Source organism: Streptomyces sp. NPDC002573 (assembly GCF_042889625.1).
GTDB lineage: Bacteria > Actinomycetota > Actinomycetes > Streptomycetales > Streptomycetaceae > Streptomyces > Streptomyces gibsoniae.
The window spans coordinates 1-95,420 of sequence record NZ_JBIARC010000036.1 but is presented as its reverse complement, the minus strand read 5'-3'; the positions used below and the strand labels follow the sequence as shown (position 1 = coordinate 95,420).

Annotated in this window: 74 protein-coding genes, 4 pseudogenes and 1 riboswitch; of the genes and pseudogenes, 24 read left to right on the top strand and 54 right to left on the bottom strand. The window is 70.5% G+C overall.

Annotated features, from left to right (window positions below):
* Nucleotides 1-90: 90 nt before the first annotated feature.
* Nucleotides 91-1,176 carry a reverse transcriptase domain-containing protein gene (locus tag ACFYX0_RS29480; RefSeq protein WP_388974510.1) on the top strand — a complete coding sequence of 362 codons (1,086 nt, stop codon included), beginning with the start codon at nt 91-93 and terminating at the stop codon, nt 1,174-1,176.
* 119 nt (nt 1,177-1,295) lie between these two features.
* Nucleotides 1,296-1,817 (top strand): annotated as a pseudogene (locus ACFYX0_RS29475) (transposase); the annotation flags it as partial.
* Between the two features lie 304 nt (nt 1,818-2,121).
* Here the strand turns inward: ACFYX0_RS29475 and ACFYX0_RS29470 are convergent.
* The 4 genes from ACFYX0_RS29470 to ACFYX0_RS29455 form a co-directional block, all read right to left on the bottom strand.
* Entirely contained in the window at nt 2,122-2,772 is a 651-nt protein-coding gene (locus tag ACFYX0_RS29470) for a thymidine kinase (RefSeq protein WP_388974508.1), read from the bottom strand.
* 89 nt (nt 2,773-2,861) lie between these two features.
* Nucleotides 2,862-4,052: an alkaline phosphatase family protein gene (locus ACFYX0_RS29465; protein WP_388974506.1), complete on the bottom strand. Its 1,191-nt coding sequence runs from the start codon at nt 4,050-4,052 to the stop codon at nt 2,862-2,864.
* The gene (locus tag ACFYX0_RS29460) at nt 4,052-4,639 is read right to left on the bottom strand and encodes a DUF5998 family protein (protein WP_311691927.1); all 588 of its coding nucleotides are present in this window, start codon (nt 4,637-4,639) and stop codon (nt 4,052-4,054) included. Before ACFYX0_RS29460 ends, ACFYX0_RS29465 begins: the two co-directional genes overlap by 1 nt.
* Before the next feature lie 51 nt (nt 4,640-4,690).
* Nucleotides 4,691-7,495 (bottom strand): GNAT family N-acetyltransferase, encoded by a 2,805-nt coding sequence (locus tag ACFYX0_RS29455; RefSeq protein ID WP_388974504.1) that lies wholly within the window; start codon nt 7,493-7,495, stop codon nt 4,691-4,693.
* Between the two features lie 172 nt (nt 7,496-7,667).
* Between ACFYX0_RS29455 and ACFYX0_RS29450 the strand changes: the two genes are divergently transcribed.
* The gene (locus ACFYX0_RS29450; RefSeq protein ID WP_355920220.1) at nt 7,668-7,949 is read left to right on the top strand and encodes an HPr family phosphocarrier protein; all 282 of its coding nucleotides are present in this window, start codon (nt 7,668-7,670) and stop codon (nt 7,947-7,949) included.
* Nucleotides 7,950-8,192: 243 nt separating this feature from the next.
* Here ACFYX0_RS29450 and ACFYX0_RS29445 read toward each other — a convergent pair whose 3' ends face one another.
* From ACFYX0_RS29445 to ACFYX0_RS29430, 4 genes are all read right to left on the bottom strand, one after another.
* A complete protein-coding gene (locus ACFYX0_RS29445) occupies nt 8,193-8,888 on the bottom strand; it encodes a GntR family transcriptional regulator (protein WP_388974502.1) in 696 nt (231 codons plus the stop codon).
* Between the two features lie 198 nt (nt 8,889-9,086).
* Nucleotides 9,087-9,821: a M23 family metallopeptidase gene (locus ACFYX0_RS29440; RefSeq protein WP_388974500.1), complete on the bottom strand. Its 735-nt coding sequence runs from the start codon at nt 9,819-9,821 to the stop codon at nt 9,087-9,089.
* A gap of 12 nt (nt 9,822-9,833) precedes the next feature.
* A riboswitch (cyclic di-AMP (ydaO/yuaA leader) is annotated at nt 9,834-10,045 on the bottom strand.
* Nucleotides 10,046-10,269: 224 nt separating this feature from the next.
* On the bottom strand, nt 10,270-11,658 hold the full coding sequence (locus ACFYX0_RS29435) for a pitrilysin family protein (protein ID WP_355923606.1): 1,389 nt from the start codon (nt 11,656-11,658) through the stop codon (nt 10,270-10,272).
* Nucleotides 11,655-13,019 carry a pitrilysin family protein gene (locus tag ACFYX0_RS29430; RefSeq protein ID WP_311691918.1) on the bottom strand — a complete coding sequence of 455 codons (1,365 nt, stop codon included), beginning with the start codon at nt 13,017-13,019 and terminating at the stop codon, nt 11,655-11,657. Before ACFYX0_RS29430 ends, ACFYX0_RS29435 begins: the two co-directional genes overlap by 4 nt.
* Nucleotides 13,020-13,313: 294 nt before the next feature.
* Here ACFYX0_RS29430 and ACFYX0_RS29425 point away from each other — a divergent pair, with 294 nt between their 5' ends.
* Nucleotides 13,314-15,770: a DNA topoisomerase (ATP-hydrolyzing) subunit A gene (locus ACFYX0_RS29425; RefSeq protein WP_388974498.1), complete on the top strand. Its 2,457-nt coding sequence runs from the start codon at nt 13,314-13,316 to the stop codon at nt 15,768-15,770.
* Between the two features lies 1 nt (nt 15,771).
* Here the strand turns inward: ACFYX0_RS29425 and ACFYX0_RS29420 are convergent, their stop codons facing one another.
* On the bottom strand, nt 15,772-16,908 hold the full coding sequence (locus ACFYX0_RS29420; protein ID WP_388974497.1) for a CobW family GTP-binding protein: 1,137 nt from the start codon (nt 16,906-16,908) through the stop codon (nt 15,772-15,774).
* A gap of 170 nt (nt 16,909-17,078) precedes the next feature.
* Here ACFYX0_RS29420 and ACFYX0_RS29415 point away from each other — a divergent pair.
* The 3 genes and pseudogenes from ACFYX0_RS29415 (at nt 17,079) to ACFYX0_RS29405 (ending at nt 21,740) form a co-directional block, all read left to right on the top strand.
* Nucleotides 17,079-17,809 (top strand): annotated as a pseudogene (locus tag ACFYX0_RS29415) (alpha/beta fold hydrolase).
* A gap of 710 nt (nt 17,810-18,519) precedes the next feature.
* Complete coding sequence (locus ACFYX0_RS29410) at nt 18,520-20,751, top strand: SpoIIE family protein phosphatase (protein ID WP_355923601.1); 2,232 nt, start codon at nt 18,520-18,522, stop codon at nt 20,749-20,751.
* A 233-nt stretch (nt 20,752-20,984) separates the two neighbouring features.
* Nucleotides 20,985-21,740, top strand: coding sequence for a thioesterase II family protein (locus tag ACFYX0_RS29405; RefSeq protein WP_388974495.1), 756 nt, complete (start codon nt 20,985-20,987; stop codon nt 21,738-21,740).
* 96 nt (nt 21,741-21,836) lie between these two features.
* On the opposite strand, the pseudogene ACFYX0_RS29400 reads toward ACFYX0_RS29405, so the two are convergent.
* The 4 genes and pseudogenes from ACFYX0_RS29400 to ACFYX0_RS29385 all read right to left on the bottom strand — a co-directional run.
* Nucleotides 21,837-21,923, bottom strand: a pseudogene (locus tag ACFYX0_RS29400) (taurine dioxygenase); the annotation flags it as partial.
* Nucleotides 21,924-21,932: 9 nt separating this feature from the next.
* The gene (locus ACFYX0_RS29395) at nt 21,933-22,268 is read right to left on the bottom strand and encodes a YybH family protein (RefSeq protein WP_388974493.1); all 336 of its coding nucleotides are present in this window, start codon (nt 22,266-22,268) and stop codon (nt 21,933-21,935) included.
* A gap of 136 nt (nt 22,269-22,404) precedes the next feature.
* A complete protein-coding gene (locus tag ACFYX0_RS29390; protein WP_388974491.1) occupies nt 22,405-22,767 on the bottom strand; it encodes a hypothetical protein in 363 nt (120 codons plus the stop codon).
* A gap of 158 nt (nt 22,768-22,925) precedes the next feature.
* Nucleotides 22,926-23,726: an alpha/beta fold hydrolase gene (locus tag ACFYX0_RS29385; RefSeq protein ID WP_388974489.1), complete on the bottom strand. Its 801-nt coding sequence runs from the start codon at nt 23,724-23,726 to the stop codon at nt 22,926-22,928.
* Nucleotides 23,727-24,013: 287 nt separating this feature from the next.
* Between ACFYX0_RS29385 and ACFYX0_RS29380 the strand changes: the two genes are divergently transcribed.
* Complete coding sequence (locus tag ACFYX0_RS29380; protein WP_388974487.1) at nt 24,014-24,961, top strand: GlxA family transcriptional regulator; 948 nt, start codon at nt 24,014-24,016, stop codon at nt 24,959-24,961.
* A 9-nt stretch (nt 24,962-24,970) separates the two neighbouring features.
* Here ACFYX0_RS29380 and ACFYX0_RS29375 read toward each other — a convergent pair whose 3' ends face one another.
* Entirely contained in the window at nt 24,971-25,531 is a 561-nt protein-coding gene (locus tag ACFYX0_RS29375) for a TetR/AcrR family transcriptional regulator (RefSeq protein ID WP_388974485.1), read from the bottom strand.
* Nucleotides 25,532-25,623: 92 nt separating this feature from the next.
* Here ACFYX0_RS29375 and ACFYX0_RS29370 point away from each other — a divergent pair, with 92 nt between their 5' ends.
* Nucleotides 25,624-26,034, top strand: a complete 411-nt coding sequence (locus tag ACFYX0_RS29370) for a hypothetical protein (RefSeq protein WP_388974483.1) — start codon at nt 25,624-25,626, stop codon at nt 26,032-26,034.
* A 256-nt stretch (nt 26,035-26,290) separates the two neighbouring features.
* Here ACFYX0_RS29370 and ACFYX0_RS29365 read toward each other — a convergent pair whose 3' ends face one another.
* The 3 genes from ACFYX0_RS29365 to ACFYX0_RS29355 all read right to left on the bottom strand — a co-directional run bounded on the left by ACFYX0_RS29365 (nt 26,291) and on the right by ACFYX0_RS29355 (nt 29,165).
* The gene (locus tag ACFYX0_RS29365; protein WP_388974482.1) at nt 26,291-26,827 is read right to left on the bottom strand and encodes a hypothetical protein; all 537 of its coding nucleotides are present in this window, start codon (nt 26,825-26,827) and stop codon (nt 26,291-26,293) included.
* Nucleotides 26,828-26,973: 146 nt separating this feature from the next.
* A complete protein-coding gene (rox, locus tag ACFYX0_RS29360; RefSeq protein ID WP_388974480.1) occupies nt 26,974-28,401 on the bottom strand; it encodes a rifampin monooxygenase in 1,428 nt (475 codons plus the stop codon).
* Nucleotides 28,402-28,703: 302 nt separating this feature from the next.
* Entirely contained in the window at nt 28,704-29,165 is a 462-nt protein-coding gene (locus tag ACFYX0_RS29355) for an AAA family ATPase (protein ID WP_388974514.1), read from the bottom strand.
* A 265-nt stretch (nt 29,166-29,430) separates the two neighbouring features.
* Between ACFYX0_RS29355 and ACFYX0_RS29350 the strand changes: the two genes are divergently transcribed.
* Nucleotides 29,431-30,339: a D-2-hydroxyacid dehydrogenase family protein gene (locus tag ACFYX0_RS29350; RefSeq protein WP_388974478.1), complete on the top strand. Its 909-nt coding sequence runs from the start codon at nt 29,431-29,433 to the stop codon at nt 30,337-30,339.
* A gap of 732 nt (nt 30,340-31,071) precedes the next feature.
* Here ACFYX0_RS29350 and ACFYX0_RS29345 read toward each other — a convergent pair.
* The 3 genes from ACFYX0_RS29345 to ACFYX0_RS29335 all read right to left on the bottom strand — a co-directional run bounded on the left by ACFYX0_RS29345 (nt 31,072) and on the right by ACFYX0_RS29335 (nt 37,613).
* On the bottom strand, nt 31,072-32,742 hold the full coding sequence (locus ACFYX0_RS29345) for a hypothetical protein (protein ID WP_388974476.1): 1,671 nt from the start codon (nt 32,740-32,742) through the stop codon (nt 31,072-31,074).
* Nucleotides 32,743-33,402: 660 nt separating this feature from the next.
* Nucleotides 33,403-36,105, bottom strand: coding sequence for a SpoIIE family protein phosphatase (locus ACFYX0_RS29340; protein ID WP_388974474.1), 2,703 nt, complete (start codon nt 36,103-36,105; stop codon nt 33,403-33,405).
* A gap of 401 nt (nt 36,106-36,506) precedes the next feature.
* Nucleotides 36,507-37,613, bottom strand: a complete 1,107-nt coding sequence (locus ACFYX0_RS29335; RefSeq protein ID WP_388974472.1) for an alkene reductase — start codon at nt 37,611-37,613, stop codon at nt 36,507-36,509.
* A gap of 429 nt (nt 37,614-38,042) precedes the next feature.
* Here ACFYX0_RS29335 and ACFYX0_RS29330 point away from each other — a divergent pair, with 429 nt between their 5' ends.
* The 3 genes from ACFYX0_RS29330 to ACFYX0_RS29320 all read left to right on the top strand — a co-directional run bounded on the left by ACFYX0_RS29330 (nt 38,043) and on the right by ACFYX0_RS29320 (nt 41,484).
* Nucleotides 38,043-38,993, top strand: a complete 951-nt coding sequence (locus tag ACFYX0_RS29330; protein ID WP_388974470.1) for a sucrase ferredoxin — start codon at nt 38,043-38,045, stop codon at nt 38,991-38,993.
* An 83-nt stretch (nt 38,994-39,076) separates the two neighbouring features.
* Nucleotides 39,077-40,798: an ATP-binding protein gene (locus tag ACFYX0_RS29325; protein ID WP_388974468.1), complete on the top strand. Its 1,722-nt coding sequence runs from the start codon at nt 39,077-39,079 to the stop codon at nt 40,796-40,798.
* On the top strand, nt 40,795-41,484 hold the full coding sequence (locus ACFYX0_RS29320; RefSeq protein ID WP_311691863.1) for a response regulator: 690 nt from the start codon (nt 40,795-40,797) through the stop codon (nt 41,482-41,484). The genes ACFYX0_RS29325 and ACFYX0_RS29320 overlap by 4 nt, the downstream gene beginning before the upstream one ends.
* A gap of 17 nt (nt 41,485-41,501) precedes the next feature.
* On the opposite strand, the gene ACFYX0_RS29315 is transcribed toward ACFYX0_RS29320, so the two are convergent.
* The 3 genes from ACFYX0_RS29315 to ACFYX0_RS29305 form a co-directional block, all read right to left on the bottom strand.
* Nucleotides 41,502-42,563: an ABC transporter substrate-binding protein gene (locus tag ACFYX0_RS29315; RefSeq protein WP_388974466.1), complete on the bottom strand. Its 1,062-nt coding sequence runs from the start codon at nt 42,561-42,563 to the stop codon at nt 41,502-41,504.
* 66 nt (nt 42,564-42,629) lie between these two features.
* Entirely contained in the window at nt 42,630-43,493 is an 864-nt protein-coding gene (locus ACFYX0_RS29310; protein WP_388974463.1) for an ABC transporter permease, read from the bottom strand.
* A complete protein-coding gene (locus ACFYX0_RS29305; RefSeq protein ID WP_388974461.1) occupies nt 43,483-44,298 on the bottom strand; it encodes an ABC transporter ATP-binding protein in 816 nt (271 codons plus the stop codon). Before ACFYX0_RS29305 ends, ACFYX0_RS29310 begins: the two co-directional genes overlap by 11 nt.
* A 160-nt stretch (nt 44,299-44,458) precedes the next feature.
* Between ACFYX0_RS29305 and ACFYX0_RS29300 the strand changes: the two genes are divergently transcribed.
* Entirely contained in the window at nt 44,459-45,151 is a 693-nt protein-coding gene (locus ACFYX0_RS29300) for a response regulator (protein ID WP_388974459.1), read from the top strand.
* Between the two features lie 144 nt (nt 45,152-45,295).
* Here the strand turns inward: ACFYX0_RS29300 and ACFYX0_RS29295 are convergent, their stop codons facing one another.
* The 6 genes from ACFYX0_RS29295 to ACFYX0_RS29270 form a co-directional block, all read right to left on the bottom strand.
* On the bottom strand, nt 45,296-46,888 hold the full coding sequence (locus ACFYX0_RS29295; protein WP_388974457.1) for a cation acetate symporter: 1,593 nt from the start codon (nt 46,886-46,888) through the stop codon (nt 45,296-45,298).
* Complete coding sequence (locus ACFYX0_RS29290) at nt 46,885-47,448, bottom strand: DUF485 domain-containing protein (protein ID WP_388974455.1); 564 nt, start codon at nt 47,446-47,448, stop codon at nt 46,885-46,887. The genes ACFYX0_RS29295 and ACFYX0_RS29290 overlap by 4 nt, the downstream gene beginning before the upstream one ends.
* A 70-nt stretch (nt 47,449-47,518) precedes the next feature.
* A complete protein-coding gene (locus ACFYX0_RS29285; protein ID WP_388974454.1) occupies nt 47,519-48,202 on the bottom strand; it encodes a response regulator in 684 nt (227 codons plus the stop codon).
* Nucleotides 48,199-49,350 (bottom strand): sensor histidine kinase, encoded by a 1,152-nt coding sequence (locus ACFYX0_RS29280; protein ID WP_388974452.1) that lies wholly within the window; start codon nt 49,348-49,350, stop codon nt 48,199-48,201. The genes ACFYX0_RS29285 and ACFYX0_RS29280 overlap by 4 nt, the downstream gene beginning before the upstream one ends.
* On the bottom strand, nt 49,347-49,871 hold the full coding sequence (locus ACFYX0_RS29275) for a DUF1453 domain-containing protein (protein WP_388974450.1): 525 nt from the start codon (nt 49,869-49,871) through the stop codon (nt 49,347-49,349). The genes ACFYX0_RS29280 and ACFYX0_RS29275 overlap by 4 nt, the downstream gene beginning before the upstream one ends.
* Before the next feature lie 239 nt (nt 49,872-50,110).
* Nucleotides 50,111-52,234 carry a DNA topoisomerase IV subunit B gene (locus ACFYX0_RS29270; RefSeq protein ID WP_355910411.1) on the bottom strand — a complete coding sequence of 708 codons (2,124 nt, stop codon included), beginning with the start codon at nt 52,232-52,234 and terminating at the stop codon, nt 50,111-50,113.
* Between the two features lie 443 nt (nt 52,235-52,677).
* On the opposite strand from ACFYX0_RS29270, the gene ACFYX0_RS29265 reads away from it, so the two are divergent.
* Nucleotides 52,678-52,908 (top strand): hypothetical protein, encoded by a 231-nt coding sequence (locus tag ACFYX0_RS29265; RefSeq protein WP_311691844.1) that lies wholly within the window; start codon nt 52,678-52,680, stop codon nt 52,906-52,908.
* 234 nt (nt 52,909-53,142) lie between these two features.
* On the opposite strand, the gene ACFYX0_RS29260 is transcribed toward ACFYX0_RS29265, so the two are convergent.
* From ACFYX0_RS29260 to ACFYX0_RS29220, 9 genes are all read right to left on the bottom strand, one after another.
* The gene (locus tag ACFYX0_RS29260; protein ID WP_388974448.1) at nt 53,143-53,961 is read right to left on the bottom strand and encodes a S1 family serine peptidase; all 819 of its coding nucleotides are present in this window, start codon (nt 53,959-53,961) and stop codon (nt 53,143-53,145) included.
* 119 nt (nt 53,962-54,080) lie between these two features.
* Nucleotides 54,081-55,610, bottom strand: coding sequence for an RNA polymerase sigma factor (locus ACFYX0_RS29255; RefSeq protein WP_388974446.1), 1,530 nt, complete (start codon nt 55,608-55,610; stop codon nt 54,081-54,083).
* A gap of 597 nt (nt 55,611-56,207) precedes the next feature.
* Nucleotides 56,208-57,095, bottom strand: a complete 888-nt coding sequence (locus tag ACFYX0_RS29250; RefSeq protein ID WP_355910401.1) for a FadR/GntR family transcriptional regulator — start codon at nt 57,093-57,095, stop codon at nt 56,208-56,210.
* A 163-nt stretch (nt 57,096-57,258) separates the two neighbouring features.
* Nucleotides 57,259-58,998: an ATP-binding cassette domain-containing protein gene (locus ACFYX0_RS29245; protein WP_388974444.1), complete on the bottom strand. Its 1,740-nt coding sequence runs from the start codon at nt 58,996-58,998 to the stop codon at nt 57,259-57,261.
* A 129-nt stretch (nt 58,999-59,127) separates the two neighbouring features.
* Nucleotides 59,128-59,886 carry an NUDIX hydrolase gene (locus ACFYX0_RS29240; RefSeq protein ID WP_311691835.1) on the bottom strand — a complete coding sequence of 253 codons (759 nt, stop codon included), beginning with the start codon at nt 59,884-59,886 and terminating at the stop codon, nt 59,128-59,130.
* 131 nt (nt 59,887-60,017) lie between these two features.
* Entirely contained in the window at nt 60,018-62,024 is a 2,007-nt protein-coding gene (locus tag ACFYX0_RS29235; protein ID WP_388974442.1) for a glycogen debranching N-terminal domain-containing protein, read from the bottom strand.
* Between the two features lie 191 nt (nt 62,025-62,215).
* A complete protein-coding gene (locus ACFYX0_RS29230) occupies nt 62,216-63,877 on the bottom strand; it encodes a DUF4192 domain-containing protein (protein ID WP_388974440.1) in 1,662 nt (553 codons plus the stop codon).
* Nucleotides 63,878-64,091: 214 nt separating this feature from the next.
* On the bottom strand, nt 64,092-64,703 hold the full coding sequence (locus tag ACFYX0_RS29225; protein WP_388974438.1) for a hypothetical protein: 612 nt from the start codon (nt 64,701-64,703) through the stop codon (nt 64,092-64,094).
* A 410-nt stretch (nt 64,704-65,113) separates the two neighbouring features.
* The gene (locus ACFYX0_RS29220) at nt 65,114-66,295 is read right to left on the bottom strand and encodes a glycosyltransferase family 2 protein (protein WP_388974436.1); all 1,182 of its coding nucleotides are present in this window, start codon (nt 66,293-66,295) and stop codon (nt 65,114-65,116) included.
* Nucleotides 66,296-66,639: 344 nt separating this feature from the next.
* On the opposite strand from ACFYX0_RS29220, the gene ACFYX0_RS29215 reads away from it, so the two are divergent.
* Nucleotides 66,640-66,960 (top strand): hypothetical protein, encoded by a 321-nt coding sequence (locus ACFYX0_RS29215; protein WP_388974434.1) that lies wholly within the window; start codon nt 66,640-66,642, stop codon nt 66,958-66,960.
* Between the two features lie 56 nt (nt 66,961-67,016).
* Nucleotides 67,017-67,310 carry a hypothetical protein gene (locus tag ACFYX0_RS29210; RefSeq protein WP_388974432.1) on the top strand — a complete coding sequence of 98 codons (294 nt, stop codon included), beginning with the start codon at nt 67,017-67,019 and terminating at the stop codon, nt 67,308-67,310.
* Here the strand turns inward: ACFYX0_RS29210 and ACFYX0_RS29205 are convergent.
* Both ACFYX0_RS29205 and ACFYX0_RS29200 read right to left on the bottom strand, forming a co-directional pair.
* Nucleotides 67,304-67,651, bottom strand: a complete 348-nt coding sequence (locus tag ACFYX0_RS29205) for a hypothetical protein (protein ID WP_388974430.1) — start codon at nt 67,649-67,651, stop codon at nt 67,304-67,306. The two genes, ACFYX0_RS29210 and ACFYX0_RS29205, sit on opposite strands and share 7 nt — an antisense overlap.
* Nucleotides 67,652-67,866: 215 nt before the next feature.
* The gene (locus ACFYX0_RS29200; RefSeq protein ID WP_355910494.1) at nt 67,867-68,133 is read right to left on the bottom strand and encodes a GlsB/YeaQ/YmgE family stress response membrane protein; all 267 of its coding nucleotides are present in this window, start codon (nt 68,131-68,133) and stop codon (nt 67,867-67,869) included.
* A gap of 243 nt (nt 68,134-68,376) precedes the next feature.
* On the opposite strand from ACFYX0_RS29200, the gene ACFYX0_RS29195 reads away from it, so the two are divergent.
* From ACFYX0_RS29195 to ACFYX0_RS29185, 3 genes are all read left to right on the top strand, one after another.
* Nucleotides 68,377-69,504: a TerD family protein gene (locus ACFYX0_RS29195; protein ID WP_388974429.1), complete on the top strand. Its 1,128-nt coding sequence runs from the start codon at nt 68,377-68,379 to the stop codon at nt 69,502-69,504.
* Nucleotides 69,505-69,647: 143 nt separating this feature from the next.
* Nucleotides 69,648-70,034, top strand: coding sequence for an ArsR/SmtB family transcription factor (locus ACFYX0_RS29190; protein ID WP_388974428.1), 387 nt, complete (start codon nt 69,648-69,650; stop codon nt 70,032-70,034).
* A 290-nt stretch (nt 70,035-70,324) separates the two neighbouring features.
* Nucleotides 70,325-72,034, top strand: a complete 1,710-nt coding sequence (locus tag ACFYX0_RS29185; protein ID WP_388974426.1) for an LCP family protein — start codon at nt 70,325-70,327, stop codon at nt 72,032-72,034.
* Between the two features lie 67 nt (nt 72,035-72,101).
* On the opposite strand, the gene ACFYX0_RS29180 is transcribed toward ACFYX0_RS29185, so the two are convergent.
* Nucleotides 72,102-74,261 carry a RecQ family ATP-dependent DNA helicase gene (locus ACFYX0_RS29180; protein ID WP_388974425.1) on the bottom strand — a complete coding sequence of 720 codons (2,160 nt, stop codon included), beginning with the start codon at nt 74,259-74,261 and terminating at the stop codon, nt 72,102-72,104.
* A gap of 347 nt (nt 74,262-74,608) precedes the next feature.
* Here ACFYX0_RS29180 and ACFYX0_RS29175 point away from each other — a divergent pair, with 347 nt between their 5' ends.
* Nucleotides 74,609-75,244 (top strand): hypothetical protein, encoded by a 636-nt coding sequence (locus ACFYX0_RS29175; protein WP_388974423.1) that lies wholly within the window; start codon nt 74,609-74,611, stop codon nt 75,242-75,244.
* Nucleotides 75,245-75,813: 569 nt separating this feature from the next.
* On the opposite strand, the gene ACFYX0_RS29170 is transcribed toward ACFYX0_RS29175, so the two are convergent.
* From ACFYX0_RS29170 to ACFYX0_RS29160, 3 genes are all read right to left on the bottom strand, one after another.
* Nucleotides 75,814-76,425: a hypothetical protein gene (locus ACFYX0_RS29170; RefSeq protein ID WP_388974421.1), complete on the bottom strand. Its 612-nt coding sequence runs from the start codon at nt 76,423-76,425 to the stop codon at nt 75,814-75,816.
* Nucleotides 76,426-76,494: 69 nt separating this feature from the next.
* Nucleotides 76,495-77,196 (bottom strand): ribonuclease HII, encoded by a 702-nt coding sequence (locus ACFYX0_RS29165; protein ID WP_388974419.1) that lies wholly within the window; start codon nt 77,194-77,196, stop codon nt 76,495-76,497.
* 127 nt (nt 77,197-77,323) lie between these two features.
* Nucleotides 77,324-77,947 carry a TetR/AcrR family transcriptional regulator gene (locus tag ACFYX0_RS29160; RefSeq protein WP_388974417.1) on the bottom strand — a complete coding sequence of 208 codons (624 nt, stop codon included), beginning with the start codon at nt 77,945-77,947 and terminating at the stop codon, nt 77,324-77,326.
* Between the two features lie 176 nt (nt 77,948-78,123).
* On the opposite strand from ACFYX0_RS29160, the gene ACFYX0_RS29155 reads away from it, so the two are divergent.
* Nucleotides 78,124-79,671 (top strand): MFS transporter, encoded by a 1,548-nt coding sequence (locus ACFYX0_RS29155; protein WP_388974415.1) that lies wholly within the window; start codon nt 78,124-78,126, stop codon nt 79,669-79,671.
* A 127-nt stretch (nt 79,672-79,798) separates the two neighbouring features.
* Here ACFYX0_RS29155 and ACFYX0_RS29150 read toward each other — a convergent pair whose 3' ends face one another.
* From ACFYX0_RS29150 to ACFYX0_RS29140, 3 genes are all read right to left on the bottom strand, one after another.
* Complete coding sequence (locus ACFYX0_RS29150; protein WP_388974413.1) at nt 79,799-80,704, bottom strand: ADP-ribosylglycohydrolase family protein; 906 nt, start codon at nt 80,702-80,704, stop codon at nt 79,799-79,801.
* A 30-nt stretch (nt 80,705-80,734) separates the two neighbouring features.
* On the bottom strand, nt 80,735-81,394 hold the full coding sequence (locus tag ACFYX0_RS29145) for a histidine phosphatase family protein (RefSeq protein WP_311691804.1): 660 nt from the start codon (nt 81,392-81,394) through the stop codon (nt 80,735-80,737).
* A 155-nt stretch (nt 81,395-81,549) separates the two neighbouring features.
* Complete coding sequence (locus ACFYX0_RS29140) at nt 81,550-82,155, bottom strand: YdbC family protein (RefSeq protein ID WP_355910347.1); 606 nt, start codon at nt 82,153-82,155, stop codon at nt 81,550-81,552.
* Nucleotides 82,156-82,280: 125 nt separating this feature from the next.
* Here ACFYX0_RS29140 and ACFYX0_RS29135 point away from each other — a divergent pair, with 125 nt between their 5' ends.
* Nucleotides 82,281-82,841 (top strand): TerD family protein, encoded by a 561-nt coding sequence (locus tag ACFYX0_RS29135; protein ID WP_388974512.1) that lies wholly within the window; start codon nt 82,281-82,283, stop codon nt 82,839-82,841.
* Between the two features lie 100 nt (nt 82,842-82,941).
* Here ACFYX0_RS29135 and ACFYX0_RS29130 read toward each other — a convergent pair whose 3' ends face one another.
* Together ACFYX0_RS29130 and nrdR are read right to left on the bottom strand one after the other, a co-directional pair.
* A complete protein-coding gene (locus ACFYX0_RS29130; RefSeq protein WP_388974411.1) occupies nt 82,942-85,830 on the bottom strand; it encodes a vitamin B12-dependent ribonucleotide reductase in 2,889 nt (962 codons plus the stop codon).
* Between the two features lie 150 nt (nt 85,831-85,980).
* Nucleotides 85,981-86,541 (bottom strand): transcriptional regulator NrdR, encoded by a 561-nt coding sequence (gene nrdR, locus ACFYX0_RS29125; RefSeq protein WP_311691793.1) that lies wholly within the window; start codon nt 86,539-86,541, stop codon nt 85,981-85,983.
* A gap of 556 nt (nt 86,542-87,097) precedes the next feature.
* On the opposite strand from nrdR, the gene lexA reads away from it, so the two are divergent.
* Nucleotides 87,098-87,886 (top strand): transcriptional repressor LexA, encoded by a 789-nt coding sequence (gene lexA / locus ACFYX0_RS29120; RefSeq protein ID WP_311691791.1) that lies wholly within the window; start codon nt 87,098-87,100, stop codon nt 87,884-87,886.
* Nucleotides 87,887-88,045: 159 nt separating this feature from the next.
* On the opposite strand, the gene ACFYX0_RS29115 is transcribed toward lexA, so the two are convergent.
* From ACFYX0_RS29115 to ACFYX0_RS29095, 5 genes and pseudogenes are all read right to left on the bottom strand, one after another.
* Nucleotides 88,046-90,019, bottom strand: a complete 1,974-nt coding sequence (locus ACFYX0_RS29115) for an ATP-dependent DNA helicase (RefSeq protein WP_388974409.1) — start codon at nt 90,017-90,019, stop codon at nt 88,046-88,048.
* A 228-nt stretch (nt 90,020-90,247) separates the two neighbouring features.
* Nucleotides 90,248-91,099, bottom strand: coding sequence for a GNAT family N-acetyltransferase (locus tag ACFYX0_RS29110; protein ID WP_388974407.1), 852 nt, complete (start codon nt 91,097-91,099; stop codon nt 90,248-90,250).
* A gap of 39 nt (nt 91,100-91,138) precedes the next feature.
* Nucleotides 91,139-93,322, bottom strand: coding sequence for an IucA/IucC family protein (locus ACFYX0_RS29105; protein ID WP_388974405.1), 2,184 nt, complete (start codon nt 93,320-93,322; stop codon nt 91,139-91,141).
* A gap of 125 nt (nt 93,323-93,447) precedes the next feature.
* Nucleotides 93,448-94,902 carry a diaminobutyrate--2-oxoglutarate transaminase family protein gene (locus ACFYX0_RS29100; protein ID WP_388974403.1) on the bottom strand — a complete coding sequence of 485 codons (1,455 nt, stop codon included), beginning with the start codon at nt 94,900-94,902 and terminating at the stop codon, nt 93,448-93,450.
* A gap of 205 nt (nt 94,903-95,107) precedes the next feature.
* Nucleotides 95,108-95,420 (bottom strand): annotated as a pseudogene (locus ACFYX0_RS29095) (hypothetical protein); the annotation flags it as partial.

The window sequence follows — 95,420 nt, the reverse complement described above, 5'->3', positions numbered from 1 at the left end:
AAGCCGCCTGCCTGCGGCGCATCGCCGAATCCGGGCACCTCACCCCGAAAACCCGAACCATCACAGCAGGAGGGGCAGTATGAAGCCGCCATGCCCACCGCGCGGGATCGGGTCGTGCAGGCAGCGCTCAAGATGGTCCTCGAACCTGTCTTCGAGGCGGACTTCAAGCCGGTCTCCTACGGCTTCCGCCCCAACAGGCGGGCACAGGACGCGATCGCCGAGATCCACCAACTGGGCTCCCGCTCCTACGAGTGGGTGCTCGAAGGTGACATCAGGGCCTGCTTCGACGAAATCTCGCATGTCGCCCTCATGGACCGGGTGCGGGCACGAATCGGGGACAAACGCGTCTTGTCGCTGGTCAAGGCGTTCTTGAAGGCAGGTGTCCTCTCCGAGGACGCCATCCTTAGGGACACCCGCACCGGCACCCCGCAAGGCGGCATCCTCTCCCCGCTCCTCGCCAACATCGCCCTGTCGGTCCTTGATGAGCACATCACGGCCGCATGGGCGACGTTCGGCAAGAACAACCAGGCCCGCAGCTATCGGCGACGCAAGGGACTGCCCACCTACAAGATCGTCCGCTACGCGGACGACTTTGTGATCATGGTGTCGGGCACCCGCGCACACGCCGAGGCCCTGCGGGGCGAGGTCGCCACGGTGTTGACCACCGTGGGGCTGAGGTTGTCCGAGGAGAAGACCACCGTCGTGCACATCGACGAGGGGTTCATCTTCCTGGGCTTCCGCATCCAGCGGCAGCGCCAGCAGGGATCGAACAAGTGGTACGTCTATACCTGGCCCGCAAAGAAGTCGCTCGACTCCGCGATGGCCAAGATCAAGGCGATCACCAGGCAGGGAACCAACCAGCCGCTTGCCGAACTGCTCAGGCAGATCAACGCGGTACTGCGGGGCCGGACCGGCTACTTCAAGCACGGCGTGTCCAAGGCGACCTTCGCGTTCCTGCACCAGTACACCTGGGGCAGGGTCGTCGGATGGCTCCGCCGCAAGCACCGCCGCATCAACTGGAAGCAGCTCCGACGCCGCTACCTTCCACGGTGGTGGCCGACAGACGGCGAGATGACGCTGTTCGACGCCCGCGCGGTCCCGGTCACCCGGTATCGCTACCGGGGAACAGCGATCCCAACGCCGTGGACGCCCGCAGCGGTCAGAACAGCCCAATAACCCACCGCATGGACTCGTGGAGAGCCGGATGCGGGGCCAACTCGCACGTCCGGTTCGGGGAGCGGGCCGGGGAAACGGACCAGCCGAAACGCTGGCACCGCGCCCCGGTCCGACTCCACTGGGCCACCGAGGCCCTGGACGAGGTTCGCCGCGCCGTGTGGAACGCCGAGCGCGGCGGGAAGGGCCGCGCGACGCGCGGCTCGCGGTCACTGAAGAAGGCCCGCTTCGCGCTGTGGAAGAACCCCGAGGACCTCACCGCCGGCCAGCGCGTTCAACTCGCCTTCATCGCCAAGGCCCATCCGACCCTGCACCGCGCCTACCTGCTCAAGGAGGGCCTGCGGGTTGCCCTCAAGCAGGGCGAGAACATCGCCGAGGCACTGTGGGACTGGGTGACCTGGGCCCGGCGATCCCGCCTGGAACCCTTCGTGAAGCTCCAGCGCGCCATCGTCAAGCACTGGGACGCCATCGTGGCCGCCGCTGAGCACGGGCTGAGCAACGGTCTGGTGGAAAGCATGAACACCAAGATCCGGTTGATCAGCCGCATGGCCTTCGGCTTCAAGGACCCCGACGCCCTCATCGCCCTGGCCATGCTCAGCCTCGGCGGACATCGCCCCCACCTGCCAGGCCGTCAAACCGCATAACCACCAACCCACGGATCCGACAGGAGAGCCCATTTGAATGACCAGCTGCCCGCCGCCGACCAGCGCTTCCGCCCGTCCCCATGCTCCGAGTCCCCCGCCCAGGACTCGAACCTGCGGACCGGCCGACGCCCATCGGCCACAACGGACCCTACGGCGCCCTGACGCGACGCTCCGGGTGACGGTGCCGACACCCCACCGTCGGCACCAGCCGCCCCGCCGTGGCCCGTCGGATACGGATTCCGCGGCCGGTCTGCGGCAAATCCAGCTGACACTCCGAACGTTGAAGCGGAACTCCACCACGTCGTCAATCCGATGTAACCGGCAGGACATCGGGGGACAACGCGCCCGCACGGGCTGAAGCGCTGGTCATCCTGCGGAGATGATGGCGGCGGCACAGAACCTCGTAACCGATCTCCTCCACCGGGCGGTTGACATCACCCACAACCACCTGAGCACCCTCGACCACCATCTCCCCAGCCACCGTACGGGCGTTGTGCGTTGCCCGCGCGCCGCACCAGCACAACGCCTCCACCTGGAGGGTCTCGATCCGGTCGGCCAGCTCGATCAGCCGCTGCGAGCCGGGAAAGAGCTTGGTGCGGAAGTCGGTGGTGATGCCGAAGGCAAAGACATCGAGCCCGAGATCGTCCACAACCCGCGCCAACTGATCAATTTGCGCCGGTGCGAGGAACTGCGCCTCGTCGACGATCACATAATCTACCTTACCGCCCTTGGACAACTGATCGACCACATATCCGTACACATCCATACCCTCGGTGGCCTCGACGGCTTCTGTCACCAGGCCCAGTCGCGAGGACAGCTTCCCCTCGCCCGCCCGGTCATCCCGCGTGAAGATCACACCCCGAAGCCCCCGAGCTGAGCGGTTATGTCCGATCTGGAGCGCCAAAGTCGACTTCCCGCAGTCCATCGTTCCGGAGAAGAACACCAGCTCGGGCATGGGAAAGTGCGGCCTTTCGGGGCGGGACGGAAGAAGGGGGCGCGCGGAGGCGACGGGAGGGGCAGAGAGCGCGGGCGTGCGCCCCCTGCTCAGGTTCGGACTTCGAGCAGCGGCACCAGCTGCTCCACGGCTGTCATCGAGCCGTGGTTGCCGACCATCGACGACTCCTTCGGCTCCCGCTCCGAGGCGATGATGAGCACGTCGTCGTGGGCCGCCGCGACCACGTCACCGATGCGGGCGTACACCCGTTCGTCGATGTGCGGGCCGAACCAGCCGGCCGCGATCGCCTCGTCCCGCGAGGCCACCCAGAACTGCTCGCCGAGCACCTCGCGCCAGCAGGTCAGCACGTCGTCCTGGGCGCCGGGCAGGGCGTAGACGTGCCGGGCGCGTCCCTCGCCGCCCAGCAGGGCGACTCCGGCGCGCAGCTCCCAGTCCTCGTCGAAGTCGATGCGGTGCTGCTCGTCGAACGGGATGTCGATCATGCCGTGGTCGGCGGTGACGTACAGCGCGGTGCGCGGCGGCAACTGCTCCGCCAGGCGCTGGGCGAGCCGGTCGACACACATGAGCTGGCCGCGCCAGGCGTCGGAGTCGACGCCGTAGCGGTGGCCGGCGCCGTCCAGCTCGGCGTAGTACGTGTACACCAACGAGCGGTCGCCGGCGGCGAGTTGCTCAGCCGCCAGGTCCATCCGGTCCTCACCGGTCAGCCGGCCGCGGAAGGTGCCGCCGCTGAGCGCGACCTTGGTGAGCGGGGTGTGCTCGAAGGTCGGGGAGGACACCTGGGCGGTGTGCACACCGGCCGCGTCCGCGAGCTGGAACACGGTCGGGTACGGCTGCCAGGCGTACGGGTCCGTCCAGGGCTGCCAGCGGAGCTGGTTCATCAGCTCGCCGGTCTCCGGGTTGCGGACCGTGTATCCGGGCAGCCCGTGCGCCCCCGGCGGCAGACCGGTGCCGACCGAGGCGAGCGAGGTCGCGGTGGTCGCCGGGTAGCCCGCGGTCAGGGGGCGGCCGGTGCCGCCGCGGGAGGACGCCAGCAGCGAGGTGAGGAACGGCGCCTCGTCGGGGTGCGCCTTGAGCTGCTCCCAGCCGAGACCGTCGATCAGGAACACGCAGTTGCGGTCGGCGGCGGTCAGTTCCGCGATCACCGGGGTCTGGCCCGGCACGCCCATGCCCGCGGCCAGGGTGGGTAGAAGGTCGGCGAGGGAACCGGATCCGTACTGGGGCAGGGGCGCGGACCCGGCGGCGAGTGGCTCCGGGTGGTCCTCCCAGGTGGGCAGCGCCATCAGTGGTTCAGATCCGCGGTCGCCTCGGAGAGGGACTGCGCGAAGGCGAGCGCCTGGCGCACCGTCTCCGGACCGTCCCCGGCCTCGCTGACCCGGAGGCTGAGGTCGTCCGCCGTCGAGCTGCCCGTGTATCCGTGGTCCGCCTCGCAGTTGGGGTCGCCGCAGGCGGCGGGCTCCAGGTCGATACGGGAGACGGCACCCCAGCCGATGGTCAGCACGACCTCGCGCGGCAGGGTGCCCGGCGTGTAGGACTCGGGGTTGGCGACCATGCGGCTGACGACGACCGACGAGATCCGGCCGAGCTTCACCGACTCCGTAGACGTCGTGGCGTACGGCGACGGGGAGGTGTCGTCCGCGGCCTGCTCGTCGGTGTGGCTCACGATGAAACGGGTGCCGGTGAGAACCAGCACGGTGACATGGCGACGGACCTCGTTCGCGTCGAACGTGGTCTCCTGGTGGACCAGGTACGACCGGATGGGCTCGCCGCCCACCGCGGCTTCCACCGCTTCGGCCACGAGAGCCGGGTAGTAGCCGCTGCGCTCGATCGCCGCGCGCAGCCCCTGGGTCGTCGTACTGGTCTTGGCCATGACGTCCATCCTACGGGGACCCACTGACTGCGAGGCACCGCTCGTCACCGCTCAGTACGGCGGAAGCGTCCTCGGACCGAGATCGCCACGGGCGGGTGGCGGCGCGAGGCGCACGGAGGCGCCGAGCACGCTGAGGCCTCGGGGGGATACGACGACGGGTTCCAGGGTGACCGCGACGACCTCGGGGTGATCGGCGACCAGCCGTGACACGCGCAGCATCAGCTCCTCGAGGGCGGGTGTGTCCACGGGAGCGGAGCCGCGCCAGCCGAACAGGAGCGGCGCCGTCCGGATCGACCGGACCAGGGAACCGGCGTCGCGGTCGGTGACCGGAATCAAGCGGTGCGCCATGTCGTCGAGGAGTTGTGAGGCGGCTCCGGCGAGCCCGAAGGACAGCACGGCGCCCGCCGCCGGGTCGATCACGGCCCGCACGAGCGTGTCCACGCCGCGTGGCGCCATGCCCTGGACGACCGGCCGCAGCTCCTCCGGCTTCCCGAACAGCTCGGTCAATTCGGCGTACGCGCGCCGCAGTTGCTCCTCGCCGGCCAGGTCGAGGCGGACCCCGCCCAGGTCGGCGCGGTGCCGCAGATGCGGCGCGGTGGCCTTGAGGGCGACCGGATAGCCGATCGCCAGGGCGGCCCGGGCGGCGGCGTCGGAAGTGGGCGCGGGCAGGGCCCTGCGGACGTGGATGCCGTACCGCGTCAGCAGGTCGCAGGTCTCGTCGCTGCCGAGCGTGAGGCCCTGGCCCCGCGCGAGCAGCCGCCCGATCAGCGCGGCGGCCCCCTTCTCGTCGATGTCGTCGTACTCGGGCACCTTGCCGGGCTCGGCGGTGTCGCGTCGCCACTGGGCGTATCTGACCGCTTCCGCCAGCGCCCGCACGGCGCGTTCGGCGGCGGGGTAGGCGGGGATCAGCCGGGCGTCCGACGGGGGCTGGACCGTGGTGGGCGGCAGTTCCACCGGGGGCGGAACGTCGGCGCGCCGGCCCTGGGGCGAGGTGCTGGCCGCGGCGGACAGGGCCTCGGCGAGCCCGCCCAGTTCGACGTGGACCACGAGCACCGGCTTCGCAGGGGCCGCCGCGGCGGCCGAGCGGAGGGCCTGTGCGAGCGCCGCGTCCCCGGCCGAGGCCTCCCCCACCGTCGGGATGGCCGTCACGACGACGGCGTCGCACGCGTCGTCGGTGAGTGCCGTGGTCAGCGCCCGGTGGAAGTCCTCGGGCGACGCCGCCGTCGTCAGGTCGAGCGGCGGCAGCGGGCGCAGCCCTTCCGTCAGGCAGGCGTCGTAGGTCAGCAGGCCGAGCGACTCGGAGTTGCCGAGGATCGCCACCCGGGGCCCCGCGGGCAGCGGCTGGCGGGCCAGCAGCAGCCCCGCGTCCACCAGTTCCGTGATCGTGTCCACCCGGATCACCCCGGCCTGCCGCAGCAGCGCCGAGACCGTGGCGTGCGGCAGCCGCGTGGCGCGTACGGCGTGGCCCTGGGGGGCGCCTCCGTGCCGTGCGCCCTGCACCACGACCAGCGGCTTGGCGGCGGCCGTGCGCCGTGCGAGCCGGTTGAACTTGCGCGGGCTGCCGATGGTCTCCAGGTACATCAGGGCGACATCGGTGTCCGGGTCCTCGTACCAGTACTGGAGGACGTCGTTGCCCGAGACGTCCGCCCGGTTCCCGGAGGAGACGAAGGTCGACACGCCGGTGACCCCCGTGACGCCTCCGCCGCGCCGGTGCAGCCGCGAGAGCAGCGCGATACCGATGGCGCCGGACTGGGCGAACAGCCCTATGCGCCCGGTGCGCGGCATCTCGGGTGCCAGGGAGGCGTTGAGCCGGACGTCCGGTGAGGTGTTGATGATCCCGAAGGCGTTGGGCCCGATGATCCGCATCCCGTACGACCGCACCAGGCGCAGCAGATCCCGCTGCCGCTCGCGGCCGTCCGGTCCGCTCTCGGCGTATCCCGCGGAGATCACCACCAGCCCCTGCACCCCGTGCTCGCCGCACTCGGCGACGACCTCGGGGGCGTCCTCCGCGGGGACGGCGACGACCGCGAGATCCACCGGCTCGGGGATCTCACGGATCGACCGGTGGGCGGGCACCCCGTCGAGTTCCTTGCGATCCCCCTCGAAGGCCTTGTTCACCGCGTACAGGCGGCCGGTGTACCCGCCGTCCCTGAGGTTGTCGAGCACACTGCGACCCACCCCCCCGGGTGTGCGGCCCGCGCCGATGACGGCGACCGAGCCGGGGGCCAGCAGCCGCTGCACCGACCGTGCCTCGGCCCGCTGCTCCCGCGCCCGCTGCACGGCCAGCGACCGGTCGGTGGGCTCCAGGTCCAGTTCCAGGCGTACGACGCCGTCCTCGAAGCTGCGCTTCTGCTGGTACCCGGCGTCCGTGAACACCTTGATCATCTTGGAGTTGGCGGGCAGCACCTCGGCGGCGAACCGGCGGATGCCGCGCTCCCTGGCGACCGCCGCGATGTGTTCGAGGAGGGCCGACGCGACCCCGCGTCCCTGGTGGGCGTCCTGCACGAGGAAGGCGACCTCGGCCTCGTCGGAGGGTGCGGAGGCGGGCATGCCGTCGGCGCCGATCCGGTCGTAGCGTACGGTGGCGATGAACTCGCCCCCGATCGTGGCCGCGAGTCCCACCCTGTCCACAAAGTCGTGGTGCGTGAAGCGGTGGACGTCCCTGGCGGACAGACGTGGGTACGGCGCGAAGAAGCGGTAGTACTTCGACTCGGCGGAGACCTGCTCGTAGAAGCTGACGAGACGCTCGGCGTCATCAACGGTGATGGGCCTGATGCGCGCGGTACCACCGTCGCGGAGCACCACGTCGGCCTCCCAGTGGGCGGGGTACTCGTGCCGGTCCGACGCGGTCTGCATGGGCCCCAGAGTACGGCTCGCGTCCGACGACGGCGCGAGGCAGGCTGGGGGAACCGTGCCCGGACCGTCCAGCATGCGGACCGTCCGGGGAGGGGGCTTCCGTCCGGTCCGGGAACGCTTCACCATATGGAAAACTGGTCTAGACAACCCTGAAACCGAAGGGCAGCAACACATGGCTGAGCGCCGCGTCAACGTCGGCTGGGCCGAGGGCCTCCACGCCCGTCCCGCCTCCATCTTCGTCCGGGCGGCAACGGCCTCCGGCGTCCCCGTGACCATCGCCAAGGCCGACGGCAACCCCGTCAACGCCGCGTCCATGCTGGCGGTTCTGGGCCTGGGCGCCCAGGGCGGCGAGGAGGTCGTCCTGGCCTCCGACGCGGACGGCGCGGACGCCGCACTGGACCGCCTGGCCAAGCTGGTCGCCGAGGGCCTCGAGGAGCTCCCCGAGACCGTCTGACCCTTCGGACACCCCGGTCACGAAAGCCGCGCCTCCCCCGGGGGGCGCGGCTTTCGCCGTCCTACGACAGGGGGCGCGGTGGACTTCGCACCCCGGTGGTGTGCACGCGAGAAATTCGGCGCGGTCTTGAGAATTGCTCGCGACACCCGGAAATCACGTACGCCGGATTTATCGGGGCGCGCGAGAACGAGGGCAGCCGAAATGGGCTTCGCGGAATATCTCTCTTTGTATACGGCGCCTGTGTTAATGCCGGAACCCCGACACGTTTACGGCATGTTGCGAAGTCCTCACACGGTCCGCGCGGTTGCCCGCGCCTGGTGGACGCAGCCGGTGCGCGGCGGTCGCGCGCTCGGTGTGCAGCGCCGTGATGGCGCGCGCCCGCTCGCTGTCGCCGCGCGCGACGGCGTCCACGATGGCGCCGTGCTCGGCCCAGGACTCCACGGGGCTGACCGGTGCCTCGACCGCGTACATCCAGACGATCTTGTGGCGCAGCTGGCCGAGCGTCGAGGTGAGCGCGGGGCTGCCGCAGGCCTGCGCCAGGGTCTCGTGGAACCAGCCGTCCAGTGAGCGCAGATCCTCGCTGGGACCCCGCCTGGCGCGCTCCTGGCCCAGTCTGACCAGGCCGCGCAGCACCTTGAGATGGGCCTCGGTGCGGCGCTGTGCGGCGCGCGCGGCCCCCAGCGGCTCCAGCAGCATCCGCATCTCCAGCAGGTCGGCGGCCTCCTGCTCGGTGGGTTCCGCGACACACGCGCCCGCGTGTCTTCGGGTGACGACGAAGCCCTCGGCCTCCAGGGTGCGCAGGGCCTCTCGTACGGGGACGCGGGAGACGCCGTAGCGGCGGGCGAGGAGTTCCTCGGTGAGCCGGCTGCCGCGCTCGTAGAGACCCGCGACGATGTCGTCACGGATCGCCGTGCATACCGAGTGCGCCGGAATACGCATGCCCGACCACCGCCTTAATCCCCGCGAAACGTCCCCGGTCGACGCGTGTCCAGCCGACTCTATTGCAGCGGGCCGGAATTTCCGACGGCAGGCCGGAATCCATGGATATTTTTTGGACAGACAGGAGTTCGAAACGAGGAAGGCCCGGCCGAGGGGCCGGGACCATCACATCAGCGGGCGCCCTGGGGCGGCCGACTCTCAGACGTTCACGCCGTGTGACCTGAGGTAGGCGACCGGGTCCATGTCCGAGCCGTACTCCGGGGTGGTGCGCGCCTCGAAGTGGAGGTGCGGCCCGGTCGTGTTGCCCGTGGCCCCGGAGAGGGCGATCTGCTGCCCGGGGGTGACGTGCCGGCCCACCTGGACACCGATGGACGAGAGATGGCCGTACTGCGTGTAGGTGCCGTCGTTCATCCTGATGACGATCTGGTTGCCGTACGCGCCGCCCCAGCCGGTCTCCACGATGGTGCCCGCGCCGACCGCGTGGACGGGCGTGCCCGTGGCTGCGTGGAAGTCGATGCCGGTGTGGGTGCCGGAGGACCACAGGGAGCCGCCGGCCTTGTAGCCGGTGGAGACGTACGAGTGGTAGATCGGCACCACGAACGCGTTCAGGCGCTCGCGCTCGGCCTCGCGGGCGGCGCGGACCTTGGCCTCGCGCTCTTTGCGCGCCTTCTCCGCGGCTTCCCGGCGCGCGGCCTCGGCGGCCTGCTTCTGGGCGGCCGCCTGAGCGTCGATCTTCTCCGCGACCGAGTCGCCGAGGGTGACGGCCTGCATGAGCCCCGTCTCCTCGACGGGGTGCCCGGCGGCGAAGGCCGGGGCGGCCAGGGTGCCGATGGCCCCGGTGGTGGTGAGCGCCGCGACGCCCATCGCGTTCGCGGCCGTGCGCTGCACACGGCTCGGACGGCGGTGCTTCCCGGTGGCGCAGGTGAACGCCATGAAGTGGCTGGTCCTTTCCTTCCCTCTCGCCTACCGGGTTAGCTGACGGGTTCGGAGCAGGAAGGTCTCCTACGGGCTGGCGCCCGATTCACCCCAGGGACTGCGTGGGCCCTTCCGGCGCGAAGGCGACGAGAGTGGGCCCCTCCGGCCGCGAGCGCGGCGCGAGAAGGTGGGTCCCCGGCTCCCCTGGCTCGCGCCGTACGGGGACTCGGCGATGACTGTCCGGTGCCGCGGGTGCGGCGCACTGCCTGACGGACAGCCCGACAGACGCTAGAAGGGCCCTTCGTCCCCCGGCAAACCGAGCATGGGGTTTGTAGCGCATCCCACAGGGCAGAGGGGCAGCCTCTATGGCAATACGGACAAAACCCAAAGGGCAGGGCCCTGGTGACGGAGGTCGTCACCAGGGCCCCTTCGGAACGTCGCCGTTCCGGGCTCCTACGAGGAGTGTCTACTCGGCCCGTACGACGTGCACTTCGCCGATGCCGAGCGCCTTGACGGGCTCCTCGATCTGCGCGGCGTCACCGACCAGGACGGTCACCAGACGGTCCACCGGGAAGGCGTTCACGACGGCGGCCGTGGCCTCGACCGTGCCTGTGCCGGCGAGCCGCTGATAGAGCGTCGACTGGAAGTCGTCCGGCAGATGCTGCTCGACCTGGTCGGCGAGCGTGCTCGCGACGGCCGCCGCGGTCTCGAACTTGAGCGGCGCCACACCCACCAGGTTCTGCACGGCCACATCGCGCTCGGCGTCCGTCAGCCCCTCGGCGGCGAGGGTGCGCAGCACCTTCCAGAGGTCGTCGAGCGCCGGGCCGGTGTTCGGCGTGTCGACGGAGCCGCTGATGGCGAGCATCGCGGCGCCGGTGCCGTCGGGCGCGGAGCGCAGCACCTGGCCGAACGCCCGCACACCGTAGGTGTAGCCCTTCTCCTCCCGCAGGACGCGGTCCAGGCGGGAGGTGAGGGTGCCGCCGAGGCAGTACGTGCCGAGCACCTGTGCGGGCCAGACCCGGTCGTGGCGGTCCGCGCCGACGCGGCCGATGAGCAACTGCGTCTGGACGGCCCCGGGGCGGTCCACGATGATCACGCGGCCGGTGTCGTCGGCGGTCACCGGGGGCACGGGGCGCGGCTTGGCGGGCTCCCCCGTCCAGGCCCCGAGGGTGTCGCCGAGGAGCGCGTCGAGGTCGACGCCGGTGAGGTCGCCGACCACGACGGCGGTGGCCGTGGAGGGCCGCACATACCGCTCGTAGAACCTGCGGACGGCGGCCGCGTCGATGGCCTCGACCGTCTCCTCGGTGCCCTGACGCGGGCGTGACATCCGCGAGGTCGCCGGGAACAGCTCCTTGGAGAGCTCCTTGGCCGCGCGGCGGGCCGGGTTGGCCATCTCGTGCGGGATCTCGTCGAGTCGGTTGCGCACCAGGCGCTCGATCTCGCTCTCGTCGAACGCAGGCGCCCTCAGGGCGTCGGCGAGCAGCCCGAGCGCCTTCGGGAGGCGGGAGACGGGCACTTCGAGGGACAGGCGCACCCCGGGGTGGTCGGCGTGCGAGTCCAGGGTGGCGCCGCAGCGCTCCAGCTCGGCGGCGAACTCCTCGGCGGAGTGCTTGTCGGTGCCCTCGGAGAAGGCGCGCGCCATGATCGTGGCGACGCCGTCGAGGCCGGCCGGCTCGGCGTCCAGGGGTGCGTCGACGAGCACCTCCACGGCGACGACCTGCTGGCCGGGGCGGTGGCAGCGCAGCACGGTCAGGCCGTTGTCCAGGGCGCCGCGGTCGGGTGCGGGGAACGCCCAGGGCCGGGCCGTGCCGGGCTGGGGCTGCGGGTGGAAGTCCATGGTCGCGAGCTCGGTCACTTCGCCGACTCCTCGTCGTTGCTGGTGCCTTCGGCGGTGGTGGTCTCGGCGGCGTCGGCCGCGATCGGCTCGTACACGAGCACCGCGCGGTTGTCGGGGCGCAGGCGGGCCTTGGCGATCTCCTGCACCTCCTCGGCGGTGACCTCCAGCACGCGCCGCACGGCGGTCAGGGCCAGCTGCGGGTCGCCGAACAGCACCGCGAACCGGCACAGTTCGTCGGCGCGGCCGGAGACCGTGCCGAGCCGGTCCAACCATTCGCGCTCCAACTGGGCCTGGGCGCGCTCCATTTCCTCGGCCGTGGGGCCCTGCTCGGCGAACCGGGCCAGCTCCTCGTCGATGGCGGACTCGATGACGGGCACCTCGACGTCACCGGAGGTCTTCACGTCCAGCCAGCCCAGGGAGGGCGCTCCGGCGAGCCGCAGGAGACCGAAGCCGGCGGCGACGGCGGTGCGGTCACGCCGTACCAGCCGGTTGTAGAGCCGGGAGGACTCGCCGCCGCCGAGGATGGTGAGGGCCAGGTCCGCCGCGTCGCACGCGCGCGTGCCGTCGTGCGGCAGCCGGTAGGCGGCCATGAGGGCGCGCGCCGGGACCTCTTCCTCGACGACCTCGCGCAGCTGCTCGCCGATGACGTCGGGCAGCGAGCCGTCGCGCGGGGCGGGCTTGCCGTCGTGGGCCGGGATGGACCCGAAGTACTTCTCGACCCAGGCGAGGGTCTGCTGCGGGTCGATGTCCCCGACGACGGAGAGGACGGCGTTGTTGGGCGCGTAGTACGTGCGGAAGAAGGCGCGGGCGTCCTCCAGGGTGGCCGCGTCCAGGTCCGCCATCGAGCCGATGGGCGTGTGGTGATACGGGTGGCCCTCGGGGTAGGCGAGCGAGGTCAGCTTCTCGAAGGCGGTGCCGTACGGAACGTTGTCGTAGCGCTGACGGCGCTCGTTCTTCACGACGTCCCGCTGGTTCTCCATGGACTCGTCGTCGAGAGCGGCGAGCAGGGAGCCCATGCGGTCGGCCTCAAGCCAGAGGGCGAGCTCCAACTGGTGGGCCGGCATGGTCTCGAAGTAGTTCGTGCGCTCGAAGCTCGTCGTGCCGTTCAGCGAGCCGCCGGCGCCCTGCACCAGCTCGAAGTGGCCGTTGCCCGTCACCTGCCCCGAGCCCTGGAACATCAGGTGCTCGAAGAGGTGGGCGAGGCCGGTGCGGCCCTCGACCTCGTGACGCGAGCCGACGTCGTACCAGAGGCACACCGCCGCGACCGGGGTCAGGTGGTCCTCGGAGAGCACCACGCGCAAGCCGTTGGCCAGGCGGTGCTCGGTCGCTGTCAGGCCCCCGGAGCCTGCCTCGGCTGTGGCCGTGTGACCCATGGGCATGTACGTCCCTTCGATCGCGGAGTCGCGGAAACCCGCGGTTTCCTGCCGGTCCTGTCACTGTATGCAAGCGTGTGGACCAGTGGCCAAGTTCCCGGGCTGCGTACGCCCAGAGCGAGACCGTGATTACGGGGGGTGGAGGACACCGTACGGTGTTGACAGCCCCAGGACGCGCCCGTTTCCGGGCCGAGGGCTCCGTAGTACGGGTCCTGGTCCGCGTTGTCGGTGCGGCGGTCCACAATGGTCGGCGTCAGATCACGTTCATGCCCAGCACAGACTGTGAAGGAGCCGGCAGCAATGGCCCGCCGCAGCACGAAGACCCCGCCGCCCGACGATGCCTACGAGGAGAAGATCCTCGACATCGACGTCGTCGACGAGATGCAGGGCTCCTTCCTCGAGTACGCCTACTCGGTCATTTACTCCAGGGCCCTGCCGGACGCCCGCGACGGCCTCAAGCCGGTGCACCGGCGCATCGTCTACCAGATGAACGAGATGGGCCTGCGCCCTGAGCGCGGCTATGTGAAGTGCGCCCGTGTCGTGGGCGAGGTCATGGGTAAACTGCACCCGCACGGCGACGCGTCCATCTACGACGCCCTGGTGCGCATGGCCCAGCCCTTCTCGATGCGCGTACCCCTCGTCGACGGCCACGGCAACTTCGGTTCGCTGGGCAACGACGACCCGCCGGCCGCCATGCGGTACACCGAGTGCCGGATGGCCGAGGCGACGAGCCTGATGACCGAGTCCATCGAAGAGGACACGGTCGACTTCGCGCCCAACTACGACGGCCAGGAGCAGGAGCCGGTGGCCCTGCCCGCCGCCTTCCCGAACCTGCTGGTGAACGGCGCCTCGGGCATCGCGGTCGGCATGGCCACCAACATGCCGCCGCACAACCTCGGTGAGGTCATCGCGGCCGCCCGCCATCTGATCCGCCACCCCAACGCGGATCTGGACACCCTGATGAAGCACGTCCCGGGCCCGGACCTGCCGACCGGTGGACGGATCGTCGGCCTCTCGGGCATCCGGGACGCCTACGAGACGGGCCGCGGCACCTTCAGGATCCGCGCCACCGTCTCTGTGGAGGACGTGACCGCGCGCCGCAAGGGCCTGGTCGTCACCGAGCTGCCGTTCACGGTCGGCCCGGAGAAGGTCATCGGCAAGATCAAGGACCTGGTCGGCTCGAAGAAGCTCCAGGGCATCGCCGACGTCAAGGACCTCACCGACCGCGAGCACGGGCTGCGCCTGGTCATCGAGATCAAGAACGGCTTCGTGCCGGAGGCGGTCCTGGAGCAGCTCTACAAGCTGACGCCCATGGAGGAGTCCTTCGGCATCAACAACGTGGCCCTGGTCGACGGCCAGCCGCTGACCCTGGGCCTCAAGGAGCTGCTGGAGGTCTACCTCGACCACCGCTTCGACGTCGTCCGCCGCCGCTCGGAGTTCCGCCGCGGAAAGCGGCGCGACCGCCTCCACCTGGTGGAGGGCCTGCTCACCGCACTGGTGGACATCGACGAGGTCATCCGTCTGATCCGCTCCAGCGACAACTCGGCGCAGGCCAAGGAGCGCCTGATGGAGCGCTTCTCGCTGAGCGAGGTCCAGACGCAGTACATCCTCGACACCCCGCTTCGCCGTCTGACCAAGTACGACCGCATCGAGCTGGAGGCGGAGAAGGACCGGCTCAACGCCGAGATCGCGGAGCTGACCCGGATCCTGGAGTCGGACGCGGAGCTGCGCAAGCTGGTCTCCACCGAACTGGCCGCGGTGGCCAAGAAGTTCGGCACGGAGCGGCGCACGGTCCTCCTGGAGTCCTCCGGCTCTCCGGCCCCGACGGTTTCGCTGCAGGTCGAGGACGCCCCCTGCCGGGTGCTGCTGTCGTCGACGGGCCTGCTGGCGCGGACGGCGAACGGCGACCCGTTCGAGGAGGACACCGAGGGCAAGCGCGCCAAGCACGACGTGATCGTCTCGGCGGTCGCGGCGACGGCGCGCGGCGAGGTGGGCGCGGTGACGTCCGCCGGGCGGCTGCTGCGGGTGAACGTGATCGACCTGCCGCAGCTGCCGGAGACGGCGGCACGGCCGACCCTCTCCGGGGGCGCGCCGGTGTCGGAGTTCGTCTCCCTGGAGGCGGACGAGACGGTGGTCTGCCTGACGACGCTGGACGAGTCCTCCCCGGGCCTCGCGCTCGGTACGGAACAGGGCGTCGTGAAGCGTGTCGTCCCCGACTACCCCACGAACAGGGAAGAGCTCGAGGTCATCACCCTCAAGGAGGGCGACCGGATCGTCGGCGCGATCGAACTGCGCACCGGCGAGGAGGACCTGGTCTTCATCACGGACGACGCACAGCTGCTGCGCTACCCGGCGTCCCAGGTGCGTCCGCAGGGCCGCCCGGCGGGAGGCATGGCGGGCATCAAGCTCACCGACGGCGCGAAGGTGATCTCCTTCACGGCGGTGGACCCGGCGGTCGAAGCGGTGGTGTTCACCGTCGCGGGCTCGCGCGGCACGCTCGACGACTCGGTGCAGACGACCGCCAAGCTGACCCCGTTCGACCAGTTCCCGCGCAAGGGCCGGGCCACGGGCGGTGTCCGCTGCCAGCGGTTCCTCAAGGGCGAGGACTGTCTGTCACTCGCCTGGGCGGGTCCTGTGCCGGCCCGGGCCGCGCAGAAGAACGGCACGCCGGCCGAGCTGCCCGAGATGGACCCGCGGCGTGACGGCTCGGGTGTGTCGCTGGCCAAGACGGTCGCCGCGGTGGCGGGACCGATGTAGGTCAGACCTCCGGGTCGCCGGGGTCACCGAGGTTCTCGGTGACCCCGGTCTCCGTGTCCTGGACGTGTCGGACGTATCGAAGAACGCCCCACATGCTGTGCTCGTCGGCCTGTGGGGCGTCGTCCGTGCACGTCTGGAGTTCCTTGCGCAGGGCGGTGGCGTCGATGCCGGACCCGATCAGGACGAGCTGGGTGAGCCGCTCGTCGCCGGCGCGCCACGGCTCCGGGTAGAACCGCAGAAACCTTCCGACCGCGTGCACGGCGTACCGGTTGCGCGGGTCCGCGGCGCCGAAGTCGACGTACCCCTTGATCCGGTAGAGCCCCTCCGGCCGGGTGTCCAGGAAGTCCAGCAGCCGCCTGGGGTTCATGGGCACGGCCGAGCGGAAGGAGAGGCGGGCCGCGTGCAGATGGGTGTGGTGCGCGTGGTGTGCGGGGTGCGGGTGGCCCGGGTCGTCGTGGTCGTGCTGCCGGTGGAGGTCGTCGAAGGACAACTGTCCGATCCGCTCCTCGGCCGGCCGGCAGTCGAAGAGCAGCTCGGGATCGATGCGCCCGTAGGCGGCCGGTACGACCGCGGCCTCTTCGGTGAGCGTGTGCACGAGCCGGAGGACCCGTTCGCCCTCGCCGCTCCGGCCGCACTCGCCGACCCGGTCGGTCTTGTTGACGACGACGAGGTCGGCGAGGGCGAGATGCCGGTCGAGCTCGGGATGCTTCTCCCGGGTGGCGTCGAACTCCACCGCGTCGACGACCTCCACGAGTCCCCCGTAGACGACCCGCGGCTGCTCGCTGGCGAGCACCATACGGACGAGTTCCTGCGGCTCGGCGAGCCCGCTGGCCTCGATGACGATGACGTCGATACCGGCGGACGGCTGGGCGAGCCGGTCGAGATAGCCGTCGAGTTCGCTCACGTCGACGGCGCAGCACAGGCATCCGTTGCCGAGGGAGACCGTGGAGTCGCCGAGCGCCCCCGCGACCGCCATTGCGTCGATCTCGATGGCCCCGAAGTCGTTGACGATCGCGCCGATGCGGCTGCCTCCGCTGTGGTGGAGGAGATGGTTGAGCAGGGTGGTCTTGCCCGACCCCAGGAATCCGGCGAGTACGACGACCGGAATCTGCTGCGGACCCGACGACGGCTGACTCAACGTGCGCCCCTTCTCCCACCGACGTCCGTCCGACGCCTCCTGATGAACTCGCGAGCCCGCGACCACGGTTGGCTGTCCGAGCACTGTCCGGCTCTCGCTCGACCGGTGCGGGCGAAGCGCGCCACTACAGTCGGCTGGACGTTACGGACGCTACCACCCAGGGGGAACCGATGACGGCCGCCGATGCGGTGCCCGTGGTCTTCGTGCACGGGACGCGTTTCAGCGCGGGACAGTGGAGCATGCAGCTCACCGCGCTCCGGGACGAGTTCCCGGTGGCCGCCGTGGACCTGCCCGGCCATGGGGACCGCTCGGCTCAGCCCTGGAGCCTGAGCGGTGCGACCGAGATCATCGCTTCCGCGGTGGACTCGCTCGGCCGTGGGCCGGCCCTGGTCGTCGGGCACTCGCTCGGCGGATACGCCGCGCTGGAGTTCGCACGGCGTCGTCCGGACCAGCTGCGCGGGCTGATCCTCGCGGGAGCCAGTTCCGCCACCCGCGGCCTCCGGTCGGCGCCGTATCGGCTGGTCGCCGAGTTGGTCCCGCGGATACCGCCGGATCGGCTGACCCGGTGGGACGACCGGCTGCTCCGGCGGCTGTATCCGCCGGAGGTGGTGGAGGCGACCATCCGCGCCGGCTACGCCTTCCATACCCTGCCCGCGGCTGGGGCGAGGTACTGGGGCGCTTCGACGCGGGTGCGATGCGCTGGGTGAAGGCGCCGGTACTGATCCTGAACGGCGAGAAGGACGCCCTCTTCCGGGCGGGCGAGGCGGACTTCGCCCGCGCCCATCCCCACGCCCGCATCGAGCTGATCCCACAGGCACGGCATCTGGCCAACTTCGACGCCCCGGACGCCTTCACCGATGCCGTCCGCCGCTTCGCCCGGGAGCTCTCCTCTGCCCGGTGAGCGCGTCGGGTTCCTCTTGTCGAGGAGGTTCGTGAACAGGCGACAGGTCGGCGACGGTCTCCTCAAGCCTGGTGGTGTCGCGCAGGGCTTCGCGGCCGATGGCGTTCGTCCACTCGGCTCGGTCGGGACGGGCCGGTGCCAGTGCGAGGCGGGCTTTCAACGTGGTGAGGGGGCCGCGCAGTTCGTGGGACGCGTCCGAGGTGAAGGTCCGCAGGCGGCCGACGGCACGGTGGAGTTGATCGAGAGTGCCGTTCATCGTCGTCGCCGGCAGGGCGACCTCGTCGTCGGAGCCGGAGCCGGAGCCGGGGACACGTTGCTGCCGGGTACCCCCGTCGTCGAAGGGGACCAGGGACGCACGCTGGGAGCGGTCGGGCTCTGGTGATGGTCAGTCGGCGGCGTGTCGGTCGTAGGCGGCGCGGGCGGCCTGGACCTGGGCGGCGCGGGTGTGGGTCCAGGTGCACAGGACACGGAGCCCGACCGGCCTCGGCACAGCGACGGCTGCCACGCCATGAAGTCACGGAGAGGGTTCGCCTCATTACGAAGCATGACCGGCGGGGCGGCTCACAACAACGGATCGCGGCTGCAGTCATGGCCCTCCGGAGTAACCATGGGGAGTGGATCGCACATCCGGCCCGCGAGACAGGGGCGACCGACCGTGCGGCCGTGGCGACCACCCCGCCGCGCGCTTCGGTCATCTCAGGAAGAGAATCATGAGTCGCCACGCGGCAGGCAGCCCCAGCCCCCTCTGCGGCGCCGCTGAAGGAGACGCGGCAGCGCTCGACGCGCTGCTGGCCACCGCAGCGCGCGAAGCGGTGGAGCGGATGGACTCCGAAGCGAGCATCGTCTACCTCTTCAGCCCGTCGGAGAGACAACTGGGCGCGGCGATGATCTGCGGCACCCCTCCCTCGATCTTCATGGCGCCGGAGCGGATGGCACCGGACGCCCCGTACGCATCCGCACGGGCCTGGCAGGCCGGGAACATGGTGGTCCTCGGGGAGCCGTGGGTGTCTCCGCACGAGGCTCGGTACGCCGGGCTCGGGCCCTTTCCCTACACCGTGGCCTCCACGCCCCTGATCTTCGCCGACCGCCGGTTCGGGGTGCTCACCGTCCTCCGGATGCCGTCGCAGGTGGGCACTTTGAGCGACGACCTGCGCGAGCGCCTCCGTGAGTCCGGCGACCGGCTGGCGCGCGGGCTGGCCTCGCTGGTGGAGCACGGGGTGTCGCTCGCGCTTCGGCCCGCGCCCCTGCTGGTGCCCGCGGTGTTCGGAGCACGCTCCTCGTCCGCGGCGTCCCGTGCGGGCGGCTGGGGCCTTCCCGGTGTCCCCGGCTCCGCCCCCATGACCTGCATGTATCACTTGAGCAAGCTCAGCGACGCGCTCAATCAGGCGCTGGACACCGATGATGTCACCCAGGCCGCCCGGATGCGCATGATGACGCCTTTCGGCGCCCAGGTCCTCGTCCTGAGCCTGGTCCGGGACGGCCGGCTGTGGGTGGTGGGCCACAGCGGCAAGTCCGCCGCGACCGTGAAGCATCTGCACGGCTCGCGCGCCGACGGCGGCACACCGGAGGCCGACACCGTTCTGGGCCGTGACCCGAGGTTCTTCCGGGACCGCGCCGACCTGCTGGCCGCTTACCCCGACGGGCTCGACGTCGGTCAGAACGCGTGGGCGTTCCTGCCGCTGCGGGCCAGTGGGCGGACGACGGGTGTCTGCTCCCTGGGCTTCGGCAAGGAACATGCCTTCGAGTCCGAGGAGCAGGCGGTGCTGATGTTCATGGCGGACATGGTGGCGCCGGCGCTGCAACGAACCCGTCTGAGCGAGAGCGAGCACATGCTCGCCGTGAGTCTTCAGAAGACACTGCTGCCGCGCATCCTCACGGACCTGCCGCAGGTGGTCACCACGGCCCGCTACCTGCCCGCCCCGGCGACCACGGGGGTCGGAGGGGACTGGTACGACGTGATCACCCTGCCCCAGGACAAGATGGGGCTGATCGTCGGGGACGTGCAGGGCCATGGCATCGAGAGCTCTGCGGCCATGGGCCAGTTCCGCAGCACGGTGCTCGCCTACGCCACCGAGGGCCATGGTCCGGCAGCGGTGCTGAACCGGGCCGGCAAGTGCCTCGCCGCACTCGGCACCGAGTTGACGGCGACCTGCTGCTTCGCCTGTCTGGACACCACCGGCGGTCTGCTCGAAGTGGCCCTGGCCGGTCATCCGGCACCTCTGCTGCGCGAACCCGGCGCAGATGTCCAGGCCCTGGACGCGCCGCCGAACGTACCGCTCGGCATGCAGTCCGACACCCCCTACCAGGCATTCGACGTCACCCTGGAGCCCGGCTCGCTCCTGCTCCTCTACACCGACGGCCTCGCCGGCCGGCGGACCGCGGACGTGGTGGACATCGCCCAGTCCATGCTCTCCGCCGGCATCCGGGACGCCGGCGGCAATCTGGAGAGGCTCGCCGACCGGCTCACCGCCGCGGTCCCCGAGCCGCCGGCGCGCCGTGACGACGTCGTCCTGCTGCTCGCCCGCTACGAGGGCGCGCTGCCGGGCACCCATGGCCGGGTCAACCGCATGATGATCCAGCGGCACGATCTGCGGGGCGTCCGCACAGCACGCAGATTCGTCCGCGACAGCATGCACGAATGGGGCCGGGACGCGACGGCGGACGATCTGGAACTCATCGTCTCCGAAGTGGTGACCAACGCCCTGATCCACGCCGACAGCGAGGTCGACCTGCGGCTGCGCGAGTACCCGGACCACGTTCGTCTAGAGGTCCGGGACTCCGCCTCGACGCCCCCGATCCCCTCCTCGATCTCCGTCCTCGAAGAGGAGAGCGCGCAGGCCGAACACGGACGTGGGCTCGTCATCGTCGACGGCCTCGCCCGTATCTGGGGCACCTCACCCAGTGGCCGCGGCAAGACGGTCTGGTTGGAGCTCACCACCTGAGCCGCAGCGCAGCACCGAACCAGGTGGTACGGGCCCGCGGGCCGGACGGTCCTGATCTGCTCGACACAGTCCGCCGCCATCTCCCGAACGGACCGGGAAAGCTACCCTGAACCGTCAAGTCCCCGGGCCTGCAACCCGTACAGCGGGAGTTCGGCGAGCATGAACCGGAGCAGCGGCGCACCGTCTCCGGACCCTCGCTCACCTCACCGCCCTCCCGACCGGAAAGCCCCTTCATGCCCGTCGCCACTCCCTGGGTGCGTCCGCTCGCCGCCCGTCCGAACGCCCGCCTTCACCTGCTCTGCTTCCACCCCGCGGGCGGCGGCCCCAGTCTGTTCCGTGACTGGCCCACCGCCCTGCCCACGGACATAGAGGTCCTGGCGGTGCATCTGCCGGGACGCGAGACAAGGCTGGACGACCCCTGCCTGACGGACTATCAGGATGCCGTCGAACAACTGCACACCGCGCTGCGCCCGTTCCTGAACGGCTCGTACGCGCTCTTCGGACACAGCCTGGGCGGCCTGCTCGCGTACGGCGTCGCGAAGGCCGCCGCCCGGCACGGCGACCCGGCCCCCGCCCGTCTGCTGGTCAGCGGCTGCGCGGGCCCCGGTTCGACCCCCGCCAAACCGGGCCGGGGAACCTGGACCGACGCCGAACTGATCGAGGGGCTACGGGAGATGGGCGGTACTCCCGAGGAGATCCTGGCCGATCGCATGCTGCTGGACCTGATCCTGCCACCGCTGCGTGCCGACTACGCGCTCTACGACTCCTTCGCCGAGCCGGGCGGCCCGCCGCTGGACTGCCCGGTCTCCGTCCTCGGCGGCGAGGACGACCACGTGTCCCTGCCAGACCTGCGACGCTGGTCGGCCACCACCGGCGGGGGAAGCTCCCTCCGGCTCTTCCCGGGCGGGCACTTCTTCCTCCTCGACCCGTCCGCCGACGCCGTCCTCACCGCGGTCACCGCGGATCTCGGCGTAGGTACTTCGGTCTGAGGGTGACTCAGCGCGCCTTCGCTACGGCGTCGACGAAGCCGTCGGCCGGCACAGCACGGGCCGGAGGGCTGCCCAGGCGCCGGACGCTGAGTGGCCGTTGACGAACAGGAGTTGGCGCCCGGTCTCGGGGCGGCGGACCACGACGGGGTGCTCGGTGCGGGGGACGTCGTACTCCGCCGGCGGCGGGGCCGGTCAGCTGAAGAACGGGGCGTCCACGACGTGGACCCAGCCGCCGTCCGGCCGGCGTCGGAGGATCTCGGTGGTGGTGGAGACCACCGGCTCCGGTCCGGCGCCGGTGAGGGTGGCGTTGTTCGACACCAGGGCGACATCGCCGACCTGCCGGATCTCGCGCAGTTCGAGCTTGAGGCGGACGCTGCTGTCGATCATCTGCTGCAGGGCCCCGCGGATGGCTTCGGTGCCTACCAGGTGGGTTCCGGGGGCGGGGACGAAGTGGGCGTCCGGCTCGTAGAGCGGCACCAATCCCTTGATGTCACCGGCCTCCAGGTACTCCATGAACAGCGTCCCCACCTGCTGGGGCGTCTCGGCGGGGCGCCGGGCGGTGACGCCGACGGGCTTGTCGCCCCAGCCGGCCGCGGCGAGCAGGTCGTACCAGCTGGGGTGGGCGCCGTAGGGCAGATGGCGGCGCAGCAGGTCGCCGGGAAGGTCAGCGGGGACGCCTTGTGGGGCTTGGTCCTGGCCTGGGTGGCGATGGCATCGCTGAGCGCGTGGGCCAGGTCCTGGCGCGGGAGCAGGGCGTGCACCTCGCGGCGAGCCCGGCCGGAAGGCTCTCGCGCCGGGCACCGAGGATGTCGGTGCCGATGCCCGCCTCGGCCAGCGCCACCTCCGTGGCCTTCCGCGGGGCGATGCCGTCCGAGGTGTGCAGGGCGATGGCGTCCCAGGCGATGGCGATACGCCGTTCGTCGGCACCGCGCTCGCGGAGGAAGGCCGCCGCGCATGCGTCCCGGGCGAGGCTCGTGTCGGGGAGGCCGAGCTGCTCGAAGACGGACAGGGGTGCGTCGGTGGTCACGATGTGTCTCTTTCGTCGGATGCCCGGTCCGGGGCGGATCGGTGCGATGGCCGGGCGGCACACTCACGCGTGCCGGGTGTGGGGGGTGCGGCTGTGCGGCATGTAAAGCGACGGCCGACCGCCCACGGGGGATGTGCCGCTGGAGTGCTGTGACGGGGCTACAGCTGAGCGACGAACGCGGCGATGTGCGCGGCCACTTGGGCGGGCACCTCCAAGGGCGAGAGGTGGCCGGTGTCCTTCAGGACGGTCAGCGAGGCGGTCGGGATCAGCGGCAGCAGGTGGTCGGCGAGCACGGCCGGCGGGTCGACCTTGTCGTGGCTGCCCGCGAGAACCAGCACCGGCACCTCGATGGCTCCGACGCCGTCCGAAACGTCCTGGACCAGGCCGTGGCGCGGCCACGTGAGGCGGGCCTGGTCGCCGCCGCGCAGGCTGTCCTCGACGACCTGCCGGCGCAGCTCGAAAGTCAACCCGCCGTGGCTCAGCATCAGATCGATGCTCCGGAGAACCGCCTCCTCGTTGTCATAGGCGTGGGACACCGTCTCCTGCACCTGCTCGGTCACCCCGATCGGTGCGGGTGGCGCGGGCGCCACCAGGACGACTCCGGCCAGGCCCTCGGGCCTGCGTGCGGCCAGCATCTGCGCCACCTTGCCGCCCATGGAGTGCCCGACGAGCACATGGCGGGAGTGGCCGAGCGCCTCGATGACGCGCCGTGCGTCGTCCGCGAGCTGCTCCAGGTCGTAGGGCCCCGGCACGCTCGTGGAGTCGCCCCATCCGCGCTGGTCGTAGGCCACGAAGGCCTGCTCGGGGTCCAGCCGCCGCAGCACCGGGAGCCAGGTGCGGCGTGAGCCTCCCCAGTAGTGCAGGAAGACCAGCGCCGGGCCGTCGCCCTCGCGGACGTGGGCGTACAACCGGCCGCCCTGCACGTCGAAGAAACGGCCCACCACATGCTGCGAAGTCATTGTCGGTTCCTCGTCCACGGCCGGGGCTCGGACCGCTCCACCGGTGTGTGGAGCCGGCTGCCCCTCGCTCGCCTTTCGATCCTTCTCCGGAACCTGCCTGCGAGACCACGCCTCATATGCCAGCATGCGTATTTTTCGGGCCAAGCTGGTGCAGGCGAGCCATTGCTGTCCCGCGGCAGAAAACTGCCATCTGACCAGGGAACCTGTCGGAGACGGCCGCGGAACCGGGGGCCAGGGCGGCCCGTCGGCCCTCCCGTGGAATGTGCGACGGCCGTAATATTGCGGCCATGAACAAGCACCGCGTCACAGTTCTGGCGGTGGACGGCGTGCTACCCATGGATCTCGGCATTCCCACGCAGATCTTCAACGCCCGCCCGAACACCCCCTACGAGCTCACCGTGTGCGGCGACACCGAGGAGTCCGTGACCACCAGCGCCGGTTTCACCCTCGGACTGGCCGCGGGACTCGAAGCGCTCGCGGAAGCGGACACGATCATCGTCCCGGGCTTCGACGACTTCCGGCGCCCTCCACACCCCCGGGTGCGGGCCGCTCTGAAGCTCGCCGGTCGCGCCGGGATCCGTATCGCCTCCATCTGCACCGGCGCCTTCGCCCTCGCCGCGGCCGGACTGCTCGACGGCCGCACCGTCACCACCCACTGGGCCACTGCCGATGACCTCGAAGCGCTCTACCCACAGCTACGTGTCGACCGCAACGTCCTCTACATCGACAACGACACCATCCTGACCTCCGCGGGCGTCACGGCCGGCATCGATCTGTGTCTGTACCTGGTGCGCAAAGACCTGGGGGCGGCCGTCGCGAACGACATCGCCAGGGACATCGTCGCCGCTCCCCACCGTGACGGCGGACAGGCGCAATACATCACGAGGAGCCTTCCGGCCCCCCAGGCCACCACGCTCGCCGACACCCGCGAGTGGGCGCTGCGCGGTCTCGAGGAAGACCTCACCATTCCCGAGCTCGCCGGTCATGCCGGCGTCTCCCCCCGCACCCTGACCCGGCTGTGGCGCCAGGAGACAGGCGTCAGCCCCCACCAGTGGCTCGTGACCGCCCGCGTCAACCGTGCACGAGAACTCCTGGAGACCACCGATCTTCAGGTGGAACAGATCGCCACCCGGTGCGGCCTCGGCAGCGGCGCCAACATGCGCGCGCGGTTCCGTGAGGCCGTCGGCGTCACGCCCACGGCGTATCGCCGCGCCTTCCAGCACCAGGCCGCCTGACCGCGCGGGTCAGCCGGATCGGTCGGATCGGTCGCAGAGTTCGTCGACGTAGACGCGCGGGTCCACGTCGGGCAGCGTCCAGGGCAGGAAGATCGCCCGGTAGATAATGGGGGCCACCAGGTGGTCGATGACATCGTCGCCGGTGCAGGTGCTGCCCGGCCGGGCCGCGAAACCGGCCGCTTCCGCCCGCCGGTCGCGCAGGCAGTCCGACTCGCTCTCGCCGGCCGCCGCGGCCCCGCCCCGCAGCAGAGCCGCGTTCACCGGCACGCTGTAGTGGCTCACCATCTCCTGGCCCCAGGCCGCCAGATCGGCGCGTAGGTCTCCCGTGTCCGGAAGACCGCGGTCCGGGTCCAGCCGGTAGGTCGCCAGGTCATTGATCATGGTCCGTGCGTCACCCCAGCGCCGGTAGATGCTGGAGTGATTAACTCCCGCGCGCTCCGCGACCATCGGAACGGTGATCGCGTCACTGCCGCGTTCGGCGATCAGCTCCTCGACGGCCTTCCGGATGGACGCCAGCACCACGGCACTACGGCCGCCGGTGCGCCGCCGCGGAAGAGATTCATCAGCCACGCCTCCACTATAACGCACAGTGGTTGGCATTAAGCCTTCGAGAGTTCTATGGGCTGCTAACGCACACGTCTTTGCCTTAGGGGGGTTCTGCGGTGTCCCTCACCCAATCAAGTCCCGACCGGAGTTTCAGCCACACCGCCCTCGAACCCACCCGCGCCCGCAGACTGCTCCCCTCCGGCGCGGCATTCGCCGGGTCGGCCGCCGTCTTCGCCGCGCTCTACCTCGCAGCGGGCGCACCCACGCCGCAATGGCACTTCCCCGCCTGGGTACTGACGGTTGCCTTCGCCTCCTACTCCCTCGGCCTGCTCGCGGCCCTCCTCGTCACCGGCTCCCTGTCCGACCACATCGGGCGCCGCCCCGTCCTCGTCACCTCGCTCCTCGTGGAGCTCGGCGCGATGCTGATGTTCGTCTTCGCCCCGGACATCGGGTGCCGTGCGCCTCGAGGTGGTGGCGTTCCCGTCCCGCGAGGAGGCCACCTTCGACAACCTCGTCGAGGTCGATAAGGCCGCGCATCGCGGACATGCCGCATTGCTGGGGCCGATCATCCGTCACTTCAGGCAGTTGGAGAATCAGAACGCAGGCAGACGGAGGTCCGCAGAGGCCACGGGGGAAGGCCTCTGCGGGCTACCACGATCGTAGCCAAGGATCACAACAAGCAGAGCCCTCGGAGTCCCGCAAGGGACACTGTGCCCCAACGGGCAACATCAACGTGGACACATCCGCTCCGCACGGCACATGGTGTGCCCATGGGGGAACGTGTCAGGAGTCCGTCCGCGGTTCCTGGGGCTCCTCGACCGCGTACCTGACCGACTGGCCGTCACGGCACCTGCGCGCGACACCCTTGGCGACCAGCGACTCCAGGGTATTCCTCACCACGACCTTGCCCGGAGGGGTGATGGGCGAGCTCTGGAGCGCGACATGAACGTCACGGACGGAGACGGGTTCGGTGGCTTTGTGCAGGAGTTCCAGCACGACATCCCTGACCAGCGGGCCGCGTCGCCGTCCGCCGGGCCTGCGACGCTCCCCGGCGCCGCTCCCGTTCTTCGGTACGGAAGCCTTTTCGGGCAGTGGAGACCGCGGCGCCTCCGCCGGACCGGGCTCGGTGACCGGAGACATCGGCCCCGACTCACCGAAGATGTTCTCCCACAGTTTGCTCAGCAGGGCCCGGTCGACGGCCAACTCATTGAGTCTGGTCTGGACTTCGACGATCTCGGCGTCCACCCGCTCCAGGTCCGCACGGACCCGCGTGGCGTACGCGTCGGTCAAACCCACTCGGCCGTTTGCCTCTACGGACATCGCCATCCTCCCTTTGGGGCAGTGTATCGGATGTGCGGTGTGCCAATACGTCCGGAAATCAGCAGGCTTGTGACGGTGGGTCAGTGACGACATCATGCTTCGCGGTCGTCGGTTGCGTCGTCGTAGCGCAGATGTGCCAAACGTCCTCAGTCGACGGGCGCACCGAACCATGTGGGAAGCCGACCGAGCAGCTCCTGCTGATCCTCACCGACCCACGCGACGTGGCCGTCCGGCCGCAACAGCACTGCGGGCGCCTCCAGTTCCCCGCTGACGTCGATGACGTGGTCGACCCGATCCGCCCAGCCCCGCACCGAGAGTCGGCCGGTCTGGTCGAGCAGCAGCCCACGCCCGCCGTGCATCAGCTCGTAGAGACGACCCTGCTTGAGTTTCACGTCCCGCATCCGCCGGCCGAGCAGTTCTTGGCCCTCGCCAAAGTCGTAGCGGACCCCGACCGCCGTGATCATCTCGGTCACGTACCGGTTCACCTCCTCGAAGTCCATCAGCCGCGAGAGCAGTTCCCGCAGCGCGACCGCACCCGGGTCGGTTCCCAGCAGTGTGATCTGCGCGCGGGTGTTGTCCAGCACGCGGGCGCCCACCGGGTGGCGCTCGGTGTGGTAGCTGTCCAGCAGACCTTCCGGGGCCCAGCCGTCGACCGCGGCGGCCAGCTTCCAGCCGAGGTTGAACGCGTCCTGCACGCCCAGGTTGAGCCCCTGTCCGCCGGTCGGCGGGTGGATGTGGGCCGCGTCGCCGGCGAGCAGCACCCGGCCGACCCGATAGCGCTCGGCCTGCCGGGTGGCGTCGCCGAACCGGGACAGCCAGCGGGGCGAGTGAATCCCGAAGTCGGTGCCCGCGTAGGTCCGCAGCTGCTTCCTGAACTCCTCCAGGGTCGGCGCGGCCGCGCGGTCCTCGGCCACGCCGTCGGCGGGCACGCCGATGCGGTACATGCCGTCTTCGAGAGGGATGGCGCCGAACCGCAACTGGGTCTTGCGGACCTCCTCGACGACGGCGGCGACCGTCGCCGGATCCTCGGTCACCCCCATGTCGCCCAGCAGCGTCTCGACCTTGGCGGGTTCGCCGGGGAAACCGACGCCGAGCCGCTTGCGCACCGTGCTGCGGCCGCCGTCGCAGCCGACGAGGTAGCGCGAGCGCAGGTGCGTACCGTCCGCCGTCTCGACGGTCACCCCGTCCTCGTCCTGGCTCAGTGCCACCACTTCGCAGCCGCGCCGGATCTCGGCCCCGAGTTCGAGGGCGCGCTCGTTGAGGAGTTGCTCGATGACCGGCTGCGGGATGCTGAGGCCGTACGGGTGCGCCGTGTCCAGCCGCTCCGGCCACGGCTTGTGGATACCGCCGAAGAACCCTCCGGCCCGGAACTTCTCACTGACCGCGAGGAACCGGTCCAGCAGACCGCGCTGGTCCATCATCTCGACGCTTCGGGTGTGCAGACCGCGTCCGCGGGACTGCTCGGTCGGCTCGGGCAGTTTCTCCAGCACGACCACGTGCACATCGTGCAGCCGCAGCTCGGCGGCCAGCATCAAGCCGGTCGGTCCGCCGCCGACCACGATCACATCAATCATCACTACGCCCGTTCGACGAGAGGGGATTTCGGCCGTCCGCTCCCGCGAAATACAGCGGCACGCGCACTCCGGCGAATCCGTGGTTTCCGCAGGTACTGGCTTCGGCCGGAGATTGTGCAGCACGAACGGGGCCTTGCCGCAAGGCCCCCGGTGCGCTATATCTTGAGAGTGGCAGGGAGTGGGTGATCTCCTTGCCCTTTCTTTTGCCGCCGCACCGGCCGGCCCACGTACCCGGATCATCAGTCCCGGGGTACTGCGACCGCCTCAAGGGTCATTTCGCGAGAAATCCTCACGGCGAATGATCACGCAGTGCGTTCGCCAGCTGCACCCGGGAATGAATCCGTGCGGCTCAGGTGGTCCACCCATTGCAGGTCGTTGATGGCGATCAGGGCGGGTGACTCACCAACCGCCTCGTCGAGCAGCTTGGCGATATGGTCGATGAACACCATCGGTTCGTCCACCAGGGCGAAGGCCACATCCAGTTGACTGCTCGGCAGAAAGGGAACTCGCCCACAGCTCGGCGTCAGAAGCAGTGCCGAGCCGGGAGCGAGCCGGTCTGCCGCGCGCGCCTTGAGCCACGTCGCCCGGAAGCCGGCCGGGCGGGCCTCACGCCGTAGCGCGGCGAGGAGCGCCGACTTCCCGATGCCGGCCTCCCCACCGATGACGACCACTCCGCCTTGGCCGGTTCGTCGTGTGCGGCGCAGTTCGGCGAGGGACTCCGAGATGGCGGCCGACGTGCCGCGGAGAACCGGCGACGGCGCCACGTTGTTCAAACTCCGTTTCACAGGTGTCGCTGCGCCGTGCAGCCTCGCTGAAGTGGTTGCCTCCAAGTGTGTGGTGTCCAGACCATAACCGAGCACTCCTGGGTGGCCGGGGCGGTTCACCGGCGGTGTTCGCCGTGAGTGTCTGCCAGGTTGGTGTTCGGTGTGTCTGGTGATCGGCCGTCTCACCCCTCGATGTGATGCAGCGGCATCACATGGTCATGGTCGACGGGAGGGAGGTGCCCGGTCATGGGAAGAGGACGACGGGATGTATGTGCATGTCATCGTGTTGCCCGGGGGCGGCTATGTGCAGCACGCGCCGCACGAGGCCGAGCCGGTGGTCGGTCGGCTCAACGGGCTGGGCTGGGAGGCAGGCGTCTTCCGGTATCCGCTCAATGTGCGGCATCCCGCGCCGCTCACGGCACTTCAAGCCGAGGTCGGGCGGCTGCGAGCCACCACCGGACCCGGCAACGCGGCGATCGACGTCGACACCGCCCGGCAGCTGGGGATCACCGTGTGCGGCACAGGGTACTTCTCGTATCCGACGGTCGAACTGACGTGGGGCCTGATTCTCTCCGCCACGCGCCTGATTCCTCAGCAGGTCGCGTCCGTGCGCAACGGCGGCTGGCAGGTGGGGCTGGGCACCAGCCTGCACGGTGCCACTCTGGGAGTCCTCGGCCTGGGTCGGCTGGGTACCCGTGTGGCGGAGATCGGCCGGGTCTTCGGCATGGAGACGATCGCGTGGAGCCAGAACCTCACACCGGAGGACGCTCAGACGAAGGGCGTAACGTACGTCTCACGTGACGAGTTGTTCGCTCGCTCGGATGTGCTGAGCGTTCACGTCGTGCTCAGCGAGCGCACGCGCGGGCTGGTCGGCGCGCGTGAACTGCGCCTGATGAAGCCCACGGCGATCCTGGTCAACACATCACGAGGGCCTGTGATCGACGAGACCGCGCTCTTGGGCACCCTCCGGGAGAAAAGGATCGCGGGGGCGGCACTGGACGTCTTCGACCGCGAACCGCTGCCCGCCGACCACCCTCTGCGCTCCATGGAGAACGCCGTGGTGACCCCGCACACCGGCTATGTGAGCCGGGATCTGTACGAGGTCTTCTACCGGGACGCGGTCGAGGACATCGCAGCGTGGGCCGCGGGTTCTCCGCAACGCACCTTGACCTGACGGCGCCACCCTCTCCCTCAACGGGCGCACTGCCTGACCAGGTGGATGCGCCGTTGAGGCGCGCTGTCGCCGGGTGGGTCCAGCGCCCCGCCGGTTCGGTTCGCGGGGTGAACATGGGGTTGCCCGCGCCGGTCGCTCGGGGCGCGCCCGACTCATAGCGGAGAACGGGCTCTCGCCGGTGAGGCGCGTCAAGGACTACCTCCTCGGTGTCATCGACGGCGCGTTCCTCCAGTCCTCGCGACGGGGGTGCTACGTCACCAAAGTCACGGTCGACCTGGCGGTCATCGACGAGGAGGTGGCCAAGATCGCCAAGAGTGCCCGCGCTGCGTACCGCGTAGACGAATCCTTCTCGTCCCGCCTACGACGCCGGGTACGGTACGGTCACTCGGCTCCGGGGCGCGGAGCCGCTGTGCCGGTGGACGGCGTCCCCAGCGCGCCGTTCGGGCGCACCCGCGCACAGGGACGGGGGGCGAGAACGCTGCCGGGGACACGGACGCGGCGGAGGCAGGGAATCTCTTGAACGGCTCCGTGTCGCTTCATGGTTGCTCCCGATCGATGCGTGGTTCCCCAGGCACTGTGGTTCCGGCCTGTCGAATAAGAAGAACCAGCAACAAGGAAGCCCGCATTCCGCAGCCCTGTGTGAGGCAAGCCACACCACACAGCACGGGTGACGCGGGTGCGCGGCGAACCCACTCGTGCAGCAGGCTCGCCGTGCCGGACCGTCGAAACCGCTCAGTGCTGCGTACCGGACGCCCAGAGCGCGGCACCGCCCTGGCTGATGACCACGTTGCCGTCGTTCTGCAGCACCAGGTCGGCGCCGTTGTGTCCCTCGGTGCCTGACGACCACACGGCCTGATTCGCGCTGTTGTACACGACCAGGTTGCCGTCCGCCTGGAAGACGGCGTGGTTGCCCGCTCCAAAGGTGTTCGACGCCCACCGGGCGTGTCCCTGCTCGTCGTAGATGACCAGATTGCCGTCACCCTGCATCGTCAGGTGAGCGAGGGTGGCGGACCACGACTGCCCGGCGGACAGGGTACGGGTCGCCTGGATCACCACCGTGGTCGCGTGCGCGTGCGGGTCGGCGCTGTGCCTGGGGCTCGTGACCGTGTGCCGGACGGGCACCGCGCTGCTGCGGGGCACGGCGTGCTTGGGCGTCTTCCGCTGCTGGGGCACGGCGCTCGGGGACGCCGTCACGGCCTGCTTCTCGTTCTTCGCGGCGGGCCCTCGGTGCTTGCCGGTCCCCGTGGAGGTGAGAGCGCTCGTGCCGGTGGTCCCGGCCGAGGCGTCCGGGGTCCCGGCGCCGGCGTCCTCGGTGCCGAGTGCGGCGCGTACCGGGGTGTCGTGGTGCTCGGCCTGCTGCTTCTGGTCCCCGGGGCCACGGCCGAACAACAGCAGGCCACCCCCGACGAGGAGGACTCCCGCGGCGCTCGCGGCCGCAAGCAGCGGCCTGCCGGAGCGGCGCATGTTGCGCGTGGCGCGGTCAGCGGCGCCGGAAGCCGCCTGGGTGCCGATCGCGGAGGCCTGACGCACCGAGGCGACCGGGGCCGCTTCGGTACTGATCGCGGGGACCGGAGCCGCCTCGGCGGCGATCACGGGGGCCTTACGTTCCTCGGCGGCCGGAGCGGCCTCGGCACCGATCCCGGCGGCCGGAGCCGCCTCGGCGGCGATCACGGGGGCCTTACGTTCCTCGGCGGCCGGAGCGGCCTCGGCACCGATCCCGGCGGCCTGAACCTCCACGGCGGCCGGAGCCGCCTCGGCGGCGATCACGGGGGCCTTACGCTCCATGGCGACCGTAGCCGCCTCGGTACCGATCGCGGCAGCCGGAGCCTCCTCCGCATCCACAGCAGCGGCCGGAGCGCTCCCGGCGAGGCCGTCCGGCCGTATCTCCTTGGAAGCAGAGACGGAGAGCTCCGGTGCCTCTGCCGCGGCCGTCGTCTCCTCCGCGGCCCCCGCGGCCCCCGCGACCACGCCGTACTCCACGCCGTGCGCGGATGCGACGACGGGGGACGGCTGCTCCGACGGCAGAAGCGGGGCGTCAGGGGCTACGAGGCCAGGAGCAGGGTTGTCTGATCCGGCCGCGGTCTCCTCCATCGGCTGCGGCGCCGCCTCGGCCTCACTGTCCGGCGTGGCGGGGACGGCCCGCTCCGCGGCTGCCGGAGCGACACCCTCTTCGGCAACGCTCGCCACAGGCCCGTGGTCCTCCGCGGCCGTCACCGGCGCCTCATCCGCGCCGGGGGCACCCGGGTGGGCGCGCTCCTCGTCGGTCTCCGCATCGGCGGCCTCGTAGAGCGAGTCCATGCCCCAGGCCTTGAGGTCGTCGCCGGTCATGGTGCCCCAGGACTCGACCTCGTTGTCCGTACCGGTGTCGGAGGCCCTTGCCGGACTCCCTTGCGTCTGCCTCATGCGATGTCCAAGCGTTAATCAAGAGTGGATACCGTGGAGTACACCGATCATTTCATGGCACCATCCGCTCCTGAAGCACCATCAGTGTCGTTGGCTGTCTGATGCTTTCACAAGGCAGGCTGTCCGACTGGTGATCAGGTGAGCGGAAAATGCCTCCGTCCGGAGAGAATTGGGATGGTTGAGGCCCACAATTCCCCCTTGCGTAAAACACCCGACGGCTATTTTTCGCCAGACTGCGCAGAATTCAGCGCGAGTCGGCCACCGAGTGGGCCACCGTGCCGGCGCCCGGTCAAGCGGGCGTGTCCCCGTCGACCAGCGCGCGATGCAGGGCCTTGAGGTCGCCGACCCGCCGCCGAGGTGTGGGCTCTCATCGGTGACTTCTACGCCGTGGAGAAGTGGATGCCCGGCGTCGCCGGTGTCCTGAAGAACGAGGACCGGCAGACCCGGGTCATCACGATGCATGACGGTGCGCGGCTCGTCGACGCCCGCCTCACGGTGACGGCTCTCGGCCCGGACCGGTCCGAGATCGACTGGGCCGCCGAGTTCGAGCCGGCGCCGGGAGTCACCGAGGAAGCGGCCACGACCGCCATGGTGGGCTTCTACCAGGCGTGCCTTGACAAGGTCGCGGCGGAACTCGGCGCGTGGGAAGCCCTCATGGGCTCACCGGGACAGGTCGGCGGTCAAGGGCTGTTCGGTCCAGATGCATTTGCCGGAGACGGTGTAGCGGGCGCCCCAGCGGCTGGTGAGAGCGGCGATCAACTGGAGCCCGCGGCCGCTCTCGTCGGTGTCGGTCGCGCGACGGATCCTGGGCATCGTCGGGCTCGCGTCGGTGACCTCGCAGACAAGGGCCCGGCCTCGTAGCAGCCGTAGCGTGATCGGTCCTCTCGCGTGGCGTACGACGTTGCCCACGAGTTCGCTGACCACGAGTTCGGTGGTCATGATCAGCTCGTCCAGATTCCAGGCCGCGAGCTGATCCCGGACGCAGGTACGAGCCTGACCGGCGGCTTTGGGATCGTCCGGCAGTTGCCGGCAGAAGACGTCCTCGGCAGCCAGTGCGTGCGGGCGGGCGACGAGCAGCGCGCTGTCGTCGCGGACGATGTGCCGCTCGGGCAGCAGGGTGGTGATCAGGCGGTCGCACAGGTCGTCGAGGGTCTCCGTCGCCTGAACGCATACAAGATCGGGCCGGTCGAGGTGCAGCTGGCGGGCCAATCGGTCCATGCCTTCGTCGATGTCCAGCTCGTCGGATGCGACGAGGCCGTCCGTGTAGAGCGCGAGCAGGGCGCCGTCCGGCAGGCTGAACTCGGCCATGTCGAAGGGCGGGGCGGCAGCACCGAGCGGCGAGTTGACGGGCAGGGCGGGGAAGTAGGTGGTTCCGTCGGGCAGGAGTACGGCCGGCGGGGGGTGACCGGCGGTGATGGCCTGGCACACTCCGGTGGCAGGGTCGTAGATGATGCAGAGGCAGGTGGCGTAGAAGTCGTCCCCGAAAGTGCTCACGACTTCGTTGAGGTGGAAGAACAGCTCGTCCAGCGGCTGCTCCAGGTCGGCGAGCGTACGGCCCGCGCTGCGCAGGCGGCCCATGGCGATGGCCTCGGCCATGCCGTGGCCCATGACATCTCCGATGACCAGGGCGACCCGCTCGGACGACAGCGGGATGACGTCGTACCAGTCGCCGCCGACATCCATGCCCTCACCGGCGGGCTGGTAGCGGGCGGCGGTGCTCACAACGGGCAGGCCGGGCAGGGTCCGCGGCAGCAGACCGCGCTGGAACTCATGGGCCTGGCGGTGCTCGGCGTCGAACAGCCGGGCTCGCTCCACGGCCTGGGCGACCATGCCGCTCATCGCTGTGAACAGGGTGCGTTCTTCGCTGCTGAAGAGGTGCGGACGCTCGTAGACGATGCAGGCGACGCCTACGGAATGCCCGGACGCCATCAGCGGCAGGATGGCCCACGCCTGGGCCCCGCTCGTGGCCGGCAGGGCGGAGAGCTCCGGGTAGCGGCCGAGGAACTCCTCGACACAGGAGATGAAGTGCGGAGGGCCTGTGATAAGGCTCTGGACGGACGCGGGGAGGTCGGTGACGCGGGCGCCTTCGAATCGGTGCAGGGTCTCGTTCGAATAGCCGGAGTTGCCCACCAGAAACGCCCGCCCGTTCTCGTGAACCCACACGCCGACGCCTTTGGCGCCGAACAGGGGCACCATACGGGTGGCGATCACATCGGCCACATCGTGTCCGGTGACCGCTACGGCCAGGGTTTGGGTCAGCTCCGCGATGCGGGCCGTGCGCTCGACGGCGGCGCCCTCGGCGGCCGCCGCCTCGGCCTGCCGCCGCCGCCTGCTGCTGATGTCGGTGACACGCAGGGTCAGGCCGTCCGGCAGCGGGGTCAGTCGCACATGCAGCCATCGGCCGGTGTCCGAGTGGATGTCCAGTTCGGTCTGCCCGTCCTCGGCCCCGGCCTGCAGGTCCAGCGCGCGCAGCGCGGGCACCGCCTCCCACAGCACGCTCCCGAGCAACTCCCCCGACGGCGCGAGAAGGCGCTCTGCCTCCGGATTGGCGAAGATGATCCGACAGGTGCGATCGACGGCGAGGAATCCGTCGCCCATACGTCGTAGGGCTTGCTCCGCCGATTCCCCGGCCAGGTGGCCCGAGCTGATGTCCCGCACGATCCCGGCCAGACGAGGGCCGGAGCCGTCGTCGGGGCTCGAAGCCTGCCCCCGGACCTCCACCCGGCGCAGGCTGCCGTCCGGCTGACGGACCCGGAACTCCACCTGGCAGAGCGTGTGGGCCCGGATGGCCTCGTCGAGCCGGGCCAGCACCAGCGGCAGATCCTCCGGATGGACCAGCCGCCGCCATGTACGGATCCGACCGTCGAACCCCTTCGCGTCGATCCCCAGGATGTCGAGCGCGGCACCGTCCCAGATCACCTGGCCGGTGCGGAAGTCCCAGCCCCAGAATCCGACAGAGGGGTCCGCGGCGGGATAGCGCCCCGGGCGACCCGTGTCCGCGGCCCCGGGGTGTCCCGCACCGCCGTGCAGAGCGTCGGCGATCCGGCCCGCCGCGACCGTGAGTTGCCGGTGCAGCGCCGGCTCCTGCGGTCTGCGCGTGAAGACGGAGAGCGCGCCGAGCGGCTCGTCCGGGGCCGGTATCGGCACCGAGAGCAGTCCGGTTCCCGCGGGCAGGCCCGGAGAGGACGCGTCGAGACCGGGACTAACGGCCGTCCAGGCCGGGGCGTTCGTACGGACCGCGCAGGCAGGCGCGTTCGGCGAGCCGCGGTCGACCTCGTCCCAGTGCCGGGCCGACGGCCCCTGGAGGCCACCGTCCACTGCCAGATACAGGCTGTGGCTTCCCGGGGCCCCGAGATGCACCATGCCACCCACTGCGTGGAGCACCGCGACCGCGCAGTCCAGTCCGATCCGTAGCAGTTCGTACGTGCTCGATCCCGCACTGTACGGACGACAGGGGCGGGGGCACGGGTTCCCGGGCATCGCCGGAAGCCCTGCCCGCTCCCGCCACGTCCGGGCCATACCTGCTCTTGCCCGACATCATCTCCCCACCTGTCAAACCGGTCAGAAAAGATACAGACAAACACTATCCGAAGTGGTGCAATTGCGTGGATTTCGAGCTTCCAGGATCAGAAGGTCCGATGCAGCCCTGCGGACCTCGCCGATCGGCCCGGGTCGCGCGCGGACGGCGCGCCCCGGACCCGGCAGGCAGCAACCCGGTCGTGCGGTGGTCACCTGTGACCACGGCACGCCTCACGCCTTACGCCTCACGCCTCCAACGCCGGGTAGTCGGTATAGCCGGCGGCGTCCGGACCGTGGATGAGCGCCCTCTTCGGTTCGGCGAGCGGCGCATGGGCGGCGAATCGGGCCAGCAGATCGGGGTTGGCGATGAACGGCTGCCCGTAGGCGACCAGATCGGCCAGGCCGTCGGCCAGGACCGCGTTCCCCCGGCTCCGGTCGAAACCGACGTTCGCGATGACGGTGCCCTGGTAGACCTTGCGGAAGTGCCGGAACATGCCGTCACCGGCCATGCCCTCCAACGGCCCTCCGGTGACGTCGGCCATCATGCCCATGAGCAGGAGATGTGACAGTTCGTAGTCGTTGAGCCGTCCGAGCACGTACTCGCTCTCGGGCAGCGCCTCGGGCCCTGAAACGAACTCTCCCGCCTCAGCCCAGGCGGGTCCGGCCTTCACGCCGACGCGCCGCAGGTCGACGAACTCACCGACGGCTTCGATGATCTCGAAGAGGAACCGGGCACGGTTCTCGATCGAGCCGCCGTAGACGTCCGTGCGCACATTGGTGCGGGGATTGAGGAACCGGCTGATCAGATAGTTGAAGCCCCCCTGGAGCTGGACACCGTCGAATCCCGCCGCCATACCGTTGCGGGCCGCCGCCGCATAGTCGGCGATCGTCTGCCGGACGTCCTGCGCCGACATCGCCAGGGGCTCCACGGTGGGCCGGCGGCCGGACGACGTCGGAGACAGCAGCCCGGGGTTCACGGCCGACGGCGCAAGGGGCGGGTGGCCGTCGAAGAAGTCGGGGCGGGAGGCCGAGCCGGTGTGCCACAGCTGAGCGAAGATCACACCGCCCGCCCGGTGGACCGCGTCCGTCCCGCGCCTCCAGCGAGCGACCTGCTCGTCGCTGTACAGCCCCGGGACGTCATGCCATCCGACCGCATCGCGGCTGATCCACACCCCATCGGAGATGATCAGACCGGCCGATGCCCGCTGCGCGTAGTACCCGACGTGGAGGTCGGTGGGCAGGAGGTCGCTGTTGCGTGCGCGGCTCCGGGTCAGCGGCGCCATGACCACGCGGTTCGCCAGAGCGAGGTCGTGCATCTCGTACGGCTGAAGCAAGGGCTGTGCGGAACTCATGTTCGTCTCCTGGTGTGGGGCTCCGGGAGCGGCGACGGGATGCGGTCGACGGCATTGTCCGACCTCACACCGTTCCTTAAAGCGCGGATATGTGCTTTAGAGGCAGGCTGGCACTTTCGCACACTAAGGCAAATCTTTGTGCTCTAAGGGGGTGGTGCGGCATCGATCACCCCCTCCCGCCACTGCCGCGCGACCGCCATGATGAGCGCCCGCGGGGTCCGGCGTCGGGGGCGGCGGACCGATCGGGCGGGCCATCCATCGAAACCCTGACGGGACGTCATTTCGGGTACTGGACACGGCGCTCGGGCCGTGGGCGACGTGATCGGCGCCCCTCCGCACGCTCTCGTCGAGGTTCTGGCGCGCTTCAACGCGCCCCAGGAGCGCGAGGCTGGAAGTCGGCACAGAGGAAGTCAGGTTAGGCTCACCTCTGTGAGTACGTGCACGACCGCGTCCCGGGACCTCGACGAGCCCCTCGCGGGGACCGCGGCGACCGCCAGGACCTGGCTGCTTCTGGAGCAGCCCGGCCCCTGGGGCCCGAAGGCGCTCACATCGAGCCATCTGGATCCGGCGCTCGGCCGCGCCCTGGAGGCAGCCGCGGACGGCACCGGCGTGCGCATCGCGCTCATCCGCCGCCCCGGCCGGCACGCCGACCACGGCACGCCCGCCCAACGGCAGGTGTACGCGGCCCACACCGTTCCCGGAAAGGTATGGCTGCACGCCGCCATGACGGCCGAGCCGGAGCGGTTGCTCGACCTGGACTTCACGGCGCTCGGGAGCGGCGCTCCCCGTAGCTTCGACGTGTCGCTCCAGGGCGAGCCCCACACGGGCGACCCCCTCGCGCTCGTCTGCACCAACGGCAGGCGGGACCGCTGCTGCGCCCTGCTGGGGCGCCCGCTCGCGGCCGAGCTGGCGACCTCGGGGGTCAAGGGTGTCTGGGAGGTCACCCATCTCGGTGGCCACCGCTTCTCCCCCACACTTCTCGTCCTTCCGTTCGGATACGCCTACGGGCGGGCCCAGGCACCGCACGTCAAGGAGGTCCTGCACGGCCTTCGCGAAGGGCGGGTCGTGGTGGAGGGCTGTCGTGGCAACTCCGCCTGGGAGCGGCCCGCGCAGGCGGCGGAGCTGGCGGTGCGCACATCGGCCCACGAGTACGCGGCGGACGCGCTGACCGTCGTCCGTACGGACGGTGCCGCTCCGCGCTGGGAGGTCACCGTCGCCCACGCCGACGGCCGGCTGTGGCGCGTTCTGGTGGCGCAGGGCGCCTCTCTGCCGCCGCGCCCGGAGAGCTGCGGTTCGCCGCTGGGTTCGCCGGCCCGGATGGATGTCGTGTCGGTCCGGGAGCTGCGTGCCACGGCCCTCGCGGACCACGCGCACTGCTGAGCCGCCGGCCCGGCGGCCGCCTCGGGGAGATCGGTGTCACCCCACCTGTGGCAGGGGCCGTCCGTCCCCGTACCGTCGTACGCATGAGCCCATCTCCCCCTGCACGACGGCTGCGTCTCGGGCTGCCGCGGCGGATGTTCTCGCAGCTGCTGCTCATGCAGGTGGCGATCGCCGCAGGCGTCGCCGTGCTCGCGACCGGGCTGTTCCTGGCCCCGCTCGGTCGCATGCTGGACGACCAGGCGATGCGTCAGGCCTTGGCGATCGCGCAGGCCACGGCCGCCCAGCCGCAGATCGCCAAGGACCTGCAGTCGACACGGCCGTCGGTCGACGGGCCCGTGCAGGCCGAGGCGGAACGTATCCGCAAGGCCAGCGGGGCAGAGTACGTCGTGGTGATGAACATGCGGCATGTGCGCTGGTCGCACACGGACCCCACGCAGATCGGCAAGAAGGTCTCGACCGACCCGAGTGAGGCCCTGGCCGGCAAAGAGGTCATGCAGATCGACAGCGGCACCCTGGGCCGCTCGGCTCGCGGCAAGGTGCCCCTGCGGGACGCGCACGACCGGATCATCGGCGCGGTCTCCGTGGGCATCGAGTACAACAGCGTGCGGGCCGGGCTGCTCCACGCGATACCGGGGCTGTTCGCGTACGCGGGCGCGGCTCTCGCGATCGGCGCGCTGGCCGCGTATCTGATCTCGCGCAGGGTGCAGCGGCAGACCCGCGACCTCGCCTTCTCCGACATCTCGGCGCTGCTGGCCGAGCGGGAGGCGATGCTGCACGGCATCCGGGAAGGCGTCGTCGCCCTGGACCACACGGGCCGGGTGCGCCTCCTCAACGACGAGGCGCAGCGGCTGCTGGGCATCGGCGACGAGGTCGTCGGCCGGTCCCTAGACGACGCGCTCGGCGAGGGCCGTACGACCGATGTGCTCGCCGGACGGGTCACGGGCACCGACCTGCTCACCGTGCGCGGTCACCGGGTCCTGGTCGCCAACCGCATGCCCACCGACGACGGAGGTGCCGTCGCCACCCTGCGCGACCGCACCGAGTTGGAGCAGCTGGGCCGGGAACTGGACTCCACACGCGGCCTGATCGACGCCCTGCGCGCCCAGGACCACGAACACGCCAACCGGATGCACACGCTCCTGGGACTGCTCGAACTGGAGATGTACGACGACGCCGTGGAGTTCGTCGGCGAGGTGGTGGGAGATCACCGGGCCACCGCGGAACAGGTCACCGAGAAGATCCACGATCCACTGCTCGCCGCGCTGCTGGTGGGCAAGGCCACGGTCGCCGCGGAGCGCGGTGTGGCCCTGTGGATCGCGGACCGCACGCTGCTGCCGGACCGGTTGATCGATCCGAGGGGGGTGGTCACGATCGTGGGGAACCTGGTCGACAACGCACTGGACGCCGTCGCGGGCACACCGCACGCGCGCGTGGAGGTCGAACTGCGCGCCGAGGGGCGTACGGCGGTCCTCCGGGTGTGCGACACGGGGCCCGGAATCCCGGCCGAGCGACGGGAGTTGGTCTTCACCGACGGATGGTCGACCAAGCAGCCCCCGGCCCACGGCAAACGCGGGATCGGTCTGTCGCTGGTGCGCCGGCTCGCCGAACGCCAGGGCGGCACGGCCCATGCGGACGAGGCGGAGGGCGGCGGCGCGGAGTTCACCGTCGTACTGCCGGAGGCCCTTGAGGAGCCGGGCCCGCCGGCTGAGGACCGCCTTGGCCTCATTCCCACGCAGAAGACACCCGTAGACAGCGGAACCGGTCTGCGGGCACCTGTGCGCGGGCACAAGGAGGAGTCGCGATGAGCCGGCCGATCGATGTCCTCGTGGTGGACGACGATCTGCGCGTCGCGCGGGTCAACGCCGCGTACGTGGAGAAGGTCCCCGGCTTCCGGGTGACCGCGAAGGCGCACAGCGCGGCCGAGGCACTGCGCCGGTTGGAGGCTCCGCCCCGACCGGACCTGGTCCTGATGGACCACTATCTGCCCGACGACACGGGGATCGCGGTCGTCCAGGAGATGCGCCGACGTGGTCACGACACCGATGTGATCATGGTGACCGCGGCCCGTGACGTGCAGACCGTGCAGGCGGCGATGCGGCACGGCGTCCTGCAGTACCTGGTCAAGCCGTTCGCGTTCGCGGGCCTGCGGGCCAAGCTGGAGGCCTACGCCGAACTGCGCCGCACCCTCGACGGCGGCGGTGAGGCCGAGCAGCCCGAGGTCGACCGCATCTTCGGCGCCCTGTCGGCCGGTTCGGTGTCGGGGCTCCCGAGGAGCCACTCCCCCACCACCGCGGACCTCGTGCGCCGTGCCCTGATGAGCGCCGAGCAGCCGCTCTCCGCGCAGGAGATCGCCGACCGGACCGGGCTGAGCCGGCAGACCGCCCAGCGCTATCTGAAGCTCCTGGAGCGCACGGGACGGGCCACGCTGACCCTCAGGTACGGCGACGCGGGCCGCCCGGAGCATCGCTACTCCTGGACGGCCCGCGCCTGAGGGCACGGCCGGTGGGCTCAGCCGGCGGCCTTCTTGGCGAACTCCGTGGTGTACGTCTTGTCGAGGTCGATGGTGGCGTTCTTGATGTTGGGGTTGAACGCCTTGAGGACCTTCTCGACTGTCTCGGGGCCGTTCTGGGGCATCACGCCGTCCGTGGTGAACATCGGCAGCGTGCTCTTGATGGCGCTCGCGTAGAGCGTCTGGTCGCCCTGGGAGTAGTCGGCGGGCATCTTCGCGGCGATCTCGTTCGCGGAGTGCGTGGACATCCACTTCAGGGTCTTCACGAACGCGTTGACCAGCTTCTGGACCGTGTCCTTGTGGCTGTCGACCCAGTCCGTCTGCATGTAGAGGCTGGACGACGGGTACGGGCCGCCGAGCGCGTCCTGCGACCCCTGGGGGGTGCGCATGTCGACGAGCACCTGCCCGAGGTTCTTCTGGATGACCGTGGCGACGGTCGGGTCCGTGGTCATACCGGCGTCGATGGAACCCTTCTGGAGGGCGGAGACGAACGTCGGGCCGGCTCCGACAGCGACCGGGCTGAACTCGCTCACCTGCACGCCGCTCTTGACCGCCAGGTACTTGGTGAGGAAGTCCGTCGAGGAACCGAGGCCCGTGATCCCGAGCTTCTTGCCCTTGAAGTCCTTGGGCGAGCTGATGTCCTTGGCAGCCTTGTTGGAGACGATCTCGACCTCACCGGGCGCGTGCGAGAACTGCACCACGGACTCGACGTGCTTGCCCTTGGTCTGCAGGTCGAGCGTGTGGTCGTAGAACCCGACGGCTCCCTGGACCTGTCCGGAGACGAGCGCCGTCTCGGCCTGCACGCCGGCCGGCTCGCTCAGCAGCTCCACGTCGAGGCCCTCGGCGTCGAAGTAGCCGAGCCGCTGGGTGAGCATGGCGGGCATGTAGATGACCTTGTCCAGGCCGCCCACCATGATCTTGACCTTCTCGCCCTTGCCGTCGCCCTTGCTGCCGGAACCGGAGGAGGCGGTGGAGGCGGCGTCGTTGGCACAGGCGGTGAGCGAGGTGGCGGCGAGCAGGCCGCTGACGGCGAGAGCGGCGATTCTGGCGGACTTGCGCATGGCGGTTCACGTCCTTGTGAGATGGCGGTGCGGGAGAAACAAGCGGGGAAGGAGCGAAGGGAGGGATCAGTGCTCGGAGTCCGACGGCTTCCAGCGGAAGATGCGGCGCTCGGCGAAGGTGAGCAGTCCCTCGGCCACCAGCGCGACGACCGCGAGGATGACCATCGCGGCGTACACGCCCGCCGCGTTGAAGGTGCCCTGCGACTGGGCGACGAGCAGACCGACGCCCTTGGTGGCCCCGATGTACTCGCCGACGATGGCACCGATGAGGGCGAAGCCGAAGCTGACGTGGAGGCTGGTGAAGATCCACGAGGTGGCCGACGGGATGACGACCTGAAGGGTCACACGCCGGTCACTGGCGCCCAGGATGCGGGCGTTGGCGACGAGGTTGCGGTCGACCTCACGGGCGCCCTGGAAGGCGTTGAAGAACACCGGGAAGAAGACCAGGACGACGGCCGAGGCCACCTTGGAGGACGGGCCGAGCCCGAACCAGATCACGAAGATGGGCGCGAGGACGATCCTGGGGATCGAGTTGAGCACCTTGATGTACGGGCCGAGGACATCGGCGAGGAAGGCGATCCGGCCCAGCGCGATACCGCAGAGCACACCGGCCACCACACCGATGATCCAGCCGATCAGCGCCTCCTGGAGGGTGACCCAGATCTGCTCGCCGAGCGAACCGAGCGCGGTGCCGTGGGTGATCCAGGTGTGGATCTGGTCCCAGATCTTCGAGGGCATCGAGAAGTTGAACGGGTCGATGACCTCGGTCCGGGCGAGCACCTCCCAGAGGCCCAGCACGGCGACCAGCAGCAGTACACGCGCCAGCAGGACGACGGCCTTGCGCTTGCGGGCGGCACGCGCGCGTGAGTGGGCGCGGTCGGACTGGGGCGTGTCGACCGTGGCCGGCGCGGAGATGACGTCAGGCGACACGGGCGGCACCCCTCTCGCGGGTGATGCGGACCTCTTCGCCGAGCGACTCCCAGATCTCGCGGTAGATCTCGATGAACCGCGGCTCCAGACGCACCGACTCCACCTTGCGGGGGCGCGGCAGATCGATGTCGAAGACCCGCTTCACGGTCGCGGGGCCCGCCGTCATCACGACGACCTTGTCGGCCAGCGCGATCGACTCCTCCAGGTCGTGGGTGACGAAGACGACGGAGGCGCCCGTGCCCTCCCACAGCTCCAGCAACTCGTCGGACATCAGCGCCCGGGTCTGCACGTCGAGCGCCGAGAACGGCTCGTCCATGAGCAGGATCTCGGGGTCGTTGACGAAGGTCGCGGCAAGGGCCACACGCTTGCGCTGGCCGCCGGAGAGCTGGTGCGGGTAGCGGTCCTCGAACGCGGCGAGCCCGACCCGGCCCAGCCACTCGCGGGCCTTCTCCCGGGCCTCCGCCTTGGGCATGCCACGGAAGCGGGGGCCCGCCATGACGTTGGACAGCACCGTACGCCAGGGGAACGTGGCGTCCTGCTGGAAGACGAAACCGACCTTGTCCCCGACGCCCGCGACGGCCTCGCCCGCCACCAGGACCTCGCCCTCGGTGGGCTCCTCCAGACCGCTGACCAGGGTCAGGGTCGTCGACTTGCCGCACCCGGTGGGCCCCACGACGGCGACGAACTCGCCACGCCCCACCGTCAGGTTCAGGTCCCGGACGGCCGTGTGCAGACCCCCCGACGGGGTCTTGAAGATCTTGCTCGCGCCCCGTAGCTCGATGGCGGGGCTGGTGTCTGTGCTCATGGCCGGGACCGTAGATGTGGTGCGAGCCACAACTGCAGTCTTGTGAGCGCAACCCCGTCTTCTGCTTGCAAGAGTCTGTTGTGCTCATTTTGCTCGCGCTACAACAGCGGAGCCGAAACACGGGCTTAACGCTCGCCTGGGCTTGAGGGAGAGAGGCCCGATGATTGACGTCCTGGTCGTGGACGACGATTTCCGCGTCGCCGAGATCAACGCGAAGTATGTGGGGAAGGTTCCCGGCTTCCGGGTCGCCGCCCGCGCGCACAGCGCCGCCCAGGCGCTGGCCGCCGTGGAGCGTGCCCCGATCGACCTGGTCCTGCTCGACCACTATCTGCCCGACCGGACGGGTCTGGAACTGGTCCACCACATGCGGGAACGCGGGCACGGCACGGACGTCATCATGATCACGGCAGCCGGCGACGTGGCGACCGTGCAGAACGCGATGCGCCTGGGCGCCCTGCACTACCTGGTGAAGCCGTTCACTTTCGCGGCCCTGCGCACCCGCCTCGACTCGTACGCCGCCCTGCGCCGCACCGTCGACCGGGTCGGCGGCCGGGGGGTGGCGGGCCAGGAACAGGTCGACCGTATCTTCGGCGCGCTGCGCACCACCCCGGTCTCCTCGTCGCCCAGGCTGCCCAGCGGCCACTCCGAACCCACGACGGACCTCATCTGCGACGTGCTGCACCACGCCGAACGGCCGCTCTCGGCCCACGAGGTGGCCACCAGGACGGGCCTCAGCCGTTCCACCGCCCAGCGCTATCTGCGCCACCTGGAACAGGCCGGGCGACTGCGGCTCTCCCTGAAGTACGGCGACACGGGCCGGCCGGAACACCAGTACACGTGGGTGGCGCCGTAGGGCAACGGCCCGGCGGGACCGGGGTCTTGCCCCATGGCCCGCCGGGGGGCGATGCGGCCGGCACCGGGAGCCTCGGCGCGGGCACCCCGGCTCGTCGGGTACGTCGCCGAGGGCGCCCGCACGCCGCCCCGGCGCCCTGGACCGTCAGACGGCCCCCGCGCCCGTGAGCGACCGGACCTCGGTCTCCGCGTGTTTGGCCTCGTCGGCCGGTTCCGCCGAGGTGACGGTGCCGAGCCAGCCGACGAGGAAGCCGAGCGGGATCGAGACGATGCCCGGGTTCTGCAGCGGGAAGTACTGGAAGTCGACGCTCGGGAAGAGCGATCCGGGGCTTCCCGAGACGACCGGGGACAGCACCACGAGTCCCAGCGCGGGCACGAGACCGCCGTAGACCGCCCACACGGCACCCCTGGTGGTGAAGTTGCGCCAGAAGAGCGAGTACATCAGGACCGGCAGATTCGCGGACGCGGAGACCGCGAAGGCGAGCCCCACCAGGAAGGCCACGTTGAGGTCACGGGCGAGCAGCCCGAGCCCGATCGCGACGCCGCCGATCCCGACCGCGGCGGCCCGCGCCACCGCCACCTCGCTGCGCGGCCTGGAGCGTCGCCGCCGCAGCGACGCGTACAGATCGTGGGCGACGGCGGCCGAGGACGCGAGGGTGATTCCGGCGACCACCGCGAGAATGGTGGCGAAGGCGATCGCGGCGACCATGGCGAACAGGACCGTTCCCCCGGTGGAGTTCGCTCCGCCGCCCAGGTTCAGCGCCAACAGGGCCACCGCTGTGTTCCCGGCCGCGTTGGACTCCCGCACCGCGGTGGGTCCGACGACGGCGGCGGCCCCGAAGCCGAGCACGATCATCATCAGATAGAAGCCACCGATGAGCCCGACCGACCAGACCACCGAGCGCCGGGCGGCCCGGGCGGTCGGCACCGTGTAGAAGCGGGACAGGATGTGCGGCAGCCCGGCGGTGCCCAGCACCAGCGCAAGGCCCAGGCTGATGAAGTCGATCCGCGCGGTCCAGTCCCCGCCGTACTTCAGGCCCGGCGCGAGAAACGCCTCACCGTGCCCGCTGCGCTCCGCCGCCGTATGCAGCAGCGCATCGACGTTCCCGTGGAAGCGCACCAGGACGAGCACGGTCAGCGCGATCGTGCCGCCGAGCAGGAGCATGGCCTTGACGATCTGGATCCAGGTCGTTGCCCGCATGCCGCCCATCGACACATAGATCACCATGAGCGCGCCCACGACGATCACCGTCCAGGCGCGCGCGGCCGCGCTGGTCCCCCCGAACAGCAGCGCGACCAGGCTGCCCGCGCCCACCATCTGCGCCACCAGATACAGCACGGACACCGTCACCGAGGACATGCCCGCTGCGATCCGCACCGGCCGTTCGCGCATGCGCGCCGCGATCACGTCCGCGAGCGTGAACCGCCCGCAGTTGCGCACCAGTTCGGCCACGAAGAACAGCACCACGAGCCAGGCCACCAGGAAGCCCACCACGTACAGCATCCCGTCGTACCCGAAGAGCGCGATCAACCCGGTCACGCCCAGGAAGGAGGCCGCCGACATGTAGTCGCCCGCGATGGCAAAACCATTCTCCATGGACGAGAACAGCCGCCCGCCCGCATAGAACTCCTCCGCCGACCCATGCCGGTTGCGACTCACCCAGGTCGTGATCCCCAGGGTGATCGCGACAAAGACGCTGAAGAGCACCAGCGCCAGCGCCTGATGGTGTCCGGTCACCGCTCGCCACCCCTGAGTCCTCGCGTGAGCTCCTGGGTGTCCCAGCGCAGATCGAGCGCGGCCCGGTCCCGGCGCAGCCGGGCATGCCGTGCGTACGCCCAGGTGAGAAGGAACGTCGTGAGGAACTGTCCCAGCCCCGCGAGCATCGCCACGTTCACGGAGCCCGCCACCGGCCGGCCCATCAGCCCAGGGGCCGTCTGCGCCGCCACCACGTACCCCACGTACCAGGTGAAGAAGACAGCGAACCCCGGGACCACGAACCGCCGGTACCTGCGGCGCACCTCCCTGAACGCCTCACTGCGCTGAACCTCCAGGTAGACGTCCGCCACCCGGCCGGTTTCCTCCTGCTCCGTGCGCATGTGCGGCAGATCGGGTGCGGGAGCGCCCGTTCCGTCCAGTTCGCCCCACCCGGGTGCGAGCGCGTCCTGCCAGGGGTCCTCGTAGCTCGCCTGGCCGTCCGTGCCGGCACCTTCCGGGGCCGGAGCGCGGCCTTCGCGCTTCTCAACCGAACTCTCGGGGCCTTCCCCGCGGTTGCGGAAATGGCCATTGCTTGACTTCATGCCACAAGGATGGACAGACCGGGAAGATCCCCGACTCTTCTTCTCAGAGCTCTTCACCCCATCAGGTGACTCACTTCGACGGGGGCCTCACCAGCCCCTCCGCATAGGCGTAACGGACCGCCTGCGCACGGTCCTTGACACCCGTCTTGGCGAAGAGGTTGTTGATGTGGGTCTTCACGGTCGCCGTGGAGACGTGCAGTCTGCGGGCGATCTCCTGGTTGGTCAGCCCGTCGGCGATCAGCACGAGCACCTCCGTCTCCCGTGCCGTGAGTCCGTCCGGCGCGACCGCGGGGGCGGGCGGCTCCGGCTCGGACTGCGACAGCCGCTCGAGCAGGCGCCGTTGGACACCCGGTGACAGACCCGCGTCCCCGGAGAGCACGCTCCGTACGGCCCGCACGATCTCGTCCCCGCCCGCGTCCTTGGTGAGATAGCCGCGCGCACCCGCTTTCAGCGCCGCGAACAGCGAGTCGTCGTCCGCGAAGGTGGTGAGCACCACGACCTGGGTCCCCGGGTGCTCCGCGCGGATACGCCGGGTCGCCTCGACACCGTCGCAGCGCGGCATCCGCAGATCCATCAGCACGACGTCCGGGGCGAGTTCGGCGACGAGCTTCACTGCCTCGTCACCGTCCGCGGCGGCACCGACAACCTCGATCCCGGGAAGCAGCCCGAGCAGCATCACGATGCCCTCGCGCACCACCGTCTGGTCGTCCGCCACCACGACCCGGGCGGGCTTCCTGCTCTCCTCCTCCGTCATACGGGCACCTTCAGCGTCACCACGAATCCCTCCTCGCCCGGCCCGGCGTCCAGCGAGCCGCCCAGCAGCTCAGCACGCTCCCGCATGCCCAGGAGACCGTACCCGGCCCCCGATCCGGTCAGCTCGCCCGGCGAACCGCCCGAGTCCCTGACGTCCAGCGTCACCTGGTGCTCGGCGTACTCCAGCCGTAGGTGCACCTTGGCGCCGGGAGCGTGCTTGCGGACGTTGGTCAGGGCCTCCTGGGCGACCCTGCGGACCGCCTGCGAGGCCTCGGCGGGCAGCGGTCTGCGATCACCCGCGACGGTGACGTCCGCACCGTCCGCCGCGGCGACGAGTTCGCTGAGGAAGTCCTCGATCGGGGACATCTCGCCCCGGAGTGCGGAGAGCGCCTGCCGGGTCTCGGCAAGTCCTTCCCGGGCCATGCCCCGTGCCGCCACCACCCGCTCGAGGATCTTGTCTCGCTCGGCTCCGTTCTCGATCAGCAACCGGGCCGCCTCCAGATGCACCATCTGGGCCGAGAGGCTGTGCGCCAGCACATCGTGGATCTCCCGGGCGATCCGGGCCCGCTCCGCCAGGGCCGCCGACTCCCTCTCGGCCGCCCTGGCGGCTCGCTCCTGGGTGAGGAGCCGCTGGGCATTGCCCCGGGCCTCCGCGTCCAGGCGCAGCACATAGCCCGCGAGCGCCATGCCCACCACCGTGGCAGCGGTGGTCAGCCACACGTCGTCGTTGACCGCGGAGTAGGAGGCGAGCGCGACCGAGCTCACGGGCACGGCGGCCGCGAGCGGCAGCCGCTCCAGGGCGGTGATGCCGCAGCCGCACCAGATCACGAGGGCCGGCATCCGGAAGCCGGTGGCCTGGGCCGCGACCGCCAGCCCGAGCAGCACGGTGAGGAGCCCCAGGGACGGCCAGAGTCTGTGCGCCAGCGTGGTGCGGAAGAAGGCCCACGCGAGCAGGGCGGTCACGATGAGGCCCGCAACCGCCGCGACCGCACCCCAGCCGTGGACATGATTGCTGCGGAAGACGCCCCACAGCAGCATGCCGAGGACCAGCATCCTCACGATCCAGGCGAGCAGTCGCCTGGGCTCCGAGAGCCTCCGCCGGTCGAGCGCCTCACGAGAGGGCCAGCGTGTCCACGTGCTCTCCGTCATACACGCTCCTTCAACGTGGGCCGGGGCACGTCGTCACCGTACGCCGTGGCCGGACGGGGCGAGGAGATGACGGACCGCGCACGCCAGACCAGGATCCCGGAGCGCACCAGCAGCGTGACCGAGAGGGCCAGGAGCAGTGCGGAACTGTCCTGGTGGACACCCAGCGACGCACCGAGGGCGAAGAGGCCGGCGCGCAGGGCGATGCCGAGGGTCCAGACCGCCACGCTCGCCTTGGTGCTCTTGCTCCACACGACGCGGTCCGCCTCGGCCCACATACGGGTCGTCCAGGCCCAGCCGGCCCCGGTGGCCAGTCCGATGATCAGCTCGATGCCGAGCAGTACGGCGGACTCCGTGTGGTGGTGGGCATCGAGCAGGCCGGACCCGCGCAGCGCCACGGCCGCCAGGATCACGGGCAGGAGCCACCAGCGCCGATCGGCGTCTATCCGGCGGGCGCGGAACTGCCGCGAGATCACCAGGGCGGCCACCGCCGCGATCACCAACGCGTTGACAAGCCCGGACATCACAGCCTCCGTGAGCGGAAAAGGAGCTGTCGACGGCGAGTGCTGTCGACGCCTATGACGCTACGGAAATCCGCTGGTCAGCCGGATCGGAGCCGAGGTGGATCGTGGGTGGAACCCGGAAGGCCCCCGGTCTCCACCCACGGGTGGAGGGATGTCCGGTCGCTCTCCCCCGCACGGCCCGAGGGCGGCCCACGGAGTACCTTCCCTGGCCGCCCTCCGACTGTTCCCCTGCGCAGGGGCTAAGCGTCGATGCGCGAGCGGTCCAGCGTCGCCGCCGAGCTGGAGATGAACTCCTTGCGCGGTGCGACGTCGTTGCCCATCAGCAGATCGAAGACCTGCTCGGCGGCCTCCAGGTCGGACAGGTTGATCCGGCGCAGGGTGCGGTGGCGCGGGTCCATCGTCGTCTCGGCCAGCTGGTCGGCGTCCATCTCGCCGAGACCCTTGTAGCGCTGGATGGAGTCCTTGTACCGGACGTTCTTGCTCTGCAGCTCCAGGAGCTTGTCGCGCAGCTCGCGGTCCGAGTACGTGTAGATGTACTTGTCCTGGCCCTTCTTCGGCTGGACGACCTCGATGCGGTGCAGCGGCGGCACCGCGGCGAACACCCGGCCCGCCTCGACCATCGGCCGCATGTAGCGGTGGAACAGCGTCAGCAGCAGGGTCCGGATGTGGGAGCCGTCCACGTCGGCGTCGGTCATCATGATGATCTTGCCGTAGCGGGCCGCGTCCAGATCGAAGGTCCGGCCGGACCCGGCCCCTATCACCTGGATGATGGCACCGCACTCGGCGTTCTTGAGCATGTCCGTCACCGACGACTTCTGAACGTTGAGGATCTTGCCGCGGATCGGCAGCAGCGCCTGGAACTCGGAGTTCCGGGCGAGCTTGGCCGTACCGAGCGCGGAGTCACCCTCGACGATGAACAGCTCGCTGCGGTCGACGTCGTCGCTGCGGCAGTCGGCGAGCTTGGCGGGCAGCGAGGAGGACTCCAGGGCCGTCTTACGGCGCTGCGCGTCCTTGTGCTGGCGGGCGGCGATGCGGGTGCGGGCGGCCGCGACGACCTTCTCCAGGACCGTGCGGGACTGCTGGGCCGCGTCACGCTTGGTGGAGGTCAGGAAGTCCTTGAGCTCCTTGGAGACCACGTTCGTGACGATGCGGCGTGCCGCGGAGGTGCCGAGGACCTCCTTCGTCTGTCCTTCGAACTGAGGTTCGGCCAGACGGACCGTGACGACGGCGGTGAGGCCCTCCAGGGCGTCGTCCTTGACGACGTCGTCCTCGGCGACGCGCAGCAGCTTCTTGGCGCGCAGCACCTCGTTCATCGTCCTGGCGACGGCCTGCTCGAAGCCGGCGACGTGGGTGCCCCCCTTGGGGGTGGCGATGATGTTGACGAACGACCTGAGCGTCGTGTCGTACCCGGTCCCCCAGCGCAGCGCGACGTCGACGCCCAGTTCCCGGGTGACCTCGGTGGGCGTCATCTGGCCATGGTCGTCCAGGACGGGGACGGTCTCCTTGAAGCTGCCCTGCCCGGAGAAACGGAGGACGTCGCAGACCGGCTTGTCGGTTGCCAGGTACTCACAGAACTCGCTGATTCCGCCGTCGAAGCGGAAGGACTCCTCACCCTTGCTGCCACCCTCACCGAGGCCGTACTCGTCGCGGACGACGATGGTCAGGCCGGGCACCAGGAACGCGGTCTGGCGGGCGCGCTGATGCAGCGTCTCCAGGGAGAGCTTGGCGTCCTTGAGGAAGATCTGGCGGTCGGCCCAGTAGCGGACCCGCGTGCCGGTGCGGGTCTTGGGGATCTTCTTCGCCTTGTGCAGACCGCTCCTGCTCTCGAACTTCACGTCCGGGCCCTCGCCGGCGAAGGCGCCCGGCACACCGCGCCGGAAGCTGATCGTGTGCGTGTGGCCGTCGCGGTCGACCTCGACGTCCAGGCGCGCGGAGAGCGCGTTGACCACGGACGCACCGACACCGTGCAGACCGCCGGAGGCGGCGTACGAGCCGCCGCCGAACTTGCCGCCCGCGTGCAGCTTGGTCATCACGACCTCGACGCCGGACAGCCGCGTCTTGGGCTCCACGTCGACCGGGATGCCTCGCCCGTTGTCCCGCACCTCCACCGAGGCGTCGTCATGCAGGATCACCTCGATGTGGTCGCAGTGTCCACCGAGGGCCTCGTCGACGGAGTTGTCGATGATCTCCCAGAGGCAGTGCATGAGACCGCGGCTGTCGGTCGAGCCGATGTACATGCCAGGGCGCTTGCGTACGGCCTCGAGACCTTCGAGGACGAGCAGGTGCCGCGCGGTGTAGTTGGAACCGTCCCGGTCTGCTCCGGTCAGCAGCGCTGTGGACGGCACGGACGTCTCGGCGGTCACGCGGTTCGCTCCTCGCTGAATTTTGGATGGGGCCCATTTGGGTAAGGGGCCGGCTTGGGTCATCGCTCCGAGGGTACCGAGGCCTGGTAGAGCCGTTGTAACGCCACCCTCGTCTGGCCCCCAGACTAGTCCAGACTCGTACGAGCGTTCGATCCTCAGGGGGAGGTGAAGCGCACATCACGTTCCCTTCGAGGCATGAACCATTTAGGCTCCGGGCACGTCCTCATGAACAACCGGCAACCCCGCCGGGAGGACGCGACAATCGACAGACAGCGCGAATCCGTACTACACAAGACACGCAATACGGCACATTCGCCGCCAACCGGCAGCAGACAGCCGGCTCGGAAAGAAATTTTCGAGGAAAAGCCGCGAGCGGGAACGTTTTCGGCCTGGTTGGATGTTGACCCTGGTACGACAGCTCGTCGAGCTAGAGAAGAGGCGACGTGACTACTGTTCTGACCCCCGCGAGCCCGCTGACGGCCGCTGACCGCTGCGACCGCTGCGGCGCCCAGGCGTACGTGCGCGTCGTCCTCCTGAGCGGCGGAGAACTGCTCTTCTGTGCCCACCACGGGCGCAAGTTCGAGCCGGAACTCAAGAAGATCGCCGCTGAGATACAGGACGAGACGGAGCGGCTCACCTCCGTTCCGGCGAACGCCTCCGAAGAGGAACGCTGACACCTCGCATCACGACGAGCCGGCGCCGGCGCCGAAGCCGGTGAACGGGCGACCACCCCTCATCACGCGGGGATGGCCGCCCGTACTCGTAAGGGCGCTCCTCCAGGCCGGCATCCTTCGCGATGCCCTCCCGGTGCACTCCCTCGAAACAGCCGGCCGCAGACACGAAGCGGGCCGGGTCGCCTCGCACGGCGGGCGCCTGGCCCACGACGTCCGGCAAACGGAACGCCGTACTCAGTGGACGCCGCCCAAGGTCCTGACGACCTCGGAGATGCGCGTGTAGACCCCCGGGCTCCCTGCCCGCCCGCAGCCGCTGCCCCAGGACACCAGGCCGATGAGCCGCCCGTTGGCGACCAGCGGGCCGCCACTGTCCCCCTGGCATGCGTCGCGCCCGCCCGTGGGCTCTCCGGCACACAGCATGGAGTGAGCGTCGTACTTCCCGTCCGGACCGCCCGGGTAGGCCCGTGCGCAGTCCGTGTCCGGAAGCACCTGGAGATTCGCGGCCCGCAGGCTGTGCGCGTACTCGGCATCCCCTGACACATCGCCCCAGCCGTACACGGTCGCGGTCGCACCGGGCTTGTAGCCGGGGTCGCCGGCTGCCGCCATCCCGATCACCGAACTCGCCGGAAGCGGGGAGGCCAGGGTGAGCATGGCGAAGTCGCCCGAGTTCGTCTCCCCGTTGTACCGGGGATTGACCCACGCGGCCTGCACCGGGATCTCCGCACCCTTGGCGGACAGCAGGTCGGTGCGCCCCGTGATGACCTTGAGATCCCGCACCCGTCCTGGCGGTGCGCCCAGAACGGCCGCGGTCATGCAGTGAGCCGCGGTCAGGACCGTGGTCCGGCCTACCGCCACACCTCCGCAGAACTGTCCGGCCCGCGTACCTCCGAACCGGTCACGGCTGGCGATGGCGACCGTCCACGGACTCTGGGAGATGTCCACCGGGAAGCCTCCGATGACGACACTGTCCGCAGTGGCGGGCGCAGGGGATCCCAGCTGTATCAATGCGGCTGCGGCTGACAGGACCAGCGCTCGGGCGAAGTGGCGGCGCATGTGCACTCCTCACTGTGACGTACCGATGGAACACCCACAGTGATCCAGCTCGCCGGATCGCGCACACGCAGAGGGGCCGGTTCCCCGGGAACCGGCCCCTCGTCGCTGTCGGCCGAGGCCTAGTCGAGGTAGTCGCGCAGCACCTGGGAGCGCGACGGATGACGCAGCTTCGACATCGTCTTGGACTCGATCTGGCGGATACGCTCACGCGTGACGCCGTACACCTTGCCGATCTCGTCGAGGGTCTTCGGCTGACCGTCGGTGAGACCGAAGCGCATCGAGACGACGCCCGCCTCGCGCTCCGACAGGGTGTCGAGCACGGAGTGCAGCTGCTCCTGGAGAAGCGTGAAGCTGACCGCGTCGGCCGGGACAACCGCCTCGGAGTCCTCGATGAGGTCACCGAACTCGCTGTCGCCGTCCTCACCCAGCGGGGTGTGGAGGGAGATCGGCTCACGGCCGTACTTCTGGACCTCGATGACCTTCTCCGGGGTCATGTCGAGTTCCTTGGCCAGCTCCTCCGGGGTGGGCTCGCGACCCAGGTCCTGGAGCATCTGGCGCTGGACGCGGGCGAGCTTGTTGATGACCTCGACCATGTGCACCGGGATACGGATGGTGCGGGCCTGGTCGGCCATCGCGCGGGTGATCGCCTGACGGATCCACCAGGTGGCGTACGTGGAGAACTTGTAGCCCTTGGTGTAGTCGAACTTCTCGACCGCACGGATCAGACCGAGGTTGCCTTCCTGGATGAGGTCCAGGAAGAGCATGCCGCGGCCGGTGTAGCGCTTGGCCAGGGAGACCACCAGACGGAGGTTGGCCTCCAGGAGGTGGTTCTTGGCACGGCGGCCGTCCTCGGCGATGATCTCCAGCTCGCGCTTGAGCTTGGGGGCGAGCTTGTCCGCGTTGGCCAGCTTGTCCTCGGCGAACAGTCCGGCCTCGATGCGCTTGGCGAGCTCCACCTCCTGCTCAGCGTTGAGCAGGGGGACCTTGCCGATCTGCTTGAGGTAGTCCTTGACCGGGTCGGCGGTGGCACCGGCCGCGGCGACCTGCTGCGCGGGCGCGTCGTCCTCGTCCTCGTCGGAGAGCACGAAGCCGGCGCTCTCGGCACCCTCGGGCTCCTCGCCGCCGCCCTTGGCCTCCTCGAGGACCTCCTCTTCGAGGAGCTCGGCGTCGTCCTTCTTGGCGGTCGTCTTCTTCGCTACCGTCTTCTTGGCGACGGCCTTCTTCGCCACGGTCTTCTTGGCGGCCGTCTTCTTGGCAGCGGCCTTCTTGACGGACGCGTCCTCAGCCGGGTCGTCGGCGACCGGCACGGCCGGAGCGGCAGGGGCGGCGGCCTTCTTGGTGGTCACCGGCTTCGCCGCGACGGTCTTGGTAGCGGTGCGCTTGGCCGGACTCTTCGCTGCGACGCTCTTGCGGGTGCGCTTGGGCTCTGCGGCACTGACCATCAGCGTCACACCCTCTTCCTCGAGGATCTGGTTGAGGCTGCGCAGTACGTTCTTCCACTGAGTGGCCGGAATCTGGTCAGCTTCGAAGGCCCGACGCACATCGTCGCCGGCGATCTGCCCCTCAGCCTTTCCCCGCTCAATGAGAGCCATGACAGAGACGGACTCGGCGATCTCCGGCGGGAGCGTACGGGATGTGCTGGCCGACACGAACAACCTCTCGGAACGTTGGAAAACGGCTTCCGGCCCCGTCCACGACGGACAGGGGCCGACCGCCGGCTTGGGGATGGGCCGACGGCGCGGGCGGGGGCCGGGGAGATCGACAGCGCCGTGAACGGCGTCCGCATTCCTTCCTCGGCTATCACCTCTTAGGTCATCGCGCAGTTCCGGCGAGCGTTACGCCCAATCTGCGTGGCCCGAGTCACACCCCGTAACCGCTTAAAAACGCCCAGATGTGGGCAGAGGTGATCGATTGCTTTCATGATCGACGTCTCGGTCCTCGCGGCGCCGGGCCCCTCCCTCATAGATGCCCCGCGACCGCCCTTGAAATCCATGACCGACGGCGGGAGTCCATGGCCGGGAGCATCCTCCCCGGATTCCACCGGCGACCGGGACCCGGCGGCGGACATCCACCGCGGCACCTCCGGCCGACGGTGCCGCGGGCCGCCACCGGCCTCCGTCGGGCTCCGCCGGGCCCCTGAAGGATCCGACGGAGCCCGACGGCGGGAGATCGGCGCCCGGCGCGGCGGGGACGGGTAGGGCCCGGCGAGGAGCCCTGCCCCGTTCACACCGGCCGCGGGTCGCGGATCAGTGCTCGCGAGGCGCGGGCACCACGCGCTCCACCTCGGGGTGGACGGTGAGCAGTTGACGCATCGCCCCCTCGGCGGCCGCACCGTCGCCCGAGGCGAGCGCGTCCACGATCCGGCTGTGCTGGGCCAGGGCCGCGTCGTTCGGGCGCTCGCAGCCGGTGACCGGGCCACCGGAGACCTGGAGGGCGGCCGAGACGATCCCCGAGAGGTGCTCCAGCATCCGGTTGCCGGCGACCTGGATGAGCAGCGAGTGGAACTCCGCGTCGGCGCGCGTGAAGGTCAGGGAGTCGCCCTGGCCCATGGCGTGGCCCATGATCTCGACCATGTCGCCGAGCCGCTGCTGCACCTCCTCGCGCCCGTGCCCGGCGGCGAGGCGCGCCGCGAGCGGCTCGATGGTCCAGCGCAGCTCGCTGAGCTCGCGGCGCTGGTCGTCGCGCTGTGGCCCGAAGGCCCGCCACTCGATGATGTCCGGATCGAGGAGGTTCCAGTCGCTCACGGGGCGCACGCGCGTGCCGACGTTCGGGCGGGCGCTGACCAGGCCCTTGGCCTCCAGGACCCGCAGCGACTCACGGACGACGGTGCGGGAGACCTCGAAGCGCTGGCCGATCTCCTCGGGCACCAGCGGGCGGTCCGCGCCGAGATCACCGGAGACGATCATCTGGCCGAGTTGCTGGACGAGTTGGCCGTGCAGGCCGCGTCCGCGGCTGCCCGCGGCGCGTCGGCCGACGCGGCCCAGTTCCTGTTCCGCGCCCTCCCAGGAGGGCGTGCCGACGCGGTCGGGGGAGGGCGCCTCGGCATAGGGGTAGCGGTCGAGTTCGCCCGGTCCGGCAAGGCCGGAGTCTGCTGAACGGGCGGCGGTCATCATGGTGTGCGCAAGGGTACTCACGGATCCTTTGTCGGCGCCCTCTCCAACTCCCTTGAGGTCTTTGGTGAAAAGCACACGAAAGGGTGATCGCTCACCCTGTCGCAATTGACGCCTTATCGGAAAGAAATGGGCTTTCTCCGAGGAACTTACGCACAGGGAAGATACAGATCGACACGGACGGTGTTCATCGGGCCCTGCCTCGCAGGGTGGTGAGCAGGTAGGCGCCGAGCAGCGCGGCCAGGGACAAGGCCAGTGCGCCACCCACGGGTTGGGCGATCATCCGCACCGCGGCGGCCAGATACCGCTCCCCGCCGAACGGCCATTGAGACAGCACCGCCTCCCGCAACCGCGCGGCAAACCCCGCCGCGGTCCCGACGGACCCTGCCTCCAGCGCGTTCCGCACCACGGGTACGACGACCACGGGCACCGCCAGCACGGCGGCGAGCCCGGCGGTCGTGGACCGGAAGATGCCGGCGGCAAGCACCCCGGCCCAGGCGCATCCCACGACCATCCCGGCCCAACTCGCCCCGATGGTGAGCCAGTCGGCGGGAACCTCGGCGGCCTTCCGTCCGTAGACGACGGAGAGCACCTCGAAGTCGAAACCCACGGTGAGAAAGGCCAGTGCCACCGCCGTCGCCCCGGTGACGAGGAGCTTCGCGGCGAGCAGCCCCAGCCGGCGGGGGACGCCGGCGCGATCCGCGGCCAGCGCGGGGTGACGGAACTCGTCCCCGAAGGCGACGGCACCGAGCAGTCCGGCGCCGAGCGCCGCCGGCGGCAGCGGGAACAGCCACGGCCAGGCGACCAGCAGTCGGTGCTGCGGGGCCTGCCCGGTGCGGGCGAGGAGCAGGGAGACGACAGCGGAGACGGCGAGTACGGCGGCCGCCACGAGGGAGGCGGTGCCGATCCCGGTGGCGCGGCGCAGTTCGTAGCGCAGCGGGTGCTGAGGGCCGGGGGCGGACCGGACGCCGAGGGGCGGCGGCAGCGGAGGCAGATCACCCGGCTCCGGAGCCTCCGTCGGCGCGGACGGTGTCGTCCCGGCACCGGCGGTCGGCCCCATGTCGGCGATCTCGTCGGCGATTTGATGGACGGGGATGCCGTGCTGGAAGGCGGTCTCGCCGACATCGGCACATGTACTGCCGTACACCGACAGCCGGTTGCCGTCCTCGTGGACGACCTCCACGGAACGCCGGGCGATTCTGGCCTCCTTGACGAGGAGGTCACCGAGCCGCGCGGCGTGCGGGCTGCGGACGGTCACACGGGGCCGCAGCCGGGTGCGGGCGAAGTCGGCGACCTCCTGGTCGGCGACGAGCCGGCCCTCGTCGAGCGTGATGACGCGGTCGGCGGTGAGTGCGGCCTCCCTGGGGTCGGCCGTGGCGAACAGGACGGTGCCGCCCCGAGCGGCGTGCGCCCGCAGCACGCCGTGCAGCCAGCGGCCTTCCCGGGCGGACAGTCCGGCGGCCGGATCGTCGAGCACCAGGCTGTGCGGATCGGCGAGCAGGGCGCAGGCGAGGCCGAGGTGGCGGTCCATGCCGCGCGAGAGGGTGTCCAGGCGTTCGTCCTGCACACCGATGAGGCCGACCGCTTCGAGGACTTCGTCGGCGCGCCGCGCGGACACCCCTACGGCAGCGCACAGCATGCGCAGATGACCGCGGACCGTCCGAGCGGGATGACCGGGGACGTCTCCGAGGAGGACTCCCACTTCGTGCGCGGGATGGGCGAGGCGGTGCAGCGGTCGGCCTCGGAAGTACGTGATGCCGCGGCCCGGTTGGAGTTCGAGCATCAGCCTCAGCACGGTCGTCTTGCCGGCACCGCGGGCTCCGAGGAGCGCCGTCACCTGACCTGTGCGCGCCTCGAAGGACACATCGTCGACGACGGGCGACAGGTCCTTACGGGGATCGCCGGTCAGTCCGATCGCCTGGATCACTCGAAGCAAGATAGCGCGATATGTCTGCTTTTTCGGTCACCGTGACGGGGGCGTCGGCTTCCGTCCCGCGCGGCCCGTGCCGGAAGGCGCGGGTCGGCACGCTGCTCGGACCTCGGGCCGCAGCGGTGATCAGACCTCGGGTCGCAGCATGGGAGGGTTGAGCAGTGTGGCGCCGCCCGCGCGGAACAGTTGCGCGGGGCGGCCGCCCTGCCGGGTCGTCGTACCGCCCGTGGGGACGAGGAAGCCAGGCGTGCCGGTCACCTTGCGATGGAAGTTGCGCGGGTCCAGCGCCACGCCCCACACGGCCTCGTAGACCCGTCGCAGCTCGCCGACGGTGAACTCGGACGGGCAGAAGGCGGTGGCCAGCGAGGAGTACTCGATCTTCGAGCGGGCACGCTCGACACCGTCCGCCAGGATCTGCGCGTGGTCGAAGGCGAGCGGCGCCGCCTGCTCGCCGTCCCTGCCGTAGCCGCCCTGCTGCAACAGCTCTTCCACGGGCGCCCAGCGCGCGCTGTTGGCGTCTCCTCCGGCCCGGGGTGCGGGCAGGTCGGGGGCGAGCGCGAGATGAGCGACGCTCACCACTCTCATTCGCGGGTCGCGCTTGGGGTCGCCGTATGTGGCGAGCTGTTCCAGGTGGGCGCCGTTGTCCTGTGCCGGTGCCGCCGGGTCGTGTGCGCGCAGCCCCGTCTCCTCGGCCAGCTCGCGCGCCGCCGCCTGCGCCAGGTCCTCGTCCGCCCTGACGAAGCCACCCGGGAGCGCCCACCGCCCCTGGAAGGGCGGCTCCCCCCTCCGCACCGCCAGCGCACACAGGGCATGGCGGCGCACGGTCAGCACGACCAGGTCCACGGTGACGGCGAAAGGGGGAAAGGCTGACGGGTCGTAGGGCATGCCGCGATCATAGTCGTCTGCCTGACGATAAACACTCCCTTCGTCAACCGCTTCGACGGTAGATCCACATCCGTCCGCTACGGCCGTCACCGGCCGCCACCGTGCACCACCCACGAGCGCGTCTCCCGAGGTCACACCCCCAGCTGCAGACCGGCGGCCGCCTCCTCCACCATCGCGAGGCCGAGGCGGCCGACGCGCACGGAGAGCGGGGCTCCCGCGAGTCTCAGTCCCCTCAGCACGATCTCTCCGAGCGGCGCGCTGCGGACCGGGTTCAGGGTCACCGTCCCGGCCGGGACGTCCGGGCGGATGCCGACGAGCGCGGTCAGAAGCAGCACCCCGGCGGCGGCTGCCGTGGCGGCCGGACGGCAGGCAGCCGGATGCGGCAGGGGCGCGCCCCCTTCTGTGCGCGGTTCTCCGGCGAACATCTCGGGCAGCCGGTATCCGAATGCCTCCGCCGCGGTCAGCAGTCCGTGCAGCAGCCCGCTCGCCTCCTTCTCGCAGCCTGCGGCTGCCAGCCCTGCGACGGCGACGGCGGTCTCCGGGACCCGCACGGCTCCGCCGCGGTGCCCGAACGGGTTGTACGCCGACTCCGTGGCGGCCAGGCCGCGCAGTCCCCAGCCCGAGTCCATGGCCGGCCCGGCGAGCAGCCGGGCGAGTTGCTCGGTCCTCACCTTGTCGAGCAGTCCGGGCGCCTGCGTGCCCGAACCGAGCAGGCCGGTGTCGAGGAGATGGGCGGCGCCCGCCGCGAGGTGCGGAACCAGTCGTCCGTCGCGGGTACGCGCGGCCGCCGGTCTGCCACCTGACCGGTCCTCGATCCAGAAGTCCCCGCAGAACGCGTCGCGCAGTTCCTCGGCCCACTGACGCAGGTGCGCCCCGCCGGGACGCCCGTACGCGTCCAGCAGATCGGCACCGAGTACCGCGGCCCGGTGGGCATGGGCCTGGGTCTCGCAGCGCAGCAAGCCGCCCGGCTGCGGATCGGGGAGGTAGACGCCGTCGCCGACGGTGGTGCGCAGCCAGCGCAGACAGTGCTCGGCCACGGGCAGCAGGTCTGCCGTCTCCCGCTCCGGAAGCCCCCAGCGCCGGGCCTCCGCGAGGAGCACGGGGAACAGCAGGGTGGCCTCGGTGCCCGTGCAACTCGGCGGAAGGTGCGTCCCCGCGTCCCGTCGGGGGCCCGGGAGCATGCCCGAGCGGAGGCCCGGGCCCCCGAGTTGGGTGCGGGCCAGGATGCGCAGGGTGCCCGCGGCGAGCCGAGTGCCGAGCGGCAGCGTCATCCGAGCCGCAGCCAGGGACTCGGCGGGGGCAGGTCCGCAGCGCCAGGGGGCGCCCGCCGCAAGATGGGTGTCGGAGGGGTGCAGCGGGTCACACAGGAGAAGGGCCCGCAGGTCCTCGACACAGGTACGCAGAAACGGCTCGACTCTGGGGTCGTCTCCGCCGGCCCGGGCCTGCGCGAAGGGGCTCGTCGCGGCGCGCCCCACGGCCCTGGCCGGTCCTGTGCCGTCCGGCCGCACCCTCAGTTCCAGACTCCGTGTGCCCCCGGGCGGCAGCACCCAGTCCCAGCGCAGGAGACCCGCGGAGGCGACTGCATCGGTGGGCGGCGGGTCGACGGTGACCGCGCAGTCCCCCTTCGGACCGGACCACCGCAGCGCCGAGTCGTGCACGCTGGCGGTGAGTTCGGGCCCTGGGTCGCCCGCGGCGATCGCACCCAGATCCGCGAGGTCCGCGCCGAGGGCCACCTCCACCGGCAGCCGCAGGGGGCGCGGGGTCGCGTTGTACAGGGTGATCCGTTCGACGCCGTCCGCGGACCGGATGCGCTCCACGACGACATCCGGGTCGGGTCCGGGGTCCGGGGACGCGTGCACGGTGCTGACGAACCGGGCCCGGTCGGCCCCCACCATCCGGGCCTGCACCGGGAGCGGCTCCCGCCCCGCCACTCGCAGCCGGCAGCGGGAGAGCACCCGTCGGCCCGCCCGGTAGAACCCCTCCAGCCCTTGCCCGGTCAGCTGCCCCTCATGGGTGGAGATCGCCAGTCCGGGCAGAGCGACACAGATCAGCGCGGTGTGGGCGGGCGGCAGGTCGGCGATGCGACGTACCGGAGCGGCCGGGCGCTGAGGCGGACCCTGCGGTGGGGGAAGGGACATGTGGCGGCTTCCTGTGCGCCCCGGGCGCGGCCGGCACCGGGTGAGGGGCTCCGGAGGGTCATGAGCGGTGATGGGTGGCGCGACCCGGGCCCGGGTTCCACCACTCCGGTGAACGCCACGGACCTGCACGGGGTCACGCCCATGGGAGGGGAAGCCCACCGAACGGTGGTCCCACGGACGGCCGGAGTCACTCATGTGGCCTCCTCCCCCGCACGCCGGCCGAGACCGCGACGGGCCCTGAGCAGCCGACTGTCGGCGCCTTCGACCGCCCGAGGTGACCCGTCGCGATGTGGCCCGTCGCCGGCAGGGGTGTCGCTGGGCTTCCGTCGGCGGGCATCGAACGCCTCCGGCGAAGGGCGGCTCGACCTGGTCCCGCTCCCCAGTCGCACCCTGCGCCGCCTGCGGGCAGGGACACGCTGTGGCGTGGAGGGTCCCGCGCCTTCGAGACGCTCTTGGATCGCGGCCTGGGACGAGTCGGATGTGTCGTGTGCCGACGGGGCGGGCGGGTCGAGTGGTGACGGGCCAGGTGGGTCCAGTGGTGACGGCGTAGATGTGTCGAGTGCTGAGGTGGCAGACATGTCGGCTGTCGGCGTGGTGGTGGGGCCCGGCGTCATCGCCGCGGTCTCGTCCGGTCCTGCTCGGTCCGCTCGCTCCGCTCGCAAGCAACGACGGACGGTCTCCGGATCCAGTCCCTCGTTGCATGCCTGGTGCAGCAGGCGGGCGAAGAGGTAGTCCGGGTCCGCGCCCAAGGCCATGGCGAAGGCTTCACGGGCCTCCAGTTCGTCGCCGCTCGACCAGGCGACCCATCCGGCGAGCGTCAGGGGCGCCGCGGCGTGCTCACCGTACGGGCCGACGCAGCGGCGGGCGAGGGAGCGCCACAGGCGTAGTGCCACAGCGGCCTCGGCACCCTCCATCCACTCCGCGGCCCGGTCGCGTGTCGTGCGGTCCTGCAGACCGAGGATCAGGGCCGCTGCCTCGTCGTGGGCCAGGAGTGCGTCGTCGCGCAGGTCCGCCGCATCCGTACCCGGTACGGATGGTGCTGCGCCGAGCCGGGCCATCACCCGCTCGGCCAGTGCGAGCGTGTCCGCGGCCACGTCCGCGCGGCTTTCGCCGTCGAGGATCCGTGGGACGAGCGCACGATTCGCGCTGTCCAGCGCGGCCACCTGCACGCGGGCGGCCTCCGTCTCGCACGGGCTCAGCCTGGCCCTGAACTCCTTGAGACTGCCGCGCACTTGAAGCCCCGCATAGGTCGCCGCGGCAGCCAGGACCGACGTACCCGGCACGCCCATCGGCTGTCCCTCGGGCGGGCAGCAGACCGGGCTCGGGCAGCAGTACGACCAGAACCGTCCGTCGGAGATGCACAGGGCCTCCACCACCGGGACGTCGAGGCTGCCGCAGGCCGTGCGCAGCGACTGGGCGAACGGACGGAGGCGTTCCATCACGTCGCGTCCCGTTTCGCCACTCTCGGGTTCCTGGACGAGGTAGGCGACCATGCTCTCGGGCGGTGCGCCTCTGCGCTCACTGCCGATCACCAGTCCGCGGGCCAACTGCTCGGCCACGGGCGGCCAGTCGTCGGGGTGGGTGGGGATACCCAGCCGTGCGCGCCCGCCGAACCTCCCCCGCCTTTCCCGGTCGTGCAGCGCGACCAGCACGATGCTGTCCTCGGGGCGGTACCCGAGCAGATAGGGCAGGGCGTCGGCCAGCTCGGCCGGTGTGCGCAGGGTGACCTGGGGCTCGCCCTGCGGTCCCGAGGGTCCGTGCCCGCCGTGGGCCGTCGTCTCGCGGTCGTGGCGGGAGAGGCCACCCCTGTCACCGATGCCGGAGCAGCCGGCCGCTTCGTCGTGGTTCGTCATGCCGCGACCATCCCGCGGATCTTCAAGTTCCGCTTGGGCTGTGGACAACCGCGGCCATGCGCACGCCAGGAGTTGTCCACAGGCCCTGGGGCTCGACCTCGCGATGTCCGGTGGATCGGGTTGCATGGATGCCATGACCGACGAACACAGCGAAGGCCACACCGTGCGGGTGCGGCCTTCACATGCACTCCGGGTCCGGCCCGGCAGCACCTACTCAGTCAGAGCAGGGCACGCCCAGTCCCGGAAGCCGCGCGTCCGCCAAGCCGCCCGTGATGGACCCGAAGGGAGCTGTGCGCACGCATCGAGTCAGGGTCGCCGTGAAGAACCCGCTGTTGTCGGAGAAGTAGTCGTCGTTCACCGCGAGGAACAGTTCCCCACGGCCCACCAGCGTTGTCGGCCCCGCCCCGATGAACTGCCACGGCCCGTTGCCGATCCGGCCGATCAGCGACCAACTGGGCACCCCCTGCAGCGGGAAGCCCTGCCCGGCGAGCCGCGTGGCATCACCTCCGGGACCGAAGGTGGGAGTGCCGATACCGGTGACGGTGATCAGTCCCGTCGCGGTGAGGCGCACGGCCTCGCGTACACAAAGGCCGGTGTCGATCTCGCCCGTGGCACTCGGGAATCCACGGGGGCCGGCCACTCCCGGAACATGAACGGTCCGGGCGTACTGCTGGATCACGGGGCAGGTACGTACGCCGGTGCCGTGTTCGGCCGCCACCGCGCCGGGGGTCGTCACCAGGGCCAGCGCCGTCGCGGCGGAGGCGCACATCCATCTGCGACGGCTCACCACCCCCGCGATCGCCTTCAGACGTGCTCTTGCCTTCATACCCGCGAGCCCTTTCGTCGTTCCTGAGCCGCAGCGGCACACCCGTGCAGCCCTGCCTGAGGAAGGCCGACCGCGCAGCCACAAGAGGCACATCCGAAGGAAGACCGCCGGCCGGTCACTCCAGTAGTGCACGGGTAGGCCGCGATGAGGCTGCACGGTGATACGAAGGGCCCGTGGACCAACCGAACGGCGCACTCACCGTCGGAGGGCGGCGATCGGCGCTCACATCAACGTGCGCCTGGCTCCTACTCCGTCGTTCGAGGCACGAGGCGCCATAGGGCTGCTGCGGCCGCGAGCAGCGTGAGGGTCATGACGATCCACCACAGCCGGAAGGCAGTGGCATGGAGGGCGGGGAGACTTGACGCGCCCGCCGAGGCGAGAAGGGAGGTCAGTTTTCCGTACTTCGTGGGTCATCGCTCCTCGCCGGCGAGGTGGTGCCACTGATGGCTCTTACGGCGCGTCACATCCGCGACCGCACGGATATGAACCCACTGCTGGACGCCGTCGTAGGCGAACTCGAGGACCAATAAGGCTGCCAGAGCCATGGCCCTGAGCCCTTGGCGGCGTACGGTCCAGATGCGCTCGGCGGTGAAGACGGTCAACGGGATCCACAGCCACCCGTGGGGTGCGGTGTACAGGCCGAGGTAGACGAACAGTGCGCTGGTGAACAGCATGAGAGAGACGGCCACGATGCCGAAGTACATGGAGCACTGCTTGAGGATGCAGGGCAGAGTGACGCGGGTCAGGCCGTAGATCTGCAGGTTTTCCAGGGTGCCGCGCTGCCAGCGCAGGCGTTGGCGGACGAACTCACGCCAGGTGGGCATGCTCTCGGTGACGCCCCGGCAACTGCGGGGGGATAGCGTGACCCAGCCGAGGTGTTTGACGGCCAGGGTGATCTCGTTGTCCTCGGTCAGCGCTGCGGGGTGGACGCAGCCCTGCGGCCCCGGCAGGCGGGTGCCACGTGCGGCGGCCACGGCCCGCAGCACGCTGGCGCGGAAGACGGAGGCGGTGCCGGTGAGCACGGTGGCCCGGGCTTTGCGACGGGCGACTTCGCTGGCGTAACGGACGTACTCGTTACGTTGCAGTGCTCCGAGGAGTCCGGCTCCGTCCTGGCCGTAGAACACGCCCCCGATCGCGGCCACTTCGAGGCGCGCATGCAGATAGTGGTGAGCGACAGCGGTGAACTCCGGGCAGATCGTGGAGTCGGCATCCATGATCAGCAGGAGCTCCGCCTCATCGAGTGTGTCGAGGAGTTTGGGCAGGACCTGGTTGAGCGCACCGGCCTTGAGGTTCTTGTTGCCGACGGTCTCGATGACCTGGCAGCCGTGCCGACGGGCGATGGCGGCGGTGCGGTCGGTGCAGCGGTCGGCGATGACGATGATGCGGCTGACCGATCTGTGCTGTGCTCTGACCGACTCGATCACGACGGCCGGGCGGGACTGCTCGTCATGGGCCGGAAGAACGGCGACGATCGCCGGCGAGCCGACGGCGGGGCGCCGAGGGGCGGCAGGGTCGGACGGTACGTGGGGGCTGCGGCGGACGGGCACCTGGTCGCGGCTCTTCCACTCGTCCTTCCCGGGTACAGCGGTCATCCCACGGCGTTCACACTCGCCAGTCCTTACGGTGACCCGCCGACCCGACTGCCGTAACTAAGCGCAATCAACGGATTTCGCACTGTGCCATCCGCTCGGCACTCCATCCTCCATCCGGTCGCACTCCTCCCCCTGTTGTGCCGATCGGCCCTCCCACGCGACGGCAAAAGACCTCCTCGTCCGACAGCACGCCGGTCCGCGAAGAGCGTGCGGAACGGAGTCAGCGTGGCCACGAGCTACTGGATCAACGTCCTGGACTACGGAACGACCGGCAACGGAAACGCCGACGACACCACAGCGGAGGAACCGGCTACGACGGCTACGGCTGGAAGATCAACGCCGCGATGGGCGTCGGACTGTGGAACTGCTTCACCTACGCCAGCCCCAACGCGAGCATCTGGGTCACCGGCAACGCCCGCACGGTCAGTGTCTTCGGCTTCACGGAGAACACGCCGACCGTCTCGGCCACCAACTCGATCGTGGTCGACTCCGGCTGCTCCGCCTCCCTCGGGGACTTGAGCAACGTCAAACCACTGTCTCTGGCGGGCTACACCAACGACACCCAGGGCGGCACGTCGCCGCCGGCTTCGTCTACGGCGCCGGCTCCGCGTACTACGACGGCGATGTCTCCACGACCGCCTCCCCCGCCCAGTCCCAGCACCTGACCCGCAAGGACTACGTCGACTCCAAAGCGGCGCCGGCCCCGGTCACGCTGACCGACGTGTCCACCATCGCCACCGACGCCTCCCAGGGAAACCTCTTCCGCGTCACGCTCGGCGGCAACCGCACACTCGGCACGCCCACCAACCCCACCGACGGACGGGTCGCCACCTGGGAACTCGTCCAGGACGCCACCGACAGCCGGCCCCTCACCCTCGGCTCCGCCTTCGGTCTGGGCTCGGCCGTCTCCTCCGTGACGCTGACGACCACGGCGAACAAGCGGGACTCCCTGACCGCGATCTGCAACGCCGCCAAGAGCAAGTGGTACGTCATCGACTTCGCCAAAGGCTACTGAGCGGGCGCCGCGCGGCTGTCGGCGCCCGACCGGACAAACCTCACGCTCACGAACGCGGCGTTCTCCTGCCCCGAGTCGGGGGGAAGAGTCTGTTCGGCGTTGCCACGGCAGCCGGAATCCGCGTACAGCTCGACGCTGCGGTTGGTCTCGTTGAGGATGCGCCCCTGTCCGCTGACGTTGCAGCAGACGTCGTCGAGCAGGTTGTGCGACATGTACCGGGTGTTCCCGGGTTGCGTGGTGTGCAGGAAGAACCCGGTGGCGGCATGGGCGCTGCCCAGCGGCACCGTGAGGGCCAGCGCGGTGGCGGCCGCGCCGGCGAGCAGGGCTCTGCGCACCCGCATCACAAAACCTCCCAGGGGCATTTCCTACCTGAACGCCCTCGGGCTCCCCGGCACCCGCTCCCCTCACTCGCGGTGGCCCGGCACGTCACCCCCTCGCGTGGCCGGGACCTCGGGCAGCGACTGCCGACGCGCTCGGCGCTCGTACTGCCACACCCTCAGGGTCAGTCACTGCCACACCCTCAGGGTCAGTCGGCTCGTACTGCCACGCCCTCGGGTCAGTCGCGGGAGTTGCCGAACAGGATGCGGTAGCCGATCAGCAGGACGAGGGAGCCGGCGATCGCCGCACCCCAGGTGTAGAGGTCGAAGAAGTTCTTCTCCACCGCGCGGTGAAGGAAGCGGGCGGACAGCCAGCCTCCGACGAAGGCGCCCGCGATGCCGATGAGGGTGGTGCCGATCAGGCCACCCGGGTCACGGCCGGGCAGCAGGATCTTGGCGATGGCTCCGGCGAGCAGTCCCAGGATGATCCAGCCGATGATGCCCACGTCGTCGTCCTCCAGTCGATGGGGCCCGGCGGTGTCCGCCGGACGCCTGTCGCTGTGTATTGCTTGGTTGCGCAAGCGTAAGGAGCGGCACTGAGGCGTGGCGAGAGCTGACTGACGCCTGGGAATGAGCCGTTGAGGTTCTGTCACATGATCAAGACATTTGCGCAATCGGGGAACTGAAGCAGCTAGGGTCGCGTTGATCAGGATGAGCGCGGGAAGCGGAAGCAGCTGCGGAGGACGTGCATGAGTGTGTCCCTGGCCAAGGGCGGCAATGTGTCGCTGAGCCAACAGGCCCCCGGCCTGACTGCGGTGACGGTCGGGCTGGGCTGGCATGCGAACACCGGATACGAGCTGGACGCCGGCGCGCTCCTGTGCGACGAGTCCGGGAAGGTGCTGTCCGACGAGCACTTCGTCTTCTTCAACAACCTGACCAGCCCGGACGGCGCGGTCCGCCACTCCGGAGACGGAAGCCCCGTCGAGGGAGACGACCAGCGGATCCACATCGACCTCGCCCGGGTCCCGGACCAGGTCGCGAAGATCGTCTTCTCGGTGTCCGTCTACGAGGGCGCGGCGCGCGGCCACAGCTTCGGCCAGGTGCAGCGTGCCCACATCCGCGTCCTCGACCAGGAATCGGGCGCCGAACTGGCCCGCTACGACCTCCGGCCCGGCGGCCTGTCGAACGAGACCGCGCTGGTCTTCGGCGAGCTGTACCGACACGGCGCGGAGTGGAAGTTCCGCGCCATCGGCCAGGGCTATGCCGCCGGACTCTCGGGCATCGCCGCCGACTACGGCGTGGACGTACTGCGGGAGACGGCGCCGAACCCGGACCCCGCCCCCGCGCCTCAGACGAAGACCGGCACATACGTGCCGCCCCCGCCCGCCGTGCCGACGCCGAGCGTCGTCCCGCCGCCCGCATCGGCTGCACCGGTTGCACCGATGCCTGTCGCACCACCGCAACCTACAGGGAGTTCCTCCGTGACGTGCTTCTTCGACCCCAGCCACGGCCCCGGCATGACGACCGTGACGTGGTCCCCGCAGTGGGGTGTTCCCCGGCCGATCCAGACGTGCGGCGGCTGCGCGCAGCGGGTGCAGACCACGCCTCCCCCGTTCTACACGCCGCCCCAGCAGGGCTATCCGCAGGCGGTGCCGCAGGGTTATCCCCAGCAGGGCTATCCGCAGCAGGGATACCCGCAGCAGTACGGAGAGCACTACGACCACCACGACCACCAGCAGGGCGGCGGACGGCGCTTCGGAGCCGGGGCGCTCATCGGCGCCGGTGCGGCCGGTCTGATCGGTGGCGCGCTGCTGAACGAGGCGTTCGACGACGACGAGCCGGACGTGGTCGTCAACAACTACTACGAAGAGGAATGACCGAAACCACGACGAGGACCGACCGGCCGATGCCGTCGTGATCCGGCCCGGCCGTCCGCTGAGGGCGGCCGGGGCTCTCCCGGCAACGCGTGTGTGCCGAGGGCGGACGCCTACACTGGGTGGGCGCGTGTGCGGCGGCTGTGATGTGGGCGGAACGGGAGAGGACCGTGGGGGAGAGCGTCGGTGGCTTCGAGGACCCGTCCGCCGAGGTTCTGGCGGAGGCGGCCGCGGCGTTCGGACTGCTCGCCTCGCCGGCCCGGCTGCACATCATGTGGGCGCTGTCCCAGCGTGAGAGCGATGTCACGCACCTCGCGGATCGCGTCGGTGGTGCGCTGCCTGCGGTCAGCCAGCATCTGGCGAAGCTGAAGCTCGCCGGGCTCGTACGGTCCCGTCGCGAGGGTCGGCGGCAGGTCTACTACGTCGACGACCCCGACATCGCGACCGTGGTGCGCGTGATGCTCGGGCAGCTGACCGTGCGCTCGTACCAAGCCTCCGCGCCGGTGGACTCGCTGCGCCGGACCGGTGGCTGAGAGCACCACGGCCGCGGGGCACGACGCCGCGGGCAGGGCGGAGCGTGCGGGGCGCGATCCGTCTTTGCGGGTGCGGAGTGGTGGGATGCCGTGTTGGTTCCATGAGATCCCTCACTTGTGAATTACGGCTGGCGCTGTGCTGCTCCGGCTACGGATTTGTTAGATTGCGCAACTACGCAACCAAGGTGAAGTCCGCACGCCGCGTCTCACCTGCCCGTACACCGCCGTGCACGCCCGGCCCCCATCCGACGGCCCGGCCTGCTGAGCCCGACCGTTCATGGGAGTGGGAGATGAGCGACCCGTGGGACGGCCCGGGCAGCCAGGCCACGCGCAATCACAACGCCCGGGTGGTCGCACAGCGAACGGCCCCGCCTGACGAAGCGCGCCTGCCGGGTGGCCGGGCCGCGACACGAGCGGCCTCCCGCTCACGCGGCGGCCCGGGCTCGCGGCGGTCCCGGCCGGGCGGACGCGGCAGGCGGGTCCTGCGGATCGTGGGACTGTGCCTGGCGATCGTCGTGCTGGGCACGGCCGGTGTCGGCTGGTGGTTCTACGAGCACCTGAACGACAACATCCACAGCGTCTCGCTGGACGGCAAGGGCGGCTCGGAGAAGGCTGACGCGTTCGGTCGCACCCCGATCAACATCCTGGTCATGGGGTCGGACGGGCGTACCAGCGCGGAGGACTGCAAGCTCGGCGGCGGCTGCTCGCAGACCGGCGTGCAGACCGGCAGCGGGAACGCGGACGTGGAGATGGTGGTGCACATATCCGCCGACCGCTCCAACGCCACCGTCATGAGCATCCCCCGTGACACCATGACCAACGTCCCGGCCTGCAAGGACAGCACGTCCGGCCAGACCACGAACGGCTACTACGGTCAGATCAACAGTGCGCTTCAGTACGGCCCCGCGTGCCAGGTGGCCACCATCCACCAGCTCACCGGCATCCCCATCGACCACTTCGTCAAGCTCGACTTCTCCGGCGTGGTCAAGATGTCCGACGCGGTCGGCGGCGTCTCCGTGTGCGTCAGCGACAACGTCTACGACACCTACTCGCACCTGAAGCTGTCCAAGGGCGCCCACACCCTCAAGGGCGTCGCGGCACTGGAGTTCGTCCGCTCCCGGCATGGCTTCGGTACCGGCGACGACCTCGGGCGGACCGTCACCCAGCACATCTTCCTCAGCGCGATGATCCGGAAGTTCAAGAGCGCGGGCACGCTCACCGACCCCACCGCGGTCTACGGTCTCGCGGATGCCGCCACCAAGGCACTGACCGTGGACGACGGCCTCGGCAGCATCAACAAGCTGATCGGGCTCGCGGACGACGTGAACAAGGTCCCCACGAAGCGGATGACCTTCACCACCATGCAGACCGCTCAAGACCCGGCCAACCGCGACCGCGTGGTGGTGGGCCAGGGCGCCAAGACCCTCTTCGCCGCCATCGCCAACGACCAGTCCCTGACCACCGGCTCCGGCGCGAAGTCCGCGGCGGCCTCCTCGACGGCCAAGGCCACCGCCCCGAGCGTGCCCGCGTCCCAGATCGCCGTCACGGTCGAGAACGGCACCACCATCTCCGGCCGCGCCTCCGGCATCGCCGGCGCACTCACCGACGCTGGCTTCAGCTCCGGCACGACCACAGCCAACGCGGCGAGCCCCGCGAGCAGCACCACCCTCACCTACGGAGCCGGGCAGCAGGGCGAGGCCCAGACAGCCGCCAAGGCCCTGGGTCTGCCCACCTCGCATGTGAAGCAGGGCACCGGGACGGGCCTGACCCTCGTGATCGGCAGCGACTGGCCGAGCGGCACCTCGTACCCCGGCGGCTCGTCCGCGCCGGCACCGGCCGACACGAGGGCCGCGGTCTCCAACGCCCACGCCCAGACCGCCGACCAGGCCAAGACCTGCGCCAAGGTGAGCCCGTACCGGACGGTCAGCCTCGACGGAGTCCCCATGACGCCGTCCCAGGCGTACGCGGCGGCGAGGAACCAGCCCGACTCGGACTCCTGAGACCGGCACGACGCCTGAGACCGGGACCGGGTTCAGTCCATGGTGCCGTCAGGCCGGTACAGGACCGTCAGCCCGCCGCGGCGAGCACCAGTGGCAGGACCTGACCGGCCCCCGACCGCCTCAGCAGGCGGGCGGCGACGGCCAGGGTCCAGCCGGAGTCGGTGCAGTCGTCCACGAGCAGGACAGGGCCCGGGGTCCGGGCCAGTGCGTCGGCCAGCTCCCCGGGGAGGGTGAAGGCGGCGGACAGTGCCCGGAGCCGTTGAGCGGAGTTGCTGCGCCGTGCCGCGTGCGCACCGCTCGGGTCGGTGTAGGCCAGGGTGCCCAGGAACGGCAGGCGCCCGATGTTCGCGACGCCCTGAGCGAGGGACCCGACCAGCTGGGGACGGGTCAGCGACGGTACGGCGACGACCCCTACCGGCCGGGGGGAGGCGTCAGGGCCGTCCGACATCCAGCCGCCCGGAGAACGCGCCCAGTCGGCGAGGACCGTCACCACGGCCTTGAGCACGTCCTCGGGGACGGGCCCGTCCTGGGCCTGCTCGGACAGCAGCGGGCGCAGTCGGTTGCCCCAGCCGATGTCGGAGAGCCGCCCCAGGGCCCGGCCGGGCGAGCACTGTTCCTGGGCCGCGATGCGCCCCTTGAGGTCGACGCCCAGCGCGGGCATGCCGGTCGGCCACATCCGGCGCGGCTCGATCTCCACACCTGGGCGGCCCAGCTCCTTCGTCGCCCCCGCCAGGCTCTCCGCCGAGACGCCGGGGTCGGCCCAGGCGCCCGCGCAGTTGTCGCAGCGGCCGCACGGCGCGGCCTCCTCGTCGTCCAGTTGGCGACGCAGGAACTCCATGCGGCACTCGGTGGTGTCGGCGTAGGAGCGCATGGCCTGCTGCTCGATCGCACGCTGCCGGGCCACCCGCGCGTACCGCTCCGCGTCGTACACCCAGTCGGCGCCCGTGGCGATCCATCCGCCCTTCACCCGCTGTACGGCGCCGTCCACGTCCAGCACCTTCAGCATCGTCTCCAGCCGACTGCGGCGAAGATCCACCGAGGCCTCAAGGGCGGGCACGGACACAGGGCGTCCCGCCTCGGCGAGGACCGTGAGCGTCCGGCGCACCTGGTCCTCCGGCGGAAAGGCGGTCTCCGCGAAGTAGCGCCAGATCGCCTCGTCCTCCTTGCCCGGCAGCAACAGCACCTCGGCGTGCTCCACACCGCGGCCGGCACGGCCGACCTGCTGGTAGTAGGCGATGGGCGAGGACGGCGAACCGAAGTGCACCACGAAGCCCAGGTCGGGCTTGTCGAAGCCCATGCCCAGCGCGGAGGTCGCCACCAGCGCCTTGACCCGGTTCCGGAGCAGGTCGTCCTCCGCCTGCTGACGGTCGGCGTTCTCCGTCCGGCCCGTGTACGAGGCCACCTCGAGACCGCGCTGCCGCAGGAAAGCGGTCGCCTCCTCGGCCGCCGCCACCGTGAGCGTGTAGATGATCCCGGAACCCGGCAGCTCTTCCAGATGCTCGGCGAGCCAGGCCAGCCGGTGCGCGGCGTCCGGTAGCCGCACCACGCCCAGCCGCAGGCTCTCCCGGTCGAGCGGGCCACGCAGCACCAGTGCCTCGCCGCTGCTGGTGCCCAGCTGCTCGGCCACGTCCGCCGTGACCCGGGCGTTGGCCGTCGCCGTCGTGGCCAGCACCGGGACGCCGGGGGTCAGGTCCGCGAGCATCGTGCGCAACCGGCGGTAGTCGGGCCGGAAGTCGTGGCCCCAGTCGGAGATGCAGTGCGCCTCGTCCACCACCAGCAGGCCCGTCGTGGCCGCGAGCTTGGGCAGCATCTGTTCCCGGAAATCAACAGAATTCAGACGTTCGGGACTTACCAGGAGCACATCGACGTCGCCGCGCTCGACCTCCCCGTGGATCGTCTCCCACTCCTCCGGGTTGGCCGAGTTGATGGTGCGCGCGTGGATGCCGGCCCGTGCCGCCGACTCGACCTGGTTGCGCATCAACGCCAGCAGCGGCGAGACGATCACCGTGGGGCCGGAGCCGCGTCGGCGCAGCAGAGCGGTGGCCACGAAGTACACCGCCGACTTGCCCCATCCCGTGCGCTGCACCACCAGCGCGCGACGGCGCTCGACCACCAGGGCCGCCACCGCCTGCCACTGGTCCTCCCGCAGCCGCGCCGACCCCGTAGGATCACCGACCAGCTCGGCGAGGATGGCGTCGGCTTCGGCACGCAGCTCCAGAACGTTCATACCTCCATGCAACCCGACGGCACGGACAATCGGCCACTTCGCCCCGCGTGACGGACCGCACTCCCCGCCGCTCACCGGGGTGTGACCACTGGTTCTCGCCCGGCAGGCGTGACCCGCCCTTCACCCGGGAACACATTGATGCAGACCGTCGGCAGGGATATAGGTCTCAGACCAGCACAAACCGGCCGGTGGCCCCAATTGCTCGTTGCCGCATCCCAGTTCGACGGGAAGAATTGGGGTTCCGCTCCCCGCACGGCTCGCACGTGATCCGACAGGGCTGTACCGCGGTGTGGGCCCCCCGAGTCCGACCCCGCCCGCAGTCTGGGCGCGTAGCCGAAGGGAGAATCGTGACCTTCGGATTCGCTCCGTCCTCGGCGGCATCCATGTCGGCCTCCGCCGAACTGTCCGCCGCTTCCGCCAATCCCCTGGCCCGCATGCTCGAGCCCGCAGAATGGGCAGCCGCCGGGATACCCCTGCTGCGCAACCCCCGGGAAGTCGTCGGCGAACTGCACGCCCTTCACCGGCCACGGCTCTCCACGGCCGTCGTGGCCGTCCTCGACCCGGACGACCGGCTGCGGGCGAGCGCCTCGTTCACGCGGCGTCCGGTACCCGCGGACGGCTGGGTGTTCCGCAACGCGCTGCTCGCCCAACTCCGCCGCGTCATCCCGCACGACCTGCGTCGCCGTACGCCCGTGCGGACCGCCGTGCTGCTCTACTGCCGTGAGGGGGACGGCCGTTGGACGGAGGAGGACGGAGCGTGGATGTGGGGCCTGCGTGACGCCTGCACCTTGCACGGGCTGCGCTGCGGCGCGTACATCACGCTGACGCATAACGGTTGGCAGGTCCTCGGCGAGGGGCGCGGTGGCCGCCGCCCCAACGCGGACTCCTCGGCGGAGCCCTTCGACCTGACCGGTGGGACGCCCCCGCTGCCGCGCACGGGAGGCGTCGCTTCCGAGGTGCTGCGCCGGGCCGCCGCCCGCTGAGGCGCCCCGAAGGGGCGCTGTGCCGGCGTAGCACCGGGGCGTGCCCCCGCAGCCGTACGACCGCAGAAGGCGCGTACGACCGCGGAAAGCGCCGCACCTCGTAGAAGATCGCCACGCCTGGCAGGAGATCGCCCTCGCAGGAGATCACCGCGCGGCATGGCAGGGCGACGGGACACCCGCGGGCCTACGGCGCACAGCGACTCAAACGCGGAGCGGCCCGGAGGCAGCGGCCCCGGACCGGGACGCCCGCGCGCCGACGCAGCCAGGCCCCACACATCCACGCGCCGAAGATGACGACCTGTCCAGGCATGAACGCGATGACCTTCGGACCGGGAGTCCTCGTCCGCCGACCCCAGCCGGGGTCCGCACGCGAACCCGTACGCCGGCCCTACCGGCCCGGCGCGCGGACGACACGCTCCGACTCCGCGCATGCCGAAGCGACCGCCGTACCAGTGCCGCCGAAGCGCCACCGTGCCGGTCGGCTCCCCGTGGGCCGGGGCCGATCCGGCTCCGGGCCCTCGGTGCGGGGGGTGCGCGGCGTGCGAGCGAAGAGGTCCGGACCGGACCGCTCAGACGCCTACGCCCAGCACCGAGTTGATCTGCTCCGGGTCGCCGCAGACGATCAGCAGGGCATCTGCCCGGCCGAGCGCCAGCGGAAGCGCGGTGGCGACGGCGTCGTCGGAGCCGCCGTTGACGGCTGCCACGACCACCGGGCGGATGGCGGCCCGGGACGCGACGGAGGCGTCGGCGTAGAAGACGTCGTCACGGGCGTCGTGCTGCGCCCAGTACGAGGCTTCCCCGAACGACATCTCGTGCGCGGCCCACGGGTGCGTCTCGCCGGTGGTGATCACCAGCACGTCGCCGGGGGCGCGGCCGGTCTCCAACAGCAGGTCGACGGCTTCCTCGGCAGCGTCCAGCGCACCCTCGGCCGAGGCCGGGATCAGCTGGATCTGCGGGGTGGCCGCGGGAGTGGGGGGCCCTGGCTTGGCCGCGGCCGGCTCGCGCGTGCTGCGCTGTGCCGGCATCGGCCGGACGGGCCCCGGACGACCGGGACGCGCAGGGGCCGCGGGGCGGGGGCCGGGGACAGGACGGGGGGTCGGCGCGGTGCGGCCGGCGGCCGGCGTGGCGCGGGGACCCTGGGCACTCTCGTGAATCTGAGGCTCCTCGGGAATGAGAGGCATGAGCTGATTTTTATCAAACGCCGGTGCTGGTCGCGTCGGCGGGTGGCACATGAGTGCGATCGGAACGGGTCAGAAGTCGAAGCCGAGCTGGCCTTCGATCTCCGGCACGTGTCCGTCCGCCCAGCTGCGGACCTTCTTGAGATGCCGCCACTGGGGCAGCGCATCAAGATACGCCCACGTCAAGCGGTGGTACGGGGTGGGGCCCCGCTCCTCCAGCGCGGCCTTGTGCACCGGCGAGGGATACCCGGCGTTGGCCGCAAAACCGAAGTCTGCATGGTCGATACCCAGTTCGGCCATCATTTTGTCTCGGCGAACCTTGGCGATCACCGATGCCGCGGCGACCGCCACACAGGACCGGTCACCCTTGATCACCGTGCGTACCCGCCAGGGCGCCCCGAGATAGTCGTGCTTCCCGTCGAGGATGACCGCGTCGGGCCGCACGGGCAGCGCCTCGAGGGCGCGTATCGCGGCGAGCCGGAGCGCCGCCGTCATCCCGAGGTCGTCGATCTCCTCGGGGGAGGCATGACCGAGCGCGAAGGCCGTCACCCAGCGTTCCAGCTCCTGAGCGAGCTCGGTGCGCCGTTTGACGGTGAGCAGCTTGGAGTCGGTGAGACCCAGAGGTGGCCGGCGCAGGCCCGTGATCGCGGCGCAGACGGTGACAGGACCGGCCCAGGCGCCGCGCCCCACCTCGTCGACACCGGCGATGACCTTCGCTCCGGTCGTTGCGCGAAGGGAGCGCTCGACGGTGTGAGTAGGCGGTTCGTACGGCATGGCGCCCTTAGCGTACGCCGCTTCGATCCCCTCGCGACACCCAGGTTTCCCCGGGCGACGGCACATCCGCCGGCAAGCGTCCGCGACGGCCCCGCGGGGCCGCCCGGACGTGCCCGTTCAACGCGGTTCAGCCCCGCTCCGGCCGCAGCAGCGGCATCATCAGCTGATCGATCATCTCCACGATGTCCGGGTCCTTCCATTCACTTCCGCACATCTTTGAGCGGTACATCATCATGGCAGGGACGGCATCGAAGACATATCCGTTCGCGGCACCGGGGCGCACCTCACCTCGCTCGATTCCACGGTTGATGACCTGGTGCAGCAGCTTGATGATCGGCTCTACAACCCCGTCGAAGATCACTCCATGGAATCGTTCGGCCTGAACCGTGTCGCACTCGTGAATCACGGAGCGAAGGGCGAACCCGGGGCGTGAGTACAGCGCGTCACGCGCCTGCCGACACAGCGCCAGCAGATCTTCGCGCACGCTCCCGAGGTCGGGCGCCACGTCGAAACGCGGCAGTCCGGCCTGGAGCGCGTCGGCGACGAGGTCCTCCTTGGACGGCCAGCGGCGGTAGACCGCGGCCTTCCCGGTCTGCGCGCCGGCGGCGACACCCTCCATGGTGAGGGCGTTCCAGCCGACCGTGCTGAGCTGTTCCAGGGCGGCGTCGAGGATCGCGCGCTCGAGGACGGCACCGCGCCGACGAGGGGAGACCGGCTGGGCGGAGGTTTCCGTCCAGGGCGAAGTACCCATCTCTGATTCTCCGTTGAGCAAGGGGAAGCGGGGGTTCCGGGGAAGGGGCGGGGGACCGAGGGCGCATCCCACGGCAACGAACTCAGTGAACGCTTGCGTTCACTGACGGGGACTCACTACCGTTTGAGGCGACAGTGAACGCCATCGTTCACTAACGCACTTGTGGGGGATCCAAAGTGACAACCTCTCCATTGATCCAGGACGACAAGCCGAAAGCCGCCCGCCGGGAGGGGCGTCCCGGCATCGCGCTGACCGTCATCGCGGCCTGCCAACTCATGGTGGTCCTCGACGCGACGATTGTGAACATCGCACTCCCGCACATTCAAGACGCTCTGAAGTTCAGCACGACCGACCTGACATGGGTGGTCAGCGCGTACACGCTGACCTTCGGTGGCCTGCTGCTTCTCGGCGGCCGGGCCGGGGACATCCTCGGCCGTCGCCGCGTCTTCATGACGGGCATCCTGCTGTTCACCTTCGCCTCGCTGCTCGGTGGACTCGCCCAGGAGCCCTGGCAGTTGCTGGCCGCGCGCGCCCTGCAGGGAATGGGTGGCGCGATAGCGTCGCCCACCTCGCTGGCGCTCATCACCACCACCTTCCCCGAAGGCCCGGAGCGGAACCGGGCGTTCGGAGTCTTCGCCGCGGTCTCGGCCGGCGGCGGCGCGATCGGTCTGCTGGCCGGCGGCATGCTCACGGAGTGGCTCGACTGGCGCTGGGTCCTCTTCGTCAACGTGCCCATCGGTGTTCTGATCGCCGTGCTCGCGCCCCGCTACATCGCCGAGTCCGAGCGCCACCCGGGTCGCTTCGACATCGCGGGCGCGCTCACCTCGACGACCGGCATGGCGTCCCTGGTGTACGGCTTCATCCGGGCCGCCGAGGACGGCTGGCGGGACCGGGGCGCGATCGGCTCGTTCGCGGCGGCCGTGGTGCTGCTGGTCGCGTTCGCCCTCATCGAGGCGCGGGCGAAGGAGCCGATCACACCGCTGAGGATGTTCGCCGACCGCAACCGCTCGGGCACGTACGTGATCATGCTGAGCCTGGCCGCCGCGATGTTCGGCATGTTCTTCTACATCGTGCTGTTCGTGCAGAACGTGCTGGGCTACTCGCCGATCGCGGCCGGCGTGGCGTTCCTCCCGGTGACCGTGGCGATCGTGACCGGCGCGGGTCTGTCGCAGCGGTTCCTGCCGGTGTTCGGCCCCAAGCCGTTCATGCTGACCGGGGCGGCGCTGGTGGCGACCGGGCTCGGCTGGCTGACGTTCATCAGCCCCGACAGCTCGTACGTCTCCGGGGTGCTCGGCCCGATGCTGCTGTTCGGTCTGGGCATGGGTCTGAACTTCGTGACCTTGACGCTCACCGCGGTATCCGGTGTCGCCCCGCACGAGGCGGGCGCGGCCTCCGGTCTGCTCAACACCACGCAGCAGGTCGGCGGCTCCCTCGGTCTGTCGATCCTGACCACGGTATTCGGCACGGCCAGTCGGCACGAGGCGGACAAGCAGATCCCGAGGTTTCTCGCGAACGGCACGGCCGAGCAGAAGGCGCAGTTCGCGAAGACCCACCAGCTGCCCGCTCCCTGGGGGCACGAGGTGCTCGCCCATGGGATCGGAACGGCGTTCCTCCCGGCGGCCGCGATGGCGCTGCTGGCGCTGATCATGGCCGTTGTGGTGATCCGCGTACGCAGGAGCGACCTGGAGGCCCTCTCCGGCGCGGCGGGGCCCGCCGCGGGCTGACGGCTCCCGTCCGCTCCCGCCCCCCGGCCCGTCGGGGGCGGGAGCGGAGCGCGGCCGGAGCCCGCCCGGTGCTACGACGGTCCGGCCGCCCGCGAGAGGGGTGGGCGCGGTCAGCGGTCCGGCCCGCCTACGCGAGCGCCGGAGCCCAGTCCGGCAGCGGTTCCACCCGGTCCAGCCACTCCCCCGGCAGCGTGTGCGCGCTCCCGGAGGCGACCACCGAGCCAACGATGGCGCAGGTCGTGTCCATGTCGCCGCCCGCCTGGGCGGTGGTCCAGAAGCCCCGCTGATAGTCACCGAGGGCGCGCGCGGCGGACCAGAGCGCGAAGGGCACCGTGTCGTGCGCCGTCGTACGCCGTCCGCTGCCCAGGACGGCCGCGACGGTCGCCGCGTCGCCGTAGTCGAGCATGTCCCGGGCGCGTCGCAGTCCCATGCCGACGGCGCTCTTCGGTACGAGCGCGACTACCCCGTCGAGCAGCGCCCCGGCGCTCGGCCGTCCCGCGGGATCGGCGGCCAGGGCGGCGGCTGCGGCGACGGCCATCGCGCCGACCACGGCCTCGCGGTGCTGATGGGTCGGATAGGCGGAGATCTCCGCCTGGTGGGTCGCCTGCTCGGGGTCGTCCGCGTACCAGGCGCCGATGGGGGCGGCCCTCACCGCCGCGCCGCTGCCCCACGAGCCATGGCCCCTGAACATGGAGGCGGCCAGTTCCCGCCAGTCGCCCCCGGCGGCGATCCGCTCCAGCAGCAGGTCGATCGCCGGTTCGTGCCGGCGGGCAGCGCCGTGGTGCTCAGCGAGGGACCGTGCCAGGGCGTCCTGGTCTACCCTGCGGTGTCCGGCCAGCACGGCGAGCACGGAAGCGGCCATCTCCGTGTCGTCCGTCCATGGCCAGGGTCCGGGCGGCAGCTCGCGGCGCTGGAGCAGGGGGTAGTTCGCGGGACGGAAGAACTGCGCGCCCAGCGCGTCTCCCACGGCCAGTCCGCGCAGGGCTGCCAGGGCGCGTCCCAGACGGCCTTCGGGAGAGGAGTCAGCGGTCATCTCTCTGCCACTGTATCCCGTGATCCAGTTCTATCCCGTGATCCAGTACGGATCCGGATCGCGCCAGCGGTCGAACGGCCGGTCGAGCGTGTATCTGCCGTCGTCGCCGAGGACCAGCATGCGTGTCTCGCCGTTCCCGGGGTTGGAGAGCGACTCGAATTCGGCGACCGTCCAGTGGAACCAGCGCATGCAGAACAGCCGCATGGCCAGGCCGTGCGTCACCAGGAGCACGTTCGGCGGGTGGTCGGGGGCCTCGAAGCTCCGGAACAGGCTCTCCAGGAAGCCGCCGACCCGGTCGTAGACGTCGGCGCCGGACTCTCCCTGGGCGAAGCGGTAGAAGAAGTGCCCGTAGGCGTCCCGGTAGGTCTTCTGCAGCCGTACGTCGTCGCGGTCCTGCCAGTTGCCCCAGTCCTGCTCGCGCAGCCGGGGCTCCTCGCGGACGCGGACGTGCTCGGGGTCCAGGTGGAAGGCGCGGAGCGTCTCGTGGGTGCGGCGGTACGGGGAGACGTACACGCTGACCTGCTCCTGGCCGAAGAGCTCCCGCAGCCGCTTGCCCGTCTCCTCCGCCTGCCGCCATCCCCTCTCGGTGAGCGGCAGTGCGTGGTCGGGCTCGCGTTCGTACACGGAGTCATCGGCATTGCCCACCGACTCGCCGTGTCGGACAAGGACGATGCGCCGTGGTCGTGCCATGCCAAAACCCTAGATCGAGTGACGGCCGAACGGGCACCCGAAGAGGCCCCATACGGCACAGGTCACACTAGGGGCTTCGCCACACCTCGGTCCTGATCTCGCATTCACCGGCGCCGTCGGCGCACCCTGGCTCCGGGATCACCCCCGGCGGGCGCTCACACCGTCCAGCCCGGCTCCAGTTCCACGATGTCGCCGGTGAGTGCCGCGACGTCCGCCTCCGTCTGGGCCCTCAGCGCCAGCCGTTCGACGCGCTCCTCGCGGTACTTTCCGTGCTCCGCCGCCGACTGCCACATCGACAGGATGAGGAACTCGTGCCCCGGTCCCTCGCCGAACAGTCCGCGGATCATGCCCGGCGAACCCGCCATGGCCGGGTTCCAGACCTTCTCCTGCATGAGGGCGAAGTGCTCGGCCCGCTCCTCATGGACCCGGCAGTGGGCCACACGCACCAGATCGGCGTCCGAGAATCGGGGCTCGAAACCGGTCTTCACATCGAAGCGGTAGTCGAAGAGCCGGACCTGCTGGTCCTTGAACGTGCCCGACTGGGAGGCGGCCAGCCGGTCGTGGGAGCGTGCCATGAACGAGTCGTAGAAGGCGCGGCTCTCCCAGAACGCGAAGACATGCGCCACACCGGGCCTGACCCGGCTGAAGCCGCCGCCCTGTCCTCGGAAGCCCGGTTCCCCCGGAAGCCCCGCCCACTTCCGCTGCCCCCGTTCGAAACCGCGGCGGTCCACCACGGTGCAGCGAGTCCACTTGACCAGCACCGCGCCATCGTAAGGCCCTATCGCGTGGCGCCGGTCACTCTCCGCTGGAGTGCACCCCGCCGAGCGCCCCGGCGCGCGAGGCACAATGGACAACTGGGCCTTGCCGCAACAGAGTTCGCGCGAGGCTGTATGGACGGGGAGGGATGAGAGAGATGACCGGTCTCAACAAGGGCATCAGCAAGGTCGAGTTGGCACTGCAGTGGGACCCCAGTCCGAACGGACAGTCGCCCACCGATCTCGACCTCATTGCCGCAACCTACTTGGCGGACGATCCGTATGGTGCCCCCGCCTATGTGGTGCACTTCGACAGCCGCTCCCCCGACGGCACGATCTATCTCAACCGCGACAGCCTGGACGGCAAGGGCTTCGGCTGGGACGAGGTCATGACGCTGGAGCTCTACCGGCTGGACAGCCGGTACGCGCGCGTGGTGGCCGGGGTCGTGATCCAGCAGCGCACCGGCCACAAGACGTTCGTCGACGTCCTGAACCCGGCGGTGCGGCTGCGCGAAGGGTACACCGTGCTCGCCCAGGACGACTTCGCGGGCGTCCTGGGTGCGACGGCGGCGACGGTGGCCGAGTTCGTCCGCGACGGCTCGGGCGAGTGGATGTTCCACCCGGGACTGACGGGATACGACACGGATCCGGAGGGCTTCGCCCGCGTCATGGGCGGAACCCGCACCTCCTGAGCCGTCTCTGTCCTCGCGGGGGAGCCCCCCCGGGTGAAGGCAGCCCCCGACGCCGAAGGGCGGCACGACCGTCGGCCGTGCCGCCCTTCAGGTGCTCAGATCAGCTGCAGCCGCTCGTCGAACCGCAGCCCTCGCAGATGTAACAGGAACCGGCCCGCTGCATCTTCGTGCCGCAGGAGAAGCAGAGCGGGGCGTCCGCCTGGATGCCCAGCTGCATCTCCACCAGCTCGGCGCTGGTGTGCGCCTGCTTCGGGGCCGGCTTGGCCGTCGCGGCCTCGGCCTTGGGGGTCGCGACCGCCTTCAGCTCCTGGGTGCGCGGCGCCGACTGGGCCAGGCCCTCGACGTCGACCTCGTCCTCGGAGGGCTCGTACGAGCCGGTCTCCAGGTGGCGCTGACGCTCCTCGGCGGAGTGGATGCCGAGCGCGGAGCGCGTCTCGAAGGGCAGGAAGTCCAGCGCGAGGCGGCGGAAGATGTAGTCGACGATCGACTGCGCCATCCGCACGTCCGGGTCGTCCGTCATACCGGCCGGCTCGAACCGCATGTTCGTGAACTTCGAGACGTACGTCTCCAGCGGCACGCCGTACTGCAGACCCACCGAGACGGCGATGGAGAAGGCGTCCATCATGCCCGCGAGGGTCGAGCCCTGCTTGGACATCTTCAGGAAGACCTCGCCCAGACCGTCGTCCGGGTAGGAGTTGGCCGTCATGTAGCCCTCGGCACCGCCGACGGTGAAGGAGGTGGTGATGCCGGGACGACCCTTCGGGAGGCGCTTGCGGACCGGGCGGTACTCGACGACCTTCTCGACCTTGGGCTCGACGGCGGCGGGCGCCTCGGCCTTCTCCGGCGCGGTCTCCTTCTTCTTGGCGGAGAGCGGCTGGCCGACCTTGCAGTTGTCCCGGTAGATCGCGAGCGCCTTGATGCCCAGCTTCCAGGCCTCGAAGTAGATCTCCTCGACCTCCTCGACGGTCGCCGTCTCCGGCATGTTGACCGTCTTGGAGATGGCGCCCGAGATCCACGGCTGGATCGCGGCCATCATCCGGACGTGGCCCATCGGGGAGATGGCGCGCTCGCCCATGGCGCAGTCGAAGACCTCGTAGTGCTCGTGCTTGAGGCCCGGCGCGTCGATCACATTGCCGTGCTCGGCGATGTGGGCGACGATCGCCTCGATCTGCTCCTCCTGGTAGCCGAGGCGGCGCAGCGCCTGCGGCACGGTGCCGTTGACGATCTGCATCGAGCCGCCGCCGACCAGCTTCTTGAACTTGACCAGCGCCAGGTCCGGCTCGACACCGGTGGTGTCGCAGGACATCGCGAGACCGATGGTGCCGGTCGGCGCGAGGACGGACGCCTGGGAGTTGCGGAAGCCGTTCTTCTCGCCGAGGCGGAGCACGTCCTGCCAGGCCTCCGTGGCGGCGGCCCAGACCGGGGTGTCCAGGTCGTCCATGCGGACGGCCGTGGTGTTGGCGTCGGCGTGCTGCTTCATGACGCGCAGGTGCGGCTGCTCGTTGCGGGCGTAGCCGTCGTACGGGCCGACAACCGCGGCGAGTTCGGCGGAGCGCTTGTACGCGGTGCCGGTCATCAGGGAGGTGATGGCGCCGGCCAGGGCGCGGCCGCCGTCGGAGTCGTACGCGTGGCCCGTCGCCATGAGGAGGGCGCCGAGGTTTGCGTAGCCGATGCCGAGCTGGCGGAAGGCGCGGGTGTTCTCGCCGATCTTCTGGGTCGGGAAGTCCGCGAAGCAGATCGAGATGTCCATCGCGGTGATGACCAGCTCGACGACCTTGGCGAAGCGCTCGACCTCGAAGGACTGGTGGCCCTTGCCGTCGTCCTTCAGGAACTTCATCAGGTTCAGCGAGGCGAGGTTGCAGGACGTGTTGTCCAGGTGCATGTACTCGCTGCACGGGTTCGAGCCGTTGATCCGGCCGGACTCCGGGCACGTGTGCCAGTGGTTGATCGTGTCGTCGTACTGGATGCCCGGGTCGGCGCAGGCCCAGGCGGCCTCGGCCATCTTGCGGAACAGCGCCTTGGCGTCGACCTCCTCGATGACCTCACCGGTCATTCGGGCGCGCAGGCCGAAGTTCGTGCCGCCTTCGACGGCCTTCATGAAGGTGTCGTTGACGCGGACCGAGTTGTTGGCGTTCTGGTACTGGACGGAGGTGATGTCGTCTCCGCCGAGGTCCATGTCGAAGCCCGCGTCGCGGAGGGCGCGGATCTTCTCCTCCTCCTTGACCTTGGTCTCGATGAAGTCCTCGACGTCCGGGTGGTCGACGTCCAGGATGACCATCTTGGCCGCGCGGCGGGTGGCACCGCCGGACTTGATCGTTCCTGCGGAGGCGTCGGCGCCGCGCATGAAGGAGACCGGGCCGGAGGCGTTGCCGCCGGAGGAGAGCAGTTCCTTGGAGGAACGGATCCGGGAGAGGTTCAGGCCGGCACCGGAGCCGCCCTTGAAGATCATGCCCTCTTCCTTGTACCAGTCGAGGATCGACTCCATGGAATCGTCGACGGACAGGATGAAGCAGGCGGAGACCTGCTGGGGCTGCGGGGTGCCGACGTTGAACCAGACGGGGCTGTTGAAGCTGAAGATCTGGTGCAGGAGGGCGTATGTCAGTTCGTGCTCGAAGATCTCCGCGTCGGCGGGCGAGGCGAAGTACTTGTAGTCCTCACCGGCCTTCCGATACGTCTTCACGATGCGGTCGATCAGCTGCTTGAGGCTGGTCTCGCGCTGCGCGGTGCCGACGGCACCGCGGAAGTACTTGCTGGTGACGATGTTGACCGCGTTCACCGACCAGAACTCGGGGAACTCGACGCCACGCTGCTCGAAGTTGACCGAGCCGTCGCGCCAGTTGGTCATGACGACGTCACGGCGCGCCCACTCGACCTCGTCGTACGGGTGCACGCCGGGGGTGGTGTGGATGCGCTCGATACGCAGTCCCTTGGTGGCCTTGGCGCCCTTCGCTCGGGAACCTCGTGCCGGACCGCTCGCCGTCTCTGTCATGCCGCCTCCCTGTATCGGGCAAAACGCCCTAAAGTGCCCATTTTCTTCCCGGGCACGGTGTTGTGTCTGCTTGTCACGCGCGTCGTACGCGGGCGCGCGTGACGGGTCTGTGTGCGCCGCCGACGGGGCCGGTACCCACCGGCCCTCCCGTCAGTCGGCGGCGATGGCGGGCACGGGGACGTCGGCCGTCCCTCCGGACCCGCGGTCGGTTCCTCGGCGCTCCGCGACAGGGTTCCCGTGGTCGTCGTCCACGGCGGGGCGCTCCCGCTGCTGCTCCCTGAGTTCGGTGATGGCGGCCTCGAAGTCCTCCAGCGAGTCGAACGCGCGGTAGACGCTCGCGAACCGCAGGTAGGCGACGAGGTCGAGCTCCTGCAAAGGTCCGAGTATGGCCAGCCCCACGTCGTGGGTGGTCAGCTCGGCGCTACCGGTGGCCCGCACCGCCTCCTCGACCCGCTGGCCGAGCTGGGCCAGGGCGTCCTCGGTGACAGGCCGCCCCTGGCACGCCTTGCGCACGCCGTTGATGACCTTGGTGCGGCTGAAGGGCTCGGTGACTCCGGACCGCTTCACCACCATGAGCGAGCACGTCTCCACGGTCGTGAAACGACGGGAGCAGTCGGGGCACTGGCGGCGCCGGCGGATGGACGTGCCGTCATCGGTCGTACGACTGTCGACGACGCGGCTGTCGGGGTGCCTGCAGAAGGGGCAGTGCATGGCTCCAACCCTCCTTTTCAGCACGACTCATTGACCTCGCGGGCCTCACGGGCCCCTCGAAGCAGCCCCAAGCATAGGCGATCGCCCGAGGCCCGGAGACCGGGGGGACCACAACTTCTGGGCCACTGTCGCAATCCAACCACTACATGTAGCGATCAGCTCGCACATTTGGCGGCGACACGCCCTCGAGGGGCGGATTGGCACATGCCACAGGACCACGCCCATTCAGGCCATGCGCGGATACGGTGGACGCCACATGGAGAAGACGGGCCGGTACACGGCGGACGGGGTACCGGATGGCAGACTGGGCACCTGCCGCGGCGGCCCACAAGGTCTTCGCTCCGGCGGTGAAGAGTACAGCAATGAGCGCTTTTGCCCTCCCGCACTCCCGGCTCGAACCCGAGCAGGGTGACCCCCGGGGAGGGGCATCGGCCATACACCGCGAGACCCGATCACGTCACGTAATTCGCCGTTTTTCACTCGAACGTGTGTTTGGCGCAACCTTTCGAAAGCAACTACCGTTGTGCTGCACGGGAGACCATCGAGAGGGGCCGACGTGACCACCACCGCAGACAGTGCCACCATCACTGGCCAGGACCGCTCCCAGGGCCGACTCGAGCCGGTGCATGCCATGAATGCCATGAACGAAGCCACGAACCCAGAGGGACCCAAGAGGTCCCTGCCCGGCCGACCTCCAGGCATCCGGGCCGACAGCTCCGGGCTGACCGACCGGCAACGCCGGGTGATCGAGGTCATCCGGGACTCCGTGCAGCGGCGCGGTTACCCGCCGTCGATGCGCGAGATCGGCCAGGCCGTGGGCCTCTCCAGCACCTCCTCGGTGGCGCATCAGCTGATGGCCCTGGAGCGCAAGGGCTTCCTGCGCCGCGACCCGCACCGCCCGCGCGCGTACGAGGTACGCGGCTCCGACCAGTCGTCCTCTGTGCAGCCCACCGACACCGCGGGCAAGCCCGCCGCGTCCTACGTCCCGCTCGTCGGCCGTATCGCCGCCGGTGGCCCCATCCTCGCCGAGGAGTCGGTGGAGGATGTCTTCCCGCTCCCGCGGCAGCTCGTGGGCGACGGGGAGCTCTTCGTTCTGAAGGTCGTCGGTGACTCCATGATCGAGGCCGCGATCTGCGACGGCGACTGGGTCACGGTCCGCCGCCAGCCCGTCGCCGAGAACGGCGACATCGTCGCGGCCATGCTGGACGGCGAGGCCACGGTCAAGCGTTTCAAGCGCGAGGACGGCCATGTCTGGCTCCTCCCCCACAACTCCGCCTACCAGCCGATCCCTGGCGACGAGGCGACGATCCTCGGCAAGGTGGTGGCGGTGCTGCGACGCGTGTGACGCCGTCGCGGCGGGCGGATCTTCGGACGCCCCCATGATCCGGGCCCCGGAACCCCTGCGCCGGTTCCGGGGCCCTGTGCTGTCCGGGGCCCGGTGTGTCGCGCCGGTACATGGACCGGTGTGGACCGGGCTGACCCGCCGCACCGCACCGGCCCGATGTCACGCGTCCTGTGCCTTCGCCGCCGCGTCGATCGCCGCCAGCGACTTCCGTACCTGGTTACGGTCGGTCGTGAACCAGAAATCGGGAAGTGACGCCTTCAGAAAACCGCCATAGCGGGCCGTGGCGAGGCGCTGGTCCAGCACGGCGACCACCCCGCGGTCCCCGGTGGCCCGTACGAGGCGGCCGGCGCCCTGCGCCATCAGCAGTGCGGCGTGCGTCGCCGCCACGGCCATGAAGCCGTTGCCCCCGTCGTCCTCCACCGACTTCTGCCGGGCGCTCATCAGCGGGTCGTCGGGGCGGGGGAAGGGGATCTTGTCCATGACGACCAGCTGACAGCTGGGTCCGGGGACGTCGACCCCCTGCCAGAGCGAGAGCGTGCCGAACAGGGAGGTCTTCGGGTCGGCCGCGAAGTTCTTGATCAGCTCACCGAGCGTCTCCTCGCCCTGGAGGAGGATCGGGAACTCCGGGATGCGGGTGCGCAGCTCCTCGGCGGCGAGCTGGGCGGCCCGCATCGACGAGAACAGGCCCAGCGTGCGGCCGCCCGCCGCCTGGACCAGCTCCGTCAGCTCGTCCAGCATGTCCGCGCGATCGCCGTCCCGTGCGGGGCGTGACAGATGCTTCGCGACATACAGGATGCCCTGCTTCCGGTAGTCGAAGGGCGAGCCGACATCGACACCCTTCCACTTCGGCAGGTCCTCCCCCTCCGTGCCCTCGGGAGCAAGGCCCAGGGTCCCGCCCACGCCGTTGAAGTCGCCGCCCAGCTTCAGCGTGGCTGAGGCCAGGATCACCGAGCGGTCCGCGAAGAGCTTCTCCCTGAGGAGCCCCGACACCTTCAGCGGGGCGACCCGCAGGGACGCGCCGAAGCGGTCATGGCGCTCGTACCAGACGACGTCCCACTCGGAGCCGTTGGTGATCCGCTCCGCCACGTCGTGCACGGACTCCACGGCGGCCAGCGCCTGCTTGCGGACGGCGTCCTCGTCCTGGACCGTTCGGTCGCGGGTGTTGCCGAGCGCCGAGATCACCGTACGGGCGGCGTCGCGCAACGCCATCAGGGCGTACCCGAGGTCCTCCGGGATCTCCTCCAGACGGCCCGGCAGGGCCAGCTCCATCAGCCGCTCGAAGCCCTCGGCGGCGGTCTGAAGCTGGTCCGCGGCCTTCTCGTCGACGAGCCTGGCGGCGCGGCGCACCGCCCGGTTGACCTGGCCGGGGGTGAGCTCGCCCGTGGCGACGCCCGTGACGCGGGAGACCAGTTCATGGGCCTCGTCGACGATCAGTACCTCGTGCTGCGGGAGGACCGGCGCGCCCTCGATGGCGTCGATCGCGAGCAGCGCATGGTTCGTGACGACCACCTCGGCGAGCTTGGCGCGCTCACGGGCTGTCTCGGCGAAGCACTCGGCTCCGTAGGCGCACTTCGAGGCGCCGAGGCACTCCCGGGACGACACCGACACCTGGGCCCAGGCGCGGTCGGAGACTCCCGGGGTGAGGTCGTCGCGGTCGCCGCTCTCCGTCTCCTGGGACCAGTCGCGCAGGCGCAGCAGGTCCTGGCCCAGCTTGCTGCTGGGCGCGGCGGCCTCGAACTGGTCGAAGAGGCCCTCCTCCTCGTCCTGGGGCACGCCCTCGTGCAGTCGGTGCAGGCACAGATAGTTCGACCGGCCCTTGAGCATGGCGAACTCCGGGCGGCGGCGCAGCAGCGGATGCAGTGCCTCCACCGTGCGCGGCAGGTCCCGCTCGACGAGCTGACGCTGCAGCGCGAGGGTGGCGGTCGCCACCACGACAGGCTCCCCGTGCGCGAGCGCGGGCACCAGATAGCCGAGCGACTTGCCCGTACCGGTGCCGGCCTGGACCAGCAGATGAGTGCCGCCGTCGATGGCCTCCTCGACGGCTTGGGCCATGGTCACCTGGCCGGGGCGCTCCGTGCCGCCGACGGCTGCGACGGCTGCATGCAGGAGTTCGGGGAGTGAGGGCTTCGTCATAGCCCGACCACCCTACGGCCCCGCACTGACAAGAGGGGGATCAAGGCCGCAGCGCACGGGGCGTGCACGGGTGGTGCGGAGGTTCGCGACGGTTCGGTGCGTCGCGTGGGACAGGTGCTCGGGACGTTTCGAGCGGGACGAGCGGGACGAGAGGGCGGATTCGGCACAAGGACTCCTCGGCTCGGAACTCACACGGAGCGAGGCTCGTTACGCAAAGTGACAGGCCAACTACAGCAGATCGCGCAGGACTCGGTCCCGGACCATGAGGGCGGCCCGCTTGCCGGGCAGGTCGACTTCGGCGGACAACCGGAAGCCTGCGCTCAGGAAGGCGGCGATGGAGGGTGTGTTGCGAAGGTCGGGTTCGGCGAGGACACGAGCACAGGAGGGACGCCGGTCAAGGACGAGATCGGCGACGGCGCGCAGCAGGGTGGAGCCGAGGCCGCGCCCTCGGGCGGCCACCTCCCCGATCAGGAGATGGATGCCGGTGTCGTGGGGGCGGGCGGGATAGTGACGGGCCAGGGGGTCGAGGTCGGCGCGGTAGATCTCCCAGTAGCTCATCGGCGTGCCGTCCAGTACGCCCAGGCAGGGCACGCTGCGTCCGTCACCGGCGAGTTGGGCGCGCAGGTGCGCCTCGGTCACCGCTTCGTCTCCGGCCAGTTGCCAGAAGACCGCCACGGTGGGGTCGTTCATCCAGCGGGTGAGAAGGGGGAGATCACGGTCGAGACGAACGGGGAGGAGGTGGAAGGCGCCGGCGGGGGTGGTGGTCGGGCCCCAGTCGGCGAGGGGGCCGAGGAGGTCGTTGTCCTGCGAGACGGCGAGGGGGGCGGCGGGCGCCTCTCCCGAGTCTCCGGCCGGCGTGGGCGCGGCCGGGCCGCCACGGCTCGTCTTCTCCTTCGCACACAACGTCATGAAGCCGGGTGGCACCCGGAGGTCGAGGGTGTCCTCGCTGTCGAAGCCGGAGCCCGGGCCCGGCTTGGGGGCGGGGACGGCTTCGGTGCGGGACGCATGGCTCATGGCGGGGTGGGACCTCCTGGGCGCGGAGGCGGTACCGGCGTCGGTGCTGGCGTCGGTGGCGGACACGACGACGTTCCTCTCAGAAGACGGGGTGGGGCATGTTCCTCAGCAATGAAGGGGGTTGGTGAGGGTGACGTAGACGGACTGGGTGTCGACCGGGCCGACGAGTTCGTCGAGACCGTGCAGCCGGGTCAGCAGGTTCGCCTTGCACCGCAGGACGGGTGAGTCGAGCAGGCGGGCGGGCAGGGACGAGCGCAGCCGGCCGGGGCCAGTGGCCGCCCCGGCGAGGAAACGGCGGAACGCGGCGAGCAACAGCCTCTCGTCGACGAGGCGTTGGGAGCCGAACGCACCGATGAGACCGAGCACGTTGTTGATGCCGAGGTAGTAGGCGAAGCGCTCGTCGGTGACCTCGTCGGAGACGAACGTGTCGCTGTGCTCGCCGATGCCGGGCAGCCGGGCCTCGAGTTCGGCGCGACGGGACTCGCGGAAGTAGTAGCCCTGGTTGTCCCGGTAGCGACCGCCCACGGGCCAGCCCTCGGAGTCCAGCAGGAGCAGGGTGTTCTGCTGGTGCGCTTCGAGAGCGACACCTGCTTCGCCGTCCAGCCAGAGGACCGGGCGCACCACGAGTGCGAGGTAGCGCAGAAACCACTCGGCGGCGACGGCACCGAGCGGGCGTCCGGTACGCGCGGCGAGGCGCGCGGTGATCGCGGCGAGCCGGGAGGACGGAGCCGGGTGCTGCTCTGCGGCGGTCCGGGCATGGCATCCGGGTGCGACGAGTCCGGCGATGCAGGCCGCACGGTCCGCCGGGGCGAACGGGTTGTGGCGGATCACCACGTCCAGGCCGGTCACCGGGGTGCCGTCCGTGGCGCCGACGGCGAGCCAGGCGGGGTCGCGGACGATGTCGAAGCCGGGGTGGGCCGACTGCCACTGCTTGCCGAGGCCGCTGCGCAGCAGGCGGTGCACCTCGACGCCCCGGTGGAGCTCCTTGCGGAGGTTCTCACGGCGGGAGTTGGTGATGCGCAGGCCCAGCGACAGCTTGAGCATCGCGGGGACGCCCGAGCGGTAGACGGTACGGACTGAGGAGGTGGGGTGCCAGGGCTCGCCGTGCGGGCCGAGGTCCCGGAGCAGCCCGGCGTCCAGCAGGGCCCTGACCGCGGGGCGATGCCGGACATCGCAGGCCTGCCAGGGGTGCAGCGGCAGGGCGGCGAAGCCGTCGGGCAGGGGGAGACCCGGGCCGGCGAGGCGTTCGGTCAGCCGGGCGGCGGCCACGGGCCGGCCGCCTTCGGTCCAGGCCGAGTCGGTGGCGAGAAGGGAGGGTGCGACCGCGAGCCAGTGCAGCGGGAAGGTGCCGCGCAGCTCGGGCGAGTAGAGCCGGGCTTCGGCGTCGGACAGGCCCTCGCGGCTCTTGGCCGTGGGATGCGTCGGGTGCCCGAGCAGCAGCGCTTGCTCGGCGGAGAGAAAGAAGTCGGCCGCATCCGCCGGGTGCGCCCGGCGCTCCGTGATGAAGGTCGCGGTGCGGTGCGCGGAGTCGGCTACCCGGCGCACCAGGTCGGCGGTGTGAGTGGGTGCGGGAGGCTGCGCATGCTTGGTGGCGGTGGCTCGTACGGAGTGCTGCGCACGCTGCGCGGTCGTCTCGCGTGCCAGCAGTGCCGCTACGGTCACCGCGTCGGCGGGCGGTGCCCACTGCGGTGCGTCCGCCAGGCGGGGCGGGCCGAAGCGGTGCCAGCCGGTCGCGGACCAGTAGCGGACCGGGACGAGGAGGGCGGTGGCGCTGGCGGGCAGCGGGATCCGCAGGGTGGCATCGGGGGGAGCGGCGACGTCCCTCTCGCGTACCCAGCAGCGCAGCAGGTTCTCGACGGTCGCGGCCTGGGCCGCGGTGTGCGGGTCGGGGTGCTCCAAGGGGTCGGGGAGCTTCAGGCGGTCGGGGTGCTCGGGTGGGTCGACGGCGGCGACACGCCACTCCCTCGTCACGGAGGGGCGACCGCTGTCGGGCGTCGGGGCAGGGACGGCGGCCACGGGCGCCGAGGCGGCAGACTGGGGGGCTGCCGCGACCGCTTCCGCAGTCACCGGATTCCGCGGGACGCGACCACTGTCACGCACCGGAGCCAGGGCGGCGACCACGGGCGCCGAGGCGGCAGACTGGGGGGCTGCCGCGACCGCTTCCGCAGTCACCGGATTCTGTCGGGGGAAGGCGTCCGGGCCCAGGGCGGCCGTGGGGGTGGGCTCGGTGTGGCCGGTCAGGGGCTCGGGAGGTGGCGAGGGGCCGTCGGAGGTGGGTGTGACGTTCAAGGGCGCTCCTGGAGGTCGTTCGAGCCTGTGCGGCGACGGGCCGTGAGCAAGTGCCGGGGGGAGGGCCGGGCGGGGGCGGGGAGTCGCAGGGCCCTCGTGTCGGTCCCTGGGTGTGGCGTGGAAGGTCAGGGCTGGGCGGTGTGGGCGGGCTCCCGAGCGACCGCGGCCACCGCGTCGGCGAACCGGTCCAGTACCGCGCTCGTCTGCTCGTCGCTGATCGTCAGGGGTGGGAGCAGCCGGACCACGCTCGCGTGCCGCCCGCCCAGTTCGACGATCAGGCCGCGCCGCAGGCACTCCCGCCGGACGGCGGCAGCCAGGGCAGGAGCGGCGTACGGGGTGTCGGGCGGCGTCTGTCCGGGCCCGAGGTCGGGGTCGGGGTCGACCAGTTCGATGCCGATCATCAGCCCCCGGCCGCGTACGTCTCCGATGCAGGGCAACTCCGCCGCCAGCGCGCGCAGTTGGTCGAGCATGCGCCTGCCGAGCGAGGCCGCGCGTTCGGCGAGGCGGTTCTCCCGGACGTAGGCGAGGGTCGCGGTGCCGGCGGCCATCGCCAGCTGGTTGCCGCGGAATGTGCCTGCGTGTGCGCCGGGTTGCCATACGTCGAGGTCGTCGCGGTAGACGACGACGGCGAGCGGCAGGCTGCCCCCGATCGCCTTGGAGAGGACCATCACGTCCGGGACCACCCCGCTGTGCTCGACCGCCCAGAACCGCCCGGTGCGCCCCACACCCGTCTGGACCTCGTCCGCGATCAGCGGGATCGACCGGGCCTCGGTGATCTGCCGCATACGACGCATCCAGGTGTCCGGCGCGGGATTCACCCCGCCCTCACCCTGGACGGGTTCGAGGATCATCCCGGCGGGCAGTGGTACGCCCGACTTGGCGTCGTCGAGGACGGACTCGGTCCAGCGCGCGGCGAGTTCGGCGCCGCGCTCACCGCCGACGCCGAACGGACAGCGGTAGTCCTGCGGATACGGCAGGCGCGTCACCCGGACGTCGGTCGCGCCTCCGGAGGCCTCCAGCGCTCCCGCGGTCATCCCGTGGTACGCCCCGGTGAAGGCGAGGATCCCGTTCCGGCCGGTGGCGATGCGCACCAGTTTGAGCGCGGCCTCCACGGCGTCCGTCCCGGCCGGACCGCAGAACTGCACACGCGCACGCTCGGCGAAGGCCGGCGGGAGCGTGTGGAACAGCTCGGTGGTGAAGGCGTCCTTGAGGGGCGTGGCCAGGTCCAGCACATGCAGCGGTGCCCCGGAGTCGAGGACCTTGCGGATGGCCTCCAGGACGACGGGGTGGTTGTGCCCGAGGGCGAGTGTGCCCGCGCCCGAGAGGCAGTCGAGGTAGCGGCGCCCGTCGGCGCCCTCGATGGTGAGCCCCCGCGCCCGCACGGGCACGATCGGCAGGGCGCGCGCATAGGTGCGCGCCGCGGATTCCCGCGCCGACTGCCGGCGCAGAATCCCCTCGTGCGCCGAGCGCGCTTCCCTGGTGCCGGGAGCCCCGTCACGCGCTGGGGGTTGCTCCTCCGTTCCCGCGCGCCCCTCCGATCCGCCCTCCACCGGCACCACCGCAGTCTCCGACACGGTCACGACGTCAGTTCCTCCACTGTTCAGAGGGGACGGGGTGAGGGTTCCGGCGTGAATGGCAGGTCACCCCGTACGTATCAACGACGTGAACGTCCTGTGGAAGCGGGTGGCCACAAGATCCTTACGGGGCGCTCGCCGACGCGGACGCCCGCACCGACGGCCGCCCGGCGAGAGCGAGCCCCACTAGGGCGTGTATCGAATGTGCTGGTCACAGCCACTCGTTGATGGCTGCGACGAGGACGGTCGCCTCGTAGCGGACCGCGAGCTTGTCGTAGCGAGTCGCCACGGCGCGGTGCCTTTTCAGGCGATTTATGCCGCACTCGACTGCGTGCCGGGCCTTGTAGTCCTCGGCGTCGAACTTGGGTGGCCGGCCGCCGCGAGAGCCGAGCTTCTTGCGGTTGCGGGCCTGGTCGGCCTTGTCCGGGAGATCGCGTCCCATGAAGTGGTGTAGCCGGGCGTGGTCCCGGAACGCGCGGGTGTCTGCCCGGGGCGTGCATCCGCTGACGGTGCGTGCTCCCTGA

What these genes read in the sequence shown, in the direction of transcription:
- rox (WP_388974480.1), bottom strand. Translation starts at nt 28,401, where the DNA reads ATGATTGATGTGATCGTGGTCGGCGGCGGACCGACCGGCTTGATGCTG.
- ACFYX0_RS29150 (WP_388974413.1), bottom strand. Translation starts at nt 80,704, where the DNA reads ATGACCGCTGACTCCTCTCCCGAAGGCCGTCTGGGACGCGCCCTGGCA.
- ACFYX0_RS29160 (WP_388974417.1), bottom strand. Translation starts at nt 77,947, where the DNA reads ATGGGTACTTCGCCCTGGACGGAAACCTCCGCCCAGCCGGTCTCCCCT.
- ACFYX0_RS29410 (WP_355923601.1), top strand. Translation starts at nt 18,520, where the DNA reads ATGAGTCGCCACGCGGCAGGCAGCCCCAGCCCCCTCTGCGGCGCCGCT.
- ACFYX0_RS29115 (WP_388974409.1), bottom strand. Translation starts at nt 90,019, where the DNA reads ATGACGAAGCCCTCACTCCCCGAACTCCTGCATGCAGCCGTCGCAGCC.
- ACFYX0_RS29305 (WP_388974461.1), bottom strand. Translation starts at nt 44,298, where the DNA reads ATGAGCACAGACACCAGCCCCGCCATCGAGCTACGGGGCGCGAGCAAG.
- ACFYX0_RS29425 (WP_388974498.1), top strand. Translation starts at nt 13,314, where the DNA reads ATGGCCCGCCGCAGCACGAAGACCCCGCCGCCCGACGATGCCTACGAG.
- ACFYX0_RS29220 (WP_388974436.1), bottom strand. Translation starts at nt 66,295, where the DNA reads ATGACCGCTGTACCCGGGAAGGACGAGTGGAAGAGCCGCGACCAGGTG.
- ACFYX0_RS29290 (WP_388974455.1), bottom strand. Translation starts at nt 47,448, where the DNA reads ATGAAGTCAAGCAATGGCCATTTCCGCAACCGCGGGGAAGGCCCCGAG.
- ACFYX0_RS29240 (WP_311691835.1), bottom strand. Translation starts at nt 59,886, where the DNA reads ATGCCCTACGACCCGTCAGCCTTTCCCCCTTTCGCCGTCACCGTGGAC.
- ACFYX0_RS29385 (WP_388974489.1), bottom strand. Translation starts at nt 23,726, where the DNA reads ATGACTTCGCAGCATGTGGTGGGCCGTTTCTTCGACGTGCAGGGCGGC.
- ACFYX0_RS29325 (WP_388974468.1), top strand. Translation starts at nt 39,077, where the DNA reads ATGAGCCCATCTCCCCCTGCACGACGGCTGCGTCTCGGGCTGCCGCGG.
- ACFYX0_RS29465 (WP_388974506.1), bottom strand. Translation starts at nt 4,052, where the DNA reads ATGGCGCTGCCCACCTGGGAGGACCACCCGGAGCCACTCGCCGCCGGG.
- ACFYX0_RS29275 (WP_388974450.1), bottom strand. Translation starts at nt 49,871, where the DNA reads ATGTCCGGGCTTGTCAACGCGTTGGTGATCGCGGCGGTGGCCGCCCTG.
- ACFYX0_RS29235 (WP_388974442.1), bottom strand. Translation starts at nt 62,024, where the DNA reads ATGTCCCTTCCCCCACCGCAGGGTCCGCCTCAGCGCCCGGCCGCTCCG.
- ACFYX0_RS29280 (WP_388974452.1), bottom strand. Translation starts at nt 49,350, where the DNA reads ATGACGGAGAGCACGTGGACACGCTGGCCCTCTCGTGAGGCGCTCGAC.
- ACFYX0_RS29480 (WP_388974510.1), top strand. Translation starts at nt 91, where the DNA reads ATGCCCACCGCGCGGGATCGGGTCGTGCAGGCAGCGCTCAAGATGGTC.
- ACFYX0_RS29130 (WP_388974411.1), bottom strand. Translation starts at nt 85,830, where the DNA reads ATGACAGAGACGGCGAGCGGTCCGGCACGAGGTTCCCGAGCGAAGGGC.
- ACFYX0_RS29470 (WP_388974508.1), bottom strand. Translation starts at nt 2,772, where the DNA reads ATGCCCGAGCTGGTGTTCTTCTCCGGAACGATGGACTGCGGGAAGTCG.
- ACFYX0_RS29165 (WP_388974419.1), bottom strand. Translation starts at nt 77,196, where the DNA reads ATGCCGTACGAACCGCCTACTCACACCGTCGAGCGCTCCCTTCGCGCA.
- ACFYX0_RS29170 (WP_388974421.1), bottom strand. Translation starts at nt 76,425, where the DNA reads ATGCCTCTCATTCCCGAGGAGCCTCAGATTCACGAGAGTGCCCAGGGT.
- ACFYX0_RS29440 (WP_388974500.1), bottom strand. Translation starts at nt 9,821, where the DNA reads ATGGCGTTCACCTGCGCCACCGGGAAGCACCGCCGTCCGAGCCGTGTG.
- ACFYX0_RS29350 (WP_388974478.1), top strand. Translation starts at nt 29,431, where the DNA reads ATGTATGTGCATGTCATCGTGTTGCCCGGGGGCGGCTATGTGCAGCAC.
- ACFYX0_RS29340 (WP_388974474.1), bottom strand. Translation starts at nt 36,105, where the DNA reads ATGGTGCATCTCGGGGCCCCGGGAAGCCACAGCCTGTATCTGGCAGTG.
- ACFYX0_RS29260 (WP_388974448.1), bottom strand. Translation starts at nt 53,961, where the DNA reads ATGCGCCGCCACTTCGCCCGAGCGCTGGTCCTGTCAGCCGCAGCCGCA.
- ACFYX0_RS29215 (WP_388974434.1), top strand. Translation starts at nt 66,640, where the DNA reads ATGGGCGTCGGACTGTGGAACTGCTTCACCTACGCCAGCCCCAACGCG.
- ACFYX0_RS29450 (WP_355920220.1), top strand. Translation starts at nt 7,668, where the DNA reads ATGGCTGAGCGCCGCGTCAACGTCGGCTGGGCCGAGGGCCTCCACGCC.
- ACFYX0_RS29315 (WP_388974466.1), bottom strand. Translation starts at nt 42,563, where the DNA reads ATGCGCAAGTCCGCCAGAATCGCCGCTCTCGCCGTCAGCGGCCTGCTC.
- ACFYX0_RS29320 (WP_311691863.1), top strand. Translation starts at nt 40,795, where the DNA reads ATGAGCCGGCCGATCGATGTCCTCGTGGTGGACGACGATCTGCGCGTC.
- ACFYX0_RS29455 (WP_388974504.1), bottom strand. Translation starts at nt 7,495, where the DNA reads ATGCAGACCGCGTCGGACCGGCACGAGTACCCCGCCCACTGGGAGGCC.
- ACFYX0_RS29225 (WP_388974438.1), bottom strand. Translation starts at nt 64,703, where the DNA reads ATGAAGGCAAGAGCACGTCTGAAGGCGATCGCGGGGGTGGTGAGCCGT.
- ACFYX0_RS29285 (WP_388974454.1), bottom strand. Translation starts at nt 48,202, where the DNA reads ATGACGGAGGAGGAGAGCAGGAAGCCCGCCCGGGTCGTGGTGGCGGAC.
- ACFYX0_RS29205 (WP_388974430.1), bottom strand. Translation starts at nt 67,651, where the DNA reads ATGCGGGTGCGCAGAGCCCTGCTCGCCGGCGCGGCCGCCACCGCGCTG.
- ACFYX0_RS29365 (WP_388974482.1), bottom strand. Translation starts at nt 26,827, where the DNA reads ATGTCCGTAGAGGCAAACGGCCGAGTGGGTTTGACCGACGCGTACGCC.
- ACFYX0_RS29180 (WP_388974425.1), bottom strand. Translation starts at nt 74,261, where the DNA reads ATGAACGTTCTGGAGCTGCGTGCCGAAGCCGACGCCATCCTCGCCGAG.
- ACFYX0_RS29145 (WP_311691804.1), bottom strand. Translation starts at nt 81,394, where the DNA reads ATGGCACGACCACGGCGCATCGTCCTTGTCCGACACGGCGAGTCGGTG.
- ACFYX0_RS29460 (WP_311691927.1), bottom strand. Translation starts at nt 4,639, where the DNA reads ATGGCCAAGACCAGTACGACGACCCAGGGGCTGCGCGCGGCGATCGAG.
- ACFYX0_RS29445 (WP_388974502.1), bottom strand. Translation starts at nt 8,888, where the DNA reads ATGCGTATTCCGGCGCACTCGGTATGCACGGCGATCCGTGACGACATC.
- ACFYX0_RS29380 (WP_388974487.1), top strand. Translation starts at nt 24,014, where the DNA reads ATGAACAAGCACCGCGTCACAGTTCTGGCGGTGGACGGCGTGCTACCC.
- ACFYX0_RS29190 (WP_388974428.1), top strand. Translation starts at nt 69,648, where the DNA reads ATGTGGGCGGAACGGGAGAGGACCGTGGGGGAGAGCGTCGGTGGCTTC.
- ACFYX0_RS29230 (WP_388974440.1), bottom strand. Translation starts at nt 63,877, where the DNA reads ATGACGAACCACGACGAAGCGGCCGGCTGCTCCGGCATCGGTGACAGG.
- nrdR (WP_311691793.1), bottom strand. Translation starts at nt 86,541, where the DNA reads ATGCACTGCCCCTTCTGCAGGCACCCCGACAGCCGCGTCGTCGACAGT.
- ACFYX0_RS29195 (WP_388974429.1), top strand. Translation starts at nt 68,377, where the DNA reads ATGAGTGTGTCCCTGGCCAAGGGCGGCAATGTGTCGCTGAGCCAACAG.
- ACFYX0_RS29430 (WP_311691918.1), bottom strand. Translation starts at nt 13,019, where the DNA reads ATGCCCATGGGTCACACGGCCACAGCCGAGGCAGGCTCCGGGGGCCTG.
- ACFYX0_RS29405 (WP_388974495.1), top strand. Translation starts at nt 20,985, where the DNA reads ATGCCCGTCGCCACTCCCTGGGTGCGTCCGCTCGCCGCCCGTCCGAAC.
- ACFYX0_RS29335 (WP_388974472.1), bottom strand. Translation starts at nt 37,613, where the DNA reads ATGAGTTCCGCACAGCCCTTGCTTCAGCCGTACGAGATGCACGACCTC.
- ACFYX0_RS29185 (WP_388974426.1), top strand. Translation starts at nt 70,325, where the DNA reads ATGAGCGACCCGTGGGACGGCCCGGGCAGCCAGGCCACGCGCAATCAC.
- ACFYX0_RS29300 (WP_388974459.1), top strand. Translation starts at nt 44,459, where the DNA reads ATGATTGACGTCCTGGTCGTGGACGACGATTTCCGCGTCGCCGAGATC.
- ACFYX0_RS29345 (WP_388974476.1), bottom strand. Translation starts at nt 32,742, where the DNA reads ATGAGGCAGACGCAAGGGAGTCCGGCAAGGGCCTCCGACACCGGTACG.